Source organism: Nocardia arthritidis NBRC 100137, assembly GCF_001612765.1.
GTDB lineage: Bacteria > Actinomycetota > Actinomycetes > Mycobacteriales > Mycobacteriaceae > Nocardia > Nocardia arthritidis.
Genome location: NZ_BDBB01000041.1, coordinates 1 through 87,565 on the forward strand (window position 1 = coordinate 1; position 87,565 = coordinate 87,565).

An 87,565-nucleotide genomic window follows, 5' to 3' on the forward strand; every position below is an offset into this window, starting at 1 on the left:
CTCCGCGCTGCGCAGCACGGGGATCTCGGTGCCCGGCAGGCCGCGCCGCGGCAGGCAATCCACCGCTGCCGACGACCGCGAACTGGCGACCTTGCGCCGCAGCCTGCGCGCGCATCCGGCCCACTCGCGGCCCGATCGCGAGCAACTGGCCCGGGTGGGTGAGCGCTACAACCGGCTGCTGCGCGAGACGGAGGCGATGCGCCAGAAGGTTGCCGCGACCACCAATTCGCTGGCGCGCACCTTCGATCGCATCCTCGGCCTGCTGGAGGAACGCGGATTCGTGCAGGAGAGCGAGGTGACTCCGGACGGACGCAGGCTGGCTCGCCTCTACGCCGAAAGCGACCTGCTGGTCGCCGAATGCCTCAGGAAGGGGCTGTGGCGCGGCCTCGGCCCGGCCGAACTGGCCGGCGTGGTGTCGGTCCTGGTGTACGAATCCCGCCAGGAGGGTGGCTATCTCGGCGCGAGCGGTCCGACGGCGCCGATCCGGCGGGCGGTCGGCGCGACCATCGGCGTCTGGTCCGAGCTGCGATCCGACGAAGCACGGCACAAACTGCCGCCGACCAGGGAGCCCGATCTGGGTTTCGTCGACGGCGTCTACAAATGGGCGCGAGGCGATGGATTGGCCGAGTCGTTGCTCGCCAGCGGTGACCAGGGCGCCCCGCTGTCGGCCGGTGATTTCGTGCGCTGGTGCAGGCAGGTGATCGATCTGCTCGACCAGATCCACGGCACCGCCGACGATCCCGAGGTCGCGGCCACCGCGGCCAAGGCGGTGCGGGCGATCCGCCGGGGCGTCGTGGCGGTGGACGCCGCCTGAGCGGCGTGGGTGACGGGCGCGCGGCGGCGGCAATAACAACACGGCGGATTCGATTGTGATTTGATTTCTTTCGCGTACCGACCGTGGCGGAATAGTCGTGTCATGCGACGAGGCCCACGCGGGGGGCTACCGTGTGTACAACGATGCGAGTGGAGGCAAGCAGATGAGCGGCCCGTACGGACCGAACGACCCCGGGGAGGGACGCAACGATCCCACCCAGCAGTGGAGTGGGCAGCAGGCGCCGGGCGGAGCCGGTCCCACGCAGCAGTGGAGTGGTCAGCCGCAGACCCCGGCCTCCGCCCAGCCGACCCAGCACTGGGGTGAGCAGCAACCGCAGCAGCAGTGGGGCCAGCCGCAGCAGCAACAGTGGGGCCAGCAACCGCAGCAGCCGCAGTGGGGTCAGCAGCCCGCCCAGGGCCAGCCGCAGTGGGGCCAGCCGCAGCAGGACTGGGGCCAGCAACCGCAGCAGCAGTGGGGGCAGGCGCAGCAGCCTCAGCCGCAGTGGGGCGCTCCCGGCCAGCAGCCGCCGCAGGGCGGCAAGGGCAAAGGCCTGATCATCGGTCTGTCGCTGCTCGGTGTCGCGGTGGTCGGCGCGATTGTCGCACTCGTGCTCGTGCTGACCGCCAAGGACCAACTGGATCAGGCCGCGGTGCAGGACGGCGTGAAGAAGGTGCTGTCGGACTCCTACGGCATTCAGGACATCAGCGACGTCTCTTGCCCGTCCGGACAGGAAGTCAAGGTCGACGCCACCTTCGAATGCAGCGTGAAGGTCAGCGGCGAGGCCAAGAAGGTGAACATCAAGATCACCAAGGACGACGGCACCTATGAGGTCGGTCGCCCCAGCTAAGGTGCCGGTTTTCAGCGCCCGCGGCTCGGGGTGTTCGCGGCCCCCTGTGGCGCACATCCGAGTGACCGTCGCTTGCTCCATCGTTGAGTACGCGGCGGCCACTCGAACGCGATCCGGGCTGTGTTGGGTTTTCCAGCGCCTGCGGCGCCGGGTTCAGGCAGGGCGGGCGGCGAGTGCGGTGATCAAGCGCGTGACCGGGCTCTCGGCGTTGTAGGCGGTGGCCAAGGCGCGCAGGCGGTCCGGATCGGCCGGTTCGGTGGGGAGGATATCGCTGCGGGACAGGGCGACCTCGGCGTCGCAGACCACTCGCACCACCGGCGCGGCGGCCTTCAGGTAGTTCTCGGCGGCGCGCAGCCGGGCGCGCACGCTCTGGGCCAGGTCGGCTTCCGGGTCCTCGATGGCCGCGACCAGTGCTTCCAGGGAACCGAAACGGGAGATCAGCGTGGAGGCGGATTTCTCGCCGATGCCCGCGACCCCCGGCAGGCCGTCGGAGGCGTCGCCGCGCAGCGTGGCCATGTCGGCATAGGCCGGGCCCGCGTTCCGCAGCGGTACGCCGTACTTCGCCGATACCTCGGCCGGGCCGAAGAGTTCCGCCTTGGCCAGCCCCCGTCCGGCGTAGAGCACCCGCACTCGGGGCGTCGGCTCGTCTCGTACCAGTTGCAGCAGGTCGCGGTCGCCGCTGACCACGATCACCTCGTCGGTGCGCTCCCGGGTGGCCAAGGTGCCCAGCACGTCATCCGCCTCCAGGCCCTCCACGCCGCCGGTCGCGATGCCCGCCGCGGCGAGCACCTCCAGGATCATGTCCACCTGCGGGGTGAGCGTGTCCGGAACGGTTTCGGCGCCGGGGGCGGCCTCCGGTGAGGTATCCAACCGGTGTGCCTTGTAGGACGGCACCAGCTCGACCCGGTACGCCGGGCGCCAGTCCAGATCCAGGCACACCACCAGCCGGCTCGGCGCGAACTTGGTGATCAGCGACGCCACCATGTCGGTGAAACCGCGCAACGCGTTCACCGATCGTCCGTCGGGCGCGGTGATCTTGTCGGGGATGGCGTGGAAGGCGCGGAACCACAGACTGGCGCCATCCAACAGCAACAGGGGCCCACCGGCAGCAGAGGTCACGGGCTGAGGCTACCCGCCGGCACCGACACCGCCGGGGCGAAGTTCGGCGTTCCTCCCGCGCGGCCGGCGGGTAACGTCGGACGAATGAGCTCGCATACGGATTCGAGGTTCGCGGCGGACGTCTACGGTGCCCGGCTGGAGCGGGCGGTGGAGCTGATGCGGGCCGCCCATCTCGACGCTCTCCTGATCACCCCCGGGCCGGACCTGCGCTATCTGATCGGCTCGGCGGCCGAGTCGTTCGAGCGGCTGACCTGCCTGGTGATCCCGGCGGACGGGGCCACGCCGTCGGTCGTGATCCCGAAACTGGAGCTGGCGTCGCTGGAAGGCTCCGCGGCGGGTGAACTGGGCCTGCAAGTGCTGGACTGGGTCGACGGCACGAACCCGTACGGCTTGGTGAAGTCCGCGCTGCACGTGGGCTCCAGGGTCGCCGTGGCCGATGTGATGCCCGCGTTGCATCTGCTGCCGCTGGCCGAGTCGTTCACCGGCCTGCCGGTATCGGCCACCCCCGTGCTGCGCGAACTGCGCATGATCAAGGACCCGGCCGAGGTGGACGCCCTGCGCCGGGCGGGCGCCGCGATCGACCGGGTGCACGCGCGGATGGGGGAGTTCTTGCAGGTGGGGCGCACCGAGGCGGAGGTCGGCCGCGATATCGAGGCCGCGATCATCGCCGAGGGGCATACCGAGGCGGCGTTCGTCATCGTCGGCAGCGGTCCGCACGGCGCGGACCCCCATCACGGCGTGTCCGAACGCCGGGTCGAGGTCGGGGACGTGGTGGTAGTCGACATCGGCGGCCCGGTCGAGCCCGGCTACTACTCCGACTCCACCCGTACCTACGTCCTGGGTGAACCCGATCCGGAGGTGGCCGCCCGGTACGCCGAACTCGAAAGCGCCCAGGCGGCGGCGGTGGCGGCCGTCCGTCCCGGCGTCACCGCGGCCGCGGTGGACGCCGCGGCGCGAGACCCGTTGACCGAAGCCGGTTTCGGGCCCGCTTTCGTGCACCGCACCGGCCACGGCATCGGTCTGTCGGTGCACGAGGAGCCTTACATCGTCGCGGGCAACGACCTCGTCCTGCGGCCCGGTATGGCATTCAGCGTCGAGCCCGGCATCTACTTCCGCGGCGAGTGGGGCGCGCGCATCGAGGACATCGTGGTGGTCACCGACGAGGGCGGCGAATCCCTGAACCAGCGGCCGCACGGCCTCACGGTCCTGTGATCGACGGCTGAGGGTCCAGCCTTGCGGCGGAGGTGCTACGCGCCTGCGCCGTTCCCGTCGGCGGCCGGCGCGACGAGCGTGCTGCTGGACAGGACGCGCCGGACCTGGATGGCGATCACCGCACGCGTCGGGTTCTCCCGCGGCACGCGATAGCGGCCTGCGTACCGCTCGACCGCCTCGGCGACGTCGTCCGGGGCGTCGAGCACGGTGGCCGGGCCCTCCAAGGTGATCCACCGGATCCCGTCGACCTGACTGACCGCCGCGTATCCGGAGCGGCGCACGTTGCGCACCTTCACCGAGCCGTCGTTGGTGATCACGCGCGCGATCCCGGCGTCCTGGTCCCAGGTGAACCCCACCGCCACGACATGGGGCGTTCCGTCCGCCCGCAATGTCGTCAGCGTGGCGAGATGCCGTTCGGCGACGAACTCGAGGGCGGCGGGCGACAACTCAGCAGTACTCGTCGGCATCCCCCGACCGTAGCCTTCGGCACGCGTCGGCGCCGCACCCGCCCCGCGGCGACAGGTGAGTGATGACGGTCCGCACCCATGGCAATGAAAGACTGACCCCATGGGAACGCGTGGATTGGCCGACGGCACGGTACTGCTGCTGGGCGGTCGCAGCGAGATCGGGCTCGAAGTGGCGCGGCGGCTGGCGCCCGGGCGCGCGGTGGTTCTGGCGGCGCGGCGCAGCGGCGAGCTGGACGCGCAGCGGGCGCAGATCGTGGCGGCGGGGGCGAGTGAAGTGCACGTGGTCGAATTCGACGCCGACGACGTGGCGAGTCATCCGGCGCTGCTGGAGAAGATCGCCGCCGAGCACGGGCCGATCGGCATCGCGGTGCTCGCCTTCGGAGTGCTCGGCGATCAGCAACGCGCCGAGCGGGATCCCGCGCACGCGACGGCCATCCTGCACACCGACTTCGTCGCCCAGGCGAGTGTTCTCGCCACACTGGCGAACCTGATGCGCGCGCGAGGGGCCGGCCGGCTCGTCGTGTTCAGTTCGGTCGCGGGCGTGCGTGTCCGGCGTGCCAACTACGTCTACGGATCGGCCAAGGCGGGACTCGACGGATTCGCCTCCGGTCTCGCGGATGCCCTGCACGGCAGCGGGGTTCGGTTGCTGCTGGTCCGGCCCGGGTTCGTCATCGGGCGGATGACCGAGGGGATGTCTCCGGCGCCGTTCTCCAGTACTCCTGATCAGGTCGCCGACGCCGTGGTCGCGGGTTTGCGCCGCGGTGCGAGCCGGGTCTGGGTTCCGCGGATCCTGCAACCGGTGTTCTTCGCGATGCGTCTGCTGCCGCAACCGATCTGGCGTCGGATGCCGCGGTGAGCGCCACGCCCGCATCGTGGACCGGTGCGCCGATCGCGGTCGTGGGCATCGGCGCCGACGGCTGGGACGGTCTCGGTCGTGCCGCGCGGGAGGCGGTCGGCGCCGCCGAGTTCCTGTTCGGTTCCGCGCGCCAGCTCGCGCTCGTGCCGCCCACCGTGGCGGCGCAGCGGATGGCCTGGCCGTCGCCCTTGCTACCCGCGCTGCCCGGCCTGTTCGACCGGCATTCCGGCGCGCGATTGTGCGTCCTGGCCAGCGGCGATCCCATGTTCTACGGGATCGGCGTCACCTTGGCCCGACTGCTGGGCCCGCAGGCGCTCCGGGTGCTGCCCCAGCCCTCTTCGGCGTCTCTGGCCTGCGCCAGGCTGGGGTGGTCGCTGGCCGAAACGCCGGTGGTCAGCGTGGTCGGGCGTCCGCTGGCGACGGTGCTGCCCGAGTTGGCTGACCGCAGGCGGCTGCTGGTGCTCAGCGCCGACGAGCACACGCCGCAAGCCTTGGCACAGCTGCTGGGCCGGCACGGTTTCGGTGGTTCCGAGCTGACGGTCCTCGAGCAACTGGGCGGTTCCGCCGAACGGCACCGCGCCGGAATCGCCGAGCAGTGGGAACATCCGCCCGGCGACCCGTTGAACATTATGGCGATCACCTGCGCATCCGACCCGGACCAGCCGCGTGCCACGCGCCTGCCCGGGCTGCCGGACGAATTGTTCGGGGGCGACGGGCAGCTCACCAAGCACGAGATCCGTGCGCTGACACTGGCGGCGCTGGCGCCGGCCCCTGGCGAACTGCTGTGGGATGTGGGCGGCGGTTCGGGCAGTATCGCCATCGAATGGTGCCGGGCGCATCCCGGCAACCGGGCCGTCGCGTTCGAACGGCTCGAGCGCAGGCGGCGGCAGATCTCCGGCAACGCGGAGGCTCTGGGCGTGCCGCACATCCTGGTGCGTGGCGAGGTGTGTGCCGAACTCGCCGCCGACAGCGAAATCATCGCTCCCGACGCGATTTTCGTGGGTGGGGGCCTTACCCAGGATGGCCTGCTCGAGACATGCTGGGTGCAGTTGCGTCAGGGCGGCAGGCTCGTCGCGAACGCGGTGACCGCCGAATCGGAATCGCTGCTGCTCAGCTGGTCGAGTGCCCAGGGCGGCGTCTTGCGGAAGTTCCAGATCTATCGCGGGGAGCCCCTGGGGGCTTTCACCGCTTGGCGCCCGCAGCTTCCCGTCACGCAGTGGTCGGTGGTGAAAACCGCGACGGCGTTCCCCGCAGAGGGGTGAACACGTTACCGGTCACGCGGTAGGGTCGGTGCCGAGTTCCGGTCATGACCGGAAATCCGATTCCTGTTGGGGAGATAGATGAGATACAAGAAGTTCGCCGCTACCGCATTGCTGGCGGTCGCCGCCACCGGAGTCACCGCCGGTACCTCCTACGCCGCTCCCACGCCGCCTGCGGCGCAGGACCAGTCCGCGGCCGCGCCCACCGTCACGGGCACCGACCAGGGCGTCGGCTACGCTTTGCAGCTCGCCGACGCGGGTAAGTCGGTCGTCACCAGTGTGACCGGTGGCGCGTTCAGCGTCGACACCGACAACCGGTCGGTCACCCTGAAGAACTCCGCGGGCGAGACCGTGACCAGCATTCCGCTCACCGCGACGGCCAAGGGCCAAGAGGTGAACATCGCGGCGGCCGTCGCCGACGACGGCAGGCAGCTGACGCTGACGCCGCAGGTCGCGCCGACCGCGAACGCGCCGGTCGCCGCCGAGTTCATCGGCGCGCAGGAGTGGTTCTTCGCCGAGCTGCAGCGCGCCTCGCTCGGCGCTCTGGTCGGCGGCCTGATCGGCGCCGCCATCGGCATCGTCTTCTTCGGTGTCGGCATCCTGCCGGGCGCGGTGCTCGGCGCGCTGATCGGTCTGGCCGTCGCGGGCGGGCCGTCGTTGCTGAACGCGGGTATCGCCTACTTCAGCGGCCAGCCCTGAGAGTTCTGATTCTGGGCGGCACCCGGGAAGCGCGGGAGCTGGCCCATATCGCTTCCGGCGAGCGAGGATTCGACATCGTCTCCTCGCTCGCCGGTCGTGTGCGCGCACCTTTGCTACCGGAGGGCGCGGTCCGCGTCGGCGGTTTCGGCGGCGCCGACGGACTGCGCACCTGGCTCGCGGCCGACGAGACGGCCGCGATCGTCGACGCCACCCATCCGTTCGCGGCGGCCATCAGCGCCAACGCGGCGGCGGCCGCGCGTGCTTCCGATGTGCCGCTGGTGCACCTGAGGCGGCCCGGATGGGTGGAGCGGCCGGGGGACCGGTGGGTGCGGGTACCCGATCTCCCCGCCGCGGCGAGGGAAGCGGCCGCTCTCGGCGAGCGAGTCTTCCTGACCATCGGCAGGCAAGGCGTCGACGCGTTCGCGGGATCGGTCCGGCAATGGTTCCTGATCCGCGCCATCGACCCGCCCGAAGGGGCGCTGCCGCCGCGGCACGAAGTGCTCCTCGCCCGTGGGCCCTTCGCGGTGGAAGACGAATCGCGGCTGCTCGCCGAGCATCGGATCGACGTGCTCGTCACCAAGGACAGCGGTGGCGAGCAGACCGAAGCCAAACTCGCCGCAGCCCGCGCGGCCGGAATTTCGGTCGTCGTCGTGGACCGCCCGCCGCTGCCCGAGGGCGCGCCGGTCGTGGAGTCACCCGAGCAGGCACTGAATTGGTTGCTCGACAGGCGAATTCGACGCTAGTGAGCCGGGAGCGCCGCACCGATCAGCTGTCGAGCAGCTCCGGCAGATGGTCGAACCACTCCAGCACCGCCCGCTCGTAGCGGATTCCGAAGTCCAGTGTGGCGCGGGCGAACGTGGGCTTTCCCTCCGGATCTTCGGCGAGATACCGCGTGAGCCGCGCCTGATGGATCTCGCGGTTGGCCGCGACGATGCCGTCGAGCCGGCCGCGATCGAGATGCTCACCGAAGGAGAGCGTCAGCAGCAACGGCACCCGAATGGTCTCTCCGCCGGGATCGCGGGCGACCCATTCCAGGAACGCTTCGCGCCCCGCGTCGGTGATGCGATAGGGCGTGCGTTCCCTGGCTCCGGTCTCGCCCTTCTCGACGAGTCCCGCCGCGTCCATCGTGGCGAGTTCCCGGTAGACCTGGCTCTGCGTGATCGTCCAGAAGTCGCCGATCCGGTCCTGGGCCTGGGTCACCAGATCCCATCCCGACATGGGCCCTTCGTGTAGAAATCCGAGCAACGACGCCGCCGTCGAGTTCAGTGGTTTGCGCTTGGTCGCGGTGTTGGTCAACGACTGCTCCCTTCGCTCTCAACATTCCATAGTGGAATGTTACCGGAACGGGGCGGGTCAGGCGTCGCCGGTCAACTTGTCGAGCCGGGCGAGCACCTGCGCCATGCCCTGCTCCAGTCGCGCCTGTCCCTGTTCGAGCTGCGCCTGGCCGCGGGCCAGCGCGGTCTGGCCCTGTTCCAGCCGGATCTGTCCTTGTTCGAGCACAGTGACCCTGCGGTTGAGTTCACCCACATTCTCGCGCAGCTTCCCGACATCCCGGCGAAGCTCGCCGACGGCTTCCCCGACGGTCTCCGCGCGCCGGTCGATCCGGCCGATGCCGTCGAGCGCCTTCCTGGTCAGCGCCGCGAGTTCGTGGAGGACCTCGCCCTGCTCGTCGAGCGCTTGTTCGCTCGCGGTGGCCCTGGCCTCCAAGGCGCGAGCGCGCAGCGTCAGCTCCGGCAGTGTCGCGGCCAAGGTCCCTCCGATCGTCGGTGCGTCAGGCGATCTTACGCGCCGTCGACGGCCGCGTCGTGCGCGCGATCGTAACGGCGGGAGGTGTAGACCCGTATGCCCGCGTCGGTCTCGCGCGCCGTGGTGGTGGACGCGCCGATGATCAGCAGCGTACGCATGTCCACCTCGTCGGGGTCGAGGTCGCCGAGCGAGACCACCCGGACGGATTCGGTGGGTCCGCCCACGTCGCGCCCGACGACGACGGGCGTGTCCGGCTTGCGATGCTCCAGTAGCAGGTCCCGCATCGCGCCCACTTGCCAGGTGCGCTGCGAGGACGCCGGGTTGTAGACCGCGATCGCCATGTCGGCCGCCGCGACAGCGGAAAGCCGCCGCGCCACGACCTCCCACGGCTTGAGCCGGTCGGAGAGCGAGATCATCGCGTAGTCGTGGCCGAGCGGCGCGCCCACCCGGCTGGCCACCGCGTTGGCCGCGGTGAGGCCGGGCAGCACCCGGACCGGCACCCCGCTCCACTGCGGATCGCCGGATTCCTCCAGCACCGCCGCCGCCATCGCGAACACGCCGGGATCTCCCGAGGAGACGACCGCGACCCGCGCGCCGCGCTTGGCCAGATCCAGGGCCATGGCCGCGCGCTCGGACTCGACCCGGTTGTCGCTGGCATGCCGGCGCTGCCCCGGGCGTTCGGGGACCCGGTTCAAGTAGGTGGTGTAGCCGACCAGATCGGTGGCGTCCGCCAACGCCGCGCGCACTTCGTCGGTGGTCCACTCCGGCGCGCCGGGACCGAGTCCCACCACCACGACCTCACCGACGCGTTCGGTCGTCTCCGCGGCGGCGACCCGCTGAGCCCCGGCCGTCTCCGCTTCGAGGCGCGGCAGCGGCGTGGTCGGTTCGGGGCCCGGCACGAGGGCGATGGCGAAGTAGGGCACCTCCGCGTCGTCGACCGCGCCCGCGTGCAGCACGCGCTGCTGGGTGGTGCTCGCGCGCTCGACGTAGTACGCGCCGGCGAGCCGTCCGGAATCCGAAAGCGCCCGGCGCACACCGGGGTAGGTGCGTCCCAGCTTCATGATCGCGGCCGCGTCGGTCGTGCGCAGCCGCCGGGTGAGCTCGTCGACCGGCATGGTGCCGGGCAGCACGGTGAGCACCTGCTCGCCCTCGACCAGCGGGGTTCCCAGCGCTGCCGACGCCGCGCTCACGGAGGTGATGCCGGGGATGATCTCGGCGTCGAACCGGTCGGCCAGCCGCCGGTGCATGTGCATGTACGAGCTGTAGAACAGCGGATCGCCCGCGGCGAGCAGCGCGACCGACCGGCCCGCGGCGAGGTGCCCGGCCAGCCGCTCGGCGGCCTGTTCGTAGAACTCGTCGATCGCGCCCTGGTAACCGCCGGGATGATCGGTGGTCTCGGTGGTCACCGGGTAGACGAGATGCTCCTCCAGTTGGCCGGGGCGCATGTACGGCGCCGCGATGCGGCGGGAGATGCTGCGGCCGTGGCGCGCGCTGTGGAACGCGACGACGTCGGCCGCGCCGATCACGTTGGCCGCTTTGACCGTCACCAACTCGGGGTCGCCCGGTCCGAGCCCGACGCCCCACAGCTTGCCCGGAGTGCTCATTCCTGTTCGCTCGCGATCGCGTTCAACGCGGAAGCGGTGATGGCGCTGCCGCCGCGCCTGCCGCGCACCGTGAGGTATTCGACGCCGCCGAAATCGATCAGCGCGTCTTTGGATTCGGCCGCGCCGATGAATCCGACCGGGATGCCGAGCACGGCGGCGGGCCGGGGCGCTCCCGCGTCGAGCAGGTCGAGCAGATGGAACAGCGCCGTCGGCGCGTTGCCGATCGCGACGACGGCGCCGTCGAGACGGTCGCGCCACAGGTCGAGCGCCGCGGCGGAGCGGGTTGTGCCTTTGGCCGCGGCCAACTCCGGCACGCGCGGATCGGAGAGGGTGCATACGACTTCGTTGCCCGCGGGCAGTCGTTTCCTGGTCACGCCCGAGGCGACCATGGTCGCGTCACAGAGAATCGGCGCACCCGCGCGCAGCGCCGCCCGGGCCGAGGCGACCACACCGGGGGAGTGGGCGATATCCGCGGCGAGATCCACCTGACCGCAGCCGTGGATCATCCGTACGACCACCTGTGCCACATCCGGCGGGAAACCGCTGAGATCGGCCTCGGCGCGGATCGTCGCGAACGAGCGACGGTAGATCTCGGCCCCGTCGGTCAGGTAGCTGGCACGTACGTCGGACATGCGGTCCACCCTATGGGTGCGGGTCCGGACAGATCGGTCCGGGTCGGAGGCTACGCATTCCGGGCCTGCCACCGGCTACCGGCGCGCGGGCGCGGCCGGATCAGGTGCGCGGGCGCTCCAGAATCCGGGACATGACGATGGCGCTGCGGGTACGCCCGACCCGAGCGTTCTCCCGGATCCGTTCCACGGTCACCTCGATCTCGGCCATGTCGGTGGCCATCACGTGTACCAGCGCGTCGGCCTCGCCGGCGATCGTCCACACACCGACCACCTGCGGGATCGGTTCCAGACTGCGTTTGAGTTCGGCCGGGGAGATGTTGTCGCGGTAGTACACCTCGACGTACGCCTCGGTCTTCCAGCCCAGCGCCGCGGGATTGACCAGCGCGGTGAACCCGGTGATCTGCTTGGCCGCGACCAGCCGGTCGACCCGACGTTTCACCGCGGGTGCGGACAATCCGACCGCGCCACCGATCTCCTGGAACGAAGCGCGGGCGTTCTTCAACAGTTGCGCGAGAATCCGCCGATCGAGGTCGTCCACATCACACCTTCTCGCTATGGAAGCAATGATTCGCTGTTTTCGGGCCGATATTCGCAACGAATCGTCATTTCTGGCGCAATGCTAGGCCCCCTACCGTCGAATCAGCCGAAAACCCACGCTCATACCGGGAGTTCCGTTGACCTCTGTAGCCACCCTCCCTGTCGAGTCCGCCGCCCGCCGTTCGTCGCCGCGCCGGTTCGTGATGTGCCGTCCCGATCACTTCGAGGTCGCCTACGCCATCAATCCCTGGATGAATCCCGCCGAGCCCGTCGACCGCGCGCTGGCCCTCGCGCAGTGGGAGACGTTGCGTGCCACCTACGCCGAACACGGACACACCGTGGAGGTGGTGCCCGGCATCGCGGGCCTGCCCGACATGGTGTTCGCCGCCAACGGCGGACTGATCGTCGGCGACCGCGCCATGTCGGCCCGCTTCACCCACCCGGAGCGCGCCGCGGAAGGCCCGGCCTACCACGCCTGGTTCGCCGGATACGGCTTGCCGAATCTGGTGGCCGCCGCCGAATGCAACGAAGGCGAAGGCGACTTCCTCCTGGTCGGCGACCGGCTGTTGGCCGGAACGGGCTTCCGCAGCTCGCTCGCCGCGCACGAGGAGGTGTCGCGCCACTTCGGGCTGCCCGTGGTGTCGCTGGAACTGGTCGATCCGCGCTTCTACCACCTGGACACGGTGCTGCTTGCGCTGGACGCCGAAACCATCGCCTATTACCCGCCCGCCTTCAGCCCGGCGGCGCGCGCGGTGCTGGCCGCGCTCTATCCCGACGCGATCGTGGCCACCGACGCGGACGCCGCGGTGCTCGGGTTGAACGGAGTCTGCGACGGTTTCCACGTCTTCCTCAGCAGCGCGGCCACCGACCTGAGCGCAGCCCTGCGCGCCCGTGGCTACCATCCGGTGGGGATCGAGATGTCCGAGTTGCTGAAGGCCGGTGGCTCGGTCAAGTGCTGCACGCTGGAGATCCACGACAGGTGACCGGCCGGCGCCGCCGGAGGGTCAATCGACGCGATAACCCTCGTCGGTCGCGACGATGTCGGTGACCTCACCCTGCGGGCGGCCGCAGCGGCGGTCGCACCCCGACCAGTGCTGACGCCCGGCCACGGTGACGTCGGTCGCGGATATCGTCCGCGGGCCGTGGACCGGGTCGGCTGCCCCGGGCAGCACCCGTCCGGTGTCGACCGCGCCGGCCGCATCGGCCCGGACGTCGGTATGCGACTTCGCGCAGCCGGGCTGTCCGGCGCAGGCGCTGACCAGTAACCATGGCGAGTCGGCGTCGAAGATCAAACCCATCGGCGCCAGGACGCGCACCACCTGTTCGGCAGCCCACTCCGCCAGGTCGGTGATCACCAGGCTGCGCCACGGCGTGACGAAGATCGGTCGCTCCACCGCGGCGAGGAACTCGGCGGTGCGGGCGGGCAGCGAGCCGAGGCGCACGCCCGCGCCGAGCCCCACCGATCCGTTGTCCTGCTCCAGCCATCCGATCGGTACGCGATGTCCGGTGGAGAATTCGAGTCTTTCGGCGCTCGGGGACAAGCCGAGGCGATCGACGACGCGTTCGGCGCCGTGTTCGATCTCGTGCAGCCGCCAGCGGCCCGCGTCGTCGCCGCGCAGGTCCAGGAACGCGTGCGCGGCGGCGAGCGCGACGTCCACCGCGTCGGCGGCGCGGAGCCGCAGGCCGCTGTCGCCGCCTGCCAGCAGCAGGGCGAACTCGTCGGTCCCGGTCGCGTGTACCCCGATGTCGGGGCCGAGCCCACTGACATCTCCGCGTCCGTCGTCGAGGGTGAACAGGACCCGGCCGGGCAGGCCGGCCAGCCGCGGCGAGGCGAGCAGGCCGGTGTCCAGCGCAGGAACCAGGGGGTGCACGTCCGCGAGGCCGCCGATCCGGCCGGACAGCGGCGAGGCGATGATGTTGCGCACCCGTTCGTGCGTGGTGCTCGGCAGAAGGCCCGCGGCCGCGAGCCGGTTGGTCAGCGTCCCGGCGTCGCGCACCCGGCGTAATTGGACGTTGCCCCGGGAGGTGAGTTCGATGTTCCCGTCCGCCAGGTCGAGCGCGGCCTCGGCCAGCGCCTGCACCTGGGCGGGATCCAGGCGACCGCCGGGCACGCGGATTCGTGCCAGCGGCCCGTCGGCGGCCTCGTGCAGCCGCAGCACGCCCGGGCAGGAGTCAGGAGCGCGTCGTGTCATAGCGCATCCAGCCTACGGACGCGCGAGCCCGGCACAGCGAACGGCCGCTCACCCGCCGATCGAACGCACCCAGTCGATGACGGCGGCTCGATACTCCGCGGTGTTGCGCGCGAGGTTCACCGAGTGCCCGCTGCCGGGCAATACGTACGTGCGCAGTCGTGCCGCCGGGCCGAAGAACAGTGCTTCGGTGGCGCGCAAGGTCTCGGCAAGTCGGTCATCGGCGGGAGGGGCCGTTCGCTTCGCAAAAACGAACGGCGGCAACGGATAAGGAACAATTCGTTACGATCCGACCGGGGTGATCGGGGAGGTACGGTATGCGGCATGGAGCGAGCACCGCGAGGCGTCGATCCGAATCTGCCGAATTCCGCCCGGGTATACGACTATCTGCTGGGCGGCAAAGACAATGATCGATCCCGGTGTTGTTCCGCTGCAACAGTGGCTCGACGACGGTCTTCCGGACACCGGACTGGTGCTGCTGGGCGGGATGGTCCGCAAGACCTCGCACGCACGCGCCGACTAAGGTCGCCGTATGTCCGAAATCTCCACGCTCGCCGACCGGCTCGCCATCATCGATGTGATCACCAAAATGTTCGTACACACCGATCAGAAGCGCTGGGAAGAGTTGGCGGCCGAGGTCTTCACGCCGAGCGTGGATTTCGACGGCGGGTTCGGCGGGCCGGTCGGGGAGCGGGCCGCCGCCGACATCATCGCGGATTGGCGCACCGGCCTCGCCGACCTCGACGGGGTGCACCACCAGTCGGGCAACCATCTCATCGATCTGGACGGTGATACGGCGCGCGTGCACGCGGACGCCATCGCGGTGCACGTCAAGAACGCCGCGGTCGAGGGCAAGACCCGCACCTTCGTCGGCAGCTACACCCTCGGCGTCGAACGCACGGCGGACGGGTGGCGGGTCAACCGATTCCACTACCACCTCAAGGTGATCGACGGGAACGCGGACCTGGTGTAGGTCCGGTGTGTGCGCGGGGGGATCGTTCGGCGACCCGGATCGGGTTCGCGCAATCGTCTCGCGTACCGCTGTCACATCTGCGACGGTGCCGTGCTGTTCGGTCGTGCCCGGCGGCATCGCGAGCTGTCATCGCGGCGTCGTCGGTTGCGTTTCCGGTCGCGCGGGCGCGGGTTTCGCTTCCACGCGCGACCGTCCCGGCGCCCACATGCCGATCGGTATCGCGGCGACGAGGGTGAGAATGCCCAGCGCCAGCGCGGATTGCTGGGCGCCGTAGACGAAGGCGGACTCGGCGAACTCGGCCAGGGGAGCGGCTTGCGGGCCCACCCGCTCGGTGACCTGCAGCGCCGCGGCCAGTGAGTCGCCGACCGGTTCGCGAATCTGTTCGGGCACCCGCGGCAAGGCGGGCGCGATGCGAGCGCTGTACCCGGCGGCCAGGATGCTGCCCGCGATGGCGATGCCGACCGCCGCGCCCACTTCGCGTGCCGCGTCGTTCACCGCGGCGGCGACGCTGTGTTTCTCCACCGGGGTGCCCGCGATGATCGCGGCCGTCGCGGGTGCGGTGCACAGTCCGGTACCGCTGCTCATGATCAGGAACGGCCAGAGCAGATCGACGTAGGTGCTGTCGACGTCGAGGCCGGAGAGCGCGATGAGCGCGATCCCGATGATCGCCAGCCCGCCGGCTATCGGTAGCCGCAGTCCGGCCCGTTCGGCCAGCCGGGGCGCCACCGCGGAGATCGCCACCATCGGCACGACCATCGGCGCCATCGCCAGCGCCGACAGCAGCGGCCCGTACCCGAGGATCAGCTGCAGGAACTGGACCATCAGCAGGAATGTCCCGAAGCACACGAGGAACTGCAAGGTTACCGCCGCGGTCCCGGAACCGAAGCCTCGATAGGTGAACAGGCGCACATCCAGCAAGGGGTGTGCCACCCGTGTCTCCACCACCACGAACGCCACCGTCGCCAGCACCGCGACTACGGCCGTGCCGATCACCAGCGGATCCAGCCATCCGCGCTCGGGCGCCGCGATCGCGGCCACCACCAGCGATCCGACGGCCGCTGCCGAGGTGAGCGCGCCCCACGGGTCCAGCTCGGGTCGGGCCCGGTCGACCGATTCCGGCAGCGTGAACCCCGCGATCATCAGGAGCAGGGCCGCGATGGACATGGCGAGCAGGATCGACCTCCACGACCACTGCTCCAGCAGCAGGCCCGACCCGAGGATGCCCAGCACCGCCCCCGCGCCGGCGACACCCGCCCACAGCCCGACGGCATTGCTCCGCCGCGACTCGGGAAAGCCGGCGGTGATCAGCGACAGCGTCGAGGGCATGACCAGAGCCGCGCCCACACCGGCCACCGTCCGGCCCGCGATCAACCAGCCGGCCGTGTCCAGCAGTACGGGCGCCGCCGAGGCCGCCGCGAAGACGAACAGCCCGATGATCAGCACGGCGCACCGCCCATACCGGTCGCCGAGCGCACCCGCCGGGAGGACCAGGCAGGCCAGCGCCAGGGTGTATCCGTCGATGACCCAGGTGAGCTGCTGCTGACTGGCCCCGGTGGCGGCGGCGATCTCCGGCAGTGCGGTGTACAACGCCGCCATCGACGCGACCACCAAGGCCACGGCGGCACAGGAGATCGTCAACATCCAGCGCTGAGCGGCTGACAAACGTCTCGTGGTGGACTCCATGGCACCTCCAGGCAGAACGGAACTGTCAGTATCGCTACGCTACTATCAGTAGCATAAGTGGGCGGGGTGGCGATAGGCGTCGCGGAGGAGGAATGTTTCGAGCCATGACCGGTGCCGCAGAACCGCCCCCGCACCACCTCGATCCCGGTGACGAGGTCGATCCGCGCAAGCTGCGCTCCCGCGCCAGGTTGCTCGACGCCGCGACGGCGCTGCTGAAATCCGGTGGGCTGGAAGCGGTCACCGTCGAAGCGGTGACGACCATGTCGAAGGTGGCGCGCACCACGCTGTACCGGCATTTCGACAACGCCGTGCAGTTGCGCGCCGCCACGCTCGAGCGTCTGCTCCCTCCGGTCATCGAGGCGCCGCCGGATGGTCCGCTGCGGCAACGGCTCACCGAATTGCTCAGCAGACAGGCCGCGGTCGTCAACGAGGCCCCGTTGCAGATGTCCACGCTGGCGTGGCTGGCCACCGGCGAGCATGGTGCCTCCGGCGCGGGTCCGGCGTTCACCTCGCTGCGTCAGCGGCTCATCGAGCAGTACCGCAAGCCGTTCGACCAGCTGTTCGGGGATCCCGAGGTGCGCGCGCAACTCGGCGAGTTCGACGTGACGCTGGCGCTGACCCAGCTCGTCGGCCCGATCGTCTTCGCCAGGCTGGTCGGACTCGCGCCGACCACCCCGGCCGAATGCGCGCGGCTCGTGGACGACTTCCTCGCCGCCCGGGCGAGCGACGGCGACCGCCGGACGGTGCGGCGGGGCGGACGCGTGGACGAGGCCGACCCGAACGGCAGGTAGCATCGGCGTGCTCGGCGGACGACGAGGAAACCGGTGAAAGTCCGGTGCGGTCGCGCCACTGTAGAAAGCCAGACCCTCCCCGGCGAGCAGCGAACCCCCGATGGGCGCGTCACCCGAGGAAGGCTGCCACCCGTGATTGTGTTGTTGTCCACGTCCGACACCGATCTGCTCAGTGCCCGCGCCAGCGGCGCCGGCTATCGCTGGGGGAATCCGGCTCGCCTGCTGGTCGACGACCTGCCCGGCCTGCTCGACGGCGCCGATCTGGTGATCGTGCGCATCCTCGGTGGCAAGCGGGCCTGGGAGGACGGGCTGGAAGCGCTGCGCGCGAGCGGGATCCCGCTCGTGGCGCTCGGCGGCGAGATCGCCCCGGACGCCGAACTGATGGAATGCTCCACCGTCCCGGGCGGTGTCGCGGCCGACGCGCACAACTACCTCGCCGCCGGTGGCCCGGAGAATCTGCGCCAGCTGCACAATTTCCTGTCCGACACCGTGCTGCTGACCGGCCACGGTTTCGAACCTCCGATCCAGCTGCCCAGCTGGGGCGAACTGGACCGGGTCGCCACCAAGCAGGCCGACGGGCCGACGGTGGCGGTGATCTACTACCGCGCCCAGCATCTGGCGGGCAATACCGCCTACGTCGACGCGCTGTGCACCGCGATCGAACAGGCGGGCGCGCGGGCGCTGCCGCTGTACTGCGCGTCGCTGCGCACCCCCGAACCCGAGTTGATCGCGACCTTGCGCCGCGCCGACGCGTTGGTGGTGACGGTGCTGGCCGCCGGCGGTACCAAGCCCGCCACCGCGTCGGCGGGCGGCGAGGACGAGGCTTGGGATGTCGGCGCGCTCGCCGACCTGGACGTGCCCATCCTGCAGGGCCTGTGCCTGACCACCGGCCGCGCGCAGTGGGAGGCCAACGACGACGGGCTGTCACCGCTGGATGTCGCCACCCAGGTCGCGGTGCCGGAGTTCGACGGACGGATCATCACGGTCCCGTTCTCGTTCAAGGAATTCGATGCCGACGGCCTGTCCACCTATGTCCCCGATCCCGAGCGCGCCGCCCGGGTCGCGGGCATAGCGACGCGCTACGCGCGGCTGCGCCACATCCCCGCCGCGCGCAAGCGCATCGCGGTCATGTTGTCGGCCTACCCGACCAAGCATGCCCGCATCGGCAACGCCGTCGGCCTGGACACCCCGGCCAGCGCGATCCGCCTGCTCACCGAAATGCGCGCCGCCGGTTACGATCTCGGCGCGCCCGGCGAGGTCCCCGGCCTGGAAGAACAGGACGGCGACGCCCTCATCCACGCCCTGATCGCGGCGGGCGGCCAGGACCCCGACTGGCTGACCGCCGAACAGCTCGAGGGCAACCCGATCCGCATCGGCGCGGCCACGTACGCGGCCTGGTTCGACACCCTGCCCGGCGACCTGCGCGACGCCGTCGTGGAAGCGTGGGGGCCGCCGCCGGGCGAACTCTACGTCGACCGCTCGTCCGACCCGGACGGGGAGATCGTCATCGCCGCCTTGCGGTTCGGCAATGTCGCGCTCATGGTGCAGCCGCCGCGTGGTTTCGGCGAGAACCCCGTCGCGATCTACCACGACCCCGATCTGCCACCCAGCCACCACTACCTGGCGGCCTACCGGTGGCTCGGCTCGCCCGACGGTTTCGGCGCGGACGCGATGGTGCACCTGGGCAAGCACGGGAACCTGGAGTGGCTGCCGGGTAAAACGCTGGGCATGTCGGCGTCGTGCGGAACCGATGCCGCCCTCGGCGACTTGCCGCTGATCTATCCGTTCCTGGTGAACGACCCCGGTGAGGGCACCCAGGCCAAGCGGCGCGCGCACGCCACCCTGGTGGATCACCTGATCCCGCCGATGGCCCGGGCCGAAAGCTACGGCGACATCTCACGTCTGGAGCAGTTGCTCGACGAGCACGCCAACATCTCCGCGCTGGACCCGGCCAAGCTGCCCGCCATCCGCCAGCAGATCTGGACGCTGATGCGCGCCGCGAAGATGGACCACGACCTCGGCCTCACCGAGCGCCCGGACGAGGACTCCTTCGACGACATGCTGCTGCACGTCGACGGCTGGCTGTGCGAGATCAAGGATGTGCAGATTCGCGACGGCCTGCACATCCTCGGACAGGCCCCGGCCGGGGAGAGCGAACTCGACCTGGTGCTGGCCATGCTGCGCGCGCGCCAGCTGTGGGGCGGCGAGCGCACCGTGCCCGGTCTGCGCGAAGCCCTCGGCCTGGACGAGTCGGGCGGGGAGGCGCGCGAGCGCGTGGACGCCGTGGAGGACCGCGCCCGCGCGCTGGTCGCGGCGTTGCAAGCGGCGGACTGGTCGCCCGAGGCCGTGGACGGCATCACCGACGACCCGCAGGTGCGCCGGGTGCTGCGGTTCGCGGCCGGCGAGGTGGTGCCGCGCCTGCGGCAGACCGGCGTGGAGATCGAGCGGGTGCTGCACGCGCTCGACGGCGGGTTCATCCCGGCGGGCCCGAGCGGTTCGCCGTTGCGCGGCCTGATCAACGTCCTGCCGACCGGACGCAATTTCTACTCGGTCGATCCCAAGGCCGTGCCGTCCCGGCTGGCCTGGGAGACCGGACAGGCCATGGCGGAATCCCTGCTGGAGCGCTACCGCGCCGACCACGGCGAGTATCCGCGGTCGGTGGGCCTGTCGATCTGGGGCACCTCCGCCATGCGCACCTCCGGCGACGACATCGCCGAAGTCCTCGCGCTGCTGGGTGTCCGGCCGGTCTGGGACGAGGCGAGCCGTCGCGTCAGCACGCTCGAGGTGATCTCGCTCGCCGAGCTCGGCCGTCCCCGCATCGATGTGACGGTGCGCATCAGCGGCTTCTTCCGCGACGCGTTCCCGCACGTGCTCGCCCTGCTGGACGATGCGGTCCGCCTGGTCGCCGACCTGGACGAGCCGGGCGAGGCGAACTACGTGCGGGCGCATGCCCAGGCCGATCTCGCCGAGCACGGCGACCGGCGGCGCGCCACCACCCGCATCTTCGGCTCCAAGCCCGGTACCTACGGGGCCGGTCTGTTGCAGCTGATCGATTCGAAGAGCTGGCGCACCGACGACGACCTCGCGCAGGTGTACACCACCTGGGGCGGCTACGCCTACGGGCGCGACCTCGACGGCGCGCCCGCCGCCGAGGACATGCGCGGCGCGTATCGGCGGATCGCCGTGGCGGCCAAGAACACCGACACCCGCGAGCACGACATCGCCGACTCCGACGACTATTTCCAGTTCCACGGCGGCATGGTCGCGACGGTGCGCGCGCTGACGGGCAAGAACCCGGAGGCTTACATCGGCGACAGCACCCGTCCGGACGCGGTGCGCACCAGGACGCTGTCCGAGGAGACGGCGCGGGTGTTCCGGGCTCGTGTGGTGAACCCCCGGTGGCTCGAGGCGATGCGCAGGCACGGCTACAAAGGCGCGTTCGAAATGGCGGCGACCGTCGACTACCTGTTCGGCTACGACGCCACCACCAACGTGGTGGCCGATTGGATGTACGAGAAGCTCACGGAGAGCTACGTTTTCGACGAGGTGAACCGGAAGTTCATGGAGCAGTCCAATCCTTGGGCGTTGCACGGCATTGCCGAGCGGCTGCTGGAGGCGGCCGAGCGCACACTGTGGGAACACCCCGAACCGGACACGCTCGATCGGCTGCGGCAGGTCTACTTGGAGACCGAGGGGGAGCTGGAGTAGTAGGAGCCGCCTTCCCATCATCTCCTGACAACTGCCGAACAGCTTGGCGGGCAAGACATTTCGGACATTCTCAAGTACCGGAAATGGTGATGCCCAACGCCTATAATCGCTAGTGTTTCACGGCTGTACCCAGGTAACGACAGATCGAATCTGCTGAGGATGGGAAGGCTCATGAAGTTCAGAGAATTGGTTGCGACCACGCTGCTGACCATTGCCGCCACGGGCGTGACCGCTGCGACGGCGTACGGGCAAACCGAGGTCTACGACCCCGTGGTGAGCGGGAACGAGAGCGGTGTGGCCTACACCACGTCCGTCGCGCCGGACCGGACGAGCGCTGTGGTCACGCTCGACTCCGGTACCTTCGCCCGCACGCCGGGGGGGATCGCGGTGCTTGGGCCCGACGGGTCGGTCGTGACCACGGTGCCCACGACCATGGTGTCCATGTTCGGCCAGCAGGTCGAAGTGGCGCCCGACATCGATGCGGCCGGGACGACATTGACCTTGAGCCCCATCGGAACCGCCGTCCCGGAACCGGGCGCGCCGCAGTTCATCGGTGACGCGGGGTCCACATTGGGTGGGGTGGCGATCGGTTGTGCCATCGGGGCTCTGGTCGGTCTCGTGTTCTTCATCGTCGGGGTCTTTCCCGGTTGCGTGGTCGGCGGCCTCATCGGTGCCGCCGCGGGCGCCAGCCGGTAGTGCCGGACTGATTCGCAGGGCGCTGTCGGCCGCGCTCGATGCCTGGCATCGAGCGCGGCCGTTTCGTCTACGCGAAATGCCGGCGATTCCACGTCATTTCCGCCCGGCCGCCCGCTGGAAACGGTCGGCGGTGGCGATCAGGTGTTCGGCGAGCGCGGGGGAGTCGAGCACCTCGAACTCGACATCGGCGAGGCCGAGATACCACGTCAGCATCCGGGGGGAGTCCGAACCCACCAGCGCCACACAGTGTTCCGGCCCGTCCGGGGTCACCTCCACCGCCGCGGGCAGCCGTGCCCGGATCACTTCCGCCGGGGCGGCCATGCGGACCCGGGCGCGGTAGCGCCAGGTGGCGGCGCCCACGCCGCGCTGCACTCGCTCGGCGATCTCCTCCTCGGAGACGGCGCGGGGCGTGAATCGCGGCCCGTGCGGAACCTTCGGCGCGATCCGGTCGACGCGGAAGGTACGCCAGTCGCCGCGCCCCACATCCCACGCGACCAGGTACCAGCGACCCCACCAGTGCACCATCCGGTGCGGCTCGACATCCCGGCTGGAGGGTGCGCCGCCATGGCTTTCGTAGTCGAAGCGCAAGCGCTCGCTCGCCCGGATCGCGTCCGCGACCGCGGTCAGCACCGCCGCGTCCACGGTCGATTGTCCGTCGCCGGCTACGTGCACGGTGGCCGCTGTCAGCGTGTCGACGCGGTGGCGCAATCGGGACGGCAACACTTGCCGCAGTTTCGTCAGCGCCCGCACCGACGTCTCCTCGATGCCGGTGACCGCTCCGTTGGCGGCGGTGACCAGTCCGACCGCCACCGCCACGGCCTCCTCGTCGTCCAGCAGCAGCGGCGGCAGCGCAGACCCGGCCCCGAGCCGGTAGCCGCCCGCGGCGCCCGGCGTGGCGTGCACGGGGTACCCGAGTGTCCGCAGGCGCTCGATGTCGGTGCGCACGGTCCGGGTGGAGACGCCGAGCCGTTCGGCCAGCGCGGGCCCGGTCCAGTCGCGCCGCAGTTGCAGCAGCGACAACAGCCGCAACAGGCGTGCGGAGGTTTCCAGCATGGCTCGATCATGGCAGCTGTCGCGGAAACCGGCCTTCCGCGACAGACGATCAGCCGGTCTGCGTCATGCACGGCTCGACGGTGAAGTCGAGCCCGAAATTGTTCAGGGTCACCGGCAGCGGAGCGTCCGGGTACAGCCGGGGCGTGGACCGCAGCCGGAAGTCGGCGGAGGTCAACAGGTGCGCGAGGAGCGCGCTGGTGACGAACAGCACCAGGTTGCGGCCCGGGCAGTCGGCGGGGCCCGCGCTGAACGGCACCAACTGGGGGTACTGCTCCGCGCGGCCGTCGAGCCAGATCTCCGGGACGAACTGGTCGGCGAACGGCAGCAGCTCGGCGTCGCGGTGGAACGCCGGAACCGCGATCATCAGTGCCGCGCCCGCCGCGATGGTGAAGCGCTCCTCGCCGTCGCGCCATCGGGTGTCGGCGGTGATGTCGCGCAGCAGCATGGGTGTGGTCGGCCACAGCCGTACCGACTCGAGCACGCAGGCGCGCAGATAGCCGCGCAGGTCGACGCGGTCCGGGTCGACGGCATCCGCCAGGGCGCGGGCGTGGTGCTCGGGATGGGTGCTCAGCACCGCCAGTGCCCGGCTCAGCGCGATGCCCGCCGCGTCGAAAGCGAACAGCCAATGCGGTATCTGCCCGACCGGATCGGTGGCCCCGCCCGCGGGCACCGCGGCCAGTGCCCCGGCGAGGCTGTCCGGCGGAGCGGACTCGACGTGACGGTAGAGCCGATTGGTGAACTGGTCGCGCTGCCTGCGATGCGCGGGCGCCAGGAACGACCAATTGCCCGCGGAGCGCAGCCGGGACAGCTCGTCGGTGAGCACCGTGTCGTCGCGGCCCCGCTCACCGAGCACGATCCGTCGCACCAGCCGCCACCACCGCGTGGTGAACTGCCGCGCGTCCAGGTGACCGCGGTGCAGGGCGGACACGATCATCTCGCGCGCCTCCTCCGCGATGGCCTCGGCGAACGGCCCCGCCAGGCGATGCAGCGGCTCGGCAGACTCCAGCGCCGCCTCGTTCACGGCCCGGCGCTGATCGCGGATCGGGCCCTCGGACAGCAGGACACCGTGCGGCTGGAACTGGCGCAGCGCGGCGCGCTTCTCGCGATTGGCCGGGTGAAACGGCGTCGGCGCGTCGGCCAGGACCCGTCCGACGTCCTGCGGGTCGAGAACGACCACGATCCGGCGTCCCGGCACCACCAGCTCCACCGGACCCGCACCGAACTCCCGCCGCAGCTGCCGCACGCGCTCGATGGCCCGCGAATCAGCCCCCGTGCGTTCGAGCAGGCCCAGTACCGGCCGGCGCCGCGCGATGACCCCCGAGGCGACCGAGGCGAATCCGAGATCCGCCAGTGCCGCCACCGCGGGCACTCCCACCAGTCGGTGTTCGCGGTTGTCTGCCATACGGCCTCCTCCCGGTGCGCTCAGATCGGCACGGTGCCGACGACCGGGCACATACCCGACGACGCGGGGTCGAAACCGTAGCGGGGTCCGAGCGGCACCGATGCGGTGCCGGGAAGGTCAGCTTGGGGCTTGGGTCTCGTCGACGGCCAGCGCGGCCTCGACGGAGTCGCATACCGTGAGCAAACGGTCCAGCGCGGTGACCTCGATCGGCCTGCGCGCCGCGTCACTGGGGACCACACGCAAGCCGCCAGAACCAGTGGCCTCCGAGGCCGCCAGCAGCACGCTCAGCCCGGCGGAGCCGAGGAACCCGACGTCCGACATGTCTACCACAACCGCGGCCGGTGTGTCGCGCAGCGCCTCGTCGAGCGCCGATTGCAAGCGTGGCGCGGAGGCCATGTCTATCTCGCCGTGCACGGTCACGACCACCGTGCCCTCCGCCGACCGCACCTCGACCTCCAGCGCCCGGGGCGCGCTTTCGGAACTCACAATCCACCTCCCGTGCCGGCCACGCGTCCTCGGCAGTACGCCACGTCGACCTCCGCTCAGGTTCGCATCTCTTGCGCAGTCGGACACGGCACAGAGAGCGAGCATTCCGCGGCCAACTTACCCCATCGCGCTCCGGTGCGATCACCCTGTGCGCCGCGTCGCGCCTCGGACCAGGCGCAATCAGGTGCCGTAGGACGCTTTCGCGCGGGTACGGAAATCGGTCCCCGTGCACAACGAATGCCGCCGCCGTGAGTTCGGACACCTCGAAGGAGTGTCCGAACTCACGGCGGCGGCAGCGATTTCGGGCGGCGGTGGACTGCCGCACCGGCACGGCGGCGCTAGTCAGGCCAAGTGCCGGTGAGCGATTCGTAACCGCTCGCGCCCGCGATCGATCGTGGCCTTGACCAGGCCGAACACCGCGCCCTGCAAGGCCGCGGCGAACAGCACCTCGCGCCAGGAGTGGTCTCGCGCGGTCGAGGACGGGGCCTGGTTCTCACCGGTGATCTGGGTCCACACCTTGGTGAACACGGCGTTCGCCGCCAGGCCGCCGAGCACGCTGATCACCAGGCCGAGCGGTTTGTAGAGCGTCTTCATCGCCGCCTCCGCACGCTCTGCCACACCACCGCCGCGATCACCGCCGCGCCGAGGGCCACCGGGACCGGATGCGCGCGCAGCGCGCCGCCGGCCTGCCTGCCGCGCGCGGCGATCGGCTCGGGCGTCGTCGCCGCCCGGTGGACGAGGTTCGCGGCGCTCGTGCGGGCCTTCTGGGCCTTGTCCGCGACAGCGAGCGCCGCCTCGGACGCCACATGCTGTGTCGCCTCGACGGCATCGTGTGCCTTCTCCTTGCTCCGCGCGGGCACGTCGAGCTTGTGGCCCAGCTCTTCGACCGTCCTGCCGAGTTCCGCTCTGGCCTGGTCGCGGTCGCGGCGCAAGGCCGCGACGTCGTCGGTGGGCTGCCCGGCCCGGGGTCGGCTGTCACTCATCCCCGCCTCCTGTCCTTGATCACCTCGATGTCCTCGCGCACGCCCTCGACCGCTTCCTGCGGTATGGGCGGAGCCGCGTGCTCCACGCTCTTCTTCCCGGACAGCCCGAGGATCGCCGCGACCACCAGCAGCGCGCCCGCGATGATGAGCGCCGACGCCCAGCCCGGCAGGACCTCGGCGAGGCCGAGCACGGCCGCGGCGACCAACGCCGCGCCGCCGTAGAACGCCAGCAGCGCCGCGACCCCCGCCAAGCCGGCGCCGAGCCCGAACCGTTTGCCCTTCTCCCGCATCTCGACCCGGGCGAGCTGGAGTTCGTCGCGGATGAGCCGGGATACCTGTGCGGTGGCGTCCTCCACCAGTTCGGTGACCGACCGTGTGTTCGCGGGCGGCGGAATCTGTGTCGTCTCGGTCATGAGACCTCCTTCGGCATGTCACACCTCCTCCACGGCGACTACCCGCTCGACCGGACTCCAATCGGACATCGGGCCGGTCGGACGCGGCCCGGGTAACCGGCGCGCGGGCAGCGCCGACCCGCGATCGCCGGCGCCGACGGTCTCCGAAGCGATTGCGGGGCAGGCGAAATCGGTCGGAGGTCACTCGATGTAGGCGCCGATCTGCGCAACGGCCTCGACCGGGTGCCGTGCCTGCAAGCCCGCGCCGATGCCGTCGAAGTGCCAGACGCCGTCGGCGCGACGCACTCGACCGAGCACCATGCCGGTGTGCGAGCCGCCGCCGGTCAGCTCGTGGCGGGCGAGCTGGGTACCCGCCGCGGTGTCGATCACCCGGCAGTAGGCGTTCGCGATCCGATCGAGCGTCCGGCCGGTGTAGCTGGTGATGAGGAACAGCACGGTGGTGACATCTGGGGAGAGGCGGGACAGGTCCACGCTGATGACCTCGTCGTCGCCCGTCCCTTCTCCGGTGAGGCTGTCGCCGTGCAGGCGGACGGCCCCGTCCGTCGAGGTGAGCTGCTCGTGATACACGACGTCGACGAGCCGGTCCGCGGCGAACAGCAGGGCAGCGACGTTGAGATCGATCTCCTCGCGCCGGCCGAGCAAGCGCGAACGGGTAGCGGGGTCCCAGCCCAGCGCCACGGTGACGTGCTCGAGCGGGACGTCGCGTTCATCGCGGAGCACGGTGAGCATCGGTATTCTCCTCTGCGTCGGTGAGCGGTACGGTTCCGCCGTCGAGCGTGGACGGGCCCCGGGTTGCAGGGCGGGCCGGCCTGCCGTGCACCCGGCAACGCCCCGACCGAGACGATCGGGACGATTCCGGCGGACGAGCAGCGTACCCGTGTTCGTGCCGGATATGGCGAGAATCCAATCCGCGAGGCCGTTCGCCGCGAAGTCAAGGCATGCGGGTTGGCACAGGGCAGGTGCGCCGAAACCGCGGCGCGGGTCCCACCACGCGCGGTCGTTCGCCTGCGGAGTCCGGAGAAGGTTCGCGTGCGGAGGCAGCGGCGAGCGCTCTACGGGTGAATGGAGCGCACCCACGGCTACCGACCGGAGGTGACCGGCGATGACCGGTACCGAGTTCCCCCGCGCGGATCTGCTCGACCTGGCGTACCCCTACGCGATGGACGCGGTCGCCGAGATCGAGCGCAGGCGCATCGAAAACCGGCTCGTGAAGGCCGATTCCGGCACGGCCGCGGCGTTCGCGGCGGCGGTGCACGGGATTCGGGAGACCCTGGCGGCACTGAGCGCGACCGCCGCAGTGAATCCACCACCGACCCTGGAGTCGAAGATCCTCGGGGCGATCGACGACTCGCGTCCCGGCGCGCGGCGCCGTCGCGAAGTCCTCCGCCACCGTCGCCTCGCCCGGTTGATGGTGGCCGCCGCGGTGGCCGTCACGGCGGGTGTGGGCGCCGTGGTGGTGGCCGAGCGGAACGCGGGGTCGCATGCCGTGGCCGTCACGGCCGAGCAGGTCTCGAGGCAACCGGACGCGCGTTCCCGGGTGATCGAGCTGTCCGGCGGCGGCACGCTGACAGTGCACACCTGCGCCCGGCTCGGCGCCGTCGCGGTCACCTTAGACGCGGTACCCGCGCCACCGCCCGGCCGGGCATATCAGCTCTGGGTCGTGTCGTCCGCGGGTACGCCGCGTTCGGCGGGCGTGCTGACCGGCGTGCCGCAGGCGGGCGTGGCGACCGGATTCGATCCCGCGGACGTCCTCGCCGTCACGATCGAACCCGCGAAAGGATCGCCGCGCCCGACCTCGCCGCAGATCGCCGCCATCACGCTGGGCTGAGGAGTGTCGACAAGCCGCCGGTGGCGGCGCCGAGACGCCCTTGGCTAGTCGCACCCTTCGAGGGTCGCGCGCGCGACCTCCTCGACGACGTCATTGATCTCGCCGCGCACCCGCAGCGCCGCGATCTGCCGATGCGCGCCGTTGCCGCGCGCGAGCAGGTGTGCGAACGCCTCGTCGACGAACTGCCGGTCGCCTGCCTGCTCCAGTGCGGGGGCCACGTGCTCGATCAGCCGCAACAGCAGGTCGCGCACCGGCGCCACGTTGCTGTCGTAGGGATCGACCCCGTCGCCGTCCAATCCCGAACGGGCGGCTTTCCAGTACGCCGCACGCAGCACTTCGGCGGGTACCTGCGGTGCGATATGTCCCGCGGCCAACGATTTGCGCGCTGTGACGACGATGGCGCGCACCAGCGCCGCCAAGAGCGCGGTCTCCTCGACCGTGGCCGGGATGTCGCTCACCCGCACTTCGACGGTCGGGAACGAGACCGAGGGACGAACGTCCCAGTAGACCATCTGCTTGTCCAGGATGCTGCCGCTGTTGAGCATCATCGCGACCATCGCCTCGTAATCACGGGCGGACTCGAAATACGGTGGTGGCCCCGCGCTGGGCCACCGCCGCCACAGGATGCTGCGCCAGCTGGCGAATCCGGTTTCGGTGCCGCGGTAGATGGCCGAATTCGCGGTCATCGCCAGCAGTTGCGGCAGCCACGGCCGCAGGTGATTGCTGACCTGGACCGCGGTTTCGGCGTCGGGGACGCCGACGTGCACGTGGCAGCCCGACAGCCCCTGCTCGTGGGCGAGCATGCCGAAGTTCTCGGCGATGCGCTGGTAACGCGGCGTATCGGTGACGGGGAAGTCGTGCGGGACGGTGGGCGGGATGCCGACCGCGAGCAGGCGTGCGTCGTTGCGCTCGGCGCACGCGGCGATATCGCGGCGCAACTCCCGCAACTGCCGGTGCAGTGCGCCGATGTCGGTGTGTACCGCCGTGCTGGTCTCCACCTGACAGCGCGTCAGCTCGAGTTGCAGGTCGACCCCGATCTCCTCGGCGGTGCGCGCCACTTCGACATTGCGTGCCACCGGCGCGCCGGTGCGGGGGTCGACAAGCAGGAATTCTTCTTCTACGCCGACCGTCAGGCGCCCATCGTCCATGTGCACGCAATACCCAGGGTCCGGTCGGCTAGTCAGCCGAACAGCACGGCTCCCCACGGGCGGTGCTGCGGCGACAGCCCTCGCGGGCGGGGGGTCGATAGGGTCGCCTTCATGCGGATCGTCGTCCTCGGCTCGGGCATCACGGGTCTGTCCACCGCGGCCGAACTGCTCCGGGCGCGGCACGAGGTCATCGTCGTCAGCGCCGAGCCGATCACGGCGACGACGTCTTTCCTGGCCGCCGCGGTCTGGTTTCCGACCGCCGCGGGCCCCGCCGATCGGGTGCGGGCCTGGAGCGATATCACTTTCGAGCACCTGGCGCGGCTGGCTGCCGCGGGTGTGCCGGGGGTGCGGATGTGCTCATCGATGGCGCTGTATCGCGCCGAACCCCCGATACCGGAATGGTCGCTATCGGTGCGCTCGTTCCGGTCGGCCGATCGCGCCGAACTGCCGCCCGGCTACCGATTCGGGTTCCGTTTCGAAGTTCCCTTGGTGGAGATGCCGACCTACTTGCCCTTTCTCAGTGCGCAAGTGGACGAGGCGGGCGCGCGCCGCGTGCCGCGCACTGTGCGACGGCTCGACGAGCTCGCCGACCTGTCGCCGGACGTCGTGCTCAACTGCGCCGGTCTGCGCGCCGCCGAACTCGTCGGCGATCGGGAGGCGTATCCGATCCGCGGTCAGATCGTGCGGGTCACGAATCCCGGACTGTCCGTCTCGGTCCGCGACGAGGCCCATCCGCTCGGCCGCGCCTACGTCCATCCGCGCGCGAACGACTGCGTGCTGGGCGGGTCCCTGGACATCGGCGAGTGGGACACGGCGCCGGCTCCCGGCCTCACCCGATCGATTCTGCGGCGCTGCCGCGATCTGGTGCCCGCTCTCGCGGGTAGCGAAGTGCTGGAAACCGTCGTGGGACTGCGCCCTGGTCGCCGGGAAGTCCGCGTGGAACTCGACACCGCGGTGCTGCCCGGCACACCCGTCGTCCACAACTACGGCCACGGCGGCTCGGGCATCACCATCGGGTACGGATGCGCACTGGAGAGCGCGGCGCTGGTCGCCGCGCTGTGAGCGGACCGTGACCCGGTCGGATCAGTTGGCGTAACTGCGCGCCACGACCGAGTTCAGCGCCTCGAGGAATTCGCTGAGAACGCCGGGCTCGACCTGGTCATGCGGGGTGCGTCGCTCGGGCGAATCGGCCACCGGCCCGGCGAGGCCCGCGTCGACGCTGTCGCGCAGGACGGCGTGCACCGCTTCGATCGGGATTCCCGCCTGGGCGCACCGGGTGGCCGCGTGCTCGAATCGGCCCAGGGCGAGACTGCCCGCCGCCTCGGCCGCGTCGACCAGCACGAGGGCCAACTCCAGCCCCATTCGAATCAGTGCGTCGGGACCACCGCGACGGGTGCCACGATCGGATCTCGCGGGCACCTCGGCGATGTCCCGATCTTTCTCGTGCGGGCCGATAGTCATGGCCCTCCCTCCGCCCGGCGACCCTGCTGCTACCGACGTTACGACGGGGATCGAAAGAATTCGACCGCGCGAATACGACTTGTGAGGCTTCACAGACGCGCAGCGCGCGGTTCGGGTGGTGTCCCCAACCGGGGGCGCGACCCTCGGCACGTCGACCCGGTCAAGTTACCGTGGAGTACTTTCCGTGATCGGGGACTGAAGGAGTCACATGTCCATCACCGATTCGGCAGGCCCGGATCTGACCCTCTCGGGCCGCCCGGCCAGTTCTTCACTGCGGGACGTGCGGAATCTGTCTCGCAAAATGGTCGGCCACTTCATCGAGACCGTCGCGCACTGCCGGACCCTCCCGGGTGAGGCGCTCAACGGCGACATCACCAACATCACCCGCTTGTGTCTGGAACTGGCCGTCAGCATGCTCGACGGCAGCGACATCCCGGAGAAGACCCTGCTGCTGCGCAACGCCGCGGCGGGCTGGGCGCGTGAGGGCATCCCGATCGACACCATCCACCACGCCGTGCACGAAGGGTTCAAGCTCGGCTTCGACCTGATCGTCGCGAACGCGACCGCCGCGGACTTCGACAGCCTCAAGGACATCAGCCGCCGCCTGCTGGAGATCCTGGACACCATCACCTCGACCGTCTCACGCGCCTACGTGACCGAGTTGCGCGCGGTGGTCGGCGAGCACCACACGGCGGCGCACACCCTCGCCTCGGCCCTGCTCGGCGGGCACCCCACCTTCACCATGGCCCGCGAATGCGGCATCCAGATCGCCGACTCGTATTCGGTTCTCGCGCTGGCGATTCCACCCCATCCGGACGAGCGCAATCCGCAACTCGACGGTGCGGTGGTGGCGCGGCGGAAGCTGCGCCGGGTGCAATCCGAACTCGCGACCCGCTGCGGGGAGGCGGTGCTGTCGCTGCTGAGCGTCGACGGCGGCACCGTCTTGCTGCCGTCCGCCTCGCCCGAGGACAAGGCCCTCGACGACCTGGTGGAGGGGCTCGGCCGCGCGGCCCAGGTGCCGATCGTCGCAACGGTGATCGCCGCGGCTCCGGTCGAGGTGCCGACGGCCGCCGACCGCGCCCACGAGCTGCTCGACATGGTGCAGCGGCTGCGCTGGAGACGCGGGCTGTTCCGATTCGACGACCTGGCGCTGGAATACCAGCTCACCCGGCCCGGGCCCGGACTGGAGACCCTCCGGACGCTGCTCGATCCGCTCGACGAGCACCCCGAACTCCTCGAAACGCTCAAACGGCATATCGGCACGAACCTGAATCGCCAGCGGACCGCGCGATCGCTGCACATCCACACCAACACCGTGGACTACCGGCTCAAGCGCATCGGTCAGCTCACCGGATTCGACCCCGCTCAGGCCTCCGGGGTCTGGTATCTGCGCGCCGCGTTGGTCGCGCGCAGCCACCGGGACAACGAGGACGAGTCGCCGGTCGGTGAGTGGACCCGGGCGGCCGCGGTCTCCTCGTAGGTTCGCCGCCGCGGCTCCTGCGCGCCGATCAGTTCGTGAACCGCGTCGGGCGTCCATCGTCGGTCGGCGCCGGGACGAGTGGCGAGGTAGCCCGCGGTCGCCCGGCGGGACCAGCCGTGCGCGGCACGCACGCCCGCGGCCAGGTGCCGCAGGTAGGCGGCGGCGGGCGGATTGCCCCGTACGTCGCGACAGCGCCAGGGGGCGGTAAAGGTGAGCACCGGGTGTCCGGCATGTGTTCCCGCGCAGACCAGGGTCTCGTACCGGCCGGAACCGAGCGTTGTCGTCCCCGTCTCGAGCACCTCGGTCAAGCTCAGCTCCGTGCCCGGGTCGCGATACATCTCCTGCGCCACGATGTCGGAGAACTGGGCGGTGGTGATCAGGTGGGCGCGCACGGCCATCTCGCCGGGGCAGCCCGGGTCGTAGAAGGCGCGGCCGCCGGTCCAGGTCAGCGATTCGGTCGCGAAATACAGCACGCCCGGGAGCAGGAGTGGGATCGAGCGGATGGGGTCGGCGTGGTCGCGGCAGCCGGGCAGGGTGAGCGCTCCTCCCTCCGGCCTGCCGCCGCGAAGGTAGGTCCGTAGCCTGGTCAGGCTCATATTGGAGCCGTATGCGGCGTACCAGACCAGCTCGCCGCGCGAGCCGTGCGGAGCCGCGACCGATGCCGCTCGGGGTGTCGCCGAGCCGGCTGTGCCCTGGGACTGCCGCGCCATCATGCCACCTATTCTCGGCCTCTCGCCGTCTCCGCACACCGTCCCCGACGCCCGACCGGAACCGGCGCGACGACGTTCCGCATATTGCGGAAGCAAGTCTTCCGCAATGGCCGCAATAGTGGCTCTCATGACGAACACGAAGCAGATCCGGCCTTTCCGCATCGATATTCCCCAGGCCGACCTCGACGACTTGCGGGAGCGGCTCGGCCGGACGCGCTCACCGTATGTGGTGCCGGGCACCGAGGCGGGCCTGGACCGCGGCATCGCGCCGAGCTACCTGCGAGAACTGGCGCGGTACTGGCTTGACGAATTCGATTGGCGGGCGCAGGAGGCGCGGTTGAACGCCCACCCCCAGTTCACCACCGAGATCGACGGGCAGACCATCCATTTCTTCCATGTGCGCTCGCCCGAGCCGGACGCGATTCCGCTGCTGATCACCCACGGCTACCCGGGATCGGTAGTGGAATTCCTGGAGCTGATCGGCCCGCTGACCGATCCACGGGCGCACGGCGCCGACCCGGCGGACGCCTTCCATGTGGTGATTGCCTCGCTGCCCGGGTTCGGGTTCTCCACGCCGCTGGCCTCGACGGGGTGGGAACTGGCGCGCACGACCGAGGCGTTCGCGGAGCTGATGAGCAGGCTGGGTTACGAGAAGTTCGTGGCGCAGGGCGGTGATATCGGTGCGGGCGTCACCGGACGTCTGGCCGCGACCCATCCGGAGCGGGTGATCGCGACGCATGTGAACAGCGACCCGGGCACACTGGGGCTGGTGGGCGAGCAGCTGCCGATGCCGGGCGGGCTCACCGACGACGAACTCGCCTCCATCGATGCCGAACGGGAGAAGTGGGCCCAGCAGAAGGGATACCTGACGCTGCAGACCACTCAGCCGAACGTCATAGCGGCCGCCCTGACCGATTCGCCCGTCGCGCAACTCGGCTGGATCGCGGAGAAGTTCCAAGCCTGGACCGACCGGGCACGGCCGGACGGTGAGGCAGTGGATCGTGACTTGCTACTGACCAACGTCAGCATCTACTGGTTCACCCGCAGCGGCGCGTCGGCGGCGCAATTCCTCTGGGAGAACGCGCATTCCGGGATGGACTGGGTGATGCCATCCGGGGTGCCGCAGGGGTGGGCGGTGTTCGGCACGCACCCGTTGATGCGCCGGGTGATGAACCCGGAGGGGCACATCGAGCATTTCACCGAATACAGCGAGGGCGGGCACTTCGCCGCGGCGGAGCAACCGGAACTGTTCGTGGCCGACGTCCGCGCCTTCTTCCGCGCTTATCGCGGATAGCGGCCGGGTAGCGGCGGCCGAGCGAGCGCGTCGCCGCCCACGTCCGGCGGGGAGCTACGTGCGAACGCGTAATGGCGAACCGTCCGTCGGCATCTCGATCGTTCCGAGGAAGGCGGGCGATCTGCCCTAGGCGGATTCGGCGAGCCCCGCCGAGCGCCAGATGTCCGCTAGATCGTCGAGCGGGACCGCGAGCGCCTGCCCCAACGCGACCACGGTGCCGAAGGCCGGAGAGGGCAGTCGACCGGTCTCGATCTTGCGCAGCGTCTCCGGGGAGATCCCGGCCGCCCGCGCGACCTCGGTGAGTTCGCGGTCCGCGCGAGCTGCGCGCAGGGCGGAGCCGAGGCGACGGCCTGCCTCGATCTGCGCGGGGGTCAACGGGAGCCGGACCATGCGCTCAGGCTACGGACGGCCGGCGAACACCGCAAGCGTCCCGATTGGTATAAAAATACCGGAGCGGCTATCGTGGTATTAAAATACCGATGTACGGAGGACCGATGGTCGAGTTGAAGAGCCCCGCGGAGATCGCGCGAATGCGAGTGGCGGGGCGTTTCGTCGCCGGCGTGCTCGCCGAGTTACGTGAGCGCGCGCGGGTGGGAGTGAACCTGCTCGACCTGGAAGCCCACGTCCGCGAGCGCATCCGCGAACGCGGCGCGCAGTCCTGCTACTGGGACTACGCGCCCTCGTTCGGGCGCGGGCCGTTCCGCAACACCGTCTGCCTCTCGGTGAACGATGCTGTGCTGCACGGACTTCCGTTCGATTACACGCTGCGCGACGGCGACGTGCTGAGTATGGACCTCGCGGTCGGGATCGGTGGCTGGGTGGCGGACGCGGCGACCACGGTGGTGGCCGGTTGCGCCGCGGACGAGGACGTGCGGCTGGTGCGGGCCACCGAGGAGGCGCTGTCGGCGGCGATCGCGGCCGCGGTGCCCGGCAATCATATCGGCGACATCTCCGCCGCCATCGCTGCCGTGGCGCGCGCGTACGGCTACCCGGTGAACACCGAGTTCGGCGGCCACGGCCTCGGCCGCACCATGCACGAGGACCCGCACGTGCCGAACGACGGCAGGCCCGGGCGCGGCTATCGGCTGCGGCCCGGACTCACCATCGCGATCGAACCATGGTTCGCGCGCACCACCGACCGCATCGTCACCGATCCCGATGGCTGGACCATCCGCTCGGCGGACGGCTCACGGACCGCCCACTCCGAACACACCGTCGCGATCACCCCGGACGGGCCGGAGGTGCTGACCGCGGCGTGAGCGCGCCGACCGGCGGTTATGTCTGCGACAGCCAGGCCGCCAAGTCGTCGGAGGCGCGCAGCTCCCCGGCGATGGACGCGCGTTCCGCGGCGGACAGTTCCATCGCGCGCAACCCGTCGCGGAACTGCCCGGCGCGACCCGGTTCTCCGATCGCGACGGCCAGTTCGGCGAGCGCCGCCAGCGCCCGGGCCACATCCAGCCGCGGCGCCTCGGCTCGGAACCGGCCGAGGCCGACCTCGAGCACGCGGAACGCGGCCTTGTCGTCGGTCTTGAACTCACGCAGGATGCGGGCGTTGTCCAGCACTCTGGCCAGCCCGTCCAGCTCCTTCGATCCGCCGTACTCCACTTCCGGTGGCTCGTCGCGCTGGATGTAGATCACCTGATTGCCTGCCGGATCGACCACGGTGAACCGGGACTGCCCCGGCCGGAAGCGGGTGATTCGGGGCAGGCCCTTCGCGGGGACCTTGCCGTAGCGGGCGCGCAGTGCCGTGCTGAAAGCCTGATGCCTGCTCGCGACGTCGTCGACCATGACGAGACAGCCCGCGCGTTCGGTGGGGACCTCGCCGTCCTTGGGCGCGGGCACGAAGTGCAGGGCGCAGCCGTGGTCCTCTACCGCGCCATAGACGTAGGGGCGGGTCTGCTCGTGCGTCACCGTGTAACCCAGTGTCTTGTAGAAATCCAGCGTGCCGGACAGGTCGCGGGTCCAGAGCTGCGGTACCGCCGTGTCGACCACGGAATCCTCCCGATTACCTGCGGTAGTCAATATTGACTACCGCAGGGTAGGCCCGTGCGCCGCCGGAAGTCAAACTTGACTACCATGCGGTCCGGGGGCGAAAGGAGTTCACGATGTCGGTGGTACGCCTGCTGGTGCTGGGGGTGATGCGCCTGCGTCAGCCCGTCCACGGGTACGCCCTGCGTCAGGAATTGCTGTCCTGGCGCGCCGAGACCTGGACGAATGTCAAGCCCGGCTCGATCTATCACGCACTGAAACAGCTCACGCGTGAGGGGAAGCTGAGCGCGTTCGCGACCGAGAACAGCGACCAGGGCCCCGGACGCACGCTGTTCGAGCTGACCGAATCGGGCGAGGCGGAATTCCGCAAGCTGATGGACGAGGCACTGGTCAGCGTCGACATGGAGGAACTCGGGGCGGGCATCGCCTTCATGGACGCGCTGCCCAGGGCGCACGTCATCGCGAAGCTGCGCGAACAGCGCCGCCGCAGCGAGGCGGTGCGCGCCGACCTGCTGGCGATGATCCCGGACTACCCCGGGCGATACGAAGCGCCGCACGCGACCGATCTGCTGGAGCTGTGGAGCGGCGTGTTCGCGAACCTGTCGACGTGGACCGAGGGCGTGCTGACGCGCCTGGAAGCGGGGGAGTACCGGTTGCCGGAATAGGTCGCCGGCGAGCAGGCCGCCTTTCCCGCACAGCTCCCCGCGCCGAGATGCGAGATACGCTGCCGGCATGACGAATTCGCTGGACGCCGTCGCCGAGGCCGACTACGTGCTGCTGACCACCTTCCGCAAGGACGGAACTCCCGTCGGCACCGCGGTGTGGGCGGTGACCGAGAACGGCAAGGTGTACGTCTGGACCGTCACCGACAGCTGGAAGGTCAAGCGCTTGCGCCGCGATCCGGCGGTCACCCTGCAAGCGTGCAACGCCACCGGCAAGCCGCGCGGTGCGGTGATCGAAGGGACCGGGCGGCTGCTCGACGCCGAGGGCACCGAACGGGTGCGCAAACTGCTGCGCCGCAAGTACTGGCTCACCGGCCCGCTGGTCATCCTCGGCAGCAACCTGCGGCGCGGCAAGTCCGGCACCATCGGCATCGAGATCACCCCGGCCGCCTGACCCGCGCCGATCAGGTCGCCTGGCTGACCGACGACATGTGGAAGTCGGGAATCCGCAGGGGCGGCATGGCGGTCCGGGTGAACCAGTCCTTCCATTCGCGCGGCAGCGTGAGTTCGGTCGCTCCCGCCTCGCTCGCCCGCCGGAGCAAATCCAGTGGGCTCTCGTTGAACCGGAAGTTGTTCACCGCGGCGGTGACCTCGCCGTTCTCGACGAGGTACACCCCGTCCCGGGTGAGTCCGGTGAGCAGCAGCGTCGCCGGGTCGACCTCGCGGATGTACCAGAGCGTGGTCAACAGCAGGCCGCGCTCGGTGCGCGCGATCATGTCATCGATCGTGGCCTCCGAACCGCCGGTGAGCAGCAGGTTCTCGCCGGGAACCGTGGTGGGGGCGTCGAACTCGGCAGCGCTGGCGCGCGGATAGATCAGCGCGGAGATCACGCCGTCGCGTAGCCAGTCGACGCGCTCGGCGGCCAAGCCGTTGTCGAACACCGACATCGATTCCGACGACGCGGTCGCCGCCACGAACGGACGGTATTCCAGGCCGGGGGCGTGCGGGTCGGAGTAGAGGGTGAGGGGGATATCGCTCAGGCGCTCGCCGACGCGGGTCCCGCCCGCCCGCGCGAAGGCCGTGTGGCCCTCCTGCGCGCCCCGGCCCTCCATCGACCAGGCCAGATAGATCATCAGGTCGGCGACGGTCGAGGGCGGTAGCAACGTCTCGTAGCGGCCCGCGGGCAACTCGATCCTGCGCTTGGCCCAGTCCAGGCGGCGGGACAGATCCGCGAGCAGGCCGGATACGTCGACGTCGGTGAAGTCCGCGGTGCCGACCCCTACCCACGCGCTGGCCAGATCGGCACCGTCGCCGCGCTTTCCGTTGATCTCCACCGAACCGGTGGGTTGCACGAAGCGGCGGCGGATGCCGGTAGAAGTGCCCAGCCAAGTGGTGTGCATCTGATGGTGGGCGAAGCCGTAGAGCCGGTCGGCGCTGTCGAATCCGGCGGCCAGGCCCTCGGCCAGATCGGTGAACACCTCGATGCCGGTGCCACCCGCCGGGGCGGTCCAGTCGTCGTCGGCGGCGTCCGGCTCGAGCAGCGGCATCGCGTCTCGTGCGGGCTCGGCGCCGCGCGCCGCCGCTTCACCGGCCCGCACCACGGCCTCGATATCGTCGGGATCGACACTGGTCGAGGCGATCGTGCCGACCCGTGCAAGGGTAGGTCCCTCGCGGAAGACCGAGATCACCGCCCAGTGCCGCGACACCGACGACCCGTTGGTGGTCATGGAGTTCCCGGCCCAGCGCAGCGACGCCTCGTGCTCGTCGCGGACGATCACGATCGCCTCGTCGGCGCGCGACAGCGCCAGCGCCCGCTCCACGGTCACGCTCGCGGGGAACAGATCGTCGCTCACTGGCCGGCCTCCGTCCGGGTGTTGAGAATGTTGACGCCGCGCACCAGGATCGACGGGCAGCCGTGGCTGACCGCGGCGACCTGGCCGGGCTGCGCTTTGCCGCAGTTGAACGCGCCCCCGAGCTGCCATGTGGACGGTCCGCCGACGGCTTCCATCGCACCCCAGAACTCGGTGGTGGTGGCCTGGTAGGCGACGTCGCGCACCTGGCCGTCCAGCTTCCCGCCGCGGATGCGGAAGAATCGCTGGCCGGTGAACTGGAAGTTGTAGCGCTGCATATCGATCGACCACGACTTGTCGCCGACGATGTAAAGACCGTCGTCCACCCGCGAGATCAACTCCTCGGTGCTGGTGTCGCGGTCGGGATCGGGTTGCAGCGAGACGTTGGCCATCCGCTGGATCGGCACGTGATGCGCCGAGTCCGCGTACGAGCAGCCGTTGGACCGCCGCAGACCCAGGCGCGGCGCGAAAACCCGGTCCAGTTGATAACCGACCAGGACGCCGTCGCGGACCAGATCCCAGCGCTGCCCCGCGACGCCCTCGTCGTCGTAGCCGACGCTGGCCAGCCCGTGCGGTTGGGTGCGGTCGCCGGTCACGTGCATGATCGGGGTGCCGTAGCGCAGCGACCCGAGCTTGTCCGGCGTGGCGAAGGAGGTGCCCGCGTAGGCGGATTCGTAGCCGATGGCCCGGTCGTACTCGGTGGCGTGACCGACCGATTCGTGAATCGTCAGCCACAGGTTGGTCGGATCGATGACCAGATCGGTCGGCCCGGCCTGCACGCTGGGCGCTTTCACCTTCTCGGCCAGCCACTCCGGGATCCGCGCGAGTTCGCCGTCCCAGTCCCACACACCGTCGGCGCCGGTGACGTATTCCCATCCGCGGCCCACCGGCGCGGCCAGCGTGCGCATCGTCTCGAACACTCCCGCCGAGGCATCCACCGTGATCGCCTCGAGGCTCGGATGCAGCCGCACCCGCTGCTGAGTGATCGACGAGCCCGCGGTGTCGGCGTAGAAGGTCTGCTCCTTGACCTGCAGCACGCTCGCGGTGACGTGGTCCACCCCGTCGGCGTGCGACAGCCGCTCCGAATAATCCTGCAGCAGTGCGAGCTTCTCGCCGGTTGGCACGGCGAACGGGTCGATGTCGTAGGCCGAGACCCAGCGGGCGTCGGCATGACGCGGCTCGTCGGCCAACTCGACGCGCTCGCGGTTGAGCGCCCGCAACGTGGTAGCGACGGTGACCGCGGTACGTGCCACCTCGACGGCGGTGTCGGGGGTCAGCGCGGCGTGCGAGGCGAAACCCCAGGTGCCGTCGACGATCACCCGCACGGCCAAGCCGAGTCCGGTACTGTCGGTGACCGCCTCGACCCGGCCGTCGCGCAAGCGGATCGACTGGGTGACCAGGCGATGCACCCGCAGGTCGGCGTGCTCGGCGCCGGCTGCCGTCGCCGCGGCCAGGGCGGCGTCGGCGAGCGCGGCCAGTGGCAGGTCGAGGAACTCGGCGTCCACGTCTCTGGAAGTCGCGATGCTCACCCGCACCAACCTAGCCGGTGGCGCCGCAGGTGCGTGCGGGCGCGGTGATCACACGCCGTGCGAGAATGCATCGCGTGCCGGTTCGCGCGGAATGCGCCGGTGCCGCAGGGTGAACGGCGCGCGCGACACCCGCACCTCCGGCGTGTTGCTCGCCGGATGCCGTACTGTGCCCGCGTGCCGCCATCCGCCCTTCGTGACCGCAAACGCGAACGTACCCGCCGAGCCATCCTGGAAGCCGCAGCCGAGCTGTTCGAGACCAGAGGCTACGAGGAGACCACGGTGGCCGACATCGCCGCCGCGGCGGACGTCGGCACCCGCACGTTCTTCAACTATTTCGCCAGCAAGGAAGAGCTGCTCTTCCCGGAATCCGACCAGCGGGTGCGCGCCGCTGTGGCGGCCATCGCCAGCCGGCGACCAGGGGAACGGCCGGTGGAGGTCTTGCTGCGCGCGTTGCGCGCCGCCGGTGACAATCCCGGCGAGCATCTCGTCGACGACCTCTATGCCCGGATCGGCGCGCTGCGCGCCCAGGTGTCGCGGACCGTGCCCGCGGTGAGCGGCCGCGCCGCGCACGCCCAGTTGGTCACCCAGCGCGAGATCGCCAGACAGTTGCACAAGGCGTTTCCCGCCGAACTCGACGAGGTCGGCGCCGCCGCTCTGGTCGGCGCGGTCGTCGGCGCGGTGTCGGGTGCGCTGACCGTGCTGTTCCAGCAGCCGGTGGCCGGTGTCGAGGACGCCGAGCGCCTGCAGCGCAGGATTCACGAGACGACCTCGCGGGTGCTGCAACCTTGGCTGGCCACCCAGCGCGCCGAACCGGTGGGCTGATCAGCCGAACTGCTGCCAACCCAGGCGGATCACCATCCCGATCACCACCACCAGCAGCACGACGCGCACGAACTCGGCGCCCTTGCGCAGCGCCATGCGCGCGCCGACCACGGCGCCGAGGACGTTCGCCACGGCCATCCCCGTACCGAGCGCCCAAAGGATGTGCCCGGTCGCCCCGAAGAAGATCAGCGCTCCGATATTGGAGCCGCAGTTGATCACCTTCGCCATGGCGGCGGCCCGCACGAACTCGGTGCCGAGCAGAGTCGCGAAGGTGATGATCAGGAATGTGCCGGTGCCGGGACCGAGCAGCCCGTCGTAGAAGCCGATCAATCCCGCCGCCAGCGCGACCGTGAGCACGATCTTGCGCCGGGTGGGCGGATGAGTGGCCAAGGTGACGCCGATCGACGGACGCAACGTGACGAACACGGCGACGCCGACCAGCACCACCATCACGATCGGGACGAACAGTTCGCGGTCGATCAGCGAGACCGCCGCAGCGCCCACCGCGGCCGCCGCCGCGGCGATCGCCGCCGCGGGCAGCAGCACCCGCCAGCGCATCGGCACCTTGCGCGCGAAGGTCAGCACCGAGGCACTCGTCCCGGCGACCGCGGCGAGCTTGTTGGTGCCCAGCGCGGTCTGCGGCGCGATGCCGGGGGCCACCACGAACAACGTCGGCAACACGATCAGCCCGCCGCCACCCACCACCGCGTCCACCCAGCCCGCGGCCGTCGCCGCCGTCAACAGAACCGCCCAGTCTCCGATCTCCACCCCGGTAGACAACCAGACCCGGGCCTGTCCGGGCGTCCCCGGCTGCCGTCGGTTGCCCGGCCCTGACCGGCTGCGCATCGTCCTGGGAGAGATCGGCGCGCGTGCGGCCGCGATATCGTGCGCGGGCAACCTCGGACGCCCCTCGACCAAATCTCGACGGTCGTGTCGCGCCGGAAGTCGCGCCCACCGTCCGCGGCGGAGCCCGCCGCCGGGCCTGCCTGCGTTCCAGCCGGGCGCACCTAGGCTGAGCGCGTGCGTCGATTCAGTCTGTGGCTCCGAGGCAAGCCCGTCGTGGCCGATTCGGTGCTCGCGGCGGTTTTCGTGCTGCTCGAGATCGTCGGTGTGGGTAACGCGCACAACAAGCTCGCCTACCTGGCGATCGGGGTGCTGCTCCCACTGCCGCTAACCCTGCGGCGGGTGTACCCCCGGGCCATGGCGGCCACCACCTTGGCACTGTCGTTGACGGCGACGCTGGTGGGCTTCCTGTCCGAGGACGACGCCGATCACATCGCGATGCTCTCGCACGGCATCATGCTCTACACCCTGGTCGCCTACGTCGGCCGGCGGGACGGACTGTGGTACGGGCTCGGCCTGGCGGTGGATCTCGCGCTCTCGATCGTGGCGATCGGGAAACCCTCCGGCTCCGACAGCGTGTTCACCGCCATGTTCTACGCCTTGTGCTGGACGTTGGCGGAGTTCATCGGCGCGCGGCACGCCTACGACGCCGAGGTGGCGGCCCGGCTCGCGGTCGCGGACTACGACCGTGAGCGTCGCGCGCACGACGCCGTCGCGGCCGAACGCACCCGCATCGCGCGGGAACTGCACGATGTGGTTGCCCACGCGGTGAGCGTGATCATCGTGCAGGCCGACGGCGCGAGATACGCGCTGCGCCGCGACCCGGACGCTGCCGAACAGGCGCTCTCCACCATCGCGGCCACCGGCCGCGAAGCACTGCGCGAACTGCGCAGAACCGTGGCTCTGCTGCGCACCGAACACGCTCCCGACCAGGTGCCCCAGCACGGCACCGCGGGCATCGCCAAGGTCGTGGAGATGATGCGAGGCACCGGTCTGGCCGTGGAGCTCGAGCTGACCGGGGAACTCGACGACATCGCCCCCGAGGTCAGCCTCGGCGTGCATCGCATCGTGCAGGAATCGCTGACCAATACGCTGCGGCATGCCGGGCCGCACCCGAAGGCGTGGGTGCGGGTCCGCCGCACCGACGCCGACGTGCTGATCGACGTCACCGACACCGGCGGGGTCCCGCTGCACGATGCGGGCACGCGCATCCAGGGCAGCGGGCTCGGTTTGGTCGGGATGCGCGAACGCGTCGCGGTGCTCGGCGGCAGCCTGGAAGCGGGCCGCGACGCCGACGGAGCCTGGCGCGTGCACGCCAGCATCCCGCTGCGACCGGTCGCAGCGGAGTGAGCCAGGCCACCGGATTCGCCCGCGACGTGTAGAGCGCTGCGCCGCATAGGGTTTCGGCCCCAACGGCGCGGTGGGGGCGACCCGTCGCGGCGCAGGCCGAACGGCGCGCCGAAGCGGTCACGTTACATTGGGCGACGTGCCGATCACCGTACTCGTCGTCGATGACCAGGAACTCATGCGGATGGGATTGAAGATGGTGCTCGGCGCGCACCCCGACATCGAAGTGATCGGCGAGGCGGCCAACGGCGCCGCCGCGGTCGCCAGGGCGGCTGAACTGCGCCCCGATGTGGTGCTGATGGACGTGCGGATGCCGGTGGTGGACGGCGTCGTCGCCACCACCCGCATCGTGGAGGCAGGGCACGGCAGCCGGGTGCTGGTCATGACGACCTTCGACCTCGACGAGCACGCGCTCGGCGCGCTTCGGGCAGGGGCGAGCGGATTCCTGTTGAAGGACACCCCGCCGGAGGATCTCGTCTCGGCCATCCGCAGCATCGCCGCCGGTGACGCCGTGGTCTCGCCCAAGGTCACCAAACGTCTGCTGGACCGGCTCATCGCGGAGAACCCGGCGCGGACCCGCGACCCGGGTGTGCTCGACGTGCTCACCGCCCGCGAGCGCGAAGTGCTCGAGCAGATCGCGGCCGGACGCTCCAACGCCGAGATCGCCGAACAGTTGTACCTGTCGGAGGCCACGGTCAAGACACACGTCGGACGGGTGCTGACCAAACTCGGTCTGCGCGACCGGGTTCAGGCGGTCGTACTGGCCTACGAGACGGGGCTGGTGCGGCCGGGCCGCTGATGCGAGGCGGATCTCAGCGCTCTATCAGGCGGATCGGGGAGAAAAAACCAGGTGCGGAACGTTGACCGGGTAGATCGTCCGAAAGGATCGCCATGCCCGCCCTGTTGTTCGTGCTGTACGTCGTCGTCGAAGTCGCCGCCCTGGTCGCGGCCGGTCAGCTGATCGGCGTGCTGCCGACCGTCCTGGTGCTGATCGCCGGATCGGCCGCGGGCATGCTGTTGGTCGGAGCCCAAGGGCGGCGGGTGTTCGAGCAGTTCCGCCGGGCCGCGCGCGGAGAAGTGGCGCCCGGGACCGCCGTGGCCGACGGCGCACTGGTCGCGGCGGGTGGGGTGCTGATGTTCGTGCCCGGCCTGGTCACCTCGCTGTTCGGCCTGCTCCTGCTGCTGCCTCCCACACGAGTCCTGGTGCGACCCTTCGTCCTGGCCTTCGCCGCGCGCCGCTTCCGCAGGCTCGTCGCGGCCGCGCCCTACCGTGGCGTGGTCATCGACGGGGGCGAAGTGGTCGACGGCGCCGTCGTGGGGCAGTGGTACGACGACGGCCAGGGCAACGCACGCCGCGCGATCACCTCGTCCTGAGCGGTGGAGTCGGCCTACCCGGTTCCCTGTGGCGGCGCGAAGGGCTATCGTGGCGCGATGGCCACCGAGCAACTCACCGTAACGGTGAGCGAGGAGCTGGCTGCCGCGGTCAAACGAGCGGCAGCCGCTGCGGGACAGTCGATTTCCGGATTCACGGCCGCGGCGCTGCGGCTGGAGCTGATCGCCGTGGAGGCGGGCTGCCTGCCTCCACCGGCCGCGGGTACCGGCGGTGCGCCGCCGGAATACGCGGAAGTGATGGCGGTGCTGGCGCAGCCGGAGGATCTGGCGCGCCACCCCCTGCTGAACGGCTGACCGAAACCGCCGGATCGGGCATACGGCAGACTGGTGCCTCGTGAGTACCCAGTTGCTGATCGGCGGTCGTTTCTACAGTGCCAGTTCGCCCGACGCCACGGCGATGGCGGTGAGCGACGGCACCGTCGTCTGGCTGGGCGCCGAGCAACCGGGTCGCGCCCTGCACCCGGAGGCCGAGATCGTCGACCTCGACGGCGCCTTCGTCGCGCCCGCGTTCGTCGATCCGCATGTGCACGTCACCGCGCTGGGCCTGAAACTGACCGGGCTCGACCTCTCGGCCACCCGGTCGCTCGAGCACTGCCTGCGGTTGCTGCGCGAGTTCGCCCAGGCACACCCCGACGGCGCGATCCTTGGCGACGGCTGGGACGAGACCACCTGGCCGGAGAGGCGGCCGCCCACCGTCGAGGAGATCGACACGGCGGCGGGTGCGGGCAGGCACGTCTACCTCTCGCGGGTGGACGCGCACTCCGCGGTGGCGTCCTCGGCGTTGCTGGACGCGCTACCCGAACTGCCCGCGACCGACGGATTCACCCGTGGCGAGCCCGTGCGCGCCGCCGCCCATCACACGGTGCGCGCCGCCGCGCTCGCGAATCTCACCCGGGCGCAACGGGATCGAGCGCGCGCCACGGCACTCGACCACGCCGCCGCACACGGTGTCGTCGCGGTCCACGAGTGCGCGGGTCCGGAGATCGCGGGCCGCGCCGACGTACGCGAACTGCTCGAATTCGAACACGGCGTTCAGGTCCGGGCCTATTGGGGCGAGGCGGTGCGCAGCGCCGAGCAAGCCCGCGCCCTGATCGACGAACTCGGGGTGCACGCCCTCGGCGGCGACCTGTTCGTCGACGGGTCCCTCGGATCGCACACCGCATGGCTGCGGGCCCCTTATGCCGACGAATCCGGCTGCGGCCGAAGCTATCTCGACGCCGACGCGATCGCCGCCCACGTCCGCGCCTGCACCGTCGCCGGTATCCAGGCCGGATTCCATGTGATCGGCGACGCCGCCATGGACGCCGTCCTCGCCGGTGTCGAGCGGGTGGTCGCCGAACTCGGCGGCCCGGCGGTCGCGGCGCTCGGACATCGCGTCGAACACGCCGAACTCGTCGACGGCGAGCACATCGCCCGCCTGGCTCGCTGGGGTGTGATCGCCAGTGTGCAACCGGGATTCGACGCCGCGTGGGGTGGTCCGGACGGCATGTACGCCGCGCGGCTGGGCGCCGAGCGCGCCGCGGCGTCGAACCCGTTCGCCGCCATGGCCTCCGCGGGCGTCGCCCTGGCGATCGGCTCCGACGCCCCGGTCACCGCGCTCGATCCGTGGGCGGCGGTGCGTGCCGCGGCCGCTCACCGCACCCCCGGCCACGCCCTGTCCCCACGCGCCGCGTTCGCCGCGGCCACCCGCGGCGCTTGGCGCGCGGGGGGCGTCCGCGACGGAGTGGCCGGCACCCTGGTACCCGGAGCGCCCGCTTCCTTCGCGATCTGGGATACCGGCGAACTCGTCGTCGCCGCGGCCGCCGATTCGGTACAGCGCTGGTCCACCGACCCGCGGTCGCGCGTGCCGGGGTTGCCCGCGCTCGAACCGGACGCACCGCTTCCCACGTGCCTGCGTACCGTGCACCGGGGCGTGACGATCTATGCGCGATGAGCGGACGGCCGCGGAGCCCGCCACGGTTCCCGGCCATTCGGTGACCGGGCTTCGGGTACGTGGACCCGGCCGGGTCTACGTATCTCGCTTTCCCGCCCTCGGCCCCAGGTCGGCCGAACGGCGGACGCCGTATCTCCCGCAGCCGACCGCGGGGCAGCCGCCCTCCGGCGCGGAGCACGCGTGCAGCACATCCACACAAGATGGACTCCGCCGCGCAGAGTCCGTTCGCCGGAGTGCGGTAACCGGGTTTCTCGGGCCTGATCGCCGGGCAACGGGGTACTTGTATTCGGTTACCCGGGGGACCACCGTGGCACTGAGTGTCAGGCTAAATTTGCGGAAGAGCGGCGGTGCGAGCGCGCACGGGACCGCCAGGCAGCGGCCGCACGCGGCCGAGGGGCGTATTCACCCGGCGCGGATTCAGGCCACCGGTTCGCTGGTTCCGGCCGAAAATTGCCGGTTTGTCCGGGGGAGTGCGACCAGGAACCCGGCACCGTGGCGACGGCGGTTAACGATCCGGTGGCGGGTGACGATTCTCAGGTGGATGCCCGATCACTCGGATACGGTCGTGGCTCGCGGCGTTGTGCGCCGTGCCCGGGACGAGCCGGTCGTGCGGCGCGAGATCGCCGGTCCGGCTCGGTCCGGCCGGTGCGCCGAGGGGCACTCGCGCGGGCCGCTTATGGCGGCCTTGACTTTTCGTGTGATGAACGCCATATCAGCTTCCCGGTGGGGATTCGCCGAGCGGCCGTCCTTCGGTGCGTTCGATCCGGCGTCGCGCTGGTCGATACGACGGCGGCCGACGGCTGACCGGCGGTCGCCGGTCCGATGGCGGACAGTGGCCGAATGATGGCGCGAGAGCGAGCGCTCGGGATGATGCGGCAGGTGCCCGCGGTGTTACGCGGGCATCCGGTCACGGCGCGCTCCGTGGCGGCGATTGTCGCGGGACTGCTGCTGTTCGGCAGTTTTCCGCCCAGGCCGTGGTGGTTTCTCGCGCCGCTCGGCATCGCGATGCTCACCCTGGCCGTGCGCGGCGACGGTCGGCTGCGGGCGGGCTTCGGCTACGGATTGCTGACCGGACTGGCGTTTTTCGTGCCGCTGCTGCCCTGGACCGGCATTTACGTCGGGCCGCTGCCGTGGCTGGCGCTGTCCCTCGTCTGCGCGCTGTACCTGGGCGTCTTCGGTCTGCTCGGACGGCTCGTCGGCACGTTGCCCGGCTGGCCGCTGTGGGTGGCATCGGCCTGGACGGCGGCCGAATGGGGCAGATCCAGCTTCCCGTTCGGCGGGTTCCCGTGGGGGCGTTTGGCCTTCGGTCAGGCCGACGGCTGGTTCCTGTCGCTGGCAGCGGTCGGCGGCGCCCCGCTGGTCGGGTTCGCGGTGGCGCTGACCGGAACCGCTACGGCGGCGTTGGTCTCCCTGCTCCAGTCGTCGCTTACCCCCGAAGCCAGGCGCGAAACCGGCGTTGAGGAGACCGGTCCGCCCGGACCGGGCGCGGTGCGCGGGAGAGCGGCCCGACTCGGATACGCCGCTGTGGCTTTCACCCTGCTCGTCATGCCGCTCACCGGTTTGCTGCTCCGATCCGCGCTGCCCGATCCGGACGTGGGCGACCGAACGGTCACGGTCGCGGCGATCCAGGGCAGCGTGCCGCGCCTCGGACTGGACTTCAACGCGCAACGGAGGGCCGTGCTGGACAACCACGTCCGGCGCACCGAAGAACTGGCCGACGAGGTGGCGGCGGGCCGCGCGCCGCGCCCCGATGTGGTGATCTGGCCGGAGAACTCCTCCGACATCGATCCGCTGCGCAACACCGACGCCGCCGCCCTGATCACCGCGGCCTCCGAGCGGATCGGCGCACCCATCCTGGTCGGTGCCGTGCTGATCAACCAGGACCGGACGACCACCAACTCGGTCATGGTGTGGAACGGCGCGGCGGGCCCGGGTGAGCGGCACGACAAGAAGATCATCCAGCCCTTCGGCGAATACCTCCCGATGCGGAGTTTTTTCCGGCTTTTCTCCGAATACGCCGATCGGGCGGGATATTTCGTACCGGGAAATGGTGACGGAGTTGTGCTCGCGGCGGGTATCGACATCGGTGTCGCGACGTGCTATGAAGTGGCTTTCGACCGGTCGTTCGAGGACGCGCTGCGCGCGGGTGCGCAGTTGCTCACCGTGCCGACGAACAACGCGACCTTCGGCGACAGCGAGATGACTTATCAGCAACTGGCCATGTCTCGTATCCGTGCCGTCGAGCACGGCCGGGCGCTGGTCGTCGCGGCCACGTCGGGGGTGAGCGCCATTATCGGCGCCGACGGCGATATCCGGCAGGAAACCGCGTTATTCGTGCCCGCCGCTCTGGTCGCGGAGCTTCCGTTGCGCGACCACACCACTCTCGCAACACGAATAGGGCCTGCCCCGGAGCGGATTTTCGTTATTCTGACGGCTGCCGCCGCGCTGGCCGCGGTCGCTCGGCGGCGAGTTGCGCGCAGGGCACTGCCGATGCCCGGTCTTGTCGGCGAACGCTAGCTTTTTCCCCGCCGACCCGACATTAACCGAACATTCGGTATGTTCTTGCCCCCATAGTCCCGGAAGTGAAGGTGTGTAATTAAGTTGCGCACTGTTCGCCACGCAACATAGGCGATCGCCGGGGTACCATCGAACAGTCTGGTCAGGGCCCGTTTTGCTTCGGATCGCCCTAGTTGAGTCGCAATGTTTGCGGAAATGTAACCAACCAAAGTGGCCTTCTGCCAAGGACGTTGGATGTGACACAAATCCAAAACGTCGGCAATCCGGTTGATGCGACGCTCCGAATCATAGGGCGTGGATCACGTCCTACAGCTGGCGCGCGCGCTTGCTGGGGTGGTGCTCGGGGAGTTGCGTCAACAGCGGCAGAACGGAGTGATTGATGAGTTCATTGGCCACGGATCGCGTCGACCAATGTTCATCCGGCGAATTCTCTGCACAACCGTTTGCTCTGTCACCCGCACAGACCGCCCTCTGGTACGCGCAGCGCATTCGCCCCGACGTACCGTTGACGATCTCCCAGTACGTCGAGATACACGGCGACTTGGACGAGGGGCGGTTGCTGTACGCGATCGAGCGTTTCGGTGCGGAGACCCAGGTGGGTCAAGTTCGCATGGTGGAGATAGATGGCACTCCGTATCAGATCGTGGATCCGGTGCACCGGCCGGGCTGGGTCCGCATCGACCTGCGTGGCGAGGCCGATCCGTACGCGGCGGCGCTGCGCTGGATGCACGAGCACACGAGTTCGCCCATCGACCTGGAACGCGACCCGCTGACCTCCAACGCGGTTCTGCGGATCGGAGACTCCGACTACCTCTGGTACTCGTTCGCCCATCACATCGTCATCGACGGCTACGGCGCGATGAACGCGCTCACCCGCACGGCTGAGATCTACACCGCGCTGGAGAATCGGACCGAGCCGGTCGCGTCCCGGGCGACCCCCCTGGCCGAGATCTACGCCGACGAGGCGCGCTACCACGACTCCAGTCGTTTCCAGAACGATCGCGAGTACTGGCTCGGGCAGCTGTCGGGCGTGGGCGAGCCCGTGAGCCTCGGTGGCGCCCGCCTCGGCACCACCACCCACGACGCGGGCCGCAGGCTGGCCACCGCCGTGCTGGACGACGACCATCATGCCGCGATCGAGGCGGCGACCAGCGCGTGGAACACCACCGACTCGGCGGTGTTCGTCGCGGCGCTGGCCGCGTACGTGCGGTCGGTGACGGGCAACTCGGACGTGGTCCTGAGCCTGCCGGTCTCGGCGCGCACCACGGTCTCGCTGCGCCGCTCGGCGGGCGTGATCTCCAACGTCGTGCCGATCCGGCTGCGATTCGACGAGGCGACCACGATCGGCGACCTGGTGAAGGCGGCCGAGTTGCAGATCACCGGCGCCTTACGTCATCAGCGCTACCGCCACGACGACATCCGGCGCGACAGCGGCTACTCCCGGGACGCGCGCGGATTCTTCGGCCCGATGGTCAACCTGATGCTGTTCCACGACGAACTGCGTTTCGGCAGCCTGGTCGGTTCCATGCACGTGCTGGCCACCGGCCCGGTCGAGGACCTCTCGGTCAACGTCTACAACGGCGCGGGCGGCCGCCTGCACGTCGACTTCGAAGCCAACCCCCGCCTCTACGGTGAGGCCGAAGTGAGCGTGCACCATGCGCGCTACCTGGACTTCCTCGGCCGGTTTCTGGCCGCCGATCCGATGTCGGCCGCCGAGTCCTTCGGCGCGATCACCCACGCCGAGCGGGAACAGGTCCTGCACGGCTGGAACGCCACCACGGCGCCCCGGCAAGACGGCACGCTCGCGAGCCTCTTCGCCGAGCGCGTCGCGTCGGACCCGGACGCGGTCGCGCTCGAATTCGGTGACGAGGCGCTGACCTACGCCGAACTCGACGCCCGCGCCAACCGCCTGGCCAGGCTGCTGATCGCGCGGGGCGCCGGACCCGAGACGACGGTCGGTCTGTGCCTGCGCCGCAGCCTCGACCTGGTGGTCGGCATGTACGCCATCGTCAAGGCGGGAGCGGCGTACCTGCCGCTGGACACCGAGCATCCGGCCGAGCGGATCGGGCAGATCGTGCGTCAGGCCGAACCGCTGTGCGTGCTCACGGCGGCCCGCGACGATGTCGAACTGCCCGCGACCGTCACCCGGCTGGAGATCGACACCGCGCAGGTCTCCGGATTCGACGACGGCCCGATCACCGACGCCGACCGCAAGGGAACACTGCGTCCCGATCACCTCGCCTACGTCATCTTCACCTCGGGATCCACCGGAAAACCCAAGGGCGTCGGCGTAACTCATGCCGCGATCGTCAACCGGCTGCGCTGGATGCAGCACGAGTATCCGCTCGAGCACGGCGACGCGGTGCTCCAGAAGACGCCGGCCACCTTCGACGTCTCGGTGTGGGAGTTCTTCTGGCCCTTACAGATCGGCGCGCGATTGGTCATCGCCGCCCCGGACGGGCACCGCGACCCGGCGTACCTCGCCCGGATCATTTCCGAAAAACGAATCACGACAGCGCATTTCGTGCCATCGATGCTATCGGTGTTCGTCACCGAGGCCGACTTGAGCGGCTGCGCCTGCCTGCACCGGGTGTTCTGCAGCGGTGAGGCGCTGCCCGCCGCCGCCGTGCGGGAGTTCTACGCGGCGTTGCCGGCCGCCGAACTGCACAATCTGTACGGCCCGACCGAGGCAGCCGTGGACGTCACCTACTGGGCGTGCCCGCCCGACGCGAGCGTCGTGCCGATCGGCTCGCCGGTGTGGAACACCGAGACCTATGTGCTGGACGACCGATTGCAGCCCGTCCCGCCCGGCGTGGTCGGCGAACTGTATCTCGCCGGAGTCCAGCTGGCCCGCGGCTACCTGAGACAACCGTGGCTGACCGCGGACCGCTTCGTGGCCGATCCGTTCACCCCGGGCGCCAGGATGTACCGCACCGGTGACCTGGCGCGCTGGCAGATCGGCCGCTCCGGCGGCGAGCCCGGTGTGCTGGAATATCTGGGCCGCAGCGACTTCCAGGTCAAGATCCGTGGCCTGCGTATCGAGCTCGGCGAGATCGAGGCCGCCCTGCTCGACGACCCGAAGGTGGCTCGCGCGGTGTGCGTGGCGCACACCGGACGCACCGGTGACGAGCTGGTCGCCTACGTGGTCGCGGCGAAGCACGAGGACGACGCCGCCGCGCTGGACACGGCGGCGTTGCTGACCGCGCTGCGGCACACGCTGCCCGGGTACATGGTGCCCTCCGCGCTGATCGAACTCGACGAGCTGCCGCTGAGCGCCAACGGCAAGATCGATCGCAAGGCGCTGCCCGCTCCCGCGCCGAGCGCGCGGTCGATCCGGCCGATCGCCGAGCCGCGCACCGAGGTGGAGCGGGTCCTCGCGGGCATCTTCGCCGAGGTGCTCGACACCGAGGTCGGCGTCGAGGACAACTTCTTCGATCTGGGCGGCAACTCGCTCATCGCCGCGCGGGCGGTGTCCAGGATCAACGCCGCGCTCGGCACCGCGCTGACCATCCGGGATCTGTTCGAGGCCGCGACGATCGACGCGCTCACCCGTCGCTTCGCCACGCAGACCACCGACGTCTCCTCGCCGCGGCTGGCGCCCGCCGAACGACCGGAGCGGATCCCGCTGTCGCAGGCGCAGCAGCGGCTGTGGATCCTGAACCGGTTCTCCGAGCACGCGGCCGCGTACAACATGCCGCTGGCGGTCGCGGTGGAGGGCCCGCTGGATGTGGCCGCGCTGCGCGCGGGTCTGGTGGACGTCATCGAACGGCACGAGAGCCTGCGCACCACCTTCCCGGAGTCGCCGGACGGGCCCTACCAGTTGATCCACCCGGCCGAGGCGATCCCGCTGACGCTCGACCCGATCGATGCGGCCGAAGCCGATGTGGCGGAGCTGGCGACCGAATTCGCCGGGTACGGCTTCGATCTGCGCCGCCAGGCCCCGATCCGGGTGGCGCTCTACCGCACCGGTCCGCAGCGGCACGTCTTCCTCATCGTGTTGCATCACATCTGCGGTGACGGCTGGTCTATCGCACCGTTGGCCAAGGACCTGATGACGGCGGTGGCCGCGCGCGCGAACGGTGTCGCGCCGCAGTGGACGCAACTGCCGGTGCAGTATGCCGACTTCGCGCTCTGGCAGCGCGAACTGCTCGGCGAGGAGTCCGATCCGGGCAGTGCCCTCAGCAGGCAGCTCACCCACTGGCGCTCGGCGCTGACCGGCCTGCCCGAGCAGCTCGACCTGCCGCTGGATCGCCCGCGTCCACTGCGCAGATCGACCGTCGGCGGCCGGGTCGAGTTCGCCATCCCGGCCGAGATCCGCCGGGGTGCGATCGAACTCGCGGCCAGCCGGGGCGTGAGCATGTTCATGGTGTTGCACGCGGCGCTGGCGACGTTGCTGTCGCGGTTGTGCGCGAGCGATGACATCGCGATCGGCACCCCGATCGCGGGCCGCTCCGATCCGGCGCTCGACGACCTGGTCGGCATGTTCGTCAACACCCTCGTCCTGCGTACCGCGGTCGACCCGGCGGTCGGATTCGACCGCATGCTCGACGTGGTGCGCGAGACCGATCTCAACGCCTTCGCCAACGCCGACGTGCCGTTCGAGCGGCTGGTCGAGGTGGTCAACCCGGAGCGTTCCCCGTCGCGGCACCCGTTGTTCCAGGTGATGCTGTCCTACGACCACGCGCCGGACCTGCGGATCGATCTGCCCGGGGTGCGCGCCGAGGTGCTGCCGATCGCTTCGGACGTCGCCAAGTTCGATCTGCAACTGGTCGTCCACGACGACTCGGGCGACGGCCCGCTGTCGGCCGAATTCGGCTACACCACCGATGTTTTCGACCAATCCACGGTGCAGTCGTTCGCTCGCCGGTTCATCGCGGTGCTGGCCGGCGGCGTGGCGGCCCCGGAGCTTCCGGTGGGCGACCTGCCGATCCTGGACCGCAGGGAAACCGAGAACCTCGTGCCCATCGCGGGCGCGCCGGCCGAGCCGCCGATCACCCTGGCCACCTTGCTCACCGCCACCGCGCGCCGGCTGCCGGACGCGGTGGCGGTGCGCTACCTCGGCGCCGACACCACCTACCGCGAACTCGACGAGCGATCGAACACGCTGGCGCGCGCCCTCATCCAGCACGGCGCCGGGCCCGAGACGGTCGTCGCGATCGCGCTGCCGCGCGGTCTCGACGCGATCACCGCGATCTGGGCCGTCGCCAAAACCGGTGCGGCCTATGTGCCCGTCGACCCGAACTACCCGAGTGAGCGCATCGCGCACATGATCGGTGACTCCGGCGCGATGCTCGGCCTGACCGACCCCGAATGCCTGGCGGCCCTGCCCGCCTGGCCCTCGGCGCGGGGCAAGCACCGCAAGGGTCACGTCGACTGGCTGGTCCTCGGCTCCGGCGAACTGACCGCAGACTCGGCGGGCCGCCCGGCGGACCCGATCACCGACGACGAGCGTCACCACCCGATGCGGGTGAGTCACCCGGCCTACCTCATCTACACCTCCGGGTCCACCGGCACGCCGAAAGCGGTCGTGGTGACCCACGCGGGCATCGCGTCCCTCGCCGCCGAGCAGAACTACCTGTTCGGCATCTCGGACGCGGCACGTACGCTGCACTTCTCCTCGCCCAGTTTCGACGCCTCGGTGCTGGAGATGCTGCTCGGCTTCGCCGCGGGCGCCACGATGGTGATCGCCCCCGCGGGCATGTACGGCGGCACCGAGCTGGCCGCACTGCTGCGCGAGGAGCGGGTCACCCACGCCTTCGTCACACCCGCCGCGCTGGCCACCGTGCCGAACGAGGGGCTGGACGAGCTGGAGACAGTCATCGTCGGCGGTGACGCCTGCTCCGAGGAACTCGTCGAGACCTGGACCTCCGGGCATCGCATGCACAACATGTACGGTCCGTCGGAGGCCACCGTCGCGGCGACCGCGAGCGGACCGATGGAGCCGGGCCGTCCGGTGCCGCTCGGTGCGCCCGTCCGCGGCATGCGACTGTTCGTGCTGGACAACCGTTTGCACCCGGTGCCGCCGGGCACGCCGGGCGAGCTGTATGTGTCGGGTCCCGGCATCGCCCGCGGTTACCACGGACGTTTCGCCCTGACCGCGCAGCGGTTCGTCGCCAACCCGCACGGCAGGCGCGGGGAGCGGATGTACCGCACCGGCGATCTGGTCGTCGTGGAGCGGACAGGGCAACTGCGGTTCCTCGGACGCGCGGACGACCAGATCAAGATCCGCGGCTTCCGCATCGAATTGCGCGAGATCGACAACGTATTGCGCCTGCATCCGGGCATTCGGTTCGCGCTCACCGTGGTGCACACCGACGAGCACGGCCAGGTACGGCTGGCGTCGTATGTCACGGCCGACCGGCCGGTCGAGCCGCAGTCCGTGCTGGAGACCGCGCGCAGGCAGCTGCCCGGCTACATGGTGCCCGCCTCGGTGGCGGTGCTCGACGAGATCCCGGTCACGCCCGCGGGCAAGCTGGATCGAAAGGCGTTGCCGGAGCCGGTGTTCGCGGCCGCGGGAACCTCCCGTCCGCCGAGCACCGCGCTGGAGCTGGGCGTGGCAGGGGTGTTCGGCGGGGTGCTCGGACGCCCGGTCACCGGAGCCGAGGACAGCTTCTTCGATCTCGGCGGCAACTCGCTGCTGGCCACCCGGCTGGCCGCCGCGCTGCACGCGGAGTTCGGTGTGGAGCTGCCGGTGCGGTCGATCTTCGAGGCGCCAACGGTCGCCGGGATCGCCGGGCAACTGGATCGAGCGCCCCGGACGCAGCGGCCGGCGCTGGCGGTGCAGACGCCGCGTCCGGGACGTATTCCATTGTCGCTGCCGCAGCAGCGTTTGTGGTTCCTCAACCGATTCGCGCCCGAATCGAGTGCTTACAACATCGCTTTCGTGATCCGCGTCGCCGGTGATCTCGACGTGCCCGCACTGCGCGAAGCGCTCGCCGACGTGCTGCGGCGGCACGAGGTGCTGCGCACCGTCTTCCCGGAAGACGCCGAAGGCGCCCAGCAGGTGGTGCTGCCGGTCGAGCGCGCGCTGCCGGAGGTGGCGGTCACCGATATCGACGACTCCGGTGCGAAGGCCGCGCTGGAAGCGCTGGCGCACACCGGGTTCGACCTCACCGCTGAGCCACCCCTTCGGCTGTCGCTGCTGCGCACCTCGCCCGAGCGCTACCTGCTCGGTGTCGTGCTGCACCACATCGCGGCCGACGGCTGGTCGCTCGGCCCGCTGACCGGGGACCTGGCCGCCGCCTATGCGGCGCGCCACGAGGGCGAGGCGCCGTCGTGGACGCCGCTTCCGGTGCAGTACGCCGACTTCGGGCTCTGGCAGCGCGCCTGCCTCGGCGAGGAGAGCGATCCCGACAGTGCCGCGGCGACCCAACTGGAGTACTGGCGCACCGCGCTGGCCGACATCCCCGACCAGCTGCCGCTGCCCTATGACCGGCCGCGGCCCGCGGAGCCGACGCAGCAGGCCGGGACGGTGCGTTTCACGGTGCCGGAACAGGTGCAGCGCGAGCTCGCCGCGCTGGCCCGCGAACGCGGCGTCAGCAAGTTCATGGTGCTGCGTTCGGCATTCGCGGTGCTGTTGCGCTGCGTCACCGGTGGTCGCGACATCGTGATCGGCACCCCGGTGGCGGGGCGCACCGACACCAAGCTCGACCGATTGGTCGGCATGTTCGTGAACACGTTGGTGCTGCGCTCCGACGTGGATCCGGACCGCAGCTTCACCGACCTGCTGCGCGCGGATCGGGACACCGAGCTGGCGGCGCTGGCGCATGCCGACATCCCATTCGAGCGCATCGTGGACGAGTTCGGCGCCGAGGCCCGATCCTCGGGCAGGCACCCGCTGTTCCAGGTCGCATTGAGCGTGCAGGAGGGTCCGGCGCCGACGCTGGAACTGCCCGGTCTCGCACTGCGCGCGGAGCCGTTGGACATCGCGTCGGCGAAGTTCGATCTGGAGCTGCGCGTCGCGAACGACACGGGTCGACCGGGGGCTATCACGGGCGAGGCGGATAGCGTTTTCGAATTCGTCTACGCCGCCGAGCTTTTCGACGCGATGACGATCGAGACGCTGGCCGACCGATTCTTGCGCGTGCTCACCGCCGTCACCGGCGACCCGCGCGTGCTGATCCGCGACGTCGACGCGCGCACCGACCACGAGCGGCGTACCCTCGCCCCGGCGCGGGGCGGCCAGGCGGCCCCGCCGTGCACGCTGGCCGAGTACTTCACCGCGACCGCGCAGCGGTATCCACACCACACGGCGCTGTGCACGGGCACGACGTCGGTCACCTATGCCGAGCTCGACCGGCGCTCGAATCGCCTGGCGCGCGCGCTGATCGCGCGCGGACTCGGTCCGGGTACGCGGGTGGCGCTCGGGCTCATCCGCTCGATCGACTCGGTGGTGGCGATGCTGGCGGCGGCGAAGTCCGGCGCCGCGTTCGTCCCGGTCGACCCGAAGTACCCCGCCGACCGCATCCGGCACATGCTCGCCGACTCCGGTTGCGCGACCGGCGTCGCGATCACCGCGCACGTGGAGCACTTGCGCGAGGGCGCCCCGGCAGGGCGCGACATCGAGTGGTTGCTGCTGGACCGCCCCGAGTTCGCCGCCGAACTCGAAGGCCACGACGACGCGCCGATCCACGACCGCGAGCGTTCGCGCGCCATTCAGGTGGCCGATCTGGCCTATCTGATCTACACCTCGGGGTCGACCGGAACGCCGAAGGGCGTCGCGGTGACCCACAGCGGTCTGGCCAACCTGGCCGACGAGATCCGCGACCGGATCGGCGTCGACGAGCATTCCCGCACCTTGCACTTCGCGACGCCGAGTTTCGACGCGGCGATCCTGGACCTGCTGATCGCACTGGGGTCGGGTGCCGCGATGGTGATCTGCCCGACCGACATCTACGGCGGTGACGAGCTGGCCGCGCTGATGGAACGCGAGCGCGTCTCGCACGGCTTCATGACCCCGGCCGCGCTGGCCACGATCGACCACGAACGCTGGCCGCTGCCGCACATGCGGGCGCTCATGGTCGGCGGCGAGGCGGTGGCGCCGGACCTGGTGGCGCGCTGGGCACCGGGACGGGTGATGTGCGATGTGTACGGGCCCACCGAGACCACGGTGGTCATCACCATCTCCGGCCCGATGCGCGTCGGTGATCCGATCACCATCGGCACCCTCGTGCGGGGCGCCCGCGCATCGGTGCTCGACGAGCGGCTGCGCCCGGTGCCGATCGGCGTCCCCGGCGAGTTGTACCTCTCGGGACATGGCGTCGCGCGCGGGTACTTCGACCGATTCGGCCTCACCGCGACCCGTTTCGTGGCCGATCCGCACGGCCCTGCCGGCGCCAGGATGTACCGGACCGGTGACGTGGTGCGCTGGAATGCCGCGGGCGAGCTGATCTACCTCGGGCGCAGCGACCACCAGGTGAAGCTGCGCGGTTTCCGTGTCGAACTCGGCGAGATCACCGCCGCGCTCGGCGAACACCCGTCGGTGCGATTCGCGCACACCGAGGTGCGCCGCATCGCCGGCGCCGACCGGATCATCGCCTTCGTCCAGCCCGCCGACCGCGCGGCCGGGGTGGACACCGAAGCGCTGCGCGCCTTCGTCGCGCGCAGGCTGCCCACGCACATGGTGCCCTCCGGCGTCACCGTGCTGGACACCATCCCGCTCACCCCCGTCGGGAAACTGGACGTCAGCGCACTGCCCGAGCCACAGTCCCTCGGCGATTCGACCGGTCGTGCGCCCCGGACCGACGCGGAGCGCTTGGTCGCCGCGGTGATGGGCGAGCTGATCGGGGCCGAGGGCGTGCGCGCCGACGACAACTTCTTCGACATCGGCGGCAACTCGTTGCTGGCGACCCAGCTCGTCGCGCGGCTGGCCGCCGCGACGAATGTGCGGCTCGCCGTGCGCACCGTGTTCGCCACGCCGACGGTCGCCGGGCTCGCCGAGCTGCTGGACACGGGCGCCGCGACCGACCCGGACCGCCCCGCGCTGGTGCGCAGGCAACGCCCCGAGCGCATACCGCTGTCGGCCGCGCAGCGGCGCCTGTGGTTCCTCAACCGGTTCAACGCGGGCGGGTCGAGCGCGGGACAGTCGGCGGGCGCCTACAACATCCCGCTCGTGCTGCGCATGACCGGCGATCTGAATGTCGGCGCGCTGGTTTCGGCCCTGCGTGCGGTACAGGTCAGGCACGAAACCCTGCGCACGGTGTTCCCGGAGACCGACGGCGCACCCGCCCAGGTCGTGCTCGACCCGGCGGAGGCGGCGATCCCGCTGGCGCGGCTGACCGCGCGTCCGGAGGAGATCGAGACCGCCGTACGGCGTTTCGTCGCCCCGGGATTCGATCTGGCCACCACCGTGCCGATCCGCGCGGCGCTGATCTCGGTGCCCACCGGCGCCGACGAACCGGCGCAGCACGTTCTCGTCGTGGTCGTGCACCACATCGCGATGGACGGCTGGTCGCTCGAGCCGATGGCCGCCGACGTCGCGGTGGCCTATCGCGCGGCCTGCGGCGGCGGTGCGCCGGACTTGCCCGAGCCGGAGGTGCAGTACGCCGACTACACACTGTGGCAGCAGGACGTGCTGGGCAGCGAGGACGACCCGGACTCGGCGGTGAGCGAGCAGCTGGCCTACTGGCGGCAGGCCCTGGACGGCATCCCCGAGTTGCTGACCGTGCCCGCCGACCGCCCGCGCCCGCCCGCTCCGTCCTACCGGGGCGGCACCGTGGAGTGCGAGGTGGACCCGGTCACACATCGCGAGCTGCAGACGATCGCGGGCAGCAACAACGTCAGCCTGTTCATGGTCTTGCACGCCGCGCTCGCGGTGCTGCTGCACCGGATGACCACTACCGACGACATCACCGTCGGCACCCCGATCGCGGGCCGCGGTCATCCCGCGCTGGACCGGCTGGTCGGCATGTTCGTCAACACGCTCGTGCTGCGCACGCGAATCGACCCGGGCGCCCGGTTCACCGATCTGCTGCACGCGGTGCGCGAAACCGACCTGGACGCCTTCGCCCACGCGGACCTGCCTTTCGAGCGTCTCGTGGAGGTGCTCAATCCGGCCAGGTCCCAGGCGCACCATCCGATGTTCCAGGTGATGCTCTCGGTCCGCAACGAGCCGGTCGGCGGGCTGGACCTGCCGGGGATGCGCATCGAGGCCGCCGACATCGACACCGGGATCGCCAAATTCGATCTCCAGTTCACCCTGACCGAGACCCAGACCGCACACCGTGATCCGGCCGGCATCACGGTGTCTGTGAACTACGCGCGGGATTTGTTCGATGAGCCGACCGCCCAGCGGCTCGGCAAGCGCCTCGCCCGGCTGCTCGCCGCGATCGCCGCGAGCCCGACCACCGCGGTGGGCGATCTGGAGCTGCTCGACCCCGCCGAGTGGTCGGGGCTGGCTCCGGTACGCGGAGGGAAACCGGACCGGCCGATCACCTTCCCCGAGGTGTTCGAGCAGGCCGCGAGCGTCGATCGCGCCGCCGTCGCCCTGGTCTCCGACGGTACCGAGGTGACCTACGACGCGCTGGATCGCTGGACCAACCGGCTGGCGCGGGTGCTCATCGCCCGTGGCGTCGGCCCGGAAACCCTGGTGGCCCTCGGTATCCCGCGATCGATCGAGTCGGTGGCGACGGTGCTGGCGGTGGCCAAGGCCGGGGCGGCGTTCGTACCGGTCGACCCGTTGTACCCACAGCAGCGCATCGCGCACATGCTGTCGGATTCCGGTGCGGCGCTGGGCATCACGCTGGCGGGTTACCGCGGCGAGCTGCCCGAGGGCACGGAGTGGATCGTGCTCGACGACCCGGCCTTCCGCGCGCGTGTGCTCGACGCGCCGGACGCGCCGATCGCCGACACCGAGCGCCTCGCCCCCCTGCGAATCGACAACCCGGCGTACGTGATCTACACTTCCGGCTCCACCGGCACACCGAAGGGCGTGATGGTCACGCACGGGGGATTGTCGAACTTCGCCGCCGAGACCGCCCACCGGTTCGACGTCCAGCCGGGATGCCGCGTGCTGCACTTCGCCACCCCGAGCTTCGACGCCGCGATGCTCGATCTGCTGCTGTCCCTCGGCGGCGCGGCGACCCTGGTGATCACGCCCAGCGGCGTGGTCGGCGGCGACGATCTGCGGCAAGTGTTCGCCGCTGAGCGAATCACCCACGCGTTCATCACCACCTCCGCCCTCGGCACGGTCGACCCCACCGGGCTGCGCGAGTTGCAGCACGTGCTGGTCGGCGGTGAAGCGCTGCCACCGGACCTGGTGACCAGGTGGGCGCCCGGCCGCAGCCTGTACAACGTCTACGGCCCGACCGAGACCACCATCGTCACGGTCATCTCCCAGCCGATGACACCCGGCGAGCCGATCACCATCGGCGGACCCATCCGCGGCGTGAACGCGGCGATCCTGGACGCGCGGCTGCACCCGGCTCCGCTCGGGGTGACCGGTGAACTGCACCTGGCCGGTGACGCGCTGGCCCGCGGCTACTTGAACCGTCCGGGACTGACCGCCCAGCGGTTCGTCGCCAATCCGTTCGGCAAGCCGGGTGAGCGGATGTACCGTACCGGCGATCTCGTGCGCTGGTGGGCCGGGTCGCGCGAGCACGGGGCGGCGGTGGATGCCGCGCCGGAGATCGAGTACGTCGGCCGCACCGACCATCAGGTCAAGATCCGCGGCTTCCGCATCGAACTCGGCGAGATCGACGCCGCGCTCGCCCGCCACGGCGCGGTCGCGTTCTCGACCACCATCGGACATCGCACCCCGGCCGGCGCGACGGCGCTGGTGTCGTATGTGAAGGCGCGCGACGGGGTGACGCTCACCGCGGCCGAGTTGACCGGGCACCTGACCGGGTTGGTGCCGAACTACATGGTCCCGCAGTCGATCATGTTGCTTGACGAGGTGCCGCTCAGCCCGGTGGGCAAGCTGGATCGCGCGAAGCTGCCGGAACCGGTGTTCACCGCGGGCGAGGGTTACCGCGCCCCCTCCACCCCCGCGGAGGAGGCGCTGTGCGCTGCCTTCGCCGAGGTACTCGGTGTGGAGTCGGTGGGCGTCGACGACGGCTTCTTCGAACTCGGCGGCAACTCGCTGCTGGCCACGAAAGTGGTCGCGCACGTACGGGAGACGGGCATCGACCTGCCGGTGCAGTTGATGTTCGGCGACGCGACGCCCGCGGCGATCGCGGCGCGGCTGGACGGGACGGACGCGTCCTCGGGCACCGCGGTGGCGGCGATGCTCGCGCCGGTGCTGCCGATCCGGCCGAGCACCGCGGCGAGTCAGGCGCCGCTGTTCTGCGTGCATCCGGCGATCGGATTGGCATGGTGCTACTCGGGGTTGCTCGCGCACCTTCCTGCGGACCGGCCGGTCTACGGCTTGCAGGCTCCGCACGTCGCGGGGGAGGACAGCCACGAGTCGATCGCCGAGGCCGCCGACCACTACGTGGCCGCGATCAAGCAGATCCAGCCGGAGGGTCCCTACCACTTGCTCGGCTGGTCGCTCGGCGGACTGATCGCCCACGAGATGGCGGTGCAGCTGCAAGAGGCGGGCGAGGAGGTCGCCTTGCTGTCGATGATGGACAGCTACCGGTTGTCCGACGAATTGCTCGCGCACGCGACCCCGAGCGTCGCCGAGATCGTCGGAGAATTCGGCAATGACGACCTCGATGGGGAAATCGATCCGGACATGAGCCTGCGGGACGCCGCCGAACTGCTGCGTGCCCGGTCCGGGCCGTTCGCGGCGCTGACCGTGGAGCATCTGGAGCGGCTGTACGCGGGCTACGAGAACGGCACCGTGCTCGCGCACAGCTTCCGGCCCCGGGCGTTCGACGGCGACCTGTTGTTCTTCACCGCGGGCGACGACCCGGTCAACCGGAACGACCCCGACCGGCGCGCCGACGCCTGGCAGCCGTACGTCACCGGTGCCGTCCACGACCACGAGCTGCGCTGCGCGCACTCCGCGATGACCACGCCGGACGCGCTGGCGGTGATCGGGCCGGTGCTGCGGAGGTGGCTGGAGACGAAGGAGACGCCCAGGTGAGCTTCGCGGTGGAGGTAACCGGCCTGGTGAAGAACTACGGCCGGGTCCGCGTGCTGGACGAGGTCGACCTACGAATCCCGACCGGCACCATCATGGGACTGCTCGGCCCGAACGGCGCGGGTAAGACGACGACCGTGCGGATCGTCACCACGCTGCTGAAACCGTCCGCCGGGTCGGTGCGGGTAGCGGGGATCGACGTGCTGCGCGATCCCGCGGCGGCGCGCAAACGGATCGGCCTGTCCGGCCAGTACGCGGCCGTCGACGCCAACCTGTCCGGCTACGAGAACCTGCGCATGGTGGCCCGGCTGTACGGGATGTCCCCGCGCCATGCGTCCGCCCGGGCCGCCGAACTGCTCGACGTCCTCGGGCTCGACTACGCCGCGCATCGCAGGGCCGGAACCTACTCCGGTGGCATGGCCCGGCGGCTCGACCTCGCCGGTGCGCTGGTCGCCCGGCCCGCCGTGGTGGTGCTGGACGAGCCGACCACCGGTTTGGACCCGCGCGGCAGGCTGGATATGTGGCGGGTGATCGGCGAGCTCGTCGACGACGGGACCACGGTGCTGCTCACCACGCAGTATCTCGAAGAGGCCGACCTGCTGGCCGACCGCATCACCGTGATCGACCACGGGCGGGTCATCGCCCGCGGCTCGGCCGACGAGCTGAAGACCTCGATCGGCGGCGATCGCCTCACCGTCACCCTGGCCGCCGGCCAGGCCGCCGAGCCCGCGCTGGTCGTACTGGCGCAGATCGGCGTCGGCGAGCCCGGCCACGAGGCGGGCACGGACGAAGTGTCGGTGGTGGTCGGCGATGGTTCGCGCACCATGGTGGAGGCGCTGCGCAGGCTCGACGACGCGGGTGTCTGCGTGGTCGACGCGAACGTGCACCGGCCCAGCCTCGACGACGTATTCCTTTCCCTCACCGGCAAACCGGGCGGCGCGCCCGCCACGGAACCGGAGACCGACGACGTACAAGAGGAGATCATGTCGTGAGCACGGCAATGGTGGGGGAGGCGACCCCGAAGGCGGAGCCGGAGCCGAGAAAAGCCGCGACGCAGCAGAATTCCGGCCCGCGCCTGCGGCTGTTCCGGGACAGCGCGATCGTCGCCCACCGTAATCTGCTGACCATCCTGCGCGTGCCAACGCTGCTGGTGACCGCCACGATCCAGCCGCTGATGTTCGTTTTCCTGTTCGCCTACATCTTCGGCGCCTCGCTGGGCGGGGGCCAGTACCGGGAATTCCTGCTCGCCGGCATCTTCACCCAGACCGTCGCGTTCAATGCCGCGTTCACCACCGTCGGCCTGGCCGGGGACCTGCAGAAGGGCATCATCGACCGGATGCGGGCGCTGCCGATGTCGCGGCTGGCGGTGCTGATGGGCCGCACGCTGTCGGACCTCGTGGTGAACATCCTGAGCCTGGCGGTGATGGTCGGGTGCGGGTACGTGGTCGGCTGGCGCATTCACGGCAGCGTCACCGATGCCGTGCTGGCGTTCGCGGTGATCCTGCTGTTCGCGTTCGCGATGTCCTGGATCGGCGCGCTGACCGGCTTGCTGTCACCGACCGTCGAGGTGGCGCAGAGCGCCGGGCTGATCTGGCTGTTCCCGCTGACGTTCATCTCCTCGGCGTTCATCTCGGCCGAGACCCTGCCCGGCCCGCTGCGCACGATCGCCGAGTGGAATCCGATCACCGCGGTCTCGGCGGCGGGACGCAAGCTGTTCGACAACGACTCGCCGCCCACGTTCGTCCCGCCCACCGGCTGGGCCGCCGACCACTGCGTCGAATACGCGGTGGCCTGCTCGGTGGCGATCCTCGTGGTCGCCGTGCCGCTGGCGCTGCTGCGCTACCGGAAGGTGGCCAGTCGCTGACCGGCGCGCGAGACGTGAACGGCCGCCGCATCCGACGATGCGGCGGCCGTTTTCCGTGAAGCGCGGACCGTCAGGCGCGGCGGCGGGTCTTGAGCAGTTCGAGGCGCTCCTTGAGCAGCTCCTCGAGCTCCTCCTTGCTGCGACGCTCCAGCAGCATGTCCCAGTGTGTGCGCGGCGGCTTGACCTTCTTGGTCTCCTGGCTGGTGCCCTCGATCAGCACGCCCTCCTGGCCGTTGCGGCACAGCCAGGTCGGCGGGATCTCGGCGTCGTCGGCGAAGGGAACGTCGAATTCCTCGCCGTTGTCGGTCCGGTACCGGGCGATCCGACGCGGAGCCAGGTCGTGGTCGCGATCGGTCTCGTAGCTCACCGCTCCGAGCCGACTGCCTCGGAGTACGCGATCTGCCATGGTGTGCCTCTCCCTGTGTGCTCGAGTCTTCGTGCGCTGCGACCGTGTCCGCACGAGTGCGCGGGGGCACCCGCCGGACCTTACGTACAACGATCGGGCCTGCGCCGATAGTTCCCGACGCGGCCGCGGTGAACCGTTCCATTGTAGTGCCCGCGTCGCGCGGGCCTCGCCACGCCCGATGCCGGGTGATTCGCGCCGGGGGTCGCTGAGCGGACAGCGGGTGGGGAGCGATTAGTGTTCTGCGTCATGTCGCGCCGCTTGTCCTGCCAGTGGTGTGGGCGGGAGATCGTGGAATCGGAGGCCGGCCGCCGTCGCCGGTACTGCCGCCAGTCCTGTCGCCAACGCGCCTACGAACATCGCAACAGCTTGAAGGGGACCGGAATTCCCGACGACGCGGTTGTGCTCAGTGCCCAGGAGGCCGCCGACCTGGCCGATCGCTGGTTCGCGGCCCGCTGCGCCGCCGAGGACGTCGCCACCGCCATCGGGGAGGGCGCGACGCCCGAGGAGTTGGCCGCGCTCGGCCGGACTCTGGTCGCGCTCACCCGTGAGGCGGAACGTCTGCGCTGACCGGCCCCGCTGCCGTGCGGCGGTGTGCGGCGCCGGTATCGCGGTGGCGGAGAAACACCGCACCGAGCAGTGCTCCGACGGTCGCGACGAGCCCGCTCGCCGCGAGCCAGGTGGCCGGGTCCGGATGGACCAGCGACTGAGCGCGCATCGCCTGCCAGAAGACCAGCGCCAGCAGACCGGCGTACCCCGCCGCGAACACACCCACGACGGCCGCGCGGGCGCGTTCCGGACGCAGCCAGCGGTAGCGCGGCGCGAGCCAGGCGAGGGTGACAGCCACCACCAGCAGTACCTGGATGCCGTGCAGTCCGACGAAGTGCGGAACGCGCAGGTCACCGCCGACGGTGCTCCAGTGCGTAATCGGCATGCCGCCCATGGCGTCGCGCGGCGCGAGCTCGCCCGGATCGGCGACGACCGTGTGCCCCGCGGCCAATTCGACGATCCGCCCGGCGCTGTCGCGCACGAGCTGCTTTCCGGTGAAACCCATCAGGTAGCCCAGCGCCATGCCGACGACGGCCAGCGCCAGGCCGGCATGGATGGCCCGCGCCGTCGGGCGGTCCACCAACCGCTGCCAGGCCAGGATCAGCACGATGAGCAAGTTGGCGAGGAACAGGCCGGGCACGCCGGAGGCAAAGACCACCTGACCGATCGAGTTCACCGGGTCGTCCTCGGTGTTGAAGTGGCTGAATGTGCCGCGGGCCGCCTGCAATACGATGAAACCGACATCGATGAACCCGGTCACCGCGAACACCGTGCCGAGCCACCAGGTGGCGCGGCTTCGCTTGTGCGGCAACGACAGTAGCCACGCCAGGGTGAGACTGTAGAGGAAGAACGCGAGGCCGAACTTCATCGGCTTGAGCCATACCGACTCGCCGAGCAGCTCGCGGTCGTCGACCAGCATCGCCGCGAGGGAGAACAGGACGAGCGCGGCCATCGCGGCCACTGTGCCGAGTAGCGGACGGTGCAGCCGCGCGCCTGCCGCCTTCGTGCCCGCCCGCGGCCGCGGCGCCGACGATCGGTCCTGGGCCACGGTGGCGAAATGTGTTGTGGACATGAACCGAAAGTAGGAATCGCGGACGCCGTGTGGCGTCCCGCCGCGGCGCTATTCACGTCTAGTACTTCGGTACCGGGTCGCTTTCGCGGACGCTACCGCAGGGGGCGGCGGAACAAGTGCCGCCGGCAGGTCTTGACGGCGAGAGGAACAGAATCGGGCCGCGAACGCGTCGTCGCGTTCGCGGCCCGTCGCGGGTGACGGCACTGTCGCCGAGTTCATTCGCGAGCCCCTCATGTCCCGCGAGAAGGACCGGGATCAGTCCTCGGAGGCATGCCCGACGTCGATGCCGCGCTCGGCCAGCCAGGGCTGCGGATCGATCTTCACGCCGTCGGGCAGATGGACTTCGTAGTGCAGGTGCGGGCCGGTGGAGTTGCCCCGGTTGCCGACCGTCGCGATGACATCGCCCGCGCGGACCGGCTGGCCGACGTCGACGAGGATGTCGTTGACGTGGCCGTAGACGCCGACGGTGCCGTCGTCCTGTTGCACGCGCACCCACAGACCGAAGCCGGAGGCGGGACCGGCCTCGATCACGACGCCGTCGGTGACCGTGGCGATCGGCGCGCCGAGCGGGTCACCGAAATCCAGGCCGGCGTGCATCGCGCCCCAGCGCGCGCCGAAATTCGACGTGAGCACACCGGCAACGGGGCGGACGGTCTTCGGGCGGGTGAACTCCTGCGCGACGCGGTTCGGATCCCAGGGAACCGGCGCTGCCTGCGGCGCGGGGCCGACGGGCGGGGTGAAGAGGGCGAACTGCGCTGTGCCCTCGGCCGGACGGATCTCGCCCGAGGCGATCTTCCCAGCCACGAGCCGGGCGGACGCGTCGGTGTCCGGGTCCTGCTGGGCTGCGGCGAGGATGCCGAAGGAGGCGGCGACGACCGCGGAGGCGGCGGCCACTCGGGTGACGGTGCGGTCGCGGCGCAATCGGGTCACGCCGCGACGGATCGGTAACGGAAAGGTCACGGGCATGGAGTCGAACGTACGATAGCTGCCGCTCCGGTCCGCTATCTTGTGGCAACCATCACCGGAGGTAAAAGCCCAGCTCGACGGTCACGGCAAGGTAACGACATGTGGTCGTCGCTCACGCGAGCTGGGGATATGGCGCCTTTCCCAGGAGTTGACCGGTGAAACGCCGGGCGCCCACACTGTGTGAGTGGCGACTAATGGAGTTCATGCCTTGACGGCGCTTGCGGACCCGACCCGCCGCGCGATCTTCGAGGCATTGCCGCAGGCCGCACGCTCGGTCGGCGAACTCGCGCACGAAGTCGGTGTGACCAGTTCGGCGGTCTCCCAGCATCTGCGTGTGCTGCGCGATGCGCGGTTGGTCATGATGCGTCCGGAAGGCAACCGGCGGTTGTATTCGCTGGACCCGCGCGGGCTCGCCGACGCCCGCGACTACCTGGAGCAGTTCTGGCCGAGTGCGCTCGCTTCCTATTCCGCGGCGCTGAGGACCGCAGCGACGGCGAACGCCTGACCAGAGGAGGCGGGCGCCGCGATCGCATCGAGGACGGCGTCGGGACGGCGGCGCGGGGGCGGTCAGCCGACGCGTCGATACGCGGCCTTACGGCGGTCGGAGCCCGTGCCGGGCCAGTTGCGCTTGCTCAGCTGCTTGTCGACGGCGTTGATCACTTCGGTGACCCCGATCTGCAGCAGACCCGGGTCGGGGGCGTCGGCGTCCGGGTCGCCGACGTGGCCGGTCCACAGCACCGCGTGCCGGCCGAGCAGGTGCGCGGGCGGGCCGGCCCGCCGTGGCGGAGTGGGGCCGAACAGCAGAACGGTGCGGGTGCCGAACGCCGTGGCCAGGCCTACGACCCCGGTGTCGCCGCAGATCACCAGGGCGGCCTCGGCGACGGTGGCGGCCAGATCGATGAGATTCTGCTCTCCGGCGAGCACCCGGCCGACGGGCAGCCCCGCCCGGGCGGCGATGCCCAGCGCGAGCTGGCGTTCGTACTCGTCGCCGGTGAGGACCACTTCGCGCCCGAGCATCAACAGGTGCCGGACCACCGCGGCGAAACGATCCGGCGGCCAGCGGCGGGCCGGTGCGCCCGCGCCGACGTGCACGACCACACAGTCGCGGCGGCTGGTCGTCGACACCGGTGGAACCAGTCCGAGATTGCGGCGATCCGCTCCGATGCCGCCGTATTCCAGCAGATGACACCAGCGGTCCACCTCATGCATGTCGGGTTCCCATTCCGGGCCGGACAGCTCGGGGAACGCGGCGTTGCGAAAGGAGAGGATGCGTCCGGGCCGGGTCTTGGACAGCGCGACGATGCTGTCGGCGCCCGCGCCGTGCAGGTTGACCGCCAACTCCGGAGGAGGCGCGTCCCAGCGGAGGGTGCTCGGATCGGTGGTGGGCACCAGCGCGTCGACCGAGGCGATCAGATCGACGATCGGCTTCAGCCGCTGCGGTGCCGCCAAAACGATGCGATCGTGCGGTTTGGCCCGGCGCAGGGCGCGGAGAGCCGGGACCGCGGTGAGTAGGTCACCCAGCCCACGCGCCTGCAACACGAGCAGAACCGCCACCCTCTTCTCCTAGCCACCCGAGTCTCACCGAACCCCGACCCACCCGTTCACCCCCGGGGGCGCCAACGAAGAGTCACTCAGTGATGACTACCCGACCGTCCGGGCGGCGAAACGTGAACTCCGGGCAACGCCGCGGTACCGGCCGATCCAGCGAGTTGCGGCCCACCGGGCAAATGGTCAGAAAACTCTAGGGGAGAGCTATAGCATCAAGGTATGACGACAAACAGCGTGGTAGAGGGTCCCCTGCAGTCTCTTGCCCGCCGTGCGTGGCAAACCATTCTGCTCACCGGCATTCTGGCGGTGATCCTCGGCATCCTGATCCTGGCCTGGCCGGACATCACCCTGCTGGTGGCAGGCACCATTTTCGGCATCTACCTCGTGGTCACGGGTCTCCTGCAGCTGATCGCGGCCTTCGGAGCGCCTGGCGGCGCCGGTCTGCGGGTGTTGTCGTTCATCATCGGGGTGCTGTCCATCGTGGTCGGCGTCTTCTGCTTCCGTGACGAATTGGCCTCGATCCTGTTGCTCGGGTTGTGGATCGGCATCGGCTGGCTGTTCCGCGGGATCGCGCTGCTGGTAGCCGCGATCTCCGAACCCGGGACGCCGGGGCGCTGGTGGCAGGTGTTCTTCGGTGTGGTGACCGCGGCCGCCGGTGTCGTGCTGATCGTCTGGCCGGTGCGGTCGGTGGCCACGCTGGCCGTCTTGGCGGGGGTGTGGCTGATCATCCTCGGCATCATGGAAATCATCGTGGCGTTCGGGGTGCGCAAGGACGCCAGGGCGGTAGGCGCCGCGCACGCCGCGGCCTGAGCGCGGAAGCCGCTCGGCCGAGCGCTACCGGCGCCCGGCCGGGCGTTGTCGTGTCTCCCGGCGTCTCGACCAGCACGGTTCCGTCCCGCTGGAACTCGTGACAGAATCACAGGCGCATTTTCACGAGACGTCGGCTTCGGGGTTGGTCGACATCGAAAAGAACTGGAGGCACGAATGATTCGTACTGCTGGGTTTGTCGGTGCGCTGGCCCTGGCGGGGGCCGCGGCCATGCTGTCGGCGGGGACGGCGCAGGCCGCGGTCGGAACGCTGTCGATCAACGGTGAGCTGCACGCGGATCCGGTGGGCTGCTTGAACACTGACGGCACCTTCTACACCACGTTCCAGATCACCGTCGTCAACAGCACCGATCGTGCCGTCACGCTGTACTCCGGCCGGGACTGCACCGGCTCCGTCGTCGGCGAGCTGCCGGTGGAGAAGATCGGCTACCTGCCCAAGGGCGGCAGCGTCTCCGTCAGCTGACGAGTGAACGAGGTGGCGGCCGAGGCGTGACACCGCCTCGGCCGCTTTCTGCTGTTCTGATCCGGCCGCGCGAACGCCGCTCGCTGCGCCGCCTGATCGCCCGAACTCGTGGACGCGCTGATCCGGCGTCCGGATCAGCGCCGTGTTCGGTTCAGCGCGTGCGCGGCCAATCGCCGGCGCTGGACGCCGTGGCCTCCGCGGTCGCCGGCACCGGAATCGGGGCGGTGACGGCCGCGCGGCGTCGGCCGCGCGGATCCCACACCATCGCCGTTGCCGCCGCGCCCAACAGGACGGCGACGATCATCGCCACAACGCACCACACCAACACTGCCATGCCTCCCGGGCATTACCCATCCGGCTGACAGACTGCGTTGGCTTACCAAGGCGGACAGTTGTTTTCGAGTCGTGACCAGTATTGCCCGAGCGAGTGGCGTCCGCGAGTCGACGGCGGCCGCCGCGAGCCGCGACCGAAGCCGCCATCGACGTCGCCCCGGCTCGTCGCCCCAGCGTGGACGCCGGTTCCTGCGCACTGCACAGCTCCGGTGTAGTCGGCGCGGGAGATAAGGATCACGGCGCGCCGCCGGTATTCCGATGTCTACTTCCACACCAGGCGCGACAACAGATCGGCGGTCTCCTCTTCAGGTCGCCGCCGTGACCGTAGGAGCGGTATTCCTCTCGGTCGGCATCCTGGGATTCATCCCGGGGGATCACCACCGACTGCCCGACTCCATAGGCGATCACGGGCGGCTGTCGAGGACGGCAGGGGGCGGTGGAACTCGTCACGTAGAAGACGTTCTATTCGAGGGTCGCTGGCGGCCGCTGGGAGATTGCCGCCGGGCCAATGGATCTCGGCGTCCGTCCACGGCTCCGGCATCGCCGGGGTGGGCGGCGATACGCTCGGCGGAGGCCGTGTCCGGGGCTTGGAAAAAGGTCGACTCGTCGCACGCCGCACATGTTGACATCAGCTGCTGTAGACAACATATGATGTCAATACCTTGCTCAGCCCGTTCCTCGATGCGCCGATGCCGCTCGAGCTGTGGAAGTGCAGGCGCTTCGACCACTTCAGCAACGACCGCGCCGAGGGAGTATCGATGAGGGCCAAACCACCCGCGCTGGGATATCTCCGCAAGGACGTCTCGGGTGTGTCCCAGGATTGGGACGAAGCGCAGATGCGGAGTTTGGCGAAGCGGCTGGGTTACGAGCTGTGCAAGACCGTGACCTTCGGCGCCGGTACCGCCGCACCGGTCGATCGCCTGGTCGAAGCCGCACGCAACTTCGGCGTCGAGGCGGTGATCGCACCGGGGCTGCAGCACTTCGGCAACGCGGTACCGGCCGAACTCGTCGAGGTATGCGACCTGATCACGGTCACGCCCCAGCAGACGTACTCCCGCTCGGCGCTGTCGCGCATCTGGGCATAGATCGTCCGGTGCCGGCGAGCGTTCTCGGCCGACGGCCAGACCTGCGCTGATAGCGATGCGGGTCGCGACTCGACACGGCGGCAGATCGGTGCGTCGATGATCCGGGCTTCCAGGTTATGCGACGAGCGGGCCGCGTCGTCGAGGTGGTCCAGGCGCCGGGGAGTGGTATTTCGGTGGCGGACCACGGGACAGGCACCGGATGCACGAATTGGCGTCCCGGTCTCGTCGAGTTGGTCACCGACGCCCACGTGGAGACCTATCACCGCTGGTAGCGAGGTGCGGCTGATCGGGCGCAGGCGGTTGTGGCGACGGCGGCGGATAGGCTGGCGGTATGTCGAAGACGGTGTCACCCAATGGATTCTCGGTCGCGCTCGTGCTCGGTGGGGGTGGTCCGGTCGGTTTGGCGTGGCTGGCGGGATTGGCTATCGGGCTGCGGGACAGCGGGATCGACTTGGCGCTGGCGGACCGGTTCGTCGGCACCTCGGCCGGGGCGGTGGTCGGCGCGGTCCTGGCCGACGGCGGTGATCCGGCGCGTTTGCTGCGGCCGCCGTCGACGTCGGCGCCGGTACAGGCGGATCCTGCGCGGATGGCGGAGATATTCGCCGTCCTGCGCGCCCCCGGACAGGATCCCGCCCAGGCGCGCCGCCGGGCGGGTGAGCTGGCGCTGGCCGCGCAGGTGGGTGATCCGGACGAGCACATCGCGCGCATGGGTGGGCTGGCCGGTGTTGCGCAGTGGCCAGCGCGTGAACTCGTCGTCACCGCGATCGACATCACCACCGGCGAGTTGCGCGCGTGGACCAGGGACGGAGCGGCGTCGTTGCCCGCCGCGCTGGCGTCGAGCACCGCGGTGCCGGGTGTCTTCCCCCCGATTCCGATCGATGGCCGCCACTACATCGACGGTGGGCTGCGCTCACCGGTGAACGCGGACCTGGCCGCGGGCGCGGACGTCGTGGTGATCGTCGAACCCTTGGCGCACATGTTCCCGCGCGTCGCCAGTGATCGTGAATTGGGCTCGGCCACAGAGATTTCCATAGTGCCCGACGATGACGCCATCGCCGCCTTCGGACTCGACGTGTTCGACCCGGCCGCGCTGGCCCCCGCCCACGCGGCCGGTGTGCGCCAGTCCGCCGAGGCGGCGCTGCGACTGAAGGACGTCTGGCCGAATCCCTGACAGATCGCCGACCGCCGGCTTCAGCACCAGCACGACAGCGCCCAAGACGGCCACATGCGTCCACCGTCCTGCCATCCCGGCCACCCGTCCCCCCTCCGCTACGGCCCGGCTTCTGTCCGGTGCGTACCCGAGGATGCCTTTGATCTCCAGGTAGTCGTGAAATCCGAAGTCGTTGGCGATCTCGACGGCGTTGTCGACGCAGTCGTAGCCGAGAATGGCCAGGACCGAAGATCTCCTCGCGGGCTGTGGTCATATCGTTGGTGACGTTCACGAACACTGTGGGCCGCGAGTAGTAGCCCCGCTGCTTTTGCCGCCCCGGCGGTACGCCTCGGCGTAGCGCCGGGCAGCCTTTCGCAGGCGCCCCGGATACCGGGTCAGTCCTCCGGGGTCTCGATGAAACGCTGGAGGTACAGCGGCTCGCCCAGCTTCTCCAGCAGGTCGAGTTCGGTCTCCAGGTAGTCGACGTGCTGCTCCTCGTCTTCGAGGATGTGCTCGAAGATGCGAGCCGAGGTCACGTCGCCACGCGACCGCATCAACTCGATGCCTCGGCGGAGCCGTTCGACCGCTTCCAGTTCGATCTGCAGGTCGGCCCGCAATTGCTCCGGCACGCTCTGCCCGATGCGCAACGGATTGAGCTTCTGGTAGTTCGGCAGGCCCTCCAGGAAGAGGATCCGGTCGGTGAGGAGTTCGGCATGCTTCATCTCGTCGATGGACTCGTGCCGAGTGTGCCGCGCCAGCTTGGTGAAGCCCCAGTTCTCCTGCATCTTGGCGTGCAGGAAGTACTGGTTGATCGCCGTGAGTTCGGCCGTCAGTTGCTCGTTGAGCAACGCCACGATGTCCTTGTCGCCGTCCATAGCTGCGATCGTGGCACAGATTCTGCGCAGCGGCAGCCAGACCGCCTGGTGTGTCGGATCAGGCGGCCGAGGGTTGCGCTTCGGTCGTCGCGCGGGCGCGGCCGATGACCTCGGCCAATCGTGCTGTGCAACTGCCGCAGCCGGGCTTCCAGCCGCAGGCGTTCTTCACTTGGCGGACACTGTCGGCCCCGGCCGCGACGCAGGTATGCACGTCACCTTCGGACAGCGCGTTACAGATGCACACGTACATGAAGCCTCACAGCCAGGGTCACCATTTCACTGAGGTTAGCCTCGACTAACGAGGTAAGCCTCCCCTAATGTATAGCATTCGGGACCGGCCCGTGTGAAGCCCGGTGGGCGCAGTGTCGCGGTGTCGAGCGTTGCCGGGCTGTGGCTGGGGGTGGAGCGACCGGGGGACTGTCTTCGCGGACCGGCGCGCTGAACGGAGAAGCCTCGGCACGAGTGGCGTCACGAATCAGCATGGCCCGCTAGGCCAGGTACCGGACCAGGTGCTCGGCGACGCAGGCCGGCTTGTCCGCGCCCTCGACGGTGATCGTCACGGTGCGTTCGGCCTGCACCCCGCCGGGCACATCGGTGACGGCGGTGAGCCTGACGGTGCCGCGTACCCGGCTGCCGACCCGGACCGGGCTGATGAAGCGCACCTTGTTCAGCCCGTAGTTGATCGCCATCCGGGCCGAGCGCACCGACATCAACTGCTGGCTGATCGGCGCTAGCAGCGCGAGGGTGAGGAACCCGTGCGCGATGGTGGCCCCGTACGGGCCGTCCGCGGCGCGGCCGGAATCGACGTGAATCCACTGGTGGTCGCCGGTGGCCTCGGCGAACAGGTCGATGCGCCGCTGGTCGATCTCGAGCCACTCGCCGGGCCCGAGCACGGTGCCCACCGCGGCGCGCAGGGCCTCGAAATCACGGAACTCGGTCATGCGGGATCCTCTCTGCGGTCGGCGCCTGCACGATATCCGGCGCGCAGGCCGCCGCGTCAGTTGTGCGGAAAGCCGGAACTATGCCGGTTGAGGACTGGCGTTCGAAGCCTGCGCCTCGCGATTGACCGCAAACACCGGAAATCTGTCCCCGCGGGAACATGCCCGGAACCGCACACGGACCGGCTCGGGGGAAGGGGGCGGCAGTTCCCCATGGATCGTCGTGTACAACCACGGACCTTCATCGAGTTCCACGATGGCGATCGTGGAGCGCTCGACCTCGGCGCGTGGACTCGCGGCACACTGCAACACCCGCCATGACACGACCGACCCGGTGCCGGAGGACGGAACCCATGCCAGATCGGCCGAGCGGCAGGACGAACACGCGTCGAACAGGGGCGCCAGCAGTCGACCGCAGCATTCGCAACGCCTGATCATCAGCGTTGCCTCTCGTCGAGCGGAGGGAGTGTCACCGACGTTTCCGGTGTGCTTCGGATCGCGCTGGTACATAGAGCCTCGAAATCATCGTGCTGATGTCACCGACCACGTCAGCGTCTCGTAGACCAGGTTCCCGCACGACGGCCGATCGGCCGGGGATATACCTATTTTTCGCTGCCCCGGTCTCCGGCGCTCGCCCCGGTCGAGCGCGGCAAACCGCGACGACCGGCAGGTCGGTGCCGGGATGACCCGGTTTCGGAGGCGAGAGGGAGCGCCGTGGCAGCGGCGATGGCCCGCGCGGTGCCGCCGCACGCGTCCGGCTCACAGCCGGGATATGACTTCGGCGGCGAAGAGTCCATCGTCGCCTGTATCGCTGTCCCGGAGCGGCCGCTCGCGTGTCGCGCGAACCGGGATTTCCGCAGGCGGCGCACGTCGTGATCCACGTAGTCGTCCCATTGATGGTCGCCGCTGCCCGCAGCGCCATGATGCTCCCGATCACCGGGGCCGCGGGCGAGTGTCCGGAAGCAGCGGGCGCACCGCCGTGGCTTCGGGGCCGCGCTTGCGCATGGTGGCGGTGAAGAGGACGGGCTGGCCGGCGTACAACGACTTGTATCCGGTCGTCTCGATACTGGTGTACTCGACGAAGACCTGCGTGGGATCGTCGGCGGGCTGGAGGAATCCGAAACCCTTCTCGATGTTGAACCACACCACCGTGCCGCGGCGCCAGAAATCCGCCGCGGTCCGGTGGTCAGGGCGGCCGGTCACGAAGGGGCGGCCCGGGTCACGCGGCGTCGGGCAACGGATCGGCGTGCATGATCCGCTGCCACCAGGCGTCCAGTGGGCTGGGATCGGGCCAGACGACCGCGGCTTCGGGGGAAACTCCGGTTCCGGACTCGGCCGTTGCGAGCAGTGGGTCGTGCCGTTCGGTCGATGTCATGATCGGGTACTCCATCAGGTGTTCCGTTCGCAAGCATAGCCTCTGTGCGGTAACGCCTTTCGCGTTCCGGTCCGGGGCGGGCCCGGGAGCCCGGGCCCGCGTTCTCCGCGGCTGACTCAGGCGTCGATCGCCTTGTGGCCGTTGCCGCGACCGACCTCGATCTTGCGCGGCTTGGCCTTCTCCGCGACCGGAATCGTCAGCCGCAGTACGCCGTCGGTGTAGTCGGCGCGAATCTTGTCGGTGTCGAGGTTCTCGCCCAGGAACAGTTGACGGCTGAACACGCCGCGGGCGCGTTCAGCGGCGATCATCTCACGCCCCGAGTCGAGTTCGGGACGGCGGGCGCGCACCGTCACCACATTACGCTCGATGTCCAGGTCCAGGGATTCGGGGTCGATGCCGGGCAGGTCGAACTCCACGACGAACTCCTCGCCCGCGCGCCAGGCATCCATCGGCATCACCGCGGGATGCGCCTTCGTGCCGAACACCTGCTGCGTCAGACGGTCCAGATCGCGAAACGGATCGGTGCGCATCAGCATGGTCGCCACCTCCACTCACTCCATTCTCCGTAGTAGGGGCCAGATAACCTGTGCTACCTGACATAGATTTTTTATAGCATCGAGAGAAGTTGAGCGCAAGGCGCTAAACTAGGAAATCTGTTGGGCAACTCGAAGTGAGGATGGATGACGCGGGAGAGGGGCGACTCGGGGCATCTTCCGGATCCGGACCAAGCGGTGTACGGGATCTCGGTCGCTGCCGGCCTGGCCGGAATCGGCGTGCAGACGCTCAGGCTCTATGAGCGCCACGGGTTGCTGACTCCAGCGCGCAGCGACGGGGGCACCCGCCGCTACAGCGGCAATGATCTCGCCCGGTTGCGGCGGATCACCGACTTGGTCGCCACGGGCGTGAACCTGGCGGGGATCCGCCGCATTCTCGACCTCGAGGACGCGAACGCCGACCTGCACGCGGACAACGATCGGCTGCACGCCGACAACGTCCGGTTGCGGGACGCGCGGGACAACGCGCCCGGCCCGGCATAGGCACGGAAGCTATTCCGAGAAGTGGGTGCGCAGATCGACCACTGTGCCGGAATCGCCGGTGGTCACCGTGACGTCCGGAATGAGCGCGCGGATCAGCGGCATGCCGCGCCCGCGCATCGGATCCGCCTGCGGGTCGGGTTGTTTCCATCGGCCGCTGTCGGCGATGGTCACCCGGAGTTCGTCGCCCTCGATGGATGCGCGCAAGCGGACCACGCCGCCGTCGCCGTGATGGCCGTGTTCGACGGCGTTGGTACACGCTTCACCGACGGCCAGCAGCACGTCGTAGGCCGGTGCGGCCGCCATGCCGCACTTGGTGAGCCATTCCTGGAGGGTATGCCGGACGGTCGCCAAGTGCACCGCCTCGGCAGCGAAATCCAACTCCAGGGGCGACACGGCGTCGGGTAGCGGGACCCGCTCGCCCGCGCTCACGGGCGCGCACCAGCCGACGGGATCGGAGTGCGTCTGTCGCGGCCCGGTCGTCCCGTCGTCGTGCCGTGCCAAGGGCGTCGATGCGCCGTCACCTCGTTACCTCCCTGTCGGGGATCGGTGCGCTGTACCCGTCACGCCGAGCACGTGGACCGTCATCGGGCTCGGCGGCCGTGTTCGCCGTGCGTGTGCCATGCTCCCCGAGGCTATACCCAGTTGATCATTCCCCATTCATCCCGGGTGGCGGCCCGGAGAATACGGCCCCGGCCATCGCGCGGCATCCGTAAAACGCTGTGCCACAGCCCGGCAAAGCCGGCGCGGTATCTCGGGGGAACGCCGCTACGGGTTTTGGCGCGGCAGCCGCACGACCTGGACGAAGAAGTCGTCGATCTGCTTGATGGCGGCCACGAACTGATCGAGATCGACCGGCTTGGTGACGTACGCGTTCGCGTGCAGCCGGTAGCTGCGCAGGATGTCCTCTTCGGCCGCGGAGGTGGTCAGCACGACCACCGGAATGTGCGCTAGATCGGGGTCGGCTTTGATCTTCTCCAGCACCTGCCTGCCGTCGTATTTGGGCAGGTTCAGGTCGAGCAGGATCAGGTCCGGCCGCGGCGCGTCCGGGTACCGGCCCTGGCGGTAGAGGAACTCGAGCGCCTCCTCGCCGTCTCTGGCGACATGCAGGGTGTTACCGATCTTGTTGTCCTCGAAGGCCTCTCGCGTCATCAGCTCGTCGCCGGGATCGTCCTCGACGAGCAGGATGTCGATCGGCTGGCCGGGGGAAGTCATACGGTGGCTCCTTCGGGGGCGGGAATGTCGGCGGTACGGGCGGTGGTGTCGGAGTCGGCGGTGCGCAGCGTGAACCAGAAGCGGGTGCCCGCGGTGTACTCGGTATCGATCCAGATCCGGCCGCCGTGGTATTCGACGATCTTCTTGCACACGGCCAGCCCGATGCCGGTTCCGCTGTATTCCTCACGATTGTGCAGTCGCTGGAAGATGACGAACACCTTCTCGGCGAATGCGGGTGCGATCCCGATGCCGTTGTCGGCCACCGACAGCAGCCAGCCGCTGCCGTCCTCGCCCGGCTCGCAGGTGATCTCGATCTCCGGTGGGTGATCGGGCTCACGGAACTTGATAGCGTTGGCGATCAGGTTCTGCCACAGCATCGTCAGCAGCGTCGGATCGCCGATGATCTCGGGCAGCTCGTCCGGGCGCCGGATTCGGGTGTCGGTGTCATCGATGGCCGTGGACAGATTGGTCAGCGCCTTGTCCAGGGACTGGCCGAGGCCGGTGGGTTCGGTGCGGTCGGTGATGCGGCCCACCCGGGAGAAGGTGAGCAGGTCGTTGATGAGCACCTGCATCCGCTTGGCGCCATCGACGGCGAAGTCGATGTACTGCTTGCCGCGCTCGTCGAGTTTGTCGCCGTAGCGCTTCTCCAGCAGCTGGCAGAACGACGCCACCTTACGCAGCGGCTCCTGCAGATCGTGCGAGGCGACGTAAGCGAATTGCTCCAGTTCGGCGTTGGACCGGCGCAATTCCACGGCCTGCAGGTCGAGATCGGTCTTCTGCTCGGCGAGCGCGGCTTCCTGAGCGCGCGAGGATTCCAGCTCGGCGACGATACGGCGGCGCATGCTCTCCACCGCCTGTGCGACGGTCGCCAAGTCGGCAGGACCGTGTACGTCGATGTGATGATCGAAGTTGCCACCTGCCACCAGCAGCGACGCGTCCGTCAAGGAGCCGAGGGGGCGGGCGATCAAGCGCCGGACCAACACGGTCAGCAACACACCGGTCAGCAGGAACGCGATGACCATTCCGGCCAGCACGGCGTCCCGGACCGTGCGGGTGTGTGCGAGCTCCTCTTCGTCGTGCGCGATGGCTGCCTCGAGACCGTTGTTCTGGGCCTCGAAGCGCGTCCGGAGTTCGTCGAACAGCGGTTTACCGCGGGTGGGGGTGGAAGGCTCGAGTCCGCGAGCCGTCCCGGAGGTCAATCCCGCTACCAGGGGCTCGGCGTACTCGGTGCGCCAACGCTGTGCGGACTGCTCCACGGCGTCGAGCTCGTCGAGCAACGGCTGCCGGTCGGCCAGCAGCTCTCGCAAGCGGGCGACCGACTGCGCCTCTTCCCGGGTACCGTCCCGGTAGGGCTGCAGGAACTGCGGGTCGGCGGTGATGCCGTAGCCGCGCAGGCCGGTCTCCTGGTCTACCAGGGCACTCTGCAACTTGTAGGCCTCGGCCGCCGCGGGCAACGACTTGTCGAGCAGCCGATCGGCCCCCCGGTTGGTCTCTGCGATCACCTGGGCCCCCGCCACGGTGCCGATGATCACCACCAGCACCATCGAGGCGAGCACCAGTTGAAACCATGCCTGGGCGGTCAGCCGCGTGCTCAGGGGCGGCCGCCCGGTCTTCATCGTCATCGGTTCTGGTCCTGTCCTCGCCCGTCGCCGTGCCATCCCAGATACAGGATGGCGACATCGTCGTCCAAACCGCCCGATGCCCCCGCCAGTGCCTCGACGCGGCCGATCAGCTCGTCGACGAACCAGTCGGGATCCGCGGCCCGGACGGCGCGGGCGACCTCCATCAGTCCTTCCTCACCGAGACGCTCCTGGTCGGTCCCGACCCGTCCCTCGAACAATCCGTCGGTGAACACCATCAGCCCGGAGCCCAGCGGCAGATCCAGATCGTGTACGGGCCACTCGGCGCGACCCGGCAGGAAGCCGAGGGCAGGCCCGCCGGGCACTTCGACCCAGGTCAAACCGGAGGCCGAGCGCAGCAGCATCCCCGGATGCCCCGCCCGCAGCACCTGCGCGCGATGCTCGCCCGGATGCAACATCAGGCTGGTCACCGTCGCGAAGGTCTGCCTGCCGGTGCGTTCGGCCAGCAGGACCTGTTCGAGCAACCGTAGCTGCCGCGCCCCGGTCACCCCGCTCAGCACCAGTGTGCGCCACGCCAGGCGCAACGCCACACCGGTCGCCGCCTCGTCCGGGCCGTGCCCGGACACGTCACCGATGACGGCGTGCACCGTGCCGTCCGAGTCCTGCACCACGTCGTAGAAATCACCGCCGAGCAGCGCGTGGGCCCGGCCGGGACGGTAGCGCGCCACCACGTCGACGACCCGTTTCCCGCGCAGCAGCGGAGTGGGCAGCAGACCGCGTTCCAGCCGCGCGTTCTCCTGCGCGCGCATATTGATCGCCTGCAAGGCCGCGCTGGTGCGCTCGGCTTGCTTGCGCTGGATCGCATAACGCACCGCACGCCCGAACAGTTCGGGCTCGACCCGGCCTTTGACCAGGTAGTCCTGGGCTCCCGCCGCGACCGCGGCCAAACCGGTCTGCTCCTGATCCAGACCGGTCATCACCACGATCGCGACCTGGTCGGTGTGCCGGCGGATGCGTTCGACCGCCTCGAGCCCTTGAGCATCGGGCAGATGCAGGTCCAGCAGCACGCAGTCGGGCTCGGCGGTGGCCAGATGCTCGGCGGCCTCCGCCAGCGACCGGACCCAGTGCAGCTGCAGCCCGGGCGCGCCGTCCACGACCAGTTCCTCCACCAGCAGCGCGTCCCCCGGATCGTCCTCGATCAGCAGTACCGAAGGTTGCTGCCACGGCCAATCCGCGTCCACGATCACCTCGGGATCGTCGTCTGTCCCCTCACGCCGCACGGACACCACCGGTCGCGGGTCCGATTGTGGCAGAACGAATGACAGCACGATTGCCGTCGTCGGCGAACACCGACAACCCGGCCTCCGATCACCATGGGGCGGCACCAGCGCACGCCGACTGTCTCCGCGGCCGTTTGCTGGACCGAGAAGCAGTCAAGATCGTATCCGATCCGACATCCGACCGAGACATGACAGTGCTGACCTGCGCGGATGGAGAAGCTGCCGAAAGGATGGTGCGGGCGATCAGACCGTGGTGCCGGTGAGCCGCGCGGTGTCTCGCTCGGCCTCCCGTGCGCCATCGCGGCGCGGGGAACGGAGTTCGGCCAAGCTGCGGGCGACGACCGTGGCATGAACCGCGATGACGGCAAGGGAGGCCGAGCCGATCACAGCAAGAAGCACAACCACGACAGATACCTGTCCTTTCGGGTGCGAGCGGGCCGGTTGCCCGCTCGATCGGGTGCCGAGTTCGCGTCGCCGATCCCGGCGGGCGCTTGCTCCGCCTCCAACGTGCCCCGGCTGCTGCGGGCCAAACCCATCGATTCCGAGGCGGCGCGGATGGGGCGTGCGATCACGCGAGGACGACCTCGGCCGTCGCGCGACCGAAGATCTTGCGTCCGTCATGTCCGGCGGTGATCGCGATGGTGGCGGTTCGCGTGTCCGCGTCCAGGTGTTTCACCCGGCCCGCGAACTCGATCCGGCCGCCGGTCATGCCGACGTGGACGGGGTTGGTCAGGCGCACGTTGTAGGAGCGCAGCGCACCGGGATCGCCCAGCCAAGAAGTGAGCAAGTCCACACTGAGCCCGATGGTGAACATGCCCTGCGCGACGACGGTCTCCAGCCCCATCAGCGCGGCGGCCGCGGTGCTCCAGTGGATGGGATTCGGATCTCCCGCGACTCCGGCGTAGTTGACCAGATCGCCCCGGGTGACCGTGAGGGCGCGCGGGGGCAGCTCCGCTCCGAGGCTCACGGTGCCGAAGGGGCGGACATGGGGACCGGCCGGTGCGGGCGGCATCCGGCGTACGGGCTCGCTGCCGTCCCCGACGTATCGCGGGTGCGATGCGCGGCGCTGCTTCCGCGCTTCGGGGCGGGCGCCGTGCATCACGACCGCGTCGAACCACGTCGGGAGAGCCTCGTCGGCCCGCCCGACCAAACTGGTCCGGGACGTGACGACAGGCCGGTCGTCCTGATCCAGGATGGTCTGACGCAGGCCGATGAGGTCACCGCCGAACGCGTGCCGGAACGAGTCCAGGCACATCTCGAAGTCGATCCGGTCGCCGGCCTGGAGCGGGCGGTGGAATTCGATCATCTGATCGGTCTGGATGGTCCGGCTCAGGTCGTAGCCCGGCAGGATCGTCTCGAACGCTTCGGCGTAGGCGAGGTAGCCCGGCACCGCGCCGAAGGTCGGGGGAGCGAGCAGGCGGTCGTAGCCGAGATCGGCCGCGGCCTCCTCCGACCGATGCGCGGGGTGGTGGTTGCGCACCGCGCGGGCGTACTCACGGATCTTCTCGCGCCCGACTTCGTAGTAATCGCTGCTGCGATACCGGCGCCCGACCATCGAGGCGGGAAGCGCGGCATCGGTCACGTCGTTCGCACCGGATGGGGTAGGGAGTCTGGACATCGCGGGGGAATCTACCCAACAAGAGGTGGAATTCCGGTCAGCCCGCATCGCACGCCGTTTCGCGGCCGGCGACGTCCGCGCACCAGGTCGCGCCGACCGCCGCTCCGGTCGTCAGTAGTTTGAGCAGCGGACCCCTGGGAAGTCGATCGACAGGACCGACGGGACGGGGTCGGCATCAGGCCCGTCGTGGCCGCGCTCCTCGGCAGGCAGGTCGGTGGTACGCCGATCGGAGAGCTTGTTCGGCCGAACCGCCGCAGCCACTTCGCAGCCGGGCACCGGTGATCTCGCGCCCCTCGCGTCCGAGGTTCCGTCGCCGGCCCTCCGCCCGCGGCTTGTAGGAGAGGAGAGAGATGTCTGTTCCGAACCACACCACCGACGACGCCGGTATCCCGGTTCCCAGCGACGAGCACTCGCTGACCGTCGGGCCGGATGGACCGATCCTGCTGCAGGACTGGTATCTGATCGAGAAGATGGCGGCGTTCAATCGGGAACGCGTGCCCGAACGCCAGCCACACGCGAAGGGCGGCGGTGCGTTCGGCGTCTTCGAGGTCACGAACGACGTGAGCGCCTACACCATGGCCGACGTGTTCCAGCCGGGGAAGAAGACGGAGATGCTGGCCCGTTTCTCCACCGTCGCGGGGGAGCGTGGCAGCCCCGACACCTGGCGGGATCCGCGCGGGTTCGCCCTGAAGTTCTATACCGAGCAGGGCAACTTCGACATGGTCGCCAACAACACGCCGATCTTCTTCGTTCGTGATCCGATGAAGTTCCAGGACTTCATCCGCTCCCAGAAGCGCCGCGCCGACAACAATCTGCGCGACCACGACATGCAATGGGACTTCTGGACGCTGTCACCCGAGTCCGCGCACCAGGTGACCTGGCTGATGGGCGATCGCGGCATCCCCCGCACCTGGCGGCACATGAACGGTTACTCCAGCCACACCTACATGTGGGTGAACGCCTCGGGCGAACGGTTCTGGGTCAAGTACCACTTCAAGACCGATCAAGGCATCGAGTTCTTCACCCAGGACGAGGGCGATCAGATGGCGGCGATGGACACCGACTATCACACCCGCGACCTGTGGGAGTCGATCGAAGGCGGCGACTTCCCGAGCTGGACGCTGAAGATGCAGATCATGCCGTTCGACGAGGCGAGGCACTACCGGTTCAACCCCTTCGATCTCACCAAGGTGTGGCCGCACGGCGACTATCCGCTGATCGACGTCGGCAAGATGACCCTCGACCGCAATCCGGCGGATTACCACACCGAGATCGAGCAGGCGGCATTCGAGCCGAGCAATTCGGTGCCCGGCACCGGGCCCAGCCCGGACAAGATGCTGATGGCTCGCTGGTTCTCCTACCCCGACGCGCACCGGTACCGCATCGGCGTCAACTACAAAGAGTTGCCGGTCAATACACCGCACGCCACCGCTGTCCGGTCGTACAGCAAGGATGGCGCGCTGCGCCACCACAACCCCGGCGACCCGGTCTACGTGCCGAATTCGAAGGGCGGCCCGCATGCCGATCCCGCGGCCGCGGGTCCGCCGGCGACCTGGCACACCGACGGCGAAATCGTGCGCTCGGCCTACACGCTGCACCGGGACGACGACGACTGGGGTCAGGCCGGAACCTTGGTCCGTGATGTGCTCGACGACGCGGCTCGCCAGCGGCTGGTCGACAACATTGTCGGACACTTGCTCAACGGTGTCACCGCGCCGGTGCTCGAACGCGCCTTCGAGTACTGGCGCAATGTCGACAAGAACCTCGGCGACCGGGTCGAGGCCGGGGTGCGTGCGAAGCAGGACGAACGCGATCCCAAGGCGGCCGGGCAAGCCAATCCGGCTCGCTCGTCGGCGCAGGTCAAAGCCTGACGGATGCCGTCAGCGGCCGGTTCACGAACCGGCCGCTCCGGCCTGCGCTTTGTTACTGTTTCGTTATATGGTTCCCGAGTGTCCGGGGCGGGCGCTTCGATCGAGTGCGGGAGCATGACTTCCGGATCCAGTGGACCGCAAGCACCGTGGTGTTTCGAGTCAATTCGAGGCTCGGTGACGTCCCCGTGGCATCGGATGGGTCGTACCGGGCCGGCCGACAGAGATCGGAGGACCGTAGCATGGCGTTCGAGGTCGACGTTCGACCTGTTCGACGCCCGTCACGTCGTTCGTGGCAGGTCATGACAGCCGGGATTGCCGCCGCCACCGCAGTACTCGCCGCCGCGCCCGCCGTTGCGCAACCGTCCCTGCGCGGCGCACCCGATGCTCCGGTAGAAGTCCCCATTCCCGGTGGCTTTCGGGGTTTCCCCGAGATTCTGCGATTCACCCCACCCGCATCCCCTGTTCCCCAGATGCCGTTCGGTCGAGCGGTTCCCCACCGCGCATCGCCGCTCGGACGGCGTAGTAACTCTCTCGCACGCGTTCATGTCGAGTCACCGACGTTCTGGGCATGGGCATCCCGCCCCGCTACAGCGTCGGTATCTCCCGCCTCGGCGGCCGGGCCGGGGAGATCCGCGGCTGCTTTCTCTTCGGGTAAAGCGCGGAGTACGAGTCCGATCCCGCAGCCGACCACGATGGCGAAGCCTGCCCATGCCGAACCCGAGACCACGGTGATCGGCCCCCGGTCGCCGAGATGGTGCGGCGAGACCATCGTCCAGTCGAATGATTCGGTGCGAATGGGCGCCACGGTCGACGGCCGCCACAGGATGGCGATCGCCAGGATGCTGCCCGCCGTCCGGGGCTGGATGTAAGCGCAGCAGTACCCCGCGACGACGGCTAGTGCGGCCGTGGCGAGGTTGCGCACGCCCCCGGCCGGGGCAACGGCGGCCAACAACGCGACAGCGGCGAGCAATCCGGCGCCGAACAGCGGATTCGCCAAGCGGATCCCCGCGAGGTAGCCCAGCAGGATCAGACCCAGCAGCAGCGGCACGCTCCATGCCGGGCGCGGCCCGTTGCCCACCGCGCTGCCGGTGGCGCTGAGCGCGACCGCGAGAAAGATCGTGATCCCGTCCCGGCGTGGCAGCAGCCATGCGGCGACGGTCGTGGCCAGCAAAGTGCACACTGCCGTCACGATGAGGCCGATGCTGCCGTCGCCGTGGCGCAACCGCCACTCTGAGACGGCCAATTCGGTCATCACCAGCACGATCGCGGCCACGACGGGGCTGAGCGGCAATTCCGGGTAGATGGGTTCGGGAGTCAATCGCTGCCGGGTGACCAGCTGGCACACCAGGATGAGCACGGTGACCGCCGCGAGCAACCACAGCGGCTGCGTGCCGAACACCGACCATACGCGCGGTTCGGACATCGCCCGGTGCGGATTGCCCAGCAATCCAGACGCCTGCGAGAGCGTGATGACCACGAAGCACCCGGCGCCGCCCACGACGAACCCCATCCCGGGTACGCGGCGGCCGAGCACCGCCACGCCCGTCGCGCCGAGCAGGATTCCGCTGCTGATCGCGTCGAGATTTGCGGTGGTCGTCAGGATGTCGGGCGAAGAGCTGTGCGCTTCGACGGTGTGCGTGATCAACAGCAACAGCGTCCCCGCCAGCGCGATCCACCACGCGGTGCGCGGCCGCGCCAGGCTGACCGCGACCACCGCCGTGACCGCCGCGACCAACACCCCGATCGCCGCCTCCCGCGGCACGTTGAGGACCAGCCGGTTCACCTGATAAGGCGTGCAACGGCAGGTCCGCCCGAAGCTGAGCGGCACGACCAGCAGCAGCCCGGCCACCGCCGTGGCCAGGAACGCCGTGACGCCTTCGAGCACTTCACTCCGTCGCACCACTCCACAGGCGTACCCAGTGAAGACGAACCGACCCGCACGGCCCGCCGGGTCCGCGCAGGCACACCCCGGCCTCCGCCGTGCAGTGGCGCCATTCCGACTCGACCCCGTTGGAAGCCAGGCGTGACATCGTACGGTCGCTGGTCGAGGTGACGATCTTGTCCGCCACGGGGAAGCGGCGTGGGTCTGGAGTGGACTAGATCAAGATCGTCGTGACTCGATCGTGGCCTCCCGATCGGGCACGCGGTCGTTGCCGCACCGATCTGCCTTGGCGCACCGCTCGGGAAAATGGGGATGCGTAGTCGGCTTCCCAGGTGTTTCGCTCGCCCCGTCGGTCAGCCTGGTAGCACGCTGGGGACTGCGGTTCCGCGGTCGAAACTAGTACTGACAGCACCTGGATACCTGTGGCAGGGTGCGGAAGGATCAGAGGATGACCGATGTAGTCGACGTCCGGGCAGTGCGAAAGGCTCGGCGCGCGGAACTGGGAGCATTCCTCAAATCCCGGCGAGCGCGTATCTCACCAGAAGATGTCGGAATTCCCCTGGGAACGCGTCGGCGTACCCCCGGTCTGCGCCGTGAAGAGGTCGCCCAATTATCGGGGATCGGCGTGACGTGGTATACG

General features: G+C 69.8%; 80 protein-coding genes and 2 pseudogenes. 38 read left to right on the top strand and 44 right to left on the bottom strand.

Annotation, left to right across the window (positions count from 1 at the left end):
• Nucleotides 1-814 (top strand): annotated as a pseudogene (locus NA8_RS25015) (DEAD/DEAH box helicase); the annotation flags it as partial.
• Nucleotides 815-977: 163 nt separating this feature from the next.
• On the top strand, nucleotides 978-1,661 hold the full coding sequence (locus tag NA8_RS25020; RefSeq protein ID WP_063052808.1) for a DUF4333 domain-containing protein: 684 nt from the start codon (nucleotides 978-980) through the stop codon (nucleotides 1,659-1,661).
• A gap of 153 nt (nucleotides 1,662-1,814) precedes the next feature.
• On the opposite strand, the gene NA8_RS25025 is transcribed toward NA8_RS25020, so the two are convergent.
• Nucleotides 1,815-2,780, bottom strand: a complete 966-nt coding sequence (locus NA8_RS25025) for a 5'-3' exonuclease (protein ID WP_063052809.1) — start codon at nucleotides 2,778-2,780, stop codon at nucleotides 1,815-1,817.
• A gap of 84 nt (nucleotides 2,781-2,864) precedes the next feature.
• On the opposite strand from NA8_RS25025, the gene NA8_RS25030 reads away from it, so the two are divergent.
• Nucleotides 2,865-3,992: a M24 family metallopeptidase gene (locus NA8_RS25030; protein ID WP_063052810.1), complete on the top strand. Its 1,128-nt coding sequence runs from the start codon at nucleotides 2,865-2,867 to the stop codon at nucleotides 3,990-3,992.
• A 35-nt stretch (nucleotides 3,993-4,027) separates the two neighbouring features.
• On the opposite strand, the gene NA8_RS25035 is transcribed toward NA8_RS25030, so the two are convergent.
• Nucleotides 4,028-4,459 carry a PPOX class F420-dependent oxidoreductase gene (locus NA8_RS25035; protein ID WP_063052811.1) on the bottom strand — a complete coding sequence of 144 codons (432 nt, stop codon included), beginning with the start codon at nucleotides 4,457-4,459 and terminating at the stop codon, nucleotides 4,028-4,030.
• Between the two features lie 100 nt (nucleotides 4,460-4,559).
• Here NA8_RS25035 and dprE2 point away from each other — a divergent pair, with 100 nt between their 5' ends.
• From dprE2 to NA8_RS25055, 4 genes are all read left to right on the top strand, one after another.
• The gene (gene dprE2, locus NA8_RS25040; RefSeq protein WP_063052812.1) at nucleotides 4,560-5,315 is read left to right on the top strand and encodes a decaprenylphospho-beta-D-erythro-pentofuranosid-2-ulose 2-reductase; all 756 of its coding nucleotides are present in this window, start codon (nucleotides 4,560-4,562) and stop codon (nucleotides 5,313-5,315) included.
• Nucleotides 5,294-6,577, top strand: a complete 1,284-nt coding sequence (locus NA8_RS25045; RefSeq protein WP_063052813.1) for a bifunctional cobalt-precorrin-7 (C(5))-methyltransferase/cobalt-precorrin-6B (C(15))-methyltransferase — start codon at nucleotides 5,294-5,296, stop codon at nucleotides 6,575-6,577. The genes dprE2 and NA8_RS25045 overlap by 22 nt, the downstream gene beginning before the upstream one ends.
• A gap of 78 nt (nucleotides 6,578-6,655) precedes the next feature.
• Nucleotides 6,656-7,273, top strand: a complete 618-nt coding sequence (locus NA8_RS25050) for a DUF8020 domain-containing protein (protein ID WP_063052814.1) — start codon at nucleotides 6,656-6,658, stop codon at nucleotides 7,271-7,273.
• Entirely contained in the window at nucleotides 7,270-8,016 is a 747-nt protein-coding gene (locus NA8_RS25055; protein WP_063052867.1) for a cobalt-precorrin-6A reductase, read from the top strand. Before NA8_RS25050 ends, NA8_RS25055 begins: the two co-directional genes overlap by 4 nt.
• 22 nt (nucleotides 8,017-8,038) lie before the next feature.
• On the opposite strand, the gene NA8_RS25060 is transcribed toward NA8_RS25055, so the two are convergent.
• From NA8_RS25060 to NA8_RS25080, 5 genes are all read right to left on the bottom strand, one after another.
• Entirely contained in the window at nucleotides 8,039-8,569 is a 531-nt protein-coding gene (locus tag NA8_RS25060) for a PadR family transcriptional regulator (RefSeq protein WP_062972836.1), read from the bottom strand.
• Nucleotides 8,570-8,626: 57 nt separating this feature from the next.
• Complete coding sequence (locus tag NA8_RS25065; RefSeq protein WP_063052815.1) at nucleotides 8,627-9,022, bottom strand: hypothetical protein; 396 nt, start codon at nucleotides 9,020-9,022, stop codon at nucleotides 8,627-8,629.
• 32 nt (nucleotides 9,023-9,054) lie between these two features.
• Nucleotides 9,055-10,623 carry a precorrin-3B C(17)-methyltransferase gene (gene cobJ / locus NA8_RS25070; RefSeq protein ID WP_063052816.1) on the bottom strand — a complete coding sequence of 523 codons (1,569 nt, stop codon included), beginning with the start codon at nucleotides 10,621-10,623 and terminating at the stop codon, nucleotides 9,055-9,057.
• The gene (locus NA8_RS25075) at nucleotides 10,620-11,255 is read right to left on the bottom strand and encodes a precorrin-8X methylmutase (RefSeq protein WP_063052868.1); all 636 of its coding nucleotides are present in this window, start codon (nucleotides 11,253-11,255) and stop codon (nucleotides 10,620-10,622) included. Before NA8_RS25075 ends, cobJ begins: the two co-directional genes overlap by 4 nt.
• A 100-nt stretch (nucleotides 11,256-11,355) precedes the next feature.
• Nucleotides 11,356-11,793 carry an Lrp/AsnC family transcriptional regulator gene (locus tag NA8_RS25080; RefSeq protein WP_040867149.1) on the bottom strand — a complete coding sequence of 146 codons (438 nt, stop codon included), beginning with the start codon at nucleotides 11,791-11,793 and terminating at the stop codon, nucleotides 11,356-11,358.
• A gap of 136 nt (nucleotides 11,794-11,929) precedes the next feature.
• On the opposite strand from NA8_RS25080, the gene ddaH reads away from it, so the two are divergent.
• Nucleotides 11,930-12,775 (top strand): dimethylargininase, encoded by an 846-nt coding sequence (gene ddaH / locus NA8_RS25085; RefSeq protein WP_245663998.1) that lies wholly within the window; start codon nucleotides 11,930-11,932, stop codon nucleotides 12,773-12,775.
• A gap of 21 nt (nucleotides 12,776-12,796) precedes the next feature.
• Here ddaH and cobG read toward each other — a convergent pair whose 3' ends face one another.
• Together cobG and NA8_RS33125 are read right to left on the bottom strand one after the other, a co-directional pair.
• Complete coding sequence (gene cobG / locus NA8_RS25090; protein ID WP_063052818.1) at nucleotides 12,797-13,984, bottom strand: precorrin-3B synthase; 1,188 nt, start codon at nucleotides 13,982-13,984, stop codon at nucleotides 12,797-12,799.
• A gap of 48 nt (nucleotides 13,985-14,032) precedes the next feature.
• On the bottom strand, nucleotides 14,033-14,182 hold the full coding sequence (locus NA8_RS33125) for a hypothetical protein (protein ID WP_174550135.1): 150 nt from the start codon (nucleotides 14,180-14,182) through the stop codon (nucleotides 14,033-14,035).
• A gap of 331 nt (nucleotides 14,183-14,513) precedes the next feature.
• Here NA8_RS33125 and NA8_RS25095 point away from each other — a divergent pair, with 331 nt between their 5' ends.
• Nucleotides 14,514-14,954: a nuclear transport factor 2 family protein gene (locus NA8_RS25095; RefSeq protein WP_063052819.1), complete on the top strand. Its 441-nt coding sequence runs from the start codon at nucleotides 14,514-14,516 to the stop codon at nucleotides 14,952-14,954.
• A gap of 126 nt (nucleotides 14,955-15,080) precedes the next feature.
• Here the strand turns inward: NA8_RS25095 and NA8_RS25100 are convergent, their stop codons facing one another.
• Nucleotides 15,081-16,637: an MFS transporter gene (locus NA8_RS25100; RefSeq protein WP_063052820.1), complete on the bottom strand. Its 1,557-nt coding sequence runs from the start codon at nucleotides 16,635-16,637 to the stop codon at nucleotides 15,081-15,083.
• 104 nt (nucleotides 16,638-16,741) lie between these two features.
• Between NA8_RS25100 and NA8_RS25105 the strand changes: the two genes are divergently transcribed.
• The 3 genes from NA8_RS25105 to NA8_RS25115 all read left to right on the top strand — a co-directional run bounded on the left by NA8_RS25105 (nucleotide 16,742) and on the right by NA8_RS25115 (nucleotide 21,832).
• The gene (locus tag NA8_RS25105; RefSeq protein WP_063052821.1) at nucleotides 16,742-17,428 is read left to right on the top strand and encodes a TetR/AcrR family transcriptional regulator; all 687 of its coding nucleotides are present in this window, start codon (nucleotides 16,742-16,744) and stop codon (nucleotides 17,426-17,428) included.
• A gap of 132 nt (nucleotides 17,429-17,560) precedes the next feature.
• Complete coding sequence (gene cobN, locus NA8_RS25110; RefSeq protein ID WP_063052822.1) at nucleotides 17,561-21,136, top strand: cobaltochelatase subunit CobN; 3,576 nt, start codon at nucleotides 17,561-17,563, stop codon at nucleotides 21,134-21,136.
• A 171-nt stretch (nucleotides 21,137-21,307) separates the two neighbouring features.
• Nucleotides 21,308-21,832 (top strand): DUF8020 domain-containing protein, encoded by a 525-nt coding sequence (locus NA8_RS25115; protein WP_063052823.1) that lies wholly within the window; start codon nucleotides 21,308-21,310, stop codon nucleotides 21,830-21,832.
• Between the two features lie 93 nt (nucleotides 21,833-21,925).
• Here the strand turns inward: NA8_RS25115 and NA8_RS25120 are convergent, their stop codons facing one another.
• From NA8_RS25120 to NA8_RS25150, 7 genes are all read right to left on the bottom strand, one after another.
• Nucleotides 21,926-22,885 carry a helix-turn-helix transcriptional regulator gene (locus NA8_RS25120; RefSeq protein WP_063052824.1) on the bottom strand — a complete coding sequence of 320 codons (960 nt, stop codon included), beginning with the start codon at nucleotides 22,883-22,885 and terminating at the stop codon, nucleotides 21,926-21,928.
• A gap of 49 nt (nucleotides 22,886-22,934) precedes the next feature.
• Entirely contained in the window at nucleotides 22,935-24,287 is a 1,353-nt protein-coding gene (locus NA8_RS25125) for a cytochrome P450 (RefSeq protein WP_063052825.1), read from the bottom strand.
• A 117-nt stretch (nucleotides 24,288-24,404) separates the two neighbouring features.
• Nucleotides 24,405-24,773, bottom strand: coding sequence for an STAS domain-containing protein (locus NA8_RS25130; RefSeq protein WP_063052826.1), 369 nt, complete (start codon nucleotides 24,771-24,773; stop codon nucleotides 24,405-24,407).
• Nucleotides 24,774-25,115: 342 nt separating this feature from the next.
• Nucleotides 25,116-25,367, bottom strand: a complete 252-nt coding sequence (locus tag NA8_RS25135; protein WP_063052827.1) for a DUF4235 domain-containing protein — start codon at nucleotides 25,365-25,367, stop codon at nucleotides 25,116-25,118.
• Nucleotides 25,364-25,756, bottom strand: coding sequence for a DUF3618 domain-containing protein (locus tag NA8_RS25140; RefSeq protein ID WP_063052828.1), 393 nt, complete (start codon nucleotides 25,754-25,756; stop codon nucleotides 25,364-25,366). The genes NA8_RS25135 and NA8_RS25140 overlap by 4 nt, the downstream gene beginning before the upstream one ends.
• Nucleotides 25,753-26,169, bottom strand: a complete 417-nt coding sequence (locus NA8_RS25145; RefSeq protein ID WP_063052829.1) for a phage holin family protein — start codon at nucleotides 26,167-26,169, stop codon at nucleotides 25,753-25,755. Before NA8_RS25145 ends, NA8_RS25140 begins: the two co-directional genes overlap by 4 nt.
• Nucleotides 26,170-26,349: 180 nt before the next feature.
• Nucleotides 26,350-26,898, bottom strand: coding sequence for a TerD family protein (locus tag NA8_RS25150; RefSeq protein WP_063052830.1), 549 nt, complete (start codon nucleotides 26,896-26,898; stop codon nucleotides 26,350-26,352).
• Nucleotides 26,899-27,271: 373 nt separating this feature from the next.
• Here NA8_RS25150 and NA8_RS25155 point away from each other — a divergent pair, with 373 nt between their 5' ends.
• On the top strand, nucleotides 27,272-27,997 hold the full coding sequence (locus NA8_RS25155) for an anti-sigma factor (RefSeq protein WP_063052831.1): 726 nt from the start codon (nucleotides 27,272-27,274) through the stop codon (nucleotides 27,995-27,997).
• A gap of 44 nt (nucleotides 27,998-28,041) precedes the next feature.
• Here NA8_RS25155 and NA8_RS25160 read toward each other — a convergent pair whose 3' ends face one another.
• Complete coding sequence (locus NA8_RS25160) at nucleotides 28,042-29,145, bottom strand: glutamate--cysteine ligase 2 (protein ID WP_063052832.1); 1,104 nt, start codon at nucleotides 29,143-29,145, stop codon at nucleotides 28,042-28,044.
• A 111-nt stretch (nucleotides 29,146-29,256) separates the two neighbouring features.
• Between NA8_RS25160 and NA8_RS25165 the strand changes: the two genes are divergently transcribed.
• Nucleotides 29,257-30,207 (top strand): FAD-dependent oxidoreductase, encoded by a 951-nt coding sequence (locus NA8_RS25165; protein ID WP_063052833.1) that lies wholly within the window; start codon nucleotides 29,257-29,259, stop codon nucleotides 30,205-30,207.
• A 21-nt stretch (nucleotides 30,208-30,228) separates the two neighbouring features.
• Here the strand turns inward: NA8_RS25165 and NA8_RS25170 are convergent, their stop codons facing one another.
• Complete coding sequence (locus tag NA8_RS25170; protein ID WP_063052834.1) at nucleotides 30,229-30,606, bottom strand: hypothetical protein; 378 nt, start codon at nucleotides 30,604-30,606, stop codon at nucleotides 30,229-30,231.
• 208 nt (nucleotides 30,607-30,814) lie between these two features.
• Here NA8_RS25170 and NA8_RS25175 point away from each other — a divergent pair, with 208 nt between their 5' ends.
• On the top strand, nucleotides 30,815-32,086 hold the full coding sequence (locus NA8_RS25175; protein ID WP_063052835.1) for a PucR family transcriptional regulator: 1,272 nt from the start codon (nucleotides 30,815-30,817) through the stop codon (nucleotides 32,084-32,086).
• On the opposite strand, the gene NA8_RS35320 is transcribed toward NA8_RS25175, so the two are convergent.
• Nucleotides 31,972-32,799 (bottom strand): histone deacetylase, encoded by an 828-nt coding sequence (locus NA8_RS35320; RefSeq protein ID WP_245663999.1) that lies wholly within the window; start codon nucleotides 32,797-32,799, stop codon nucleotides 31,972-31,974. The two genes, NA8_RS25175 and NA8_RS35320, sit on opposite strands and share 115 nt — an antisense overlap.
• Nucleotides 32,800-32,923: 124 nt before the next feature.
• Here NA8_RS35320 and NA8_RS25185 point away from each other — a divergent pair, with 124 nt between their 5' ends.
• Nucleotides 32,924-34,090, top strand: a complete 1,167-nt coding sequence (locus tag NA8_RS25185; protein ID WP_063052836.1) for an epoxide hydrolase family protein — start codon at nucleotides 32,924-32,926, stop codon at nucleotides 34,088-34,090.
• A gap of 126 nt (nucleotides 34,091-34,216) precedes the next feature.
• Here NA8_RS25185 and NA8_RS25190 read toward each other — a convergent pair whose 3' ends face one another.
• The gene (locus tag NA8_RS25190) at nucleotides 34,217-34,480 is read right to left on the bottom strand and encodes a helix-turn-helix transcriptional regulator (RefSeq protein ID WP_063052837.1); all 264 of its coding nucleotides are present in this window, start codon (nucleotides 34,478-34,480) and stop codon (nucleotides 34,217-34,219) included.
• Nucleotides 34,481-34,584: 104 nt separating this feature from the next.
• Here NA8_RS25190 and map point away from each other — a divergent pair, with 104 nt between their 5' ends.
• Nucleotides 34,585-35,349, top strand: coding sequence for a type I methionyl aminopeptidase (map, locus tag NA8_RS25195; protein WP_063052838.1), 765 nt, complete (start codon nucleotides 34,585-34,587; stop codon nucleotides 35,347-35,349).
• A 16-nt stretch (nucleotides 35,350-35,365) separates the two neighbouring features.
• Here the strand turns inward: map and NA8_RS25200 are convergent, their stop codons facing one another.
• The gene (locus tag NA8_RS25200) at nucleotides 35,366-36,112 is read right to left on the bottom strand and encodes a DUF8817 family protein (RefSeq protein ID WP_063052839.1); all 747 of its coding nucleotides are present in this window, start codon (nucleotides 36,110-36,112) and stop codon (nucleotides 35,366-35,368) included.
• Between the two features lie 83 nt (nucleotides 36,113-36,195).
• On the opposite strand from NA8_RS25200, the gene NA8_RS25205 reads away from it, so the two are divergent.
• Both NA8_RS25205 and NA8_RS25210 read left to right on the top strand, forming a co-directional pair.
• The gene (locus NA8_RS25205; protein ID WP_063052840.1) at nucleotides 36,196-36,744 is read left to right on the top strand and encodes a PadR family transcriptional regulator; all 549 of its coding nucleotides are present in this window, start codon (nucleotides 36,196-36,198) and stop codon (nucleotides 36,742-36,744) included.
• Nucleotides 36,745-36,811: 67 nt separating this feature from the next.
• A complete protein-coding gene (locus tag NA8_RS25210; RefSeq protein ID WP_063052841.1) occupies nucleotides 36,812-37,195 on the top strand; it encodes a PPOX class F420-dependent oxidoreductase in 384 nt (127 codons plus the stop codon).
• Nucleotides 37,196-37,205: 10 nt separating this feature from the next.
• Here the strand turns inward: NA8_RS25210 and NA8_RS25215 are convergent, their stop codons facing one another.
• Nucleotides 37,206-38,582, bottom strand: coding sequence for a metallopeptidase TldD-related protein (locus tag NA8_RS25215; RefSeq protein WP_063052869.1), 1,377 nt, complete (start codon nucleotides 38,580-38,582; stop codon nucleotides 37,206-37,208).
• An 8-nt stretch (nucleotides 38,583-38,590) separates the two neighbouring features.
• Nucleotides 38,591-40,114, bottom strand: a complete 1,524-nt coding sequence (locus NA8_RS25220; RefSeq protein WP_157106911.1) for a TldD/PmbA family protein — start codon at nucleotides 40,112-40,114, stop codon at nucleotides 38,591-38,593.
• Nucleotides 40,115-40,294: 180 nt separating this feature from the next.
• Here NA8_RS25220 and NA8_RS25225 point away from each other — a divergent pair, with 180 nt between their 5' ends.
• Nucleotides 40,295-40,942, top strand: a complete 648-nt coding sequence (locus NA8_RS25225; RefSeq protein WP_245660173.1) for a TetR/AcrR family transcriptional regulator — start codon at nucleotides 40,295-40,297, stop codon at nucleotides 40,940-40,942.
• Here the strand turns inward: NA8_RS25225 and NA8_RS25230 are convergent, their stop codons facing one another.
• Nucleotides 40,943-41,710, bottom strand: a complete 768-nt coding sequence (locus NA8_RS25230; RefSeq protein ID WP_063052843.1) for a TSUP family transporter — start codon at nucleotides 41,708-41,710, stop codon at nucleotides 40,943-40,945.
• Between the two features lie 252 nt (nucleotides 41,711-41,962).
• Between NA8_RS25230 and NA8_RS25235 the strand changes: the two genes are divergently transcribed.
• The 9 genes from NA8_RS25235 (at nucleotide 41,963) to NA8_RS25275 (ending at nucleotide 64,861) form a co-directional block, all read left to right on the top strand.
• On the top strand, nucleotides 41,963-43,135 hold the full coding sequence (locus tag NA8_RS25235) for a sensor histidine kinase (protein WP_063052844.1): 1,173 nt from the start codon (nucleotides 41,963-41,965) through the stop codon (nucleotides 43,133-43,135).
• A gap of 136 nt (nucleotides 43,136-43,271) precedes the next feature.
• On the top strand, nucleotides 43,272-43,931 hold the full coding sequence (locus tag NA8_RS25240; RefSeq protein WP_063052870.1) for a response regulator: 660 nt from the start codon (nucleotides 43,272-43,274) through the stop codon (nucleotides 43,929-43,931).
• 92 nt (nucleotides 43,932-44,023) lie between these two features.
• Complete coding sequence (locus tag NA8_RS25245) at nucleotides 44,024-44,506, top strand: FxsA family protein (RefSeq protein ID WP_063052845.1); 483 nt, start codon at nucleotides 44,024-44,026, stop codon at nucleotides 44,504-44,506.
• 57 nt (nucleotides 44,507-44,563) lie between these two features.
• Entirely contained in the window at nucleotides 44,564-44,818 is a 255-nt protein-coding gene (locus NA8_RS25250; RefSeq protein ID WP_063052871.1) for a ribbon-helix-helix protein, CopG family, read from the top strand.
• Between the two features lie 40 nt (nucleotides 44,819-44,858).
• Nucleotides 44,859-46,457 (top strand): amidohydrolase, encoded by a 1,599-nt coding sequence (locus NA8_RS25255; protein ID WP_063052846.1) that lies wholly within the window; start codon nucleotides 44,859-44,861, stop codon nucleotides 46,455-46,457.
• Nucleotides 46,458-47,324: 867 nt separating this feature from the next.
• Complete coding sequence (gene lnt, locus NA8_RS25260; protein ID WP_245664002.1) at nucleotides 47,325-48,974, top strand: apolipoprotein N-acyltransferase; 1,650 nt, start codon at nucleotides 47,325-47,327, stop codon at nucleotides 48,972-48,974.
• A gap of 379 nt (nucleotides 48,975-49,353) precedes the next feature.
• Nucleotides 49,354-63,000: a non-ribosomal peptide synthetase gene (locus NA8_RS25265; protein ID WP_084467077.1), complete on the top strand. Its 13,647-nt coding sequence runs from the start codon at nucleotides 49,354-49,356 to the stop codon at nucleotides 62,998-63,000.
• On the top strand, nucleotides 62,997-63,989 hold the full coding sequence (locus tag NA8_RS25270; protein WP_063052847.1) for an ATP-binding cassette domain-containing protein: 993 nt from the start codon (nucleotides 62,997-62,999) through the stop codon (nucleotides 63,987-63,989). Before NA8_RS25265 ends, NA8_RS25270 begins: the two co-directional genes overlap by 4 nt.
• Nucleotides 63,990-64,078: 89 nt before the next feature.
• Entirely contained in the window at nucleotides 64,079-64,861 is a 783-nt protein-coding gene (locus NA8_RS25275; RefSeq protein ID WP_040870144.1) for an ABC transporter permease, read from the top strand.
• Nucleotides 64,862-64,931: 70 nt separating this feature from the next.
• Here NA8_RS25275 and NA8_RS25280 read toward each other — a convergent pair whose 3' ends face one another.
• The gene (locus NA8_RS25280; RefSeq protein ID WP_040779429.1) at nucleotides 64,932-65,267 is read right to left on the bottom strand and encodes an RNA polymerase-binding protein RbpA; all 336 of its coding nucleotides are present in this window, start codon (nucleotides 65,265-65,267) and stop codon (nucleotides 64,932-64,934) included.
• A gap of 246 nt (nucleotides 65,268-65,513) precedes the next feature.
• On the opposite strand from NA8_RS25280, the gene NA8_RS25285 reads away from it, so the two are divergent.
• Nucleotides 65,514-65,834, top strand: a complete 321-nt coding sequence (locus tag NA8_RS25285; protein ID WP_063052848.1) for a hypothetical protein — start codon at nucleotides 65,514-65,516, stop codon at nucleotides 65,832-65,834.
• Here the strand turns inward: NA8_RS25285 and NA8_RS25290 are convergent.
• Nucleotides 65,806-66,885, bottom strand: coding sequence for a hypothetical protein (locus NA8_RS25290; RefSeq protein ID WP_063052849.1), 1,080 nt, complete (start codon nucleotides 66,883-66,885; stop codon nucleotides 65,806-65,808). The two genes, NA8_RS25285 and NA8_RS25290, sit on opposite strands and share 29 nt — an antisense overlap.
• Nucleotides 66,886-67,140: 255 nt before the next feature.
• Nucleotides 67,141-67,851 (bottom strand): M23 family metallopeptidase, encoded by a 711-nt coding sequence (locus NA8_RS25295; RefSeq protein ID WP_084467078.1) that lies wholly within the window; start codon nucleotides 67,849-67,851, stop codon nucleotides 67,141-67,143.
• Nucleotides 67,852-68,035: 184 nt separating this feature from the next.
• On the opposite strand from NA8_RS25295, the gene NA8_RS25300 reads away from it, so the two are divergent.
• A complete protein-coding gene (locus NA8_RS25300; protein ID WP_063052850.1) occupies nucleotides 68,036-68,356 on the top strand; it encodes an ArsR/SmtB family transcription factor in 321 nt (106 codons plus the stop codon).
• 62 nt (nucleotides 68,357-68,418) lie between these two features.
• Here NA8_RS25300 and NA8_RS25305 read toward each other — a convergent pair whose 3' ends face one another.
• Nucleotides 68,419-69,405, bottom strand: coding sequence for a glycosyltransferase family 9 protein (locus NA8_RS25305; protein ID WP_063052851.1), 987 nt, complete (start codon nucleotides 69,403-69,405; stop codon nucleotides 68,419-68,421).
• A 213-nt stretch (nucleotides 69,406-69,618) separates the two neighbouring features.
• Between NA8_RS25305 and NA8_RS25310 the strand changes: the two genes are divergently transcribed.
• Nucleotides 69,619-70,209 (top strand): HdeD family acid-resistance protein, encoded by a 591-nt coding sequence (locus NA8_RS25310; protein ID WP_063052852.1) that lies wholly within the window; start codon nucleotides 69,619-69,621, stop codon nucleotides 70,207-70,209.
• Between the two features lie 174 nt (nucleotides 70,210-70,383).
• Nucleotides 70,384-70,689 (top strand): hypothetical protein, encoded by a 306-nt coding sequence (locus tag NA8_RS25315; protein ID WP_040871783.1) that lies wholly within the window; start codon nucleotides 70,384-70,386, stop codon nucleotides 70,687-70,689.
• Nucleotides 70,690-70,840: 151 nt separating this feature from the next.
• Here NA8_RS25315 and NA8_RS25320 read toward each other — a convergent pair whose 3' ends face one another.
• Nucleotides 70,841-71,023: a hypothetical protein gene (locus NA8_RS25320; RefSeq protein ID WP_063052853.1), complete on the bottom strand. Its 183-nt coding sequence runs from the start codon at nucleotides 71,021-71,023 to the stop codon at nucleotides 70,841-70,843.
• 661 nt (nucleotides 71,024-71,684) lie between these two features.
• On the opposite strand from NA8_RS25320, the gene NA8_RS25325 reads away from it, so the two are divergent.
• Together NA8_RS25325 and NA8_RS35330 are read left to right on the top strand one after the other, a co-directional pair.
• A complete protein-coding gene (locus NA8_RS25325) occupies nucleotides 71,685-72,107 on the top strand; it encodes a hypothetical protein (protein WP_245664003.1) in 423 nt (140 codons plus the stop codon).
• A 331-nt stretch (nucleotides 72,108-72,438) separates the two neighbouring features.
• Complete coding sequence (locus NA8_RS35330) at nucleotides 72,439-73,278, top strand: patatin-like phospholipase family protein (RefSeq protein WP_063052854.1); 840 nt, start codon at nucleotides 72,439-72,441, stop codon at nucleotides 73,276-73,278.
• A 374-nt stretch (nucleotides 73,279-73,652) separates the two neighbouring features.
• Here the strand turns inward: NA8_RS35330 and bfr are convergent, their stop codons facing one another.
• The 7 genes from bfr to NA8_RS25360 form a co-directional block, all read right to left on the bottom strand.
• Nucleotides 73,653-74,132, bottom strand: coding sequence for a bacterioferritin (gene bfr / locus NA8_RS25335; RefSeq protein WP_063052855.1), 480 nt, complete (start codon nucleotides 74,130-74,132; stop codon nucleotides 73,653-73,655).
• Between the two features lie 58 nt (nucleotides 74,133-74,190).
• Complete coding sequence (locus NA8_RS33135; protein ID WP_040871767.1) at nucleotides 74,191-74,382, bottom strand: (2Fe-2S)-binding protein; 192 nt, start codon at nucleotides 74,380-74,382, stop codon at nucleotides 74,191-74,193.
• A 238-nt stretch (nucleotides 74,383-74,620) separates the two neighbouring features.
• Nucleotides 74,621-75,073, bottom strand: coding sequence for a MaoC family dehydratase (locus NA8_RS25345; protein WP_063052857.1), 453 nt, complete (start codon nucleotides 75,071-75,073; stop codon nucleotides 74,621-74,623).
• Between the two features lie 78 nt (nucleotides 75,074-75,151).
• Nucleotides 75,152-75,580 (bottom strand): Zn-ribbon domain-containing OB-fold protein, encoded by a 429-nt coding sequence (locus NA8_RS25350; protein WP_063052858.1) that lies wholly within the window; start codon nucleotides 75,578-75,580, stop codon nucleotides 75,152-75,154.
• Nucleotides 75,581-76,003: 423 nt separating this feature from the next.
• Nucleotides 76,004-76,273: a cold-shock protein gene (locus tag NA8_RS25355; protein WP_063052859.1), complete on the bottom strand. Its 270-nt coding sequence runs from the start codon at nucleotides 76,271-76,273 to the stop codon at nucleotides 76,004-76,006.
• A 16-nt stretch (nucleotides 76,274-76,289) separates the two neighbouring features.
• Nucleotides 76,290-76,445 (bottom strand): hypothetical protein, encoded by a 156-nt coding sequence (locus NA8_RS34065; protein ID WP_157106905.1) that lies wholly within the window; start codon nucleotides 76,443-76,445, stop codon nucleotides 76,290-76,292.
• Between the two features lie 116 nt (nucleotides 76,446-76,561).
• The gene (locus tag NA8_RS25360; protein ID WP_063052876.1) at nucleotides 76,562-76,981 is read right to left on the bottom strand and encodes an Hsp20/alpha crystallin family protein; all 420 of its coding nucleotides are present in this window, start codon (nucleotides 76,979-76,981) and stop codon (nucleotides 76,562-76,564) included.
• 144 nt (nucleotides 76,982-77,125) lie between these two features.
• On the opposite strand from NA8_RS25360, the gene NA8_RS25365 reads away from it, so the two are divergent.
• Nucleotides 77,126-77,482, top strand: a complete 357-nt coding sequence (locus NA8_RS25365) for a MerR family transcriptional regulator (RefSeq protein WP_063052860.1) — start codon at nucleotides 77,126-77,128, stop codon at nucleotides 77,480-77,482.
• Nucleotides 77,483-77,491: 9 nt separating this feature from the next.
• Here NA8_RS25365 and NA8_RS25370 read toward each other — a convergent pair whose 3' ends face one another.
• The 6 genes from NA8_RS25370 to NA8_RS25395 all read right to left on the bottom strand — a co-directional run bounded on the left by NA8_RS25370 (nucleotide 77,492) and on the right by NA8_RS25395 (nucleotide 83,172).
• On the bottom strand, nucleotides 77,492-77,911 hold the full coding sequence (locus tag NA8_RS25370) for an ATP-binding protein (protein WP_169810557.1): 420 nt from the start codon (nucleotides 77,909-77,911) through the stop codon (nucleotides 77,492-77,494).
• A 336-nt stretch (nucleotides 77,912-78,247) separates the two neighbouring features.
• Nucleotides 78,248-78,694: a response regulator gene (locus tag NA8_RS25375; protein WP_062967578.1), complete on the bottom strand. Its 447-nt coding sequence runs from the start codon at nucleotides 78,692-78,694 to the stop codon at nucleotides 78,248-78,250.
• A complete protein-coding gene (locus NA8_RS25380) occupies nucleotides 78,691-80,310 on the bottom strand; it encodes a sensor histidine kinase (protein WP_063052862.1) in 1,620 nt (539 codons plus the stop codon). The genes NA8_RS25375 and NA8_RS25380 overlap by 4 nt, the downstream gene beginning before the upstream one ends.
• A gap of 2 nt (nucleotides 80,311-80,312) precedes the next feature.
• Nucleotides 80,313-81,554, bottom strand: a complete 1,242-nt coding sequence (locus tag NA8_RS25385) for a PP2C family protein-serine/threonine phosphatase (RefSeq protein WP_439957418.1) — start codon at nucleotides 81,552-81,554, stop codon at nucleotides 80,313-80,315.
• Nucleotides 81,555-81,797: 243 nt separating this feature from the next.
• Complete coding sequence (locus tag NA8_RS34070) at nucleotides 81,798-81,959, bottom strand: hypothetical protein (RefSeq protein WP_157106908.1); 162 nt, start codon at nucleotides 81,957-81,959, stop codon at nucleotides 81,798-81,800.
• Between the two features lie 163 nt (nucleotides 81,960-82,122).
• Nucleotides 82,123-83,172 (bottom strand): fused (3R)-hydroxyacyl-ACP dehydratase subunits HadA/HadB, encoded by a 1,050-nt coding sequence (locus NA8_RS25395; RefSeq protein WP_063052864.1) that lies wholly within the window; start codon nucleotides 83,170-83,172, stop codon nucleotides 82,123-82,125.
• A gap of 350 nt (nucleotides 83,173-83,522) precedes the next feature.
• On the opposite strand from NA8_RS25395, the gene NA8_RS25400 reads away from it, so the two are divergent.
• Complete coding sequence (locus tag NA8_RS25400) at nucleotides 83,523-85,043, top strand: catalase (RefSeq protein WP_063052865.1); 1,521 nt, start codon at nucleotides 83,523-83,525, stop codon at nucleotides 85,041-85,043.
• A 541-nt stretch (nucleotides 85,044-85,584) separates the two neighbouring features.
• Here NA8_RS25400 and NA8_RS25405 read toward each other — a convergent pair.
• Nucleotides 85,585-86,946 carry a hypothetical protein gene (locus tag NA8_RS25405; protein WP_063052866.1) on the bottom strand — a complete coding sequence of 454 codons (1,362 nt, stop codon included), beginning with the start codon at nucleotides 86,944-86,946 and terminating at the stop codon, nucleotides 85,585-85,587.
• Nucleotides 86,947-87,373: 427 nt separating this feature from the next.
• Between NA8_RS25405 and NA8_RS33140 the strand changes: the two are divergent.
• Nucleotides 87,374-87,565: pseudogene (locus tag NA8_RS33140) on the top strand (helix-turn-helix domain-containing protein); the annotation flags it as partial.

What these genes read in the sequence shown, in the direction of transcription:
- NA8_RS25020 (WP_063052808.1), top strand. Translation starts at nt 978, where the DNA reads ATGAGCGGCCCGTACGGACCGAACGACCCCGGGGAGGGACGCAACGAT.
- NA8_RS25030 (WP_063052810.1), top strand. Translation starts at nt 2,865, where the DNA reads ATGAGCTCGCATACGGATTCGAGGTTCGCGGCGGACGTCTACGGTGCC.
- NA8_RS25035 (WP_063052811.1), bottom strand. Translation starts at nt 4,459, where the DNA reads ATGCCGACGAGTACTGCTGAGTTGTCGCCCGCCGCCCTCGAGTTCGTC.
- dprE2 (WP_063052812.1), top strand. Translation starts at nt 4,560, where the DNA reads ATGGGAACGCGTGGATTGGCCGACGGCACGGTACTGCTGCTGGGCGGT.
- NA8_RS25050 (WP_063052814.1), top strand. Translation starts at nt 6,656, where the DNA reads ATGAGATACAAGAAGTTCGCCGCTACCGCATTGCTGGCGGTCGCCGCC.
- cobJ (WP_063052816.1), bottom strand. Translation starts at nt 10,623, where the DNA reads ATGAGCACTCCGGGCAAGCTGTGGGGCGTCGGGCTCGGACCGGGCGAC.
- NA8_RS25075 (WP_063052868.1), bottom strand. Translation starts at nt 11,255, where the DNA reads ATGTCCGACGTACGTGCCAGCTACCTGACCGACGGGGCCGAGATCTAC.
- cobG (WP_063052818.1), bottom strand. Translation starts at nt 13,984, where the DNA reads ATGACACGACGCGCTCCTGACTCCTGCCCGGGCGTGCTGCGGCTGCAC.
- NA8_RS25095 (WP_063052819.1), top strand. Translation starts at nt 14,514, where the DNA reads ATGTCCGAAATCTCCACGCTCGCCGACCGGCTCGCCATCATCGATGTG.
- NA8_RS25100 (WP_063052820.1), bottom strand. Translation starts at nt 16,637, where the DNA reads ATGGAGTCCACCACGAGACGTTTGTCAGCCGCTCAGCGCTGGATGTTG.
- NA8_RS25105 (WP_063052821.1), top strand. Translation starts at nt 16,742, where the DNA reads ATGACCGGTGCCGCAGAACCGCCCCCGCACCACCTCGATCCCGGTGAC.
- NA8_RS25115 (WP_063052823.1), top strand. Translation starts at nt 21,308, where the DNA reads ATGAAGTTCAGAGAATTGGTTGCGACCACGCTGCTGACCATTGCCGCC.
- NA8_RS25120 (WP_063052824.1), bottom strand. Translation starts at nt 22,885, where the DNA reads ATGCTGGAAACCTCCGCACGCCTGTTGCGGCTGTTGTCGCTGCTGCAA.
- NA8_RS25125 (WP_063052825.1), bottom strand. Translation starts at nt 24,287, where the DNA reads ATGGCAGACAACCGCGAACACCGACTGGTGGGAGTGCCCGCGGTGGCG.
- NA8_RS25135 (WP_063052827.1), bottom strand. Translation starts at nt 25,367, where the DNA reads ATGAAGACGCTCTACAAACCGCTCGGCCTGGTGATCAGCGTGCTCGGC.
- NA8_RS25140 (WP_063052828.1), bottom strand. Translation starts at nt 25,756, where the DNA reads ATGAGTGACAGCCGACCCCGGGCCGGGCAGCCCACCGACGACGTCGCG.
- NA8_RS25145 (WP_063052829.1), bottom strand. Translation starts at nt 26,169, where the DNA reads ATGACCGAGACGACACAGATTCCGCCGCCCGCGAACACACGGTCGGTC.
- NA8_RS25150 (WP_063052830.1), bottom strand. Translation starts at nt 26,898, where the DNA reads ATGCTCACCGTGCTCCGCGATGAACGCGACGTCCCGCTCGAGCACGTC.
- NA8_RS25155 (WP_063052831.1), top strand. Translation starts at nt 27,272, where the DNA reads ATGACCGGTACCGAGTTCCCCCGCGCGGATCTGCTCGACCTGGCGTAC.
- NA8_RS25160 (WP_063052832.1), bottom strand. Translation starts at nt 29,145, where the DNA reads ATGGACGATGGGCGCCTGACGGTCGGCGTAGAAGAAGAATTCCTGCTT.
- NA8_RS25165 (WP_063052833.1), top strand. Translation starts at nt 29,257, where the DNA reads ATGCGGATCGTCGTCCTCGGCTCGGGCATCACGGGTCTGTCCACCGCG.
- NA8_RS25170 (WP_063052834.1), bottom strand. Translation starts at nt 30,606, where the DNA reads ATGACTATCGGCCCGCACGAGAAAGATCGGGACATCGCCGAGGTGCCC.
- NA8_RS25175 (WP_063052835.1), top strand. Translation starts at nt 30,815, where the DNA reads ATGTCCATCACCGATTCGGCAGGCCCGGATCTGACCCTCTCGGGCCGC.
- NA8_RS35320 (WP_245663999.1), bottom strand. Translation starts at nt 32,799, where the DNA reads ATGATGGCGCGGCAGTCCCAGGGCACAGCCGGCTCGGCGACACCCCGA.
- NA8_RS25185 (WP_063052836.1), top strand. Translation starts at nt 32,924, where the DNA reads ATGACGAACACGAAGCAGATCCGGCCTTTCCGCATCGATATTCCCCAG.
- NA8_RS25190 (WP_063052837.1), bottom strand. Translation starts at nt 34,480, where the DNA reads ATGGTCCGGCTCCCGTTGACCCCCGCGCAGATCGAGGCAGGCCGTCGC.
- map (WP_063052838.1), top strand. Translation starts at nt 34,585, where the DNA reads ATGGTCGAGTTGAAGAGCCCCGCGGAGATCGCGCGAATGCGAGTGGCG.
- NA8_RS25205 (WP_063052840.1), top strand. Translation starts at nt 36,196, where the DNA reads ATGTCGGTGGTACGCCTGCTGGTGCTGGGGGTGATGCGCCTGCGTCAG.
- NA8_RS25210 (WP_063052841.1), top strand. Translation starts at nt 36,812, where the DNA reads ATGACGAATTCGCTGGACGCCGTCGCCGAGGCCGACTACGTGCTGCTG.
- NA8_RS25245 (WP_063052845.1), top strand. Translation starts at nt 44,024, where the DNA reads ATGCCCGCCCTGTTGTTCGTGCTGTACGTCGTCGTCGAAGTCGCCGCC.
- NA8_RS25250 (WP_063052871.1), top strand. Translation starts at nt 44,564, where the DNA reads ATGGCCACCGAGCAACTCACCGTAACGGTGAGCGAGGAGCTGGCTGCC.
- lnt (WP_245664002.1), top strand. Translation starts at nt 47,325, where the DNA reads ATGATGCGGCAGGTGCCCGCGGTGTTACGCGGGCATCCGGTCACGGCG.
- NA8_RS25265 (WP_084467077.1), top strand. Translation starts at nt 49,354, where the DNA reads ATGAGTTCATTGGCCACGGATCGCGTCGACCAATGTTCATCCGGCGAA.
- NA8_RS25280 (WP_040779429.1), bottom strand. Translation starts at nt 65,267, where the DNA reads ATGGCAGATCGCGTACTCCGAGGCAGTCGGCTCGGAGCGGTGAGCTAC.
- NA8_RS25285 (WP_063052848.1), top strand. Translation starts at nt 65,514, where the DNA reads ATGTCGCGCCGCTTGTCCTGCCAGTGGTGTGGGCGGGAGATCGTGGAA.
- NA8_RS25290 (WP_063052849.1), bottom strand. Translation starts at nt 66,885, where the DNA reads ATGTCCACAACACATTTCGCCACCGTGGCCCAGGACCGATCGTCGGCG.
- NA8_RS25295 (WP_084467078.1), bottom strand. Translation starts at nt 67,851, where the DNA reads ATGCCCGTGACCTTTCCGTTACCGATCCGTCGCGGCGTGACCCGATTG.
- NA8_RS25310 (WP_063052852.1), top strand. Translation starts at nt 69,619, where the DNA reads ATGACGACAAACAGCGTGGTAGAGGGTCCCCTGCAGTCTCTTGCCCGC.
- NA8_RS25315 (WP_040871783.1), top strand. Translation starts at nt 70,384, where the DNA reads ATGATTCGTACTGCTGGGTTTGTCGGTGCGCTGGCCCTGGCGGGGGCC.
- NA8_RS25320 (WP_063052853.1), bottom strand. Translation starts at nt 71,023, where the DNA reads ATGGCAGTGTTGGTGTGGTGCGTTGTGGCGATGATCGTCGCCGTCCTG.
- NA8_RS35330 (WP_063052854.1), top strand. Translation starts at nt 72,439, where the DNA reads ATGTCGAAGACGGTGTCACCCAATGGATTCTCGGTCGCGCTCGTGCTC.
- bfr (WP_063052855.1), bottom strand. Translation starts at nt 74,132, where the DNA reads ATGGACGGCGACAAGGACATCGTGGCGTTGCTCAACGAGCAACTGACG.
- NA8_RS33135 (WP_040871767.1), bottom strand. Translation starts at nt 74,382, where the DNA reads ATGTACGTGTGCATCTGTAACGCGCTGTCCGAAGGTGACGTGCATACC.
- NA8_RS25345 (WP_063052857.1), bottom strand. Translation starts at nt 75,073, where the DNA reads ATGACCGAGTTCCGTGATTTCGAGGCCCTGCGCGCCGCGGTGGGCACC.
- NA8_RS25350 (WP_063052858.1), bottom strand. Translation starts at nt 75,580, where the DNA reads ATGTACCAGCGCGATCCGAAGCACACCGGAAACGTCGGTGACACTCCC.
- NA8_RS34065 (WP_157106905.1), bottom strand. Translation starts at nt 76,445, where the DNA reads ATGACATCGACCGAACGGCACGACCCACTGCTCGCAACGGCCGAGTCC.
- NA8_RS25360 (WP_063052876.1), bottom strand. Translation starts at nt 76,981, where the DNA reads ATGCTGATGCGCACCGATCCGTTTCGCGATCTGGACCGTCTGACGCAG.
- NA8_RS25365 (WP_063052860.1), top strand. Translation starts at nt 77,126, where the DNA reads ATGACGCGGGAGAGGGGCGACTCGGGGCATCTTCCGGATCCGGACCAA.
- NA8_RS25375 (WP_062967578.1), bottom strand. Translation starts at nt 78,694, where the DNA reads ATGACTTCCCCCGGCCAGCCGATCGACATCCTGCTCGTCGAGGACGAT.
- NA8_RS25380 (WP_063052862.1), bottom strand. Translation starts at nt 80,310, where the DNA reads ATGAAGACCGGGCGGCCGCCCCTGAGCACGCGGCTGACCGCCCAGGCA.
- NA8_RS25395 (WP_063052864.1), bottom strand. Translation starts at nt 83,172, where the DNA reads ATGTCCAGACTCCCTACCCCATCCGGTGCGAACGACGTGACCGATGCC.
- NA8_RS25400 (WP_063052865.1), top strand. Translation starts at nt 83,523, where the DNA reads ATGTCTGTTCCGAACCACACCACCGACGACGCCGGTATCCCGGTTCCC.